The organism is Streptomyces sp. NPDC048417 (assembly GCF_040651615.1).
Classification (GTDB): Bacteria; Actinomycetota; Actinomycetes; order Streptomycetales; family Streptomycetaceae; genus Streptomyces.
Map to the genome: position 1 here is coordinate 243,823 of NZ_JBEZKI010000007.1, position 86,051 is coordinate 329,873.

Sequence of the window (86,051 nt, forward strand, 5' to 3'; positions counted from 1 at the left end):
ACCCGGAGCATGGGCTGCGCCTCGGCCGCGACCTGATCGACCTCTGGGCGCAGCTCACCACCGAGGACGGCCCGGCCGCCGACGACCCCGAGGAACTGGAGTCCGCCCGCGCCCGGATGGGCCGCCTCACCGAGCGCGCCCGCCGCGCGGCCGGGAACGCCTGAGCGTCGGCCGGCCACAGTGGGCCGGCCGGTCACTCGGCCGGTCACTGCACGCAGAACTCGTTTCCCTCCGGGTCGGCCATCACCGTCCACTCCCCGGCCGGCTCGGACACATGCCGCACCACCGTCGCGCCCAGCCCTTCGAGCCGCGCCACCTCGTCCGCCCGCTTGCCCGTCTCGGCGTGCAGGTCCATGTGGAGCCGGTTCTTGCCGGACTTTCCTTCCGGCACCCGCTGGAACAGCAGCCGCCGGCCCAGCCCGGTCCCGCGCTCCTGGTCGACCGGGTCGTCCGGATGCCGTACGGCGATCAGGTCACGGAAGGCGGCACGGCCGTGGTACTCCACGGTCGCCGCGCCGGGCAGCGCGCCCAGCTCCAGCAGGCGTTCGACCAACGCGCTGTTGTCCTCGGCCACGTAGTGCAGTGCGGCGGCCCAGAAGTCGGCCTGTGCGTGCGGGTCGCGGGCGTCGACGACGAGTTTCCAGTGCAGGGGTGCGGGCGTCTGCGTCATGCCGCCCACTTATAGCCGACGGCCGTCGGCGTCACACCTGACTTCGGGGAGTCTCCACGGCCGCCGTCACCGGCCGGGGTACGGCCGCCGCCGCGAGCGCCCGCGCGGACCGGCGGGCGGTGCGCAGCGCGTCCCAGGTGAGCAGGGCGAGGGCGACCCAGACCAGGGCGAAGCCGGCCCAGCGCTCGGCGGGCATCGCCTCGTGGAAGTAGAGGATGCCGAGCAGGAACTGGAAGACCGGCGCCAGGTACTGCAGCAGACCGAGCGTGGAGAGCGGGACGCGGATCGCGGCGGCGCCGAAGCAGACCAGCGGAAGCGCGGTGACGATGCCGGTGGAGGCCAGCAGGGCGGCGTGCCCGGCACCGTCGTTGACGAAGCTGGACTCGCCGTGGCCGGCCAGCCACAGCAGATAGCCGAGCGCGGGCAGGAACTGGATCGCCGTCTCCGCCGCGAGTGACTCCACGCCGCCGAGGTTGACCTTCTTCTTGACGAGTCCGTAGGTCGCGAAGGAGAAGGCTAGGACGAGCGAGATCCACGGCGGCTGCCCGTAACCCACGGTCAGCACGACCACGGCGGCGAAGCCGACGCCCACCGCCGTCCACTGCGCGGGCCGCAGCCGTTCCTTCAGCAGCAGCACGCCCATGGCGATGGTCACCAGGGGGTTGATGAAGTAGCCGAGTGAGGCCTCGACGACGTGACCGGAGTTCACGGCCCAGATGTAGACGCCCCAGTTGACGGTGATCACGGCGGCTGCGACCGTCACCAGTGCCAGTCGGCGCGGCTGCCGCAGCAGCTCGCCGGCCCAGGCCCAGCGTCGTACGAAGGCCAGCGCGACGGCGACGAAGACCAGGGACCACACCATCCGGTGGGCCAGGATCTCCAGGGCCCCGGCGGGCTTCAGCAACGGCCAGAAGAGGGGGACTAGGCCCCACATCCCGTAGGCCGCGAAGCCGTTCACCAGCCCCGTCCGCCGCTCACCCCTCGATATCTCGGCCACCGGCCCTCCTCACGCCCAGCTCCAGCACACCGGGACGAAGGTAGCGCCGAGCACCCCCGCCTGTCATGGCCGTATCGGCATACGGTCATGACAGACCGGGGGTGGGCCTTCCCGAGCCTTCCCGAGCCTCCCGGGCCTCCCCGGATCTCCCGGGCCTCCCAGCGGCTGCCTGGGGCAGGGCCTACTTCAGCGCGTCCGCGACGGCCTCGGAGATCGGGGAGGTCGGGCGGCCGGCCAGGCGGGAGAGGTCCCCGGAGTCGACGACCAGTTCGCCCTTGGCGATCGACGCGTCGACGCCGACCAGGATGGTGGCGAACGCCTCCGGCACGCCGGCGCCGGTGAGGATGGACTGGAGCACCTCGCCGGGCACGGAGTTGTAGGCGATCTCCTTGCCGGTCTGCCGCGCGATCTCGGCCGCGTACTCGGCGAGGCTCCAGGCGACGTCGCCGCCCAGCTCGTACGTCTGGTTCTCGTGGCCCTCGCCGGTCAGTACGGCGACGGCGGCGGCCGCGTAGTCCGCGCGGGAGGCCGAGGAGACCCGACCCTCACCCGCGGCCGCGACGACGGCGTCGTGCTCCAGCACCGGGGCGAGGTTCTCGGTGTAGTTCTCGTGGTACCAGCCGTTGCGCAGCAGGGCGTAGGGCAGGCCGGAGGCGAGCAGCAGCTCCTCGGTGGCGCGGTGGTCGTCCACCAGCGAGGCCGTCAGGCTGCCCGGGGCGCTGGTGTACGCGAGCAGGGCCACGCCGGCCGCCTTGGCCGCGTCGATGACGACCCTGTGCTGCTGCGGGCGGCCCTTGTCGAACTCGTTGCCCGAGATCAGCAGCACCTTGTCGCCGGCGGCGAAGAGACCGTCGAAGGTCTCGGGGGAGTTGTAGTCGGCGACGGCGATGTTGACGCCCCGGGCGGCGTAGTCGGCGGCCTTGGCCTTGTCGCGGACGACGGCGGTGATCTGCTCGGCCGGGACCTTCTCGAGCAGCTGCGTCACGACGTGACGGCCGAGGTGTCCGGTGGCTCCGGTGACAACGATGCTCATGGTCTGCGATCTCCTTGTGGGGTTCCGTTGTCACTAACCCTAGGGTGTGCGCTAACCAGAAGAAAGTACCCACTTTGAAGTAAGGTACTGGCGTGGCCGTAAGTACCCCGGAAGTCGAGAACCGCGCCGACGCACCCGCCGGGAGGACCGACAAGTACGTCGTCGGCGAGGCGATGTGCCCGTACCGCCTGGTTCTGGAGCACGTCACCAGCCGCTGGGGTGTCCTGGTCCTGATCGAGCTCCTTGACCGCCCCCACCGCTTCAGCGAACTGCGCCGCGCCATCGGCCGGGTCAGCGAGAAGATGCTCACCCAGACCCTCCAGACCCTGGAACGGGACGGCATGGTCCACCGGGACGCCAAGCCCGTCATCCCGCCCCGGGTCGACTACTCCCTCACCGACCTCGGCCGCGAGGCGGCCCGGCAGGTACGGGACCTGGCGCTGTGGACCGAACGGCGGATGGCGGACGTGACCCGGGCCCGGGAGGCGTACGACGAGGCGAAGCGCGCCTGAACGCGAAGCGGGGCCGGACACGGTGTCACACGGTGTCCGGCCCCACTCGCACCTACCGTTCGTGCCTGCCGGGCGTCAGCCCACGACCGTCCAGGTGTCCCCGCCGGCCAGCAGTGCCCCCAGGTCGCCCTTGCCGTGCTGCTCCACCGCCGTGTCCAGCTGCTCGGACATCTGGACGTCGTAGACGGGCCGTTCCACCGATCGCAGCACACCGATGGGCGTGTGGTGCAGGGTGTCCTGGTCGGCCAGCCGGGAGAGCGCGAAGGCCGTGGTGGGGGAGGGGGAGTGGGCGTCGTGGACGAGGATCTCGGACTCGTTGTCCGGGGTCACGTCGACCACCGTCAGGTCACCGGTGTGCCGGTCGCGTACGACTCCGCGCGCGCCGTCGGTGCCGAAGCGGATGGGCTGTCCGTGCTCCAGGCGGATCACCGCTTCCTCGGCGGACTGCTTGTCCTTGAGGGTGTCGAAGGCGCCGTCGTTGAAGATGTTGCAGTTCTGGTAGATCTCGATCAGGGCCGTGCCGGGGTGGGCGGCGGCCTGGCGCAGCACGTCGGTGAGGTGCTTGCGGTCGGAGTCGATGGTGCGGGCCACGAAGGAGGCCTCGGCGCCGATCGCGAGGGACACCGGGTTGAAGGGGGCGTCCAGGGACCCCATCGGTGTCGACTTGGTGATTTTCCCGACTTCGGAAGTCGGTGAGTACTGGCCCTTCGTCAACCCGTAGATCCGGTTGTTGAAGAGGAGGATCTTCAGGTTGACGTTGCGGCGCAGGGCGTGGATGAGGTGGTTGCCGCCGATGGAGAGGGCGTCGCCGTCGCCGGTGACGACCCAGACGCTCAGGTCCCGGCGGGAGGTGGCGAGCCCGGTGGCGATGGCGGGGGCGCGGCCGTGGATGGAGTGCATCCCGTAGGTGTTCATGTAGTACGGGAAGCGGGAGGAGCAGCCGATGCCGGAGACGAAGACGATGTTCTCCTTCGCCAGCCCGAGTTCCGGCATGAACCCCTGCACCGCGGCCAGGATCGCGTAGTCACCGCAGCCCGGGCACCAGCGCACCTCCTGGTCGGACTTGAAGTCCTTCATGGACTGCTTGGCCTCGGCCTTGGGGACGAGCTGGAGCAGTCCGTCGGCGATGTCAGTCATGGATGGCCTCCTTGAGCGCCTCGGCGAGCTGCTCGGCCTTGAACGGCATGCCGTTGACCTGGTTGTACGAATGCGCGTCCACGAGGTACTTCGCCCGGATGAGGGTGGCGAGCTGACCGAGGTTCATCTCGGGGATCACCACCTTGTCGTAACGCCCCAGGACCGCACCCAGGTTGCGGGGGAAGGGGTTGAGGTGGCGCAGGTGCGCCTGCGCGATCGCCTCGTCGGCCCGGCGCAGCCGCCGTACCGCGGCCGTGATCGGCCCGTAGGTCGAACCCCAGCCCAGGACCAGGGTGCGCGCGCCGTCCGGGTCGTCGACCTCGATGTCCGGCACGTCGATACCGTCGATCTTGGCCTGCCGGGTACGGACCATGAAGTCGTGGTTGGCGGGGTCGTAGGAGATGTTGCCCGTGCCGTCCTGCTTCTCGATGCCGCCGATACGGTGTTCGAGGCCGGGCGTGCCGGGGATCGCCCAGGGGCGGGCGAGGGTCCCAGGGTCGCGTTTGTACGGCCAGAAGACCTCGGTGCCGTCGTCGAGGGTGTGGTTGGGGCCCTGGGCGAACTGGACGCGCAGGTCGGGTAGTTCCTCCAGCTCCGGGATGCGCCAGGGCTCGCTGCCGTTGGCCAGGTAGCCGTCGGACAGAAGCATCACCGGCGTTCTGTACGTCAGCGCGATCCGGGCCGCCTCCAGGGCCGCGTCGAAGCAGTCGGCCGGGGTGCGGGGGGCGATCACGGGGACCGGGGCCTCGCCGTTGCGGCCGTACATCGCCTGGAGCAGGTCGGCCTGCTCGGTCTTGGTCGGCAACCCGGTGGACGGCCCGCCGCGCTGGATGTCGACGACGAGCAGCGGCAGCTCCAGCGACACCGCGAGCCCCACCGTCTCCGCCTTCAGTGCCACACCCGGGCCGGAGGTGGTCGTGACGGCGAGCGAGCCGCCGAAGGCCGCGCCTAGTGCCGCGCCGATCCCGGCGATCTCGTCCTCGGCCTGGAAGGTCCGTACACCGAAGTTCTTGTGCTTGGACAGTTCGTGGAGGATGTCGGAGGCCGGGGTGATCGGGTACGAGCCGAGGAAGAGCGGCAGGTCGGCCTGGTGGGACGCGGTGACCAGGCCGTAGGCCAGGGCCAGGTTCCCGGAGATGTTGCGGTAGGTGCCCACCGGGAACGCGGTGGTCGCCGGGGCGATCTCGTAGGAGACCGCGAAGTCCTCGGTCGTCTCCCCGAAGTTCCAGCCCGCGCGGAAGGCCGCCAGGTTGGCGTTCATGACCTCGGGTCTGCGGGCGAACTTCTGCTTGAGGAACCGTTCCGTGCCCTCGGTGGGCCGGTGGTACATCCATGACAAGAGGCCGAGCGCGAACATGTTCTTGCTGCGCTCGGCCTCTTTACGGGTGAGGTCGAATTCTTTGAGGGCTTCCACCGTCAGGGTGGTCAGCGGCACCGGATGGAGGCTGTAGCCGTCCAGTGAGCCGTCCTCCAGTGGGGAGGCGTCGTAGCCGACCTTCTGCATCGCCCGTTTGGAGAACTCGTCCGTGTTGACGATGATCTCCGCGCCGCGTGGCAGGTCCCCGATGTTGGCTTTCAGCGCGGCCGGGTTCATCGCGACCAGCACGTTCGGCGCGTCCCCTGGGGTGAGGATGTCGTGGTCGGCGAAGTGCAACTGGAATGAGGAGACCCCGGGCAGGGTGCCTGCCGGGGCACGGATCTCGGCGGGGAAATTGGGGAGGGTCGACAGATCGTTGCCGAAGGACGCGGTCTCCGACGTGAACCGGTCACCGGTGAGCTGCATCCCGTCACCCGAGTCCCCCGCGAACCGGATGATCACCCGATCGAGGCGCCGGACGGCCTTCACACCGCCCGGCCTGCGCTGTTCTCCCACGACGGTTCCGTCGGCCTGTTCCGTTGTCCTGCTGACCTGGCTGGTCACTGAACTGGACCTCCTTCGAGGCGGCTGCCCGGGCGGGGTCGTCCCACGGACCATCCCGCAATCAACCCTACGTCGGTTAGGGTCGCCTTCCCGTGCCCGCTCACATGATGGACGGCGTTTTGAGACGACCTGTCGCCCTGACTTGTCATGATTTTCGCTCCCCCTGGCTGCCTTCCGGCTCCGACACGGTGTCGGCCCGTCAGGAGTTCAGATAGGTCAGAACGGCCAGAACCCGTCGGTGGTCCCCGTCGCTCTGGGAGAGCCCCAGCTTGAGGAAGATGTTGCTGACGTGCTTCTCGACGGCTCCGTCGCTCACGACCAGCTGCCGGGCGATCGCCGAGTTCGTCCGCCCCTCGGCCATCAGCCCCAGCACCTCCCGCTCGCGCGGGGTCAGCCCGGCCAGCACGTGCTGCTTACGGCTGCGCCCGAGCAGCTGCGCGACCACCTCGGGGTCGAGCGCGGTACCGCCCTCGGCGACCCGCACGACCGCGTCCACGAACTCCCGGACCTCGGCGACCCGGTCCTTGAGCAGATAGCCCACGCCCCGGCTGGAACCGGCCAGCAGTTCGGTGGCGTAGCGCTCCTCCACGTACTGCGACAGCACCAGCACCCCGAGCTGCGGATGAGCCTTCCGTAGCCGCACGGCGGCGCGCACACCCTCGTCGGTGTGCGTCGGCGGCATCCGTACGTCCGCCACCACCACGTCCGGCAGCGCACCCTGCGCGTCGAGATCGGCGATGGTCTTGACCAGCGCTTCCGCGTCGCCGACACCCGCGACGACATCATGTCCGCGGTCGGTCAACAGCCGGGTCAGCCCCTCTCTGAGCAGCACGGAATCCTCGGCGATGACCACCCGCACCCTGTCCTCCACGATCTCCCGGCCCCCCACACCCCGTCCGGCGTACATGCCTGCCCTGTCCGAAAGACCAGCATTCCAGCATTCGCATCGGAGCGCGGCGCGGTCATGAGAGGAGACCAGCCAATTCAGCTCGCCCGACATGCGGGCAACCCCCCTGCCAGGCCGCCCCGGCGTTCGAGGACGAGGGCCGGTCCCCCGTCCCCGCTGTCCCGCCTGCCCGGCGCCTGAGGACGAGGTCCGGTGTGCGCCCTCGCCCTCCGGGCATCAGGGGGCTGCCACCCTCACCATCCAGCCTGTCCGCGTTTGAGGACGGGGCCGTTCGGGTCGATGCGGGTCTGGGGCGGCAGCCCCCTGGTGCCGGGGGTCGAAGGGGGCCGAGCCCCCTAGTGAGGGGACGGGGGGAGGGCGGCGGGGGCGAGATCCGTGGCCTCAGCCCCGCCAGGGCAGCTCCGCCGTCACCCGCGTAGGGCCACCCACCGGCGAGTCCACCACCACGATCCCGTCGACCGCGTCCAGCCGCTCGGCCAGCCCCGCCAGCCCCGACCCCTTCGCCGTGTCCGCGCCCCCCACCCCGTCGTCCACGACCTGCAACATCAACCGGTCCTCGCTCCGCCACACATCCACCGCCGCCGCACTCGCCCGCGCATGCTTGCTGATGTTCTGCAGCAGCTCGGACACCGTGAAATACGCGATCCCCTCGATCGCCGCCGCCGGCCGCTCCGCCAGGTCGACCTCCACCCGCACCGGCACCGTGCACCGTGAGGCCACCGCCGACAGCGCCGCGTCCAGCCCCCGGTCGGTGAGCACCGCGGGATGGATCCCCCGGGCCAGGTCCCGCAGCTCCTGCAGCGCGGTCTTCACCTCACCGTGCGCCTCGTCCACCATCCGCGCCGCGACCTGCGGATCCTCCCGCAGTTTCTCCTTCGCCAGCCCCAGATCCATGGCCAGCGCCACCAGCCGGGCCTGCGCCCCGTCATGCAGATCCCGCTCGATGCGCCGCAGGTCCGCCGCGGCCGTGTCGACGACCACCCCCCGGTCGGACTCCAGCTCCACCACCCGCGACGCGAGCTTCGACGGCCCGAGCAGCCCGTGCACCATCAGCCGGTCCACCAATGTCAGCGCCCGTACGATCCACGGCGTGGCCAGCGTGAACAACAGCCCCACCAGCGCGGTCACGGTGATCTCGAACGGGTTGTCGAGGTAGACGCTGTGATGCGCGTCGCCGTAGAGCTGAAGACCGCCCTGCCCGGCGTACATCGGGAAGACCCAGAACCACAGCGGATACGTCAGCAGGGCCCAGCCGTACGCCCAGAAGTTGAGCGCGACGACGAAGGAGAACATCGACCAGGGGAACTGGAGGACCGCGTACAGCAGATGGCGCCAGGACGTGCCGCTCTTCAGCACCGCGCCGATCCACGCCATCACCCCGGGCTTGCGCATCCGCAACGGTTCCGGGTCGGCCACCTCCAGACGCAGCAGCCCGCGCGCCCGCGCCCGCTCCAGCGCCCCGAAGCCCCGGCAGCCGGCGAGGGCCGCGGCCAGCAGGGGGATCCCGATGAAGGTCACCAGCAGACCGACGCCGAGGGACACCATCGTCACGGTCCACACGAACAGCGCCACGCCGATCGGAAGGCCCAGCAGCACATAGCCGAACTCACGCCAGCTGCGCGCCTCGAACGGCGCCCGCAGCACGGCCGGCACCCGATGCCGACGCTCACCGTACGGGTCGTAGCCGTACCCGTGGCCCTGCCCGTACCCGTACCCGTCGTCCTGCCCGTATCCGTGCCCGTGCCCGTACTCCGTGGCCATCGGTGCCGTCCCGTCCGTCCTGTGCTGTCTGTTCCAGCTGTTCCAGCTCGTCCCGTCAGGCCTGTCCCTGTCGTACCTCCACCCTGCTGTGCCGCAGGTCCACGAACCATGGAGGCCGTCGGCATCTTGAACGGGGGGTTTTCCCTACCCCCGGTCGCGCCAGGGCAGCTCGGCGGTGACCGTGGTGGGACCGCCGACCGGTGAGTCGACGACGAACAGGCCGTCCACCGCGCCCAGCCGGTCGGCGAGCCCGCGCATCCCGGTGCCGCCGTCCAGGCTCGCGCCGCCGTGCCCGTCGTCCGTCACCTGGATCAGCAGCCGGTCGTCGGTGCGCCACACGTCGACCGACGCGCCGCGCGCCCCGCTGTGCTTGCTGATGTTCTGCAGCAGCTCGGAGACGGTGAAATAGGCGATGCCCTCGATCGCCGGCGCCGGTCTGGACGGCAGGTCGGCGGTCACCTGGACCGGTACCGTGCAGCGCGAGGCGACCGAGGACAGCGCCGCGTCCAGCCCGCGGTCGGTCAGCACCGCCGGGTGGATGCCCCGGGCGAGGTCCCTGAGCTCCTGCAGGGCCAGCTTCACCTCGCCGTGCGCCTCCTCGACCATCGTGGCGGCCCCGTCGGGGTCCTCCAGCAGCTTCTCCTTCGCCAGACCGAGCCCCATGGCGAGGTTGACGAGGCGCGCCTGGGCGCCGTCGTGCAGATCCCGTTCGATACGCCGCAGGTCGGCGGCGGCCGTGTCCACCACGACCCCCCGGTCCGACTCCAGTTCGGCGATCCGGCGCTCCAGCTCGTCGGAGGGCGACAGCAGACCGCGGACCATCGCCCGGTCCGCGTTCGCCAGCCCGCGCGCGATGAACGGCAGCACCGGCCACAGCACGAACAACGACGTCAACACGGTGCAGAAGGTGAGGATGCCCCAGGGCAGCCGGATGAAGTCGTACAGCAACGTCCGCCAGCCCACCGGATCCTTCAGCGCCATCCACAGCCGCTGAGTGCCCCCACCCCGCTTGGCCAACGGCAGCGGAGTCGGCTCCTCCACCCGCACCCCGAGCAGCGCACGCGCGCGTGCCCGCTCCAGCTTGCCCAGCTGCCGGGCGCCCAGCAGCGTGCCGGCGAGCAGCGGGATGCCGATCACCGTGATCGTCAGCACCCCGCTCACCCACACCGAGGTGAACACATAGATGAAGCCGAGCACCGATACCGGCAGGTTCAGCAGGAGGTGCGCGATCTCCTTCCAGGTGTGACCGTCGTAGGCGAAGCGGACGGGCGGCAGCCGGTCGCGGGCTTCTCCGCCGTCGGCCAGGCTGCGGGAACGGGGTGCGGGAGCGGTCATATGCGCCAGCGTGCCGTGTGCCGTGACGCAATGCCATGGAGTTCACCGCCCGGGCCACCCTGGGGAAAACCCCACCAGTCGCCCCCGGTGTCACGGCCCACCGCGTGACGGGCTGCTTACCGTGTCTTTATCAGGGCCTAGACTCCCGTGCGTACAGATCGTCGAATCAAGAGTTGACTGAGGTTACGACGCGGGGCCGGGACAGGCCCGTTGTCTGTCGAGGGAGTGAGGGGACGGACGATGTGGGAGACGGTGAGCGGTGAGCCGACCGTGGTCGTCGCCGCGGACTACTTCGCGTCCTACTCGGTCGTAGGACTGCTGGCCCTCGTCGGCGTGCTCTTCGTCGCCGCCGCCTTCGGAGCCGGCCGGCTGCTGCGCCCCGTGGTCCCCACGCCCGAGAAACTCCTGACCTACGAGTGCGGTGTCGACCCCGTCGGCGAGGGCTGGGCACACACCCAGGTCCGCTACTACGTCTACGCCTTCCTCTACGTCATCTTCGCGGTCGACTCGATCTTCCTGTTCCCCTGGGCGACGGTCTTCGCCGCCCCCGGCTACGGCGCCACCACGCTCGTGGAGATGTTCGTCTTCCTGGGCTTCCTCGCCATCGGCCTGCTGTACGCATACAAGAAGGGCGTCCTGACATGGACGTGACACCGTCGGAGCCCGTGCTGCTACCGGAACCGAAACGGTTGGGCGCGCTCGCCCGTCTCGCCCCCGAGCCGATGAAGGTCGTCCTCAACTGGGGCCGCCGATACTCGCTCTGGGTCTTCAACTTCGGCCTCGCTTGCTGCGCGATCGAGTTCATCGCCGCGTCGATGGCCCGCCACGACTTCATCCGCCTCGGGGTGATCCCCTTCGCGCCGGGTCCCCGCCAGGCCGACCTGATGGTGGTCTCGGGCACGGTGACCGACAAGATGGCCCCGGCCGTCAAGCGCCTGTACGAGCAGATGCCCGAGCCCAAGTACGTCATCTCCTTCGGCGCGTGCAGCAACTGCGGCGGCCCGTACTGGGACTCCTACTCCGTCACCAAGGGCGTCGACCAGATCATCCCGGTCGACGTCTACGTCCCCGGCTGCCCGCCGCGCCCCGAGGCCCTCCTCCAGGGCATCCTCAAGCTCCAGGAGAAGATCGCGGCGGAGTCCCTGGACGAGCGCTACGCCACCCCCCGCCCGTCCGTCGCCGCCCTCCAGAGCGGCCTGGTGCGGCCCCCGGCCCCCGCCGCCGAAGGGGACGCGCGATGACGGCTCGCACCGGCTGGCTCCCCGCCCCCGTGGACGAACTCTTCGGTCCCGACGCCACGGCCGAGGAGTCCTACGAGGTCCTCACGGTCGACGTCCCTCCCGCCTCCTGGCTCGCCGCCCTGGAGACCGCCCGTACGACCCTGAACTGCACCTTCTTCGACTGGCTGAGCGCGGTCGACGAACCCGGCACCGGCTTCCGGGTCTCCGCCCACGTCGTCGCCCTCGCCCCGGTCCGCCGCCTGCTCCTGCGGACGACCGTGCCGCACACCGCTCCCGAACTCCCGTCCGCCGTCGGCGTCTACGCGGGCGCCCGCTGGCACGAACGCGAGACCCACGAGATGTTCGGTGTCCGGTTCTCCGGCCACCCCGGCCTGGACCATCTCCTCCTTCCGGAAACCTTCGAGGGCCACCCCCTCCGCAAGGACTTCGTCCTGGCCGCCCGCGTCGCCAAGGCCTGGCCCGGAGCCAAGGAACCCGGCGAGTCCGACCACGGCGGCCCCAGGCGCCGCCAGATGCTCCCCCCGGGCGTCCCCGACCCCAACGAATGGGGCCCCCTGAAGGGCCGGCTCCCCGCAGCCCCCGCCCGCCCGGCCCGAGCGGCAGCGGGACGCCCCACCGGCGAACGCCCGGCCGGCCCACCCGGCGAACGCCCGGTACGGCGCTCCCGCACGGCAGCGGAGGGCTCGGCGAGCCAGACGGCCGGGGCGGGGGACCCAGCCGGGCCGACGCCGGCGCAGGCGACGCAAGCTGTGGAGGCGGCGTCCGCCGAGGCGCAGCCGACGTCCACCCCGCGCCGGGCCCGGAGCGCGGGTGAGGGGTCTGCTTCCCAGCGGGACGCGTCTGCGGTGCAGTCGCCGTCGGGTCCGCGCCGCGGGCGGAGCGTGAGTGAGGGTTCCGCTTCCCAGCGGGCGGCATCCGCAGCAGACGAGACCGCCCCGGCGGAGAAGCCGACGGCTGCCGCTCCCCGGGGGCCGCGCCGGGCCCGTACCGCATCGGGTGGCTCCGCGTCGCAGCGCGCGCAGCAGACGGCGCCGTCGACAGAACCGGCCACCCCGGGCCGCCCCGCGACCCCACGCAGCGCCGACGCCCCCTGGCACCACGCCCGCCCGGCCTTCGACCAACCGGGAGGCGAGGAGCGGCGGGTTACGCCGACCGAGCCGACCGGGCCGACCGGGCCGACCGGGCCGACCGGGCCGACCGGGCCGACCGGGCCGACCGGGCCGACCGGGCCGACCGGGCCGACCGAGGCACGCGGGGCTGGGCCTGAGACCGAGAAGCCGGAGGCAGGGGAGCCGACGGGGTCGGAGCCGGTTGCACGTGAGTCGGCGGCGCCGGAGTCAGCCGGGCCTGAATCGGCTGGACCTAAGGCGGCTGGACCGGAGTCGGCCGAGCCGGAGCCTGCCGCCCCCGAGGACGCCGAGGCCTCCCAGGACGCCGGACCTGAGACCTCACCCCCTGACTCCGCCGAAGCCTCAGCCCCCGACGCTCCCGCCCCTGAGGCCCCGGCCCCCGACGCTCCTCCCAGCCCCGAACCTCCGGCCCCGCCGCCGGGCAGCGCCACCCCCGAACAACCCGCCCCCCGCGAGGACCGTCCAGGAGGCCCGCAGTGAACGACGCTCTGGACGTCGTCCTGCGACTCCTCGTCGTGTTCGTCGTCTTCCTCACCTTCCCCTTGATCGTCGGTCAGACCGAGCACAAGGTGATGGCCCATATGCAGGGCCGCCTCGGCCCGATGTACGCCGGTGGTTTCCACGGCTGGGCCCAGCTGGTCGCCGACGGCGTGAAGTTCGCGCAGAAGGAGGACGTGGTCCCGGCGGGCGCGGACCGCCGTATCTTCCAGCTGGCGCCCGCGGTGGCCCTTCTCCCGTATCTGCTCGTGCTGCTCGCCATCCCGATCGGCCCCGGTGAGGGTGCCGTCGGCCAGGTCCTGGACGCGGGTGTGTTCTTCGTGCTGGCCGTGATGGGCGTCGGTGTCCTCGGCTCGCTCATGGCCGGCTGGGCCAGTGCCAACAAGTTCTCCCTCCTCGGCGGCCTGCGTACCGCCGCCCAGCTCCTCGCCTATGAACTCCCGATGCTGCTCGCCGCTGCCTCCGTGGCCATGGCGGCCGGCACGGTCTCCCTGCCGGGCATCGTCGGCGCCTTCCACTGGTGGTGGCTGCCCTGGCAGCTCACCGGCGGCCTGGTCTTCTTCATCGCCGGTCTCGCGGAACTCCAGCGCCCCCCCTTTGACATGCCCGTCGCCGACACGGAGATCATCTTCGGCGCGTACACCGAGTACACCGGCCTGCGCTTCGCCCTGTTCCTGCTCGCCGAGTACGCCGGGATCGTCGTCCTGTGCGGTCTGACCACTGTCCTCTTCCTGGGCGGCTGGCACGGGCCATGGGGAGCCGACGGCCTCGGCTGGCTGTGGACCCTTCTGAAGACGGCGCTCCTCGCCTTCGTCGTGATCTGGCTCCGCGTGACCTACCCCCGGCTGCGCGAGGACCAGCTGCAGAAGTTCTCCTGGACGCTCCTCGTCCCCCTTTCTCTCGCCCAGATCGCCCTCACCGGCATCGTCAAGGTGGTGATCTCCTAACCGTGGCCCCCATTCCCGGCAGTGGCCTCGCCAAGGGCCTGGCCGTCACCCTGCGCACGATGACCCGGAAGTCGGTCACCGAGCAGTATCCGGACGCCCTGCCCGAACTCCCGCCCCGCACCCGCGGTGTGATCGGCCTGTTCGAGGAGAACTGCACGGTCTGCATGCTCTGCGCCCGTGAGTGCCCCGACTGGTGCATCTACATCGACTCCCACAAGGAGACCGTCCCGGCGGCGACCTCGGGCGGCCGCGAACGCAGCCGCAACGTCCTGGACCGCTTCGCCATCGACTTCTCCCTGTGCATGTACTGCGGTATCTGCATCGAGGTCTGTCCTTTCGACGCCCTGTTCTGGTCCCCGGAGTTCGAGTACGCCGAGACCGACATCCACGAACTCACCCACGAGCGCGACAAGCTCCGTGAGTGGATGTGGACGGTCCCGGCCCCGCCCGCCCTCGACCCCGGCGCGGAGGAACCGAAGGAGATCGCCGCCGCCCGGAAGACCGCCGAGAAGCTCGCGGCCGCCCAGACCGAGCCGCAGGAAGGGGAGTCGTGATCCCCCTCGCCCAGGCGCCGCACGGCTTCCTGTCCCCGACCGGCGTGGAGATCGCCTTTCTCCTCGTCGGCCTGGTCACCTTCGGCGCCGCCCTCGTCACGGTCACCACCCGCCAACTGGTACACGCCGCCCTGTGGCTGGTGGTCACCCTCGGCGGTCTCGCCGTCGAATACCTGCTGCTCACCGCTGAGTTCATCGCCTGGGTGCAGGTCCTCATCTATGTGGGCTCCGTAGTCGTCCTCCTTCTCTTCGGGCTGATGCTCACCAAGGCCCCGATCGGCCGCTCCCCGGACGCCGACTCCGGGAACCGCTGGGCCGCGTCGGCCGTCGCCGTGGCCGCCGCGGCCGCCCTGGTCTGGGTGGTCGTGGACGCCTTCCGTGCCACCTGGATCGACCTGGACGGCCCTGCCGCCGGTTCGACGAACGTCACCGGAGAGAGCCTCTTCCGGAACTGGGTCCTGCCCTTCGAGGCCCTCTCCGTACTGCTCCTCGCGGCCCTGGTCGGCGCCATCGTCCTGTCCCGGAAGGCAAAGGCGGACTCGGCCCCGCCCCCTGTGAACGGCCGAGCCGTCACGCAGAGTTCCCCCTCGGTCACGGATTCCGGGATACACCCGATCGAGCAAAGGACCGAGCAGGAACCCAAGCAGAAACCCGAGCAGGAAGGCGCCCGCTGATGCACCTCGCCTATCCCGCCGTCCTCTCCGCACTCCTCTTCTGCACCGGCCTGTACGGCGTCCTCGCCCGCCGCAACGCGATCCTGGTCCTGATGTCGGTCGAGCTGATGCTCAACGCGGTCAACCTCAACCTCGTCGCCTTCGACGTGTGGCTGAGCAAGGCCGCCCGGGACACCCTGCACTCCGGTCAGGCGCTGACCCTGTTCACCATCGCCATCGCCGCCGCAGAGATCGGCATCGGCCTGGCGATCGTCCTCGCCGTCTACCGCAACCGCGGCACCTCCGCCATCGACCGGCTCCGCGACACCGCCGAGGGCCACGAGCACGGCACGCCCACGGACGGGACGGCCGACGAGAAGGCTGAGGCCCCCGCGTGACCACGACCAACCTCGCCGTCCTCGTCCCCCTCCTGCCCTTCCTGGCCGCCGCGGCCGGCCTGCTCGTGGGGCGCACGGCCCCCGGTTTCGTCCGCCCGCTCGCGGTCCTGCCGACCCTCGCCGCGCTCGCGCTGGCTATCACGGTCGCCGTGGACCAGGGCGGCGGCCAGGCCGTCGACGCCCACACCGAGCTCACCCCGACCGGCTCGGTCCCGATCGAACTCGCCCTGCACATCGACGGCTTCGCCGCCCTCGTCGCCGTCCTGGTCGCCTTCGTCGCCACCTGTGTGCAGATCTACTCGACCGGCTACCTGCGCGACGACCCGCGCTACCCCTCGTACGCCGCCCTCGTCTCCCTCTTCACCTCCGCGATGCTGCTGGTCGTCTACTCCGGCGACCTCATCGTGCTGCTGGTCGGCTGGGAAGTCATGGGTATCTGCTCCTACTTCCTGGTCGGTCACTACTGGGAGACCCCCGAGGCCCGCGCCGCCTCCGTAAAGGCCTTCCTGGTCACCAAGCTCGGCGACGTGCCGTTCCTGATCGGCCTGTTCGCGCTCGCCACCGACGCCGGTTCCTTCCGCATCACCACGATCCTCGGCACCGTCGCGAACGGCGGACTGCACCACCCGGCCCTGGTCGGCCTGCTGCTCCTGTGCGGTGTGGCCGGCAAGTCGGCGCAGTTCCCGCTGCACACCTGGCTCCCCGACGCCATGGCAGGCCCGACTCCCGTCTCCGCGCTGATCCACGCCGCCACGATGGTCGCCGCCGGTGTCTACTTCGTCGCCCGTCTCCTTCCGGTCTTCGAGGCCAGTGCGGCCGCGATGGTCGTCCTCGCCGTCATGAGTGCCGTCACGATGGTCGGATCGGCCCTCGCCGCACTAGCCCAGGACGACATCAAGCGCGTCCTCGCCTATTCGACGATCGGCCAGCTCGGCTACATGACCGGCGCCCTCGCCGTCGGCGACCGCGGTGCCGCCGTCTTCCACCTCCTGTCCCACGGCGCCTTCAAGGCACTGCTGTTCCTCGCGGCCGGCGTGATCATCCACGCCGCCGGCACCAACTCGCTGGCCGTCATGTCCCGCACCTCCGGACTGCGCGAACGCGTCCCGGACGCCTACTGGACGATGACCGTGGCGCTCCTCGCGCTGGCCGCGATCCCGCCCTTCAGCGGCTTCTTCTCCAAGGAGTCCGTCCTGGGCGCCGCCGAGCACGCGGCCACCGGCCACACCGCACACGCTCCCGGCAGCGCCGGCTGGATCGTCCTCGTCGCCGGCCTGGTCACCGCCGTCCTCACCGCCGCGTACGCGACCCGGCTGTGGCTGCTCGCCTTCCGAGGCCGGGGCACCGAGGCCCCGGACCACGGTCGGCAGCCGCTGTCCATGACCGTCGTGCTGTGGGTCCTGGCCGTACCGTCCCTGGCCTTCGGCGGGCTCGCCTACCGGTCGCTGCCCGGCTGGTTCGACGGCCGCGACCTCACCCCGACCCTCACCACCTCGGTCCTCGGCACCGGCCTCGCGCTCGTCGGCGGACTCGTCACCTGCGGTGCTTGGCAGCGCACCAGGGCGCTGGCCGCCCGCGCCCCGATCGGCGCCGTCGCCGCGCACCCCGAGGGCGACGCAGGACTGGTCGAAGCCGAGGCCATCGCCGCCCACGAACCCGCGTTCGGCGACATCGCCTACGCACCCGACCCGGCGGACCCCACCCGGCTGCTGCTCGGCCCACTGCGCCGGCACGCCGCCGAAGGCTTCCACCTGGACGCCGTGTACGACGTGCTGTTCGTCCGCCCGGTCCTGGCCGCCGCGAGCCTCGTCCAGTTCCTCGACCGCGAGGTCGTCGACACCTACGTCCGGGGCGCGGCCTCCGCACCCCGCCTGCTCGGCGCCGCCGTACGCCGCGCCCAGACCGGCAACGTCCAGACCTATGTGAGCGCGCTGCTCGCCGGCACCGTCGTCCTGGCGGTCGCCGTCCTCCTCGTCGCCACGGGAGCGTGAGCAGGCGTGATCGATATCAACGAGTCCGTGATGCAGTTCTTTCTGGCACTGATCGTCGTCGGCCCGCTCCTCGGCGCCGTCGCCGCCCTGCTCCCCGCCCCACCCGGGCTGAAGGGGAAGTCACCCGAACAGGCCGTGCTCCGCCACGGCGTGACCGTGACCGGCGCGATCCTCATCGCCGCGATCGTCCTCGCGCTCGGCTTCGACCACGACCATCCGTCGAGGATGCAGGCCACGACCGACATCAGCTGGATCCCCGCACTCGACGTGCGCATCCACCTCGGCATCGACGGCATCTCCCTCCCCCTCGTGGTCCTGACCGCGCTGCTGACCTTCCTCTGCGCGCTCTACTCCTACTTCAACATGCCTGCGGGCCCCTCCCCGAAGGCCTTCGTCGCACTGCTGCTCGTCCTGGAGTCCGGCACCCTCGCGAGCTTCGCCGTCCTCGACCTGCTGCTGTTCTTCCTCGCGTTCGAGACGGTCCTCATCCCGATGTACTTCCTCATCGCCCGCTGGGGCGGCGCGGGGCGGACCCAGGCCGCCTGGAAGTTCATCCTCTTCACCCTGCTCGGATCCGTCGTCATGCTGCTCGGCCTGCTCCTGATCGGAATCAAGGCGGGCACCTTCGACATGGTGGCACTCGCCACTGACAACGGCCGGTCGCTGACCACATCCGTGCAGGTCATCGCCGTTCTGGCGATCGGGATCGGGCTTGCGGTCAAGACCCCGATGTGGCCCCTGCACAGCTGGCTGCCGGACGCCCACACCGCCGCGCCGACCGTCGGCTCGGTCCTGCTGGCCGGCGTCCTGCTGAAAATGGGTACGTACGGGTTCGTCCGGATCCTGTTGCCGGTCGCGCCGGACGGATTCCGCACCTTCGCGCCGTACCTCGCCGCCTTCGCCGTGGTCGGGATCATCTACGGCTCCCTGGCCTGCCTGAACCTGGCCAAACAGGGCGCGAAGGGCGACCTCAAGCGCCTGATCGCCTACTCCTCCGTCGGCCACATGGGCTTCGTCCTGCTTGGTATCGCCACCATGACCCCGACCGGCGTCAACGGCGCCCTGTTCGCCAACATCGCCCACGGCCTCATCACCGGCCTGCTGTTCTTCCTCATCGGCGGCCTCAAGGACCGCACCGGCACGACCGACCTGGACGCACTGGCCGAAGAGACCGGTGCCGCGCTCTACGGCAAGGCACCACGCCTCGGCGGACTGATCGCATTCGCCGCCGTCGCCTCGCTCGGACTGCCCGGACTCGCCGGGTTCTGGGGCGAGATGCTGGCCCTCTTCGGCGCGTTCAAGCCCGCCGCCGGCCTCAGCCGCCCGGCCTTCCTGACCTTCATGGCGATCGCCGCCTTCGGCACCCTGCTGACGGCCGCGTACATGCTGGCCGTGGTCCGCCGCGTCTGCATGGGCGCCGCACCGCACGACATGCCGGAACTCGCCGACGTCCGCACCTACGAGTTCGCGGCCTGGACCCCGCTCGTCGCCCTCACCGTCGTCGCCGGACTGTGGCCGAAGGTCCTGCTCGGTCTCACCGACCCGGCCGTACAGCAGCTCCTCGCAGGAGGCATCCGATGAGCGCCCTGGCCCAGCCACTGGCCGCGAACCTCGTCCAGTCCGTCGACTGGCTCGCCATCGCCCCGCCCACCCTCACCGCGGTCCTCGCCCTCGCCGTCCTCGTCGCCGACCTGTTCGTGCCGGAGGCCAGAAAACCCCTCCTCGGCTGGGTGTCCGTCGCCGGACTCGCCGCGGCCGCCGTCCTGCTGCTGCCGCTCCTGGACCACGACCGCAGCACCTTCTGCCTGACCGGCGCCACGCGCGCGTGCAGCTACACCGCCGACCGGTTCACCCTGGTCGTGCAGTTCCTGGTGCTCGGCGGCGCCCTGCTCACGGCCCTGCTGTCCGTCACCACCCTGAAGGACGGCAACCGCCGCTACCCCCAGGGCGAGTTCTGGTTCCTGCTGCTCTCCTCGGCCGCCGGCGCCGCCCTACTGCCCGCCTCCCGCGACCTCGCCACCCTCATCGTCGCCCTGGAGGTCGCCTCCCTGCCCGCCTTCGCTCTCGTCGGCATCCGGCACGGCGACGCGAAATCCTCCGAAGCCGCCCTGAAGTTCTTCCTGTCCTCGGTGACCGCGACCGCGGTCAGCCTCCTGGGCATCAGCTTCGTGTACGCCACCACCGGCAGCCTCTACCTCACCCAGGTCGCCGACCGCATCCAGCACGTCGACGGCCAACTGCACACCCTCGCCCAAACGGGTGTCGTCCTCACCCTTGTGGGCTTCGCGTTCAAGACAGCCGCCGTCCCCTTCCACTTCTGGGTCCCCGACACCTACGTCGGCGCCCCGCTCCCCATCGCCGCCTACCTGTCCGTCGTCGGCAAGGCCGTCGGCTTCTCCGGCCTGATCCTGGTCACCGTCGTCGCCTTCCCGTCGTACGCCGACATCTGGGGCCCCGCACTCGCCGCCCTGGCCGCCCTCACCATGACCGTCGGCAACGTCGCGGCCCTGCGCCAGCAGGCCACGCGCGCGTACAGCGCGGTACGACTGCTCGCCTGGTCGTCGGTGGGCCAGGCCGGCTACCTGCTCGTGCCGATCGCCGCCGCCGGATACGCCAAGGACCCCCACAAGGCCGTCGGCTCCACCGTCGCCTACGCCCTCATGTACGCGGCCGTGAACCTCGGCGCCTTCACGGTGGCCGCCCTGGTCGGCCGTACGAAGGAACTCAACCGGCTCTCCGACTACCGCGGCCTGTACGGCAAGAACCCGCTGACCGCACTGCTCCTGGCGTTCTTCCTGCTGTGCCTGGCCGGACTCCCGCCCGGCATCATCGGACTGTTCGCCAAGGTCACCGTCTTCTCGGCGGCCGTCGATGCCGGCCTCGGCTGGCTGGCCGTCGTCATGGCCGTCAACGTCGTGATCGCCCTCTACTACTACCTCCAGTGGGCGGCCCTGCTGTTCCGCGCCCCCGAAGGCGACGCCGCCAGGCACCGCCTTCCGGCCCCCCTCACGGCCGCGCTCGCCCTCACCGGCGCCCTCGGCGTCGCGCTTTCCGGCGCACCCCAACTGGTGCTCCGCTTCGCCGGCACCGGCCTGTTCTGACGCCCTTGACACGCGCGTGCGGACCACCGGCGCGGGCGGGGCACGGCTTTCACCCGGACGGCTCACCCGGCGCACAGCGGACACAAGGGAACTAGCGGCCGTCGCCTGGCGTTGACCAGTGCGGAAGGGTCCACTGGACGTGACACCACGACACCGGTGGCATCGCAGATCGGAAGGCAGCACCGCAGGCAAAGGGTTCCCCTGCCGCACGACTTGGAGGGCGTACCGTGCACCGCCGGCACAACGGACTCAGAACGGCAGTTCTCCTCGGAGGGCTGTCGGCACTCATCATCGTCATCGGCGGCTTCTTCGGCCGGACGGGTCTGATCGTCGCGGTCCTCGTCGCCCTCGGTACGAACGCGTACGCGTACTGGAACAGCGACAAACTCGCGCTACGCGCGATGCGCGCGCGCCCCGTGAGCGAATTCGAGGCACCGGCCCTGTACCGGATGGTCCGCGACCTCTCCACCCAGGCCCGCCAGCCCATGCCCCGCCTGTACATCTCCCCGACAGAGGCCCCGAACGCCTTCGCGACGGGCCGCAACCCACGCAACGCCGCCGTGTGCTGCACCGAGGGCATCCTGCGCATCCTGGACGAGCGCGAACTGCGAGGTGTGATCGGCCACGAGCTCAGCCACGTCTACAACCGCGACATCCTCATCTCGTCGGTCGCCGGCGCCCTCGCCTCGGTGATCATGTTCCTCGTCAACTTCGCCTGGCTGATCCCGGTCGGCCGTTCGGACGACGACGACGGCCCCGGCATCCTCGGCATGCTGCTGATCATGATCCTGGGCCCGCTCGCCGCGACCCTCATCCAGCTCGCCATCAGCCGCTCCCGGGAGTACGAGGCGGACTCCTCCGGTGCCCAGCTCACCGGCGACCCGCTCGCCCTCGCCAGCGCCCTGCGCAAGCTGGAGGCCGGCACCAAGCAGCTCCCGCTGCCCCCCGAGCCCCGGATCGAGACCGCGAGCCACATGATGATCGCGAACCCCTTCCGTCCGGGCCAGGGACTGTCCAAGATGTTCTCGACGCATCCGCCCATGGCGGAGCGGATCGCCCGGCTAGAGAAGATGGCAGGTCGCCCGCAGTGAAGACCATCCTGAACGTCATTTGGCTCGTCCTGAGCGGCTTCTGGTTGTTCCTCGGCTACCTGCTGGCGGGCGTGATCCTCTGCATCACGATCATCGGCATCCCGTTCGGCCTAGCGGCCTTCCGTATCGGCGTCTACGCCCTGTGGCCCTTCGGGTACACGACCGTCGAGCGGCGGGACGCCGGCGCTCCCTCCTGTGTCGGCAACGTCCTGTGGCTGGTCCTCGCGGGCTGGTGGCTGGCCCTCGCCCACATCGTCACCGGTGTCGTGATGTGTCTGACGATCATCGGGATCCCGTTCGGCATCGCCAACTTCAAGCTGATCCCGGTCTCCCTGCTTCCGCTGGGACGCGAGATCGTGCCCACGGACCAGCCGTTCGCGACCCGCTGACCACACCTCATCCAGCGCTTTCCGCATACGAGTTGTCCACAGGCCCGCATCCGGGCGCAGGGTTGTCCACAGGCCGCCGCGAATGTCAGTGGCGGCCTGCATCATGAAGCCATGACCGAGATCGAGCAGTTGCTGACACGGGTGGCCGTACAGGCCCGCGACTCCCGTCCGTGGGGCTGGCCTTCGCTCCCCGCGCCCGTCGACGCAGCCACGCTCGCCCGCGCCCGCGAGGCCCTGGGCTTCCCCCTGCCACCCCTCCTCGCCGCGCTCTACGAACAGGTCGGCGACGGAGGCTTCGGCCCGTCCTACGGCCTGCTACCCCTGCTCGACGCCGCCCCCTCCGGCGAACCGGCCGCCGTCGCCCAGTACCTCGTCAACCGCGAGTACGGCCGCAAGAACCCGGAGTGGCCCTGGCCGGAAGGCGTCCTGCCGATATCCCACTGGGGCTGCGGTATGTACGCCTGCGTGGACTGCCGCACCCCGCAGGCCACGGTCCTGCTCTACGAGCCGAATGCCGACGGCGCCGACGGCGCCTGGTTCGTGGACGCGCCCACCCTCACCGACTGGCTGTGCGCCTGGCTGGACGGCACGGGCTGGTACGAGGAGACCGACGAGGGCACGGATCTGGCGCCGTGGGACGACGTCCGGATGCGCACGGTTCCGGCTCCGGAGCGCACGGCTCCGGCTCCGGCTCCGGAGCAGGCTTCCTGAGAGACCGGGCCTCCCGAGCTCGGTCGCCGGCTACCGAGCCGTCACCCGCCGCCGTACGGCGTACGCCACCGCGCCCGCGGCCAGCACGGCCGCCCCGGCGGCCACCGACACCAGCGGCAGCGCGAAGGCCAGCGCCGCACAGCCCAGCAGGCCGGCCACCGGAACCACACGGGCACGCGGGGCCGGATCGAGTGTCCAGGCCGAGGCGTTGGCCACCGCGTAGTACGCCAGCACGCCGAAGGAGGAGAAACCGATGGCACCCCGGACGTCCACCGTCGCCGCCGCCACGGCGACCACCGCGCCGACGGCCAGCTCCGCGCGGTGCGGGACCTGGAAACGTGGATGCACGGCGGCCAGCGCCGAGGGCAGGTGGCCGTCACGGGCCATCGCGAGCGTGGTCCGTGACACGCCCAGGATCAGGGCGAGCAGCGAGCCGAGCGCGGCCACCGCCGCCCCCACCCGCACCATGGGCACCAGCCCCGGCACCCCGGCCGCCCGCACCGCGTCGGCCAGCGGTGCCCCCGCCCGTCCCAGCGCGTCGGCGCCGAGCACGGAGAGCACGGCCACCGCCACGCACGCGTACACCACCAGCGCGATACCCAGGGCCAGTGGAATAGCGCGCGGGATGGTGCGCGCTGGGTCCCGCACCTCTTCGCCGAGGGTCGCGATCCGCGCGTACCCGGCGAACGCGAAGAACAGCAGCCCGGCCGCCTGAAGCACACCGCCCACACCCGATGACAGGCCGATGTCCAGCCGCCCGGCGTCCGCTCGCCCGGACGTCAGGCACACGACCACCACGCAAGCGAGGACCGCCAGCACCACGGCCACGATCCCCCGCGTCAGCCAGGCCGACTTCTGGATGCCGCCGTAGTTCACGGCGGTCAGTGCCACCACGACCGCGACCGCCACCGCGTGCGCCTGCCCCGGCCAGGCGTAGGCGCCCACGGTGAGTGCCATCGCGGCGCAGGACGCCGTCTTGCCGACGACGAACGCCCAGCCCGCGAGATACCCCCAGAAGGCGCCGAGCCGCTCCCGCCCGTACACGTAGGTGCCGCCCGACTGCGGGTAGCGGGCGGCGAGGCGGGCCGAGGACATGGCGTTGCAGTAGGCGACCAGGGCTGCGACGGCCAGCCCCGGCAGGAGCCCCGACCCGGCCGCGCGGGCCGCCGGACCCAGGGCCGAGAACACGCCTGCCCCGATCATCGCGCCGAGGCCGACGACCACGGCGTCGTGCACGCCCAGCGTGCGCCGCAGGCCGGGAGGGGAGGAAGCCATGCGCCGCACCCTACTGATCGCCGCAACCGCGGGGTGTCGCCAGGGCGTCCTCGTCATCGACAGGGCACGAACACACGCGCGGCGGCCATGTGCGGACGACTCGGACGGACTGTCCGGCACAGCCGGCCGAGAACGAAATCACAGGGCCGCAACAGTGCGAACACAGCGCGGAAGGGCAGGTTCAGGGCATGGGCATCATCAGTTGGATCATCCTGGGGCTGTTGGCCGGCGCCGTCGCCAAGATCCTGCTGCCGGGACGCGACCCGGGCGGCTTCATCGGCACGACCTTCATCGGCATCGTGGGCGCGTTCCTCGGCGGCTGGATATCGGCACGCTGGCTGGACCACCCCATCACCAAGAACTTCTACGACGGCGCGACCTGGGTCGCGGCGATCGGCGGCTCGCTGGTCCTGCTGATCGTCTATCGCCTTCTCTTCGGCAATTCGCGCGACTGAGCGTCCTTGCCGCGGGCCGGCAGGCGAGAAGGGTGGGTACCTGGGGTGCCCACCCTTGCTCGTACCTGGGCCGGCGGTGACTACCGGTAGTTCACGAACTGGAGAGCGAAGTCGAAGTCCTGGCCCTTCAGGAGCGCGATCACGACCTGGAGGTCGTCGCGGCTCTTGGAGCTGACGCGTAGTTCGTCGCCCTGGACCTGGGCCTTCACACCCTTGGGGCCCTCATCCCGGATGATCTTCGCGACCTTCTTCGCGTTCTCCTGGGAGATGCCCTCCTCGATCGACGCGAAGATCTTGTACTCCTTGCCGGAGAGCTGCGGCTCACCCGCGTCCAGCGCCTTCAGCGAGATGCCGCGCTTGATCAGCTTCGACTGGAAGACGTCGAGGATCGCCTTGACCCGCTCCTCGGAGTTCGCCTCCATCAGGATCTTCTCGCCGGACCAGGCGATCGAGGCGCCCACGCCCTTGAAGTCATAGCGCTGCGAGACCTCCTTGGCGGCCTGATTGAGGGCGTTGTCGACCTCCTGCCGCTCGACCTTCGAGACGATGTCGAAACTGGAGTCGGCCATGTCCTGTGGCTCCTTGTGTCTGGGGGCGTAACGGGATGCGTTCCGGCGCGCGACGGCGGCCGCGCCTGGTGTGGGGACCGGGCCGCATCCGCACCAGCCTAGCCACCCCACGTCTCGCGAGCGCCGATCAATCGGGTGGCGGAGCACCCCACGGGATCGGGTATTGTTTACGTCGTTGCCAGGGAGCACCGCCGAAAAACGGTTCGACTTGGTGGCAAACCCCGGCGGTGTGCCCGAGCGGCCAAAGGGAGCAGACTGTAAATCTGCCGGCTTCGCCTTCCCAGGTTCGAATCCTGGCGCCGCCACACGGGAATGAAGGGCCTGTGACCTGCGTACTACGCAGGTCACAGGCCCTTCGTCGTGCACCCCGACGGACAGCCGACTGTCTCACTCTGTCTCGCGTTCGAACGCCCTATCTCGGACTGCGTGGACGGGGCGTGGACGGGATTGTGAGCCGGTCACCCCGCCTGCTCCAGGCGAGCGGAAATCTTGGCGTTCGCTGCGCTGTCCCCGTCCTTGAGGAACTTGGCGTACACCCGAAACAGCACGGCCACGCTGTGGCCGGCGCGCTCTGCCACAAGCTGAGGCTCCACGCCCGAGCTGAGCCATGTGGACACTGCCGCGTGACGAAGATCATAAGGGCGCTTCGCCAGCACGGACTCAAATTCCGCCCGGGTGAGCGCCCGCGAGCGAGCCTCAGCCCAGACTTCGCCGTACCCGGTGTCCTGGACCAGTCCGCCGCGCATCGTCTGGAAGACACGGCCGTCGGGGGCGGCGCCGTACGCGGTGAGGTGCCAGCGCAGCAGGGCGACCAGTTCAGGCGGAATCGGCACGCGGCGGACGGCTTTCCTCGGTCGGTGCTTCAGCCCCTTCTTCTCGTGCGTCTCGCCGTTGTCCGTCCAGTCCTTGCCGGAGCGTGGGCGCGTCTCGTGGAGCCTCAGCAGGCCCCAACCCCGGCGTGGCAAGTCGCAGTCTCCGACTTGCAATCCGATGACTTCGGCCGGCCGGGCCGCTGCGTAGTACATGCAGCCGAAGAATGCTGCGAGTCGGCGACCGCGCTTGCTTTGGTCGCGAACCGCGTTCAGTAGCTTCGCCGCTTGCCCGGGGTTGGGTGCGCAGGCTGGATCTACTTCTTCGGCGACCTGCTCCGGGGCCTTCCACTTGATGCGGTCTAGCGGGTTGTCGCTGAGTAGTTCGGCGTCAACCGCATATTCGAGTGAGTTGTAGAAGATTGCGCGCTTTCGCCGGATAGTTCCAGGTGCTGCGGTCTTGCCGTCCAGCTTCTTTGAAAGGGCGCTCAGCGCGGCCCGTACGGTCAATCTGTCTGAGAGCGCAGACATGGGGAGAGACTTCTTCTCGAACCAGTTCAGCACCTTGATCACGTCGGCGGGCGTGTCCTGGTCCCACTGGTTCTTGTTGAACGCCCAGCTATAGAGGGCACGGCGGACGGTTCCCGGGTCCGGCATCCCCTTCGTGTCCTTCACGAACGCCGGAGTCACGGTCGCCATTGCTTCGGCGAGCGTCCGCCGGGTGTTGCCGGGGGAGTCGTTCCACTTCATCTCGATGTAGTTGCGGGCGTGTTCGTACCACGTGATGTCCCGCTTCTTGTCGACCATGGACTTCGGCAATCCACTGTCGACGTCGAACGGCTCGCCCTCCCGGGCCGCCGTAATGAGTTGGGCCCGGCGACTGTCCGCCAGGCCCTGGGTGAGGAACGACTCCGAGTGCGGCCGGATGCCCACCTTCCACCGGAGTTGGTAGGGCTTCCGGTAATCGCGCTTCCGAATGGCCCAGATCTTGACGGTGTAGCTCCACTCGGTCACGCGGCATCCAATTCGTCTTTGAAGGCGTCCAGGACACTTCGGCGCACGCAGATACGGCCCGACGGTGTGCGGCGCGCTTCGGGGCCGTAGCCACGGTCTCGCCACCGGTACCAGGTGGCGCGGCTGATACCGATCTCGTCCAGGGCTTCACTCAAGGGCAGCAGTTCATCCTTCGGCGCGCGGCGCCGACGGGTGGCGGTGCTCATGCGGTTGCTCCTTTGGGGGCAGTCCTCGGGGGACTCTCTGAGGGGGCGCTACTTCCGCTACCGCCGCTACCGCGCAGGTCAGGGGCCCGTTCGGGGTAGCGGGAAGGGGTAGCGGTAGCGGATGGGTAGCGACGCGGTAGCGGCAACCGGGGACCGTTGCCGCTACCGCGTAGTTGCTGGTCAGGCCAGGTTTTCGGTGCCAGGTAGCGGAGGTAGCGGACTTTCCGGGGGTGGGGGGCAGTAGCGGGCCCACGCGTCCCACAGATCGGCGGCGTAATAGCCCTTGAGGACACTCCCGGCGGTCTTGATGTTGCGGGAGGCGATCGGCTCGTTGTCCGCCGTCATGTACTCGGCGAGCATCCGCGACAACCTGCGGTTGTCGAGCGGCTTGCCGTGCAGATCGGCCCACGGCGCGTCGTCGAGGGCGTTCAGGCGGTCCAGGATGGCCACGGTGGGCAGCCGGTCGATACCGACCATGACGTGGTCACGCAGGTCGGCGAGCAGCCGGATCCCGAGACTGCCCTTGTCGTTGGCCTTGGACGCGGTCACCAGCGCCACACACGCGGCGCGGGCCCGCTCCGGCCAGCCACCGCCGACCGCGTCCGCGATGGCGAGCAGCGGCTCCCACACGTCCGCCGGGCGGTCGGTGACCCCGTCGGGCATGTTGGGCCAGGCACCCATCACGAACCCCCGCGCGTGCTCGGCCCATTGGGCGAGCCGGTCCCGGAGCTTGTGCCCTTCCCCCTCGTGGACGCGGGCCCGGAACGACTCAACACGCTCGTTGCGGGCCCGCCGACGCATCCGGATGATGACCGACCGGGTCATGATCGTGTCGGGCAGCGAGCCGAGACCGGCGACCGCGACGGCGCAGTACGAGGGGAAGGCCTGAACGGTCTGGTTGCCGCCGTCGCCGATGCACCGGTAGGTGACCCCGGTCCGGCGGTGCCCGGCGTTCAGGAACCCCCGCAGTTCCTCGTTCTCCCCCGCCTTCGGCCCGAACACCGTGTCGATCTCATCAAAGAGGATCGTCGGCCGGCCGGACGGGTTGGAGACGGAGCGGAACAGGGCGGCGGCGGACGCGTTGACCGCCGTCATGGGGGCGGGCACGAGGGTTTCCACGATCTCCAGTGCGCGGGACTTCCCCGACCCCGGTTCCGGGGAGAGGAAGGCCAGGCGGGGGGTGGAGTCGAAGCAGTCGAGCAGGTGCGCGTGCGCGTCCCACAGCGCGACGGCGACGTAGGCCGCTTCGGTGGGAAACACGTTGAACCTGCGGTGGAAGGCTTCGACGTCATCGAGCAGTGCGGCCCCGTCGGTGGTGGGGGTCATGCGGCGGCCCTTCCTTCCATGGGGGATGCGGGCGTGCCGGTGCAGGCGGCCCGGTGCGCCTCGTACTCCGTGACCAGCGCGGCGACGATGCGCGGGCCGGTGGCGGTGCCGGTCTGTCCGCAGGGGCAGGCGTAGGCGGCGGTCGGGGTGTCGCCGTAGCGCTTGGACCAGCGGGCCCCGTCGCCGTGGTCGCGGTAGAGCGGCGGGGCGTAGATCCGGATCCCGGGCCGCTCCGGCGTCGGGTCGGCCGGGTCGGTCGGCTGCGGGTCGAGGCGAAGGGCAGTGACGACGCCCTTGCGGGCGGCGCCTTTCGGCTCGCCCACGGTCGTCGGGCCCTGCGGTGAGTAGGCGTCCGGCTGGCCGGTCGGGGTGGTGGTGATGCTCTTCAGGAGGGGGTGGGAGGGGGTGCTCATGCCGCCTGCCCGGGTGCGGAGTTGTGGGTGATGGACCAGTCCAGGGCGCTGCGGAGAGTCGAGCGGCACTCGGCGGCGGACAGGCCGGCTCCCTGCCCCGCCTCCTGAAGAGCCTGCTCAACCACGTGCCGGGGGAGGTCGCCCCACGCGACGAAGCGCCCCAGAGCGCGCGCCGCCCGGAACAACGAGCTTTCCCGGGCGCCCTGTTGGGCCGTGGCCACGTTCCGGGTTTCGTTGGCGAGTGCTACATCCGCGTATCGTCGCGATTGCCCCGCTACAGCCCCTGAGGGGGTCTGTGTGGGCTTGGGGGCGGGTTGCAGGATGGCTTGGAGCCAGGACGGCAGAGGGGCCGCCACAGGAGCGCACAGGGCTTCGTAGTCCCCGGCGGGGGTGGTGCTACCGGCGGCGACGACGTACCCGCCCCATGCGCGGGTGTCGACTGAAGGGGCCACGGTCCCGGCGGTGTTGGCGAGCCGGATCCCGGCGGGGGCGGTGAAGTACAGGTGCTCACCGCCGCTCGCGGTCCGCACCCGGTAGGTGCCGGGGACGGCGTGCCCGGCGCGCTCGCAGAGCGCCGCAAAGGTCGCCGCGCCGCCAGGCGCGTCCGCACTGCCCTTGCTGTTGTCCTTGGGCACGTCCAGGTCGACGACCAGCAGACCGGAGGGGCCGGTTGCGATGCCGACGTTGAACGGGGCCCGCGACCACGCGGCGCGGATGCGGTCCGGGTCGGTCGTGGCGCGCTGTTCCCACTTCCGGTGTCCGGCCGCGCACTCCCCGGTGCCGGGGCATGCCTGCTCGCCGTGCAGGGCGGGCGGCTTGTTGCCGGGGCGTAGGGGGAAGACGTGCCATCCGCGTCCGGCCGCGTCCAAGGCGGCTCGCAACAGATGCTCCCTCATGCGGCGGCCCTCCCGTCCCGGCTCGCGGTGAGGCCGGCGCGCAGGAGTAGGCCGTAGGCGTGGTGGGCCTGTTGGGGAACCACGCCGTTGCCCAGGATCTTCAGCTGTTCCTTGCGGGGGATCCCGGGGACGGCGGTGACCCATCCGTCGGGCAGGCCCATCATCCATTCGGCGAACGCTGGCGACAGTCGGCGATTGCCGCGGGTGCCCGGTTCGGTCGGGCAGGGCGCCGGCCGTCCGGTGACGTGCTCCCACCTGCGGATGGCGGGCCCGTAGTCGATGCCGTCCGTGGAGACCCAGTCGAGCCGGTAGGGCAGGCGGTTGACGACGAACTCGTTCAGCGGGCGGGAGTTGCGCTCCAGCAGGTTGGAGGCGCCGGACTTCCAGTCCCTGGCGGCCGGTGTGGGCAGCAGGATCACGTTTCCGGCGGGGGCGCCGGCAGTCGAGTGACGGCGGTGCGCAGGTTCAGTCCGCCCTTGCGGTTCGGGCTGGTGCCGGGGCCGCCAGTGCCGTCCGAGCTGGTCGGGGTCGGCATCAGAGGGATGGGCAACTGCGAACCAGCGGTCGCGTTCGTGCGGGGCCCCGGTTTCGGGGTCACCAGCGCGTACACATGTCCACCGCGCGTCATACCGGATCGCGGCCAGGTCCGCGGCGACGACGTCCAGTCCCCGCGAGCGGAGCGCCGCCACGTTTTCCAGGAAGACGTAGCGCGGTCGAACGTGGCCCACAGCCTGAGCGACGTTTTTCCAGACCCTCGACCATTGGCCATTGATCCCGTCCTTCCGTCCGGCGTTGGAGATGTTGCGGCAGGGGAAGCCGGCGATGATGACCTCCGGCCGGTACACGTCGCGGACCTGGTCCCAGTTCACGGCGGTGATGTCCCCGAGGTTCGGCACGCCGGGATGACGTGCGGCGAACACGGCGGCGGCGTGGGGGTCGTTCTCGGCGAACGCGGCGAGTCGGCCGCCGATGCCGGCGCGGATCGCGGTTTCCAGTCCGCCGTAGCCGGCGCACAGCGCCAGCAGGCAGAGAGGCGAGTCGACCGCTCGCCTGATGTGGGTGAGTTGGGTCATCCTGGATGTCTCCAGTTCCTTGATGGGTGACTGGCGAGCGAGGGCGACCCCGGTTCTTGGCGGAGTGGGGGTCGCCCTTGGCATAGCTAGTGGTCGGGGTCGGGGTGCCGGAGGCAGTCGCCCTCGCCGAAGTCGTCGCAGACGCATGCGGCTTGCCGGGCGTACTGCTGGCGGACGTAGCCGCGCGGGTCGTGGTCGGCCTGGTCCAGGAGGTACGGGGCCATGGGCACTCGGTCGGTTTCGAGCATCAGGAGCATCCGGGCCGACGTGAGCGCGGTCTCCGAGGTGTCGCCGGACCCGTCCGGTTCGTCCAGCAGGGCGATGCGGTCCAGGAGGGCGGCTTTGCGGAGGTAGAAGACCCGGTCCAGTTCGGTGAAACATGCGGCGGTGGCGAGGGTGCGGGCGGTCCACCCGATCTCGCTGACGATGCTCGGGGCGTGGACGTACGCGGTGTCCGGGGTCGGGAAGGGTTCCGGGTCGGGCCGGTGGTCGGCGGTGACGTACAGGCGGGTGCGCTTGCCGTCCCGGGTCGGGTAGGCGCGCACGGCGCCGGCGGTGAACGTGCCGGTGAGTGCGGCGGTGACGCGGTCGGTGTCGTCGGGGTCGCAGATGACGCGGATCTCGAACATGCCGCTCCTGCTCAGGGGTTGGGGATGGACTGGACGACGGCGGTGGTCATGTTGGTGATGGGTCCGGCGGCGCCGGTGGAGGCGAGGAAGAACCCGAACATGACGGCGACGAACGCGGCGCCGGCGCTGAGGCTGTTGCTCCGCAGCAGGAAGAACAGGACCAGGCCGAAGAGGAGAACGAGGGAGACGGTCACGGCCATTCGGAGAACTCCCGATCGGTGAGGCGGCGAGGGTGAGGGCGGCGGGTGCCGTCGCGGTGGACGGCGCGGCCGGTGTTGAGCAGCCGGCGGCCGGCGCGCAGCCGGTAGCGGCGGCCGTGGCAGCGCCGGCAGAGCTTGACCTTGCGGCGGGCCTGCCGGACGCCGGTTGCGGAGCACTTCCGGCACGGCGCGAACGGCTTGACCGCACATAACACTGCGTAACCAGCGAGGGTGAGCAGGAGGGCACAGCTAGCGAGAGCCACCAGGGCTCACATCCCTTCCAGGGGCGGTTGCGGGGTGTTTTCGCAGGTGGGCCGCTAGACGCTAGTCACCTGCTCAACGGCCTCATGGGGCGCTAGTACGGCTGCTAGACCTAGCAATCGCGGCTGCTAGGTCTAGCAGTGGCGCTCGGTCAGGCGGCGGCCCGATCGGCGTTACGGCGCGTAATCGCGGCGGTGATGTCGGCTCGCTTGATGCCGCGCCGGTTGGCGCCCTCGCCGTCGTCGGTGGTGCCCCAGACCTGCCCCGGCTTGATGCCCCAGGGCTTGAGCGCGGCGGTGACGTTCTCGCCCTGCCACCCGCCGTAGGTGTCGGGGTCGGCGGCGGCGAGACGGAGCGCGATCCGCTCGCACCACACGGCCTTCTCGTCATCCGCGATGACGTTCAGGGTGTCGGCGAGGATGTCGGAGCCGGCGCCGGTGTTCTCCGGGCCGTTGCCGATGGCGTGGCCGGTGACGTTGCCGTACTGCTCGCGCACGGTCCGGGCGCGGGCGACGATGCGTTCGGCGGCGACCGCGTCCACGAACGCTGAGGCGACGATGCGGGGGTCGTCGCCCTCGCCGGCCATCCAGCAGATGCCCCGGTCGGAGCGGGAGAACATCGTGGCCCGGTACCCCGACTTGTACATCGACGTGCCCAGCACCATGTCGTTGGCGGGCTGGCCCATGACCTTGAGGCAGAACCGGAGCACGGCGTTCGCGCTGATACCGGTGGGCAGGGACTTGGCGTCGGGGCGCTGGGTGCCGAACATGGCCACGATCCCGAGGGCGGGGCCGCGCTTGGTCAGGTCGGTGCAGATCGACTCGATCTCCTTGCCGTACTCCTCGTGCTCGAACGGCACCTGGCACTCGTCGAACCCGACGACGATCGGGTGCAGCCCCAGGCTCTTGTCACTGGCGAGTTCGGGGGTGACCTTGGACTCGGGGCAGCGCGTACGGGGCAGGGACTTGATGACCTTCGCCCGCCGTCGCAGTTCCTCCTTCAGCTCCCGCAGGGCTTGGACGACGTAGAGGATGTCGTCGTCTTCCTCGCCGGCGCGGTAGCGGTGGCAGACCGGTTCGAGGGCGCCGAAGTCACCGGTGCCCTTGAAGTCGAACGCGTGCAGTTCCGCGCGCGGGTCCAGGGCGGCGATGAGCAGGAGCAGCCGCATCAGGAACGTCTTGCCCATGCGCGGGATGGAGCCGACGACGACGGAGGCGAACATGAGGGTGACGGACACGTCGCGCATGCGCTGGTCGTTGCCGAACACGACCGGCCGGAACAGGTCGACCGTGCCCGACTTCGCCAGCGGCCACGCCGGCTTGGTCGTCTCGTTCATCGGCTTGTCGCCCACCCACAGCACCAACCGGCCCTCATGCTGCTCGGGGTCGGGGGCGGGCCACACGCAGCCGGTCTTGCGACGCAGACCGGAGGCGAGCGGCTTGCGGGCTTCCATGATGTCCTCGGGCGTGACGCCGTAGGGAAGGTCCAGGTCGGCGCGGTAGCCGGGCCCGTCCCGGACGATCTCCGAGACGAACCGCAGCCCGTTCATGTCCCCGCCCTTCTTGATGGCGGTCGTAATCTTCGCGTTGCCGATGGAGTCCAGGCCGCGCAGGACGATGGAGCCGGTGAGCTTCTGCACCTCGGTCTTCAGGACCGCAGGCCCGACCACGGGGGCGTCGGGCTGCTGTCCGCCGATGCCGAGCAGCAGCACCCCGCCGGCCGCGAACGCGTACAGGTAGGCGGGCGCGAGGACGTACAGGTAGAGGGCGAATCCGAGTCCGAAGACGGCGGCGACCAGGGTGACCAGGCCGCGCAGCCGGATCCGGCCGGCCCGTAGCCGGGCCAGGCGCATGTACTCCTCGACGTCCTCCGTGCGCACGGCGAACTCGCGCAGGGGGGCGGCTTCGCGGTCCCACATCCACCGGTTGGTGGACGCGATGAACCGGCACGCCCCGCGCGGGGACATGAGGGCGAGGCGTCCGGCATACACCGGGATGCGAACGCCGTGGTAGAGCGCGGCGTAACCGACGTTCGCGCTCGTGTGGCGGGCGGTGGCGAGGAAGTCGCGCCGGTTGGTGAGCCATCCGGCAAGGACCGGCTTACGCTTCTCGATCCTGACCTTCGGGTCCGGCAGTGCCGGGTTGTCGACCGGCAGGGGTGCGGCCGGCATGTCGTCGTCGGGGGTGGTGGCGGGGACGGGGCGCAGGTGCGGGCCCATGGTGCTGTCCGTCATTCTGGGTACTCCCTGCTGCACACAAAGTGGGTGGTGGGTGGCCCGGGGGCGGCCTGTTTCCTTGGCCGGGACGACCGCCCCCGGGGTGTAGCTACTTGCCGTTCTTGCTGGTGCGGGCCTGTGCGGCGCGCTTGCGGGCCTGGTTCTCGATCCGTTCGACCTTGCGCTGCAGGTCGCTCTGATCGATCCGGCCGCCGAACTGGCGGTCATCGGCGAGTCCGCGCTTGGCCATGCGGGCGACCAGCAGGGTCAGGCGGGCCTTTTCGCCGACGGTGAAGCGGAGCTGCTCGTTGCTGCTCACGGTGTCTCCCGTTCCGGGCCGGGCTGTCCGGCTCCCCACGGCCCCGGGACGCGGTGGCCCGGGACCGCGGGGAGCTGTCAGCGCCGGCGGGAGCGGCGGGCGGTGTCGGCGGCGCGCTTGCCGTCCTCGCCGCCGACCGAGCGGACGACGGTGACGACACCCCACGCGCACACCGCCGCGATGAGCGCGAGCAGCGCGAGATTGGCGGCGATGGCGGTCAGGACGCCGACCAGCAGCGGGCCGAAGTAGACGCCGGCCGCCACCGTCCCGGCACCGATCCCGGAGCCGAGCGCGATCCGCTGAACGGTGCGGTCCGGCGGCGCCTGGTGAACGTGCTGGTGGATGACCTGCGGACCGCTGTAGGGCTGCTGCTGGGGAGGGGCGGGGAGGCGGTCGGTGTAGGTGTAGGTGCCGTCGGGGAGCTGGACGACTCGGGGCACGTCAGGCAGCGATTCCATCGCAGGTCCCTTCGGGGTAGGCGCACAGCACGCACATCCCGAGGGAGCGCGGCATGCAGTAGCTGTAGGTGAGCTGGCACTTCGGGCAGGTGCGGCGGGCGAGCATCGCCAGGGCGAGCGCGCCCCACTTGCGGGAGGTCATCGGCCGGACCGGCAGCGCGCGGTCGACGTGGTAGAGGTAGGCGACCCTGGGGGTTCCGGCGCGGCGGTTCATGCGCATGACCTGGGCTGCTACCGGCTGGCCCCCGGGGCGTAGTCCCTGGGCCCGTAACTGGCGGCGGGTGGCGTACCCGTCGGGGGCGAGCTTCCAGGGGAAGGTGGGTATGCCCCACAGGGCGCCGTCGGGGTCGAAGCACTTCCCGTAGACGCCGGACATCAGGCCACCCGCTTCCATGACGCCCTCAGGCGGACCTCGGATGCGGAGTGGCCGGCCGCGCGGAAGCGGGTGGCCATCTCCCGGTACGACAACGGCGGTTGCTCACTCAGCCGGATCCCGTCCACCAGCACATCGAGTGCGTCATCGGTGAGCGCGGGCGCCTGCTCCAACGCCGCAACCCGCTCGGAGGGCCCCCAGACGGGAAGGTTCCACGAGGGTGTGACGTCGGGTGTGACGCGGGCCGTCACGCTGGTCAGGGCGCGTCCGGTGCTCTCGCCCTTGCGGGCCGCTTCCAGCGTCGACCACGCCCCCGCGAGCCTGTCAGCGGTCTTGGCCTGGACGCGTGCGACGCGCGCCCCCGCCTCCGTCACGGCCGTCAACCGCGTCTCCTCCGTGGACGCTTCCGCGCGCAGTCGGGCACGGGCCACGGCCGCGTCGTCGCGGGCTTCCTGCTGAATGCCCCGGATCGTGTCGAGCGCGGCCGGGGTGAGGGCGGTGCGCTCCCACAAGCCGTGGACCAGCCACAGAGCCTTGGCGGCGATCGGCAGCCACGCCACGGCCAGCCACGCCCCCGTCGACTCGTCGGCGGTCAGCGCGTGGGTGACCAGGACACCCGAGGCGACCGCGCCGAAGGACCAGCCGACGGCGGTCACGGCGTTGCTGTGGTCGCCCTGCGCGGCCAGCCTGCGCTCATAGGCGAGGGTGGCCAGCCATCCGCCGTCGATGCCCAACCCGACGACCAGGGCGACGTACCAGGGCACTGCCGTGCCCAGCCACATCATGACCACGGCCAGGGTGAGGACCATGGACACGGCTGTCATGGCGACCGCCGGCAGCACGGTCAGCAGGGTCTTGTTCAGGCGTGTCATGCCGCTTCCTTCCCCTGGGTGGTGCGGGTGCCGGGGCGTCCGGTGCGCCGCCCGGCAGTCGTGGTGTGGCGGGGCGCGAACGCGGCGTTCTGCCAGCCGCCCCCGCCGCGCTTGGCCGTGTACATGGCCTCATCCGCCAGGCGCAGCAGCGCCGACAGCTCCCGTCCGGTGCCGGCGGCGGCGTCGCTGGAGAGCGCGCCACCGACGGACGCACCGACCCTCAGGTCACGTCCGTCGTGCCGGAACGGGGCGGTGATCTCGCCGTGCAGACCGCGCAGCAGCCACGGCAACGCCACCGGATCCGGCAGGACCACGGCGGCGGCGAACTCATCCCCACCCAGCCGGCCCGCGACCGCCCGCCGGTGTCCGGTGAGCGCGTCGGCCAGGCTTCCGGCCGTGGCACGGATCGCAGCATCACCGGCCGCGTGCCCGTGGGTGTCGTTGAGGGCCTTGAACCCGTCCAGGTCGACCAGGACCGCGGCGACGTGCGGATGCCGGGCCAGCAGCCTGCTGGCGCGCTGCTCGAACGCGTCCCGCGTCCACAGCCCCGACAACGGGTCATGGCGCGCGACCGACAGACGGCGGCGCAGCCACAGCCCGTGGACGCCCCAGCCAGCCGCTAACGGACCGGCCGCCGAAGCCATGCTCACCAGCGCTTTCATGCCGCACCCCCGACCGCGAGCACTACGGCGAGCACGAGCAGGGCGCCGCCGGCGCGGGTAAGGTCGACCGCGCGGCGCAGGCAGGTGAACTTGACGACGGCGATGCGGGAGAGTCCGGCGATGTCGGCGGCGAGGTCCGTCGACAGGCTCGCGGTGATCTGTTCGGGGGTCAGGGTCGCCCACAGCGGGAACCCGTGACCGCCGTTCAGGTTCGGCCGCACCGACGTCAGTAGCACGCTTGCGGCACCGATCAGCAGCACCATTCCCAGCACCCCGACCACCACGGCCGGAGGGTTGAGGGGGAGGGCGCTGCCGATGGTCCAGGCGCCGGCCAGGACCGCGCCGACGAACGCGAGTAGCAGTGCGGTCTTGTTGTCGGTCCGCGTGATCTCCGCTTTCACTTCGGCGTGCGCGGCGGTGAGGCTCTGTCCGGCCGGGGCGCTCACGCGGCACCGCCGGGCAGGGTCGCACCGGCCGTGCGGTTGGCGAGTGCCAGCCGTTCGGCGAGCACCCGGCGGCGGGCCCGGCGGATGCGGCGGGTGTCCAGCTCGTTCGGGGTGCGGTCCAGGGTGGTGATCTGCGCGTCCAACAGGTCGACGTCCGCCAGGATCAGCGGCATCTCCCGCTCGATCGCGTCCAGCTCCGCGTCCGTGGGCTCGATCCACGGCTCGAACGCGGTAACGGCGTCCTGAACAGTAACGATGTGTTCCATTGGGTCTGGTTCCTTCCAGAGAGGAACGGCCCGAACAGCGGCCCCGGTGTTCGAGCACCGGGGCCGCGCGCCGTTGAAGTCGGGTGGTCCGGCTCCCCGCGCTCCCGTCCGTCCGATGCGGCACTTCGGCCGGGGCGTACGGGCGGGAGAGGCAGCCGGCCGCAACGTGACGTGCTGCGAGCCGTGATGGACCGTGCATGCTGTCCAGGCGCCGCCGGCCGGTCCGTGACGGTGACGCTCAGGGTCTTCGTCGGTACATCAAGCGTCCTTTCGGCGAGGTCAACAGGGGTGAAGCACTGCAAGGGGGACCGTGTCCCCACTCTCCGGCCGTTGCTCGCGGTCGCCGGGCCACCTCCCCAGTACGGGCCGAAACCCTGTTGCACCTGGGCCTTAGCGGGCGGTCTTGCAGCGTCCTCCGCCCTTGCGCACCGCGAACGGGATGCGATCCCGTGAACTGGTGCGCACCAGAAGGATGGCAACTGGTGCGCACCAGAGTCAAGGTGGTTCGCCGTTTTGATTGGCGACCGCCCCTCGCGGCGCATCTCCAGAAGACCTCTCGTGGCAGGGGTGTCGGTAGCCAACAGGGCTTAACTCCAGGCCTGTTAACCCCTGTTGACCTGCGGCAACGTGAGGCACCATGGAAGAACCAGTGATCGGAACTAACGACGGGCGGTGGCCTGTGAGTTCAGGACTTCGGAGCGCGCGGACTGCACGCGGCTGGTCGCAAGAGCGGCTGGTGCGCGAGATCGAGCAGTACGCCCGACAGAACCTCACCGACGTCGCCTCGACGGCGAGTTTGCGGGTGTACGTGTCCGAGTGGGAGAACGGCAAGCGCGCCATCTCAGACCGGTACGCAGGGATCCTGCGGAAGCTTCTCGGCGCCACCGATGCGGAGCTGAGGGGGGCGGCGACCGTTCAGGCGATGCCGACGGCTGACGGGTACGACGACCTGCTCAGCAGGATCGATTCAGCCAGTACCGTCAGTGAGTCCATGGTGAGCGCATTCAACACACAGACGGAGTTGCTCCGCACCATGGACCGTCAGATGGGGGCTGCCGGTCTTGTGGACCAGATGACCGGTCACCTCGGCGCCCTCGAAGAAGCGCTGAACTTTGCCGTGCTGCCCTCTGCGCGCCGGCCGGTAGCGCTCGCGCTCGCGGGGGCGTCGACTCTTGCCGCGTGGCAGGCCGTCGACTCTGGGGCGGTTGAGCGGGCATGGCGGCATTACGAACTCGCGAAACGGGCCGCGCGCGATGCTGAGGCTCCGATGTATCTCGCGCACGCCATGGGTGAGCAGGCGTACGTGCTTTGCGAGGCTGGACGGCCGGCGTTGGGAGTCGAATTGGTTCGCGACGCGCAGCGCACCCTTGGCGGGGACGGCTCACCCCGGCTCCGGGCGTGGCTCCATGCAACCGAGGCGGAATTGTGTGCGCACGCCGAAATGGTCGACGATTGCCATCGTGCGTTGGAAAAGGCTGCGGAGTGCATCCCTGGAGGAAGCGAAGACCGAGACCCCGACATGCTGAGCATCTTTCTCAACGGCTCACATCTCGCGCGGTGGCAGGGGAATGTTCTTGCCCTGCTCGGGGACTCTGGCGCCGTGACCAGTCTCTATGACGCCTTGAAGGTGATGGACCCCACCTTTGTACGGGCAAGGGCCGGAACCCACGCGGATTTGGCGCAGGCGCATTTGGCGCGAGCCGAGTACGACGACGCTCAGACCCACCTCAGGCAGGCCCGGCTACTGGCGAGCCGCACGGGTTCCGTGCGGCAGCGCCGTCGTGTCGACCTGCTCAGTGAGCGACTGTAGCCCGCTGCTTGCTCCGGGTGGCAAGGATGTGCAGCAGGGCAACAAGGGTGCCCGACCCCATTAGCTCACCGCGTGCCATGAGCCCAGGAATATCGGCCAACGGCACCCATTCGATGTGGCCCGATTCTTCGAGATCTGTCGGGGGGCCGACTTTTTCGGCGCCATGGGCGACGAAGATTTCATGAGGGGAGTCCACCATGCCAACCATTGGTTGGTAGGTGACCACGTGCTCAACGGAATTCGGACGCCACCCCGTCTCTTCGACGACTTCTCGAAGTGCGGTCTCTGAGGGTTCCTCGCCGTCATCGACAATCCCGCCGGGAAGTTCCCAACCGAATTGCTGAGGAACGAACCGATAGCGCCACAGCATGAGTACGCGGTCTTGGGTGTCGATAACGGCCGTAACCGCCACGTGGTGAAGCTTCACTACGTGGTGCTCGAATCGCTCCACACCGGGTGGCTCCACATCCCAGACCTGGAGTTTGACCCATTCATTGTCGTAGACGTCGCGTTCACCGTGGATCTGCCACGGCTCCAGGCCGTTGGGGGCCTTCACGCTCACTGCGCCCGGCACCCGGTACGAACTCCGACCGTGAACCTCCAACGCGCCCTCTGTAACGAGACGCGCAAGGACCTGCCGAAGTGCCGTCCGGCCGATGCTCAGTTCCTCCGTCAGCGTTCGTTCAGAAGGGAACTTGCCGCCGGGGGCGTACCGGCCTGAGGTGAGCCGATCGCGGAGCGTCTCATAGACCTTGGTCGTCTTCGGTCCCATGCGTAGAGCACTCTCCGTCCTGCCGTGGTGCGTACCAGGCCACTGAGTAAATTTACCCGCCAGTGGACTCGTCGCGTGGGCGCTCAGAGCCAAGCTACCTCCGGTCGATTCGTGGACGGTTTTCCATGATCAGGACGACACGTGGACGGGATCGACTCACCCGAACACTGGCCATGGCTAAGGCGCAGGTCAGACGGGGTACAGAGTGGCGATCTTGAGAGGACTGTAAATCTGCCGGCTTCGCCTTCCCAGGTTCGAATCCTGGCGCCGCCACTTTGGGGAAGACCCCCTCCGGACTGTGGAAACGCAGACCGGAGGGGGTCTCTTCGTTGTGTCATGGGCGCGGTCGAGCGGAGGCGTGACGTGTTCCACAGCGGGGGCGAAGTGGCCGCTTCCGAAAGCGTGCGAGAACACGGAGGCGCGTCGGATCGAGGGCGCCTGAGCACACTTGCGTACCCGTGCCGTCGCCGCCCCGTGGAGCCGGCCCTCGTAACCGGCCGGGCCTCGCGGGCGCGCTGTCGGCGCCCGCACCACCGGCATCGGGGACGCTCGGATCAGCCGCCCCTGGACTCCCACGGCCCCCGGTACACGTGCCCCGCGCCGGGGCACACTGGGCACATGTCCTCCCGACGTAGAACCTGTCCGGTGTGCCGCCGTGAAATCGCCGTCGTCGCCGGGCGCTTCGCGCGGCACGACCCGCCCGGGGCGCGGGAGACCGGCGACCTGGTCTCCTGCTCCGGCTCGCGGCGGCAGGCCCAACTCGGGGCGGACCAACCGTCGTTGGACGGCTACGCCGTGCCGGACTTTCCCGGGCAGCTGTCGCTGTTCTGAGGATTCCGCCCGGCCGTCGTCAGCGTCACGAGTCCCAACGGTCGGGACGGTGGGTTCAGTTCCCGGCCACCGACTTCACGGCCACCGTGACCGGCGTCGAACCGCCGATCAGCTCCAGGGTCAGACCGGCCGTCGCCGACGTGTCCACCAACTCCGCGAGTACGGCGGCCACGTCGTCGCGCGTGACCGGACCCCGGCCCGTGTGTGCCTCCAGACGCACCAGGCCCTTGCCCGGCTCGTCCGTCAGCGAACCGGGGCGCAGGATCGTCCAGTCCAGGGAACTCTGCCGGGTGACGTACGCGTCGGCCTCGCCCTTGGCCCGCAGATACACGTCGAAGACCTCGTCGCCCTGGTGCGCCGGGTCCGCGCCCATCGCCGAGACGACCACGAAACGGCGCACGCCCGCGCGTACGGCCGCCTCCACGAACAACACCGCCGCGCCCCTGTCCACCGTCTCCTTGCGGGCCGTGCCGCTGCCCGGCCCCGCGCCCGCCGCGAACACCGCCGCGTCCGCTCCCTGCAGACGCGCCGCGACATCCTCGACCGACGCCGACTCCAGGTCGAGCAGCACCGGTTCGGCACCGGCCGCCCGTAGATCCTCGCCCTGTTCGGCCTTCCGGATGATTCCCGCGACCTCGTCCCCACGCGCGGAGAGCAGCCGCTCCAACCGCAGCGCGATCTGACCATGACCACCAGCGATGACAATGCGCATGTTTCCGACCGTACGCCCGAAGCCCCGCATCCGCTGCACGACTTCATGCGCCCCACGCGCTCGCGCAGGTCCCGAGAAGCGCCCCGCCGGGTTCGAGCCCCAGGCCCCCTCAGGACACCTCGCCCCGCCCCTGGCGAGGCAGGCCCAGCTCCGCTGTCGCCGCCGAGTTGCAGTACTCGCGGACCGCGCTCGTGCGTGCCACCACGCGCCCCCGGTGCACCACGATCCGGCTGTAGGCGAGGGAGAGGGCGCCGGCCAGGTGGTCGCCGCGTACGGCGAGGAGTTCGGCGGGGAAGCCGGCCTCGACGCGGACCTCGGGAAGGCCCATGGCGGCCCGGGAGGAGGCGCTCACGGTGTCGTAGGCGTCCTCGGGGCGCAGGCCGTGGCGGGAGGCGAGGAGGTAGGCCGCCTCCAGGGGGTCGCCCCGGCCGACGGGGTTCGACAGGTCGCGCAGGGCCCCGCTGCCGGCGGCGACCCGAACCCCGGCCGCGCGCAGCAGCCGTGCCGGAGCCGTGCCGCGGCGGTCGACGGAGCCGCAGCCGCCCTGGGGCAGGCACACCACCGTGACGCCGGCCGCGGCGAGCTGGTCCGCGACCCGGGCGGCCGCCTCGGCGGGCAGGCGTGCGAGCCCGGCGCACGGGCCGAGCGTCACGCCGGGGCGCATGCCACCCGCCATCGCCGCGAGCCTCGCAAGCCGGGCCGGGTCTACGGCGTCCGTGTGCAGATCCACCGGGCAGCCGTGCTCGGAGGCCACCTCCAGAACGGCCTCCGCGTAGCCCGTGGGATCGGGGTCCAGGTCGGGGCAGCCGCCGAGCACGGACGCGCCCATCTTCGCGGCGTCCCGCAGTATCGCCAGCCCCTCGGCGCCGGCCACCCCGGTCAGCACGCGCGGCATCGCGACCGCCGTCAGTTCCGCGAGCCCGCGCAGCGAGCGGCGCGCCTGGAGTACGGCGGCAAGGGCGGCCAGCCCCTGGACGTCGCCCACGCGCACGTGCGCGCGCACCGCCGTCGCGCCGTGGCCGAGTTGCAGCAGGGCCGCCTCGGTGGCGCGCCGCTGGACGTCGTCGGGGTCGTACGAGACGGGGCCGCCGCGATCGGCGGAGAGCGCGGTGTCGCCGTGGGCGTGCGGTTCGGCCGGGGCCGGGAGGAGGAGGTAGCCGCTCAGGTCCACACGCGCGCCGCCCGCACGGGCCGGACCCGGAGCCAGGCTGCCGGCCGTACCGACCGCCTCGATGCGCCCGCCGCCCAGCCGTACGTCCACGGTCCGGCCGTCGGTGAGCCGTGCTCCGCACAGCAGGAGCCCGGTCGGCTCGGACTGTCCCGAGGAGCCCGGGGAGTTGGACGACGACGAGGGCGGCTGCGGCTGGCTGTCGGGCATCGCGCTCCAGGAAGGTCGGTCCGGGCGGGGGACTCAAGATCACGCAGAGTGAGTCGAGCCTAGGGTGGCGAGCCGCGTGCGGCGGGGAGGAGCGCAATAGTCGTACCGGCGTCGTCGGACCGGTCGGAAGCGGCCCGGCACCGGTGCGTGAGGGGCGTCGGAAGGGGGCCGCGAGGCTGCCGTGAGCCGGGCGGAAGGGGCCCGGTGGGGCGGCGGGAAACGGATTTGGGTGAACGGCGGCCGAGCGTGTAATGTCTTCATCGCTCGCCCCAATAGCTCAGTCGGCAGAGCGTCTCCATGGTAAGGAGAAGGTCTACGGTTCGATTCCGTATTGGGGCTCTGGTGTGAGAGGTCCCGTCGCGAGGCGGGGCTGATCTCATCAAAGCGGTGTAGCTCAGTCGGTAGAGCAAGCGGCTCATAATCGCTGTGTCACCGGTTCAAGTCCGGTCACCGCTACTGACAGTAGCCGATTGCGGGGTCGGTCCTTCGATCGGCTACTCTTTTTGCGTTGAACCAGTCCATCCGTTCGTCTTAGGAGCACTCACGTGGCTGCCACCGACGTCCGCCCGAAGATCACGCTGGCCTGCGTGGAGTGCAAGGAGCGGAACTACATCACCAAGAAGAACCGGCGTAACAACCCGGACCGTCTTGAGATGAAGAAGCACTGCCCGCGTTGCAACGCGCACACTGCGCACCGCGAAACGCGATAACAACAGGCTCGTTCGTGAGGCCGTCCCCGACTCGGGGGCGGCCTCACGGCGTTTCGGCAGATGGCTTTCCCGCTAGTTTGTGGGACATCACAGCAGACATCAGGAGGTGCCGGGCCAATGGCGCTCGACCAGTCCTTCGTGGGACGGACCTACCCACCCACCGAGCCCTACGAGGTGGGCCGGGAGAAGATCCGTGAGTTCGCCGAGGCGGTCGGCGACACCAACCCCGTGTACTCGGACCCGGAGGCCGCCAAGGCGCTCGGCTACTCCGATGTGATCGCTCCGCCGACCTTTGTCTTCTCGATCACTTTCCGGGCGGCCGGGCAGGTCGTCGAGGACCCGCAGCTGGGCCTGGACTACAGCCGGGTGGTGCACGGCGACCAGAAGTTCGCGTACCGGCGTCCGGTGCGTGCCGGCGACCGGCTGACCGTCGTCTCGACGATCGAGGCCGTCAAGTCCCTCGCGGGCAACGACGTCATCGACATCCGCGGCGACGTCCACGACGAGGCGGGCGAGCTCGTGGTGAGCGCCCTGACCAAGCTGGTGGCCCGCGCTGCGGACGCCGATGAAGGCGAGGCGTGAGGATCCGATGACGTCGAAGATCGCGTACGAGGACGTCGAGGTCGGCACCGAACTGCCCGCCCAGACCTTCCCCGTGACCCGCGCCACGCTGGTGCGGTACGCGGGCGCCTCCGGGGACTTCAACCCCATCCACTGGAACGAGAAGTTCGCCAAGGAGGTGGGGCTGCCGGACGTCATCGCGCACGGCATGTTCACCATGGCCGAGGCGATCCGCGTGGTCACCGACTGGACCGGCGACCCGGGCGCGGTCGCCGAGTACGGCGTGCGCTTCACCCGGCCCGTCGTCGTCCCGAACGACGACCAGGGCGCCCTGATCGAGGTCAGCGGCAAGGTCGCGGCCAAGCTCGACGACAACACCGTGCGCGTCGACCTGACGGCGATGAGCGCCGGGCAGAAGGTGCTGGGTATGTCGCGGGCGGTCGTACGGCTGGGCTGAGCCGCGAGTTCCACGGCTGGTAAGGGGCGCTCGCCATAGCGAGCGCCCCTTACGCGTGTGCGACCCCTACCCATGTAACGGGCCGTGAGGGGAGGGCGTTCCGGGTGTGCGTTCCCGCTCCTTGACTGGTTAGTGATTGAGTACTAACTTAGCCCGCATGGTCAGAATGAGTGCTGAGGAGCGGCGCGAGAGCGTCGTCTGCGCGGCGATCGCCGAGTTCTCGCAGAGGGGCTACTACGGCACCTCCACCGAGGCGATCGCCAAGCGGGTCGGGGTGTCGCAGCCCTATCTCTTCCGGCTCTTCCCGGGCAAGAAGGCGATCTTCGCCGCCGCCTCGCAGCGCTGCATCGACGAGATGCGCGAGCTCTTCGAAAAGGCTGCCGAGGGGTTGCGGGGCGAAGAGGCCCTGCATGCCATGGGTGACGCGTATGTGCGGCTCATCCAGGAGCGCCCGGAGCGGCTCCAGATGCAGATGCAGACGTACATCACGGTCGCGGCCGCCGAGGCGGAGGGCGAGCACGAGTTCGGCGAACTCGTGCGGGCCGGCTGGGGGCGGCTGTGGGACACCGTCCATCTGCTCTCGGGGGCCGACGTCGACCGCACCACGACCTTCCTGGCCAAGGGAATGCTCATCAACACCTATGCGGCCATGGGGTTTCCGCCCGGACACCGGGTCTGGCAGGGGATGTACCCGGACGCCGGGGCCACCGGGCGGCTGGAGGGGTGCAGCGACGAGTGAGGGGGGTTCGTCCTTCCCGATCCGGGCCCTTTCATGGGCACGAAAGTTAGTGACTCATAACTAATCAACTTTTGGAACACGCTCTGGGGGAGCGATGTCACAGCAGAACGCACAGCAGATCGCACGCAAGGGCAGCGCCGTATGGGCGCTCGTCATCACCAGCGTCGCCGGATTCATGGCGGCCCTGGACAACCTCGTCGTCACCACCGCACTGCCCTCCATCCGCAAGGACCTCGGGGGTGCCCTGGACGACCTCGAATGGACCGTGAGCGCCTACACGCTCACGTTCGCCGTCCTGCTGATGTTCGGCGCGGCCCTCGGCGACCGCTTCGGCCGGCGCCGGCTCTTCCTCGCCGGAATCACCGTCTTCACCGTCGCCTCCGCCGCCGCGGCCATGGCGCCCGGCATCGACTCACTGATCGCCGCCCGCGCGGTGCAGGGAGTCGGCGCGGCCGTGATGATGCCGCTGACGCTCACCCTGCTGACGGCGGCCGTGCCCGAGGCCAGGCGGGGGATGGCGTACGGCATCTGGGGCGCCGTCAACGGCCTCGCGGTCGCCTCCGGGCCGCTCATCGGCGGCAGCCTCACCGAACACGTGTCCTGGCACTGGATCTTCTGGCTGAACGTCCCGCTCGGCCTCGCCCTGCTGCCGCTCGCCCGTCTCCGTCTCGCCGAGTCCCACGGCACCGGTGCCCCGCTCGACTTCCCCGGCACCCTGCTCGCCAGCGGCGGTCTCTTCGGGATCGTCTACGGCCTGGTGCGCGGTCCCGCCGACGGCTGGACCGGCTCCCTCGTGCTCACCGGGCTGTTCGCGGGCGGTGCCCTGCTCGTCGGCTTCGTCATCCACGGCAGCCGCGCCAAGAACCCCATGCTGCCGATGCGGCTCTTCCGCTCCCGTGCCTTCTCCGGGATCAACGCGGCCAGCCTGCTGATGTTCCTCGGGATGTTCGGCTCGATCTTCCTGCTCAGCCAGTACATGCAGGGTGTCCTCGGCTACTCGCCCACCGAGGCGGGCCTCAGGATGCTGCCCTGGACCGGCATGCCGATGCTCGTCGCACCGATCGCCGGGATCCTCTCCGACCGGATGGGCGGCCGCCCGGTCGCCGCCGCCGGACTCTTCCTGCAGGCCGCCGGGCTCGGCTACATGGCCTTGGTGGTCACCGCCCACGCCTCGTACGGCGTCCAGCTGCCCGGTCTGATCATCAGCGGTATCGGCATGGCGCTGTACTTCGCCCCCGCCGCCAACCTCGTGATGTCCGCCGTACGCCCGCAGGAACAGGGCATCGCCTCCGGCGCCAACAACGCGCTGCGCGAGGTCGGCGGCGCGCTCGGCATCGCCGTCATGTCGTCCATCTTCGCCGCCCAGGGCGGCTACGAGAGCGCCCAGAGCTTCGTGGACGGGCTGCGGCCCGCCCTGGTCACCGGCTCGGCCGTGGTCGCCCTCGCCGGGATCGCGGCCCTGTTCATCCCCGGCCGGCGACACGCCGCCCGGACGGTGACCGAGGGGGAGCGGGCCCCGGCTCTGGAGACCGTCGGCAGCTGACGGCACGCGCGCGTGGGGCCCCGTCCACCTGAGACGGGGCCCCACGCGCGCGTGCGGCTCAGTGCCGGAGGGAGTGTCGGTGGCGTCTCGTAGTCTTGGGCGCGTGCAGGAACTCCACGACGCCCCCCTCGCCCCCCTCACCACCTTCCGGCTCGGCGGCCCCGCCACCCGGCTGGTCACCGCGACCACCGACGCCGAGGTGATCGCCGCCGTCCGCGAGGCCGACGACAGCGGCACCCCGCTGCTGGTCATCGGCGGCGGCTCGAACCTGGTCATCGGCGACAAGGGCTTCGACGGCACCGCCCTGCGCATCGCCACCACCGGCTTCGACGCACGCGGTACGACGCTGGAGCTGGCGGCAGGCGAGGTCTGGACCGACGCGGTCGCCCGCACCGTAGAGGCGGGCCTCGCGGGCATCGAGTGCCTCGCCGGAATCCCGGGGTCCGCGGGCGCCACGCCGATCCAGAACGTCGGGGCGTACGGCCAGGAGGTCTCCTCGACCATCACCGAGGTCGTCGCCTACGACCGGCGGGCCGGCGAGACGGTGGCGCTGGCCAACGAGGAGTGCGCGTTCTCGTACCGGCACAGCCGGTTCAAGGCCGACCCCGAGCGCTATGTCGTCCTGCGCGTGCGCTTCGGGCTGGAGGACGCCGGCGGGCTGTCGGCGCCGGTGCGGTACGCCGAGGTCGCGCGGGCGCTCGGAGTGGCGCAGGGGGACCGGGAGTCGCTGGCCCACGTACGCGAGGCCGTGCTCGAACTACGCGCCGGGAAGGGGATGGTGCTCGACCCCGAGGACCACGACACCTGGTCGGCGGGGTCCTTCTTCACCAACCCGATCCTCACGGACCAGCAGCTCGCCGACTTCCACGCGCGCGTGCGTGAGCGGCTCGGGGACGGGGCCGAGCCGCCCGCCTACCCGGCAGGCCAGGGGCACACCAAGACCTCGGCGGCCTGGCTGATCGACAAGGCCGGGTTCGGCAAGGGGTACGGCAGCGGGCCGGCCCGGATCTCCACCAAGCACACGCTGGCGCTGACCAACCGGGGCGGGGCCACGACCGAGGATCTGCTGGAGCTGGCGCGTGAGGTGGTCGCCGGAGTTCACAAGGCGTTCGGTGTGACGCTGGTCAACGAGCCGGTGACCGTGGGCGTGAGCCTGTAGCGGTCCTACCGAGGGGCGCGGGGCCCACACGAGGCACAATCCCCGCCCCTTGGGGGTCGGTTCAGTACGCCACCCCCACCCCCTGTTTCACCGTCCCCGCGTCCTCGATCATCGACAGCATGGCGTGGGCCACGTCCGCCCGGGCGACGAAGCGGCCCTTCGGGGGAAAGCCGCCGATCACCGTGCGGTAGGTGCCGGTCAGGGGCTTGTCCTGGAGGCGGGGCGGGCGGACCGATGTCCAGTCGGTGCCGCTGCCGGACAGCTCCGCCTCCATCTCGCGCAGGTCGTCGTAGACCGGCTTGAGGACCTTGCCGACCAGGCCGCGCGCGGTGCGGTCCAGGAGGCCGTCGGCCGGCTCCGGACCCACCGGGGCCGCGCTGACCACCACGAGGCGCCGTACCCCCTCGGCCTGCATCGCGGCCAGGACCGTGCGGGTCAGGCGGGCGGCGACCCCGGCGTCCCCCCGGCCGCGCGGACCCAGGCCGGAGAGGACCGCGTCCCGGCCGGCGACCGCGGGGCGGACCGCCTCGGGGTCGGTGAGGTCCGCGCGGACCACCTCCAGGCCGGGGCCGGTCACCGTCAGCCTGGCGGGGTCGCGGACGACCGCCGTGACCCGGTGACCGGACGCCAGCGCCTGACGGACGATCTCCTGGCCGATCCCGCCGGTCGCGCCGAAGACGGTGAGGTTCATGTCTGCTCCCGTGTGCTCATGCGTGCTCGTGCGCCAAGAGGTGGGTGAGTATTCACTCACCCCTGCTTGTCCCTAGAGTGGGTAAGCACCCACCTACTCGTCAAGGCTCTTCGGGACATCCGTCGCACCCGCAGGAAAGGGCATGTGATCCTTGGGCGTCATGCAGCAGAAACCGGCCCGCGTCCGCATCCTCGACGCCGCTCACGAGCTGATGCGCACCGCCGGGCTCGCCCGCGCCACCACCAAGGAGATCGCCAGGGCGGCCGGCTGCTCCGAGGCGGCGCTCTACAAGTACTTCCCCAGCAAGGAAGAGCTGTTCGTGCACGTCCTGTCCGAACGGCTGCCCCGGCTGATCCCGCTGCTCGGCGAGCTCTCCCACGAACCCGGCCAGGGCTCCCTGGAGGAGAACCTCACCCACATCGCACGCCAGGCCGCCCTCTTCTACGAGGAGAGCTTCCCGATCGCCGCCTCCCTCTACGCCGAGAAGCAGCTCAAACACCGGCTCGACGAGCAGTTGCGGACGATCGGCGCCGGCCCGCATGTGCCGATCCAGGCCCTCGACGCCTATCTGCGCGCCGAACAGGCCGCCGGCCGGATCCGCCAGGGTGCCGACACCTTCGCCGCCGCCTCCCTGCTGCTCGGCGCCTGCGTCCAGCGCGTCTTCGCCTTCGAGGCCACCCCGACCGGCCAACGCCCGCCGGTGGACACGTTCGCCGCCCGGCTCGTCCGCACCCTGCTCGCAGGAATCTCCGTTGCCGAGGAACCCGGCCGCCCGCGACCCTGATGCCATGAGGCACTCCGTATGCGGCTGAGACTCCGCGAGTTCCGGCCCCGCACCGGTCCGCACGAGCACCGCGTCGTCCAGCCCCGGCAGCCCCTGCGCCACACCTCCCTGCGCAGGCCCGCGCCCGTCGGCACACTCATGGGCGACCACGACGGGCTCAGCCGACTCGCCGGGCTGTTCTCGTTCGCCGCCCACTCACCGCACACGATCGTCCATGTGCCACTGCGGGACGGGGTGCCGCCCGACGAGGGGCAGGGACCACTCGTCGATCTCGTCCTGGCCCACGGCTCGCTGGGCCTGCGCGCCTCGCAGTGGCCCGAACTGCGCCGACGGCTGCGGCAGGGCGGCGGCCCGCTCACCGTCCGCACCGACGATGCGCGCACCGCGCGGGACGCCGCCGCCTGGCGCGCACGGCAGCGGTACCACGACCGCCGGGACGAGCTACGGCACACCACCCACGCGAACACGTTCTTCCTCTTCGGCAGCCGGGACGTGTTCGCCGAGGCCGCCATGTCCCTGGCCTACACAGCCGGCTGGGGGCCCCGGCAGAAGCGGGTGGCCGAGGGGCACTCGGCACTGCTGTCGGGGCTGTGGGGGCTGCGACAGCCGCCCGGCGGCGGGCACCCCGTCGAGGTGCTGGTCTGCTTCAAGGCGTACCCGCCGTACACCCACTTCCGAAGGCCCTGACGGAGACCCCGATCAGGACACCGGCGCGGTGAGCCACTCGTCGACGCCCGCCAGCAGTTTCGACTTCACGTCCTCCGGCGCCGCCGAACCCCGTACCGACTGCCGGGCCAGCTCCGCGAGTTCGGCGTCCGTGAAACCGTGGTGCACGCGCGCGATGTCGTACTGGGCGGCCAGGCGGGAGCCGAACAGGAGCGGGTCGTCGGCGCCGAGCGCCATCGGGACGCCCGCCTCGAAGAGGGTGCGCAACGGAACGTCCTCGGGCTTCTCGTAGACGCCCAGCGCCACGTTGGAGGCCGGGCACACCTCGCAGGTGATGCCCCGGTCCGACAGGCGCTTGAGCAGCCTCGGGTCCTCCGCCGCCCGCACGCCGTGCCCGATCCGGGAGGCGTGCAGATCGTCCAGGCAGTCCCGCACCGACGCCGGGCCGGTCAGCTCGCCGCCGTGCGGAGCCGCCAGCAGGCCGCCCTCGCGGGCGATGTGGAACGCCCGGTCGAAGTCCCGCGCCATGCCCCGCCGCTCGTCGTTCGAGAGCCCGAAGCCGACCACACCCCGGTCCGCGTACCGCACGGCCAGCCGCGCGAGCGTGCGCGCGTCCAGAGGGTGCTTCATACGGTTCGCGGCCACCAGGACACGCATCCCGAGGCCCGTCTCCCTGGACGTCGTCTCCACCGCGTCCAGGATGATCTCCAGCGCCGGGATCAGCCCGCCCAGGAGCGGGGCGTACGACGTCGGGTCCACCTGGATCTCCAGCCAGCCCGAGCCGTCCTTGATGTCCTCCTCGGCGGCCTCCCGGACCAGGCGCCGGATGTCCTCGGGCTCTCTAAGACAGGAGCGCGCCGCGTCGTACAGCCGCTGGAAACGGAACCAGCCGCGCTCGTCGGTGGCCCGTAGTCTCGGTGGTTCGCCGCTGGTCAGGGCGTCGGTGAGCGCCTCGGGGAGGCGTACGCCGTACTTGTCGGCCAGCTCCAGGACGGTTGCCGGCCGCATCGAACCGGTGAAGTGCAGATGCAGATGAGCCTTCGGCAGCTCAGAGACATCACGTACGTGCTCCATTCCAGGATCCTGCCGTACGCAGCCGCCGTACCGGTAGCCGATTCCCCGTTAGTGGCCTTGCTCGCACACGTGAACGGGTGCGCGTAAGCGGGCACACGCGGGCGGGCCGCCTCCCCGGAGGGAGACGGCCCGCACGCGCGCGTGTGCGCGCACCTTCGTGGAAGACGTCAGTCCTGGGCTTCCGCCAGCAGCTTCTGCATCCGGCTCACGCCCTCGGCGAGGTCCTCGTCACCGAGCGCGTACGACAGCCGCAGGTAGCCGGGCGTGCCGAAGGCCTCGCCGGGTACCAACGCGACCTCGGCCTCCTCAAGGATCAGCCCGGCCAGCTCCACCGAGGAGGCCGGGCGCTTGCCGCGGATCTCCTTGCCGAGCAGCGCCTTGACCGACGGGTACACGTAGAACGCGCCCTCGGGCTCCGGGCAGACCACGCCGTCGATCTCGTTGAGCATCCGCACGATGGTCCTGCGGCGCCGGTCGAAGGCCTCGCGCATCTTCGCCACGGCCTCCAGGTCGCCGGAGACGGCGGCCAGGGCGGCGACCTGTGCCACGTTGGAGACGTTCGAGGTGGCGTGCGACTGGAGGTTCGTGGCCGCCTTGACGACGTCCTTGGGGCCGATGACCCAGCCGACCCGCCAGCCCGTCATCGCGTACGTCTTGGCGACACCGTTGACGACGACGCACTTGTCGCGCAGCTCGGGCAGGATCGCCGGCAGCGAGGTGAACGTCGCGTCGCCGTAGACGAGGTGCTCGTAGATCTCGTCGGTCAGCACCCACAAGCCGTGCTCGACGGCCCAGCGGCCGATCGCCTCGGTCTCGGCCTCGCTGTAGACCGCGCCGGTGGGGTTGGACGGGGAGACGAAGAGCACGACCTTCGTCCTCTCCGTACGCGCCGCCTCCAGCTGCTCCACGGAGACGCGGTAGCCGGTCGTCTCGTCCGCGACGACCTCCACCGGGACACCGTCGGCGAGACGGATCGACTCCGGGTACGTCGTCCAGTACGGGGCGGGGACGATGACCTCGTCGCCCGGGTCCAGGATCGCGGCGAAGGCCTCGTAGATCGCCTGCTTGCCGCCGTTGGTGACGAGGACCTGGCTCGCGTCCACTTCGTAGCCGGAGTCGCGCAGCGTCTTCGCGGCGATCGCGGCCTTCAGCTCGGGCAGACCGCCGGCCGGCGTGTACCGGTGGTACTTCGGGTTCTTGCAGGCCTCGATCGCGGCGTCGACGATGTAGTCCGGGGTCGGGAAGTCGGGCTCACCGGCGCCGAAGCCGATCACCGGGCGCCCGGCGGCCTTCAGGGCCTTGGCCTTGGCGTCCACGGCGAGGGTGGCGGACTCGGAGATCGCGCCGACTCGGGCGGAGACCCGGCGCTCGGTGGGAGGGGTTGCAGCGCTCATGGGGCCCATCGTTTCAGACCGGAAACCTGTCCGGCACGCCGGTTTCACAGACTGAACAACCACGGGGCCAGACCGTGAACAAGCGTGCGGATCCGGCGCCCGGCCAGGACGATCTTCCGTACGGTCGCTCCGGACTGCCACTTTCTGTTCGACGCGGCGCCGTCGACCACGTACACTCTCTCCTCGTTGGCCTTCAGCAGGCGCGACCGAGCGGGTGCACTCCGAGCACTCGGCCGGATGCGGTACGTTGGGGGACACAGCAAAGGGTCGTAGCTCAATTGGTAGAGCACCGGTCTCCAAAACCGGCGGTTGGGGGTTCAAGTCCCTCCGGCCCTGCTACACACACCGCCAGGATGTGTGCGCATGTACGTACAAGCATTGCACCGCCGTGCGGCTCAGAAACCGGGCGCGGCACGGCCACGACCCGGGATCAGGTGAGGATGAATGACGGACGCCGTGGGCTCCATCGATACGCCTGATGCCCAGGACGAGGTGTCGGAGTCCAAGAAGAAGGCCCGCAAGGGCGGTAAGCGCGCCAAGAAGGGCCCGCTGAAGCGCCTTGCCACCTTCTATCGCCAGATCATCGCGGAGCTCCGCAAGGTCGTCTGGCCGACTCGTAACCAGCTGACGTCGTACACCACCGTGGTGATCTTCTTCGTCGCCATCATGATCGCTCTGGTGACCGTGATTGACTATGGACTCAACCACGCTGCCAAGTACGTCTTCGGCTGAGCACAGAGCGAAGGGCGCCGTGGTACCGGCGCCCCTTTTCGCATGTTCCACCCCTATGTATCCAGGAAGAAGCAGCCATCGTGTCTGACCCGAACCTGAACGACGACGCCACCGAGCCCCGTGGGCAGGCGGCCGAGACGGTCGACGACGAGCTCGACATCGTCGAGGGCGCGGACGAGCAGGACGAGTTCGAGGCTGCCGAGGCCGAACTGGGGGAGCCGGCCGAGGAGACCGCGGTCCACGTCGAGGACGAGGACGAGGATGTCGACGCGGAAGACGCGGAAGGCGCCGACGAGGCTGCCGAGGAAGACGCCGACGAGGCCGAAGAGCTCGAAGAGGCCGCCGAGGAAGAGCCCGCCGAGCCGGTCGACCCCGTCCAGGCGCTCCGCGAGGAACTGCGGCTGCTGCCGGGCGAGTGGTACGTCATCCACACCTACGCCGGCTACGAGAACCGCGTGAAGACCAACCTGGAGCAGCGCGCCGTCTCGCTGAACGTCGAGGACTACATCTTCCAGGCCGAGGTGCCACAGGAAGAGGTCGTCCAGATCAAGAACGGCGACCGCAAGACCATCAAGCAGAACAAGCTGCCCGGTTACGTGCTCGTCCGCATGGACCTGACGAACGAGTCCTGGGGCGTCGTCCGCAACACCCCGGGTGTCACCGGCTTCGTCGGCAACGCCTACGACCCCTACCCGCTGACCCTGGACGAGATCGTCAAGATGCTCGCGCCGGAGGCCGAGGAGAAGGCGGCGCGCGAGGCGGCGGAGGCCGAGGGCAAGCCGGCGCCGCAGCGCAAGGTCGAGGTCCAGGTGCTGGACTTCGAGGTGGGCGACTCGGTGACGGTGACCGACGGTCCGTTCGCCACGCTGCAGGCGACGATCAACGAGATCAACCCCGACTCGAAGAAGGTCAAGGGTCTCGTCGAGATCTTCGGGCGCGAGACGCCCGTCGAGCTTTCGTTCGACCAGATTCAGAAGAACTGAGTCGGTAGTTCGTTCGCCGCGGGTGCGTGGGGACTGGTCGCAACAGTTCTCCGCGCTCCCGGTGGGACGGGTCAGGGTCGGCTCCGAGGTGAGCCCCCTGACCTCTTCGTTTTTGGCCGCGCATCTATACCCGTTATCGTTGTGCGGTATGCCTGCGTTCGGGCTGGTCCCCTCGCGCAGGCAGGACCCGAAATGAAAGGACCCGGAGAGCTATGCCTCCCAAGAAGAAGAAGGTCACGGGGCTCATCAAGCTCCAGATCAACGCCGGTGCGGCGAACCCGGCCCCGCCGGTCGGCCCCGCGCTCGGTCAGCACGGTGTCAACATCATGGAGTTCTGCAAGGCCTACAACGCCGCGACCGAGTCGCAGCGCGGTTGGGTCATCCCGGTGGAGATCACGGTCTACGAGGACCGTTCCTTCACCTTCGTCACCAAGACCCCGCCGGCCGCGAAGATGATCCTCAAGGCCGCTGGTGTCGAGAAGGGCTCCGGCGAGCCGCACAAGACCAAGGTCGCCAAGATCACCGAGGCGCAGGTCCGCGAGATCGCCCAGACCAAGCTGCCCGACCTCAACGCCAACGACCTGGACGCCGCGTCGAAGATCATCGCCGGCACCGCCCGTTCCATGGGCATCACGGTCGAGGGCTGAACCCCACCTTCGTAGAACCACCGTGGTAGGGCCTGCTCGGCCCGTACACCACGACTCCTTCAGAACCCACAGGAGCAAGTTGTGAGCAAGCGCAGCAAGGCCCTTCGCGCTGCGGACGAGAAGATCGACCGGGAGAAGCTGTACGCCCCGCTCGAGGCCGTCCGTCTCGCCAAGGAGACCTCCACGACCAAGTTCGACGGCACCGTCGAGGTCGCCTTCCGCCTGGGTGTCGACCCGCGCAAGGCCGACCAGATGGTCCGTGGCACCGTGAACCTCCCGCACGGCACCGGTAAGACCGCCCGGGTCCTGGTCTTCGCGACCGGTGACCGTGCCGAGGCCGCGCGTGCCGCGGGCGCCGACATCGTCGGCTCCGACGAGCTGATCGACGAGGTGGCGAAGGGCCGTCTGGACTTCGACGCCGTCGTCGCCACCCCGGACCTCATGGGCAAGGTCGGCCGCCTCGGCCGCGTCCTCGGCCCGCGTGGTCTGATGCCGAACCCGAAGACCGGCACCGTGACCCCGGACACCGCCAAGGCTGTGACCGAGATCAAGGGCGGCAAGATCGAGTTCCGCGTCGACAAGCACTCGAACCTGCACTTCATCATCGGCAAGACGTCCTTCGAGGACGACAAGCTGGTGGAGAACTACGGCGCCGCGCTGGAGGAGATCCTCCGTCTGAAGCCGTCCGCCGCCAAGGGCCGCTACATCAAGAAGGCCGCGGTCAGCACCACCATGGGCCCCGGCGTCCCGGTCGACCCGAACCGCACCCGCAACCTCCTCACCGAGGAGGACCCGGCCGCCGTCTGAGCCCCGCGCTCGGTCCGGCAGCCGCGTCAGGGACGCGTCAGCGACAGGACGGGCCCCGCAATCCGAGAGGGTTGCGGGGCCCGTCCCGTTTTCCGGCGCGGGCCCGCCCCGTCCGCCGTGCTCTCGGACGCGGGGCCCGTCCGGTCTCCGGGCGCGGGGCCCACCCTGCTTTCCGCGTGGGCCGGCACCTTGACCGACTCCGGTCCTGGGCACGGAGCCCACCCGCTTTCCGCGAACGTCGGCCCCGCCCTTGACCGACTTCGGCCACGGCTGTCAGTGGCCTGGGTTAGCGTCGGGGGTGCGGGACTCGTAGGGGGGTGGGCCGAGATGACGAGGTCGGGTGTGCGCCGGGCGGCCCTGGCGTTCGCGGTGACGACCGCGCTTACCGGGGCGGCCGCCTGTACCTCCTCGGCAGCCCCGGACACCGAGGGCGGCACTGCCCACCAGGCCCGCGCCATGACCGCCCTCCGCTCCGCCGAGCGGTCCACGCACCAGGCCCGGTCGGTGCGCGTCCGCTCCACCACGGCGCTGGGCTCCCTGATGTCCACCAAGGCCGAGGGCACCCTCGGCTGGACGGACGGCCTCACCGGCATGCTCACCATCACCTACACCGGCGGCAGCACCGCCGACCTGATGCGCAGCCTCGACTCCACGTCCCTGGAGACCCGCTACCTCCGGGACGCCTACTACGCCAAGGTCGGCCCCGCCTTCGCCCGGCAGCTGGGCGGCAAGCACTGGATCAAGTACCCGTACGACTACCTCGCCACCCTGGGCGGCGGCTCGGGCGCGATGATGACCGACCTGATGCGCAACACCACGCCCAACCAGTCGGTACGGCTGCTGCTCGCCTCCGGGGACGTGCGCAGGACAGGCGAGGAGCGGGTCTCCGGCGTGCACACCACTCACTACTCGGGCACGGTGAGCGTCTCCGACCTGAGCGGCGAGAGCGAGCTGCGCGACCAGCTCACCCAGGCCGGCGTCGGCACCGAGACCGTCGATGTCTGGGTCGACGACCAGGACCTGCTGGTCAAGAAGGTCGAGAAGGCCGCCACGGCGAACGGCGCGATGACCCAGACCGCGTACTACAGCGACTACGGGGTGCGGGTCACCGCCGAGCAGCCCCCGGCCGGCGACACCGAGGACTTCAGGACGCTGCTGAAGAAACAGGGCGGCACCGTCTCCTGAGTGCCGAGGAAGCACCAAGGCGCCGAGGAGCGTCCAGGGCCGCCCAGGGCCGTCCAGGGCCGTCCAGGGCCGCCCAGGAGTGCCGTGCGGACCCGATTTGCTTGACAGTGCACCAGTCCCGTACGCTCCTCACGAAGCCAAAGACCGCTGGTCGTTGCCGTGTGCTCGTAAGAGTGTGCGGTGACCGAAGGATCCGCTGAACCGCGGACGACCCGCGCAGGTGACTGTGGAACTGCTCCCGGGACACATGCTCACGTGTGTGTGTTCGGTCGAGCTGAGCCCCGTGCGCCTGCGCCGGGGCGTTTCGTTTTTCCAGCCCCTTCTGAGCGGTCCTCATCACCCGGAAGGAGGCCGACGCTCTATGGCAAGGCCCGACAAGGCTGCCGCGGTAGCCGAGCTGACGGAGCAGTTCCGCAGCTCGAACGCCGCCGTGCTGACCGAGTACCGGGGTCTCACCGTGGCGCAGCTCAAGACGCTGCGCCGTTCGCTCGGTGAGAACGCCCAGTACGCCGTGGTGAAGAACACGCTGACCAAGATTGCGGCCAACGAGGCCGGGATCTCGACGCTCGACGACCTGTTCAACGGTCCGACGGCGGTCGCCTTCGTCACCGGTGACCCGGTGGAGTCGGCGAAGGGTCTTCGTGACTTCGCCAAGGACAACCCGAACCTCGTCATCAAGGGCGGTGTCCTTGACGGCAAGGCGCTGTCCGCCGACGAGATCAAGAAGCTTGCGGACCTCGAGTCCCGCGAGGTTCTGCTCGCCAAGCTGGCGGGCGCCATGAAGGGCAAGCAGACGCAGGCTGCTCAGCTCTTCCAGGCGCTTCCCTCGAAGCTCGTCCGCACCGTGGACGCGCTCCGTGCCAAGCAGGACGAGCAGGGCGGTGCCGAGTAATTCGGCTCCCGAAATGACCGCCGCCTGAGGCTCCCCGCCCAAGGCAGAGGTCGTTAGCGGGCCGAACGTACGCCCGCCAGACATGTACATCCGGCACCAGCCGAATTAGTGGAAGGAAAGCCATCGTGGCTCTCACCCAGGACGAACTGCTCGCCGAGTTCGAGGGCATGACCCTCATCCAGCTCTCCGAGTTCGTGAAGGCGTTCGAGGAGAAGTTCGACGTCACCGCCGCCGCCGCGGTCGCCGTCGCGGGCCCGGCCGGTCCGGCCGCCGCCGCCCCGGTCGAGGAGGAGAAGGACGAGTTCGACGTCATCCTCACCGGCGCCGGCGAGAAGAAGATCCAGGTCATCAAGGTCGTGCGTGAGCTCACCTCGCTCGGCCTGAAGGAGGCCAAGGACCTCGTGGACGGCGCCCCGAAGCCCGTCCTCGAGAAGGTCGCCAAGGACGCCGCCGAGAAGGCCGCCGAGTCCCTCAAGGGCGCCGGCGCCTCCGTCGAGGTCAAGTAAGGCCTCTGAGGTCGACCAGACCTCTGTGCGCTGAAACACGTCCTCCGGGGCTGTAACGCGCGGACCGCGAAGAGCGATCATCCATCCGGGTGGTCGCTCTTCGGCGTTCCTGGGAGGCCGACCACGGTTACCTTGCACCCGCCCCGGCGGGGGGTATGGTGATCTTCGTCGTGTCCCTGGCGCACCGGGTTTGCGCAGGGGGGCCTTGACGAACCGCACGCAGCGCGCAATTCTCAGGACGCGTCGCCAGAACGGTCCGAATCCGAGGCATGGATCGGCGACGACGAGGGCAGTATCAACGTGCGTTGAAGGCAGGCATGTGACGCAGGCGTTGACGATGGCGAGGGTCTCAGAAAATGGAGACTGGACATCAGTGTGCCAAGTGGCTACACTGACCCTTTGCGCTGCCTGTTAGCTGTCCCCTGCCCGTCACCAGGGGTCTGCCCTCACTCGAATGCCGACGACCGAACCTCCTCTGAACTGGGGTTTCTGTCTCTGTGTCCGGGAAGGGACCGGGGAGCGCGTAGTGAGTCCGAGCCCTCGGAAGGACCCCCTCTTGGCCGCCTCGCGCACTGCCTCGAACGCGAATATGAACAACGGCGCCAGCACCGCCCCGCTGCGCATCTCCTTTGCAAAGATCAAGGAGCCTCTTGAGGTTCCCAACCTGCTCGCGCTGCAGACCGAGAGCTTCGACTGGCTGCTCGGCAACACCGCCTGGCAGAGTCGGGTCGAGGAGGCTCTGGAGTCCGGTCAGGACGTCCCCACCAAGTCCGGTCTGGAGGAGATCTTCGAGGAGATCTCCCCGATCGAGGACTTCTCCGGGTCGATGTCGCTGACCTTCCGCGACCACCGTTTCGAGCCGCCGAAGAACAGCATCGACGAGTGCAAGGAGCGCGACTTCACGTACGCCGCCCCGCTCTTCGTCACGGCCGAGTTCACCAACAACGAGACCGGTGAGATCAAGTCCCAGACGGTCTTCATGGGCGACTTCCCGCTCATGACGAACAAGGGCACCTTCGTCATCAACGGCACCGAGCGTGTCGTGGTGTCGCAGCTGGTCCGTTCGCCGGGTGTCTACTTCGACTCCTCGATCGACAAGACGTCCGACAAGGACATCTTCTCGGCCAAGATCATCCCGTCCCGGGGTGCCTGGCTGGAGATGGAGATCGACAAGCGCGACATGGTCGGTGTCCGTATCGACCGCAAGCGCAAGCAGTCCGTGACCGTCCTCCTGAAGGCGCTCGGCTGGACGACCGAGCAGATCCTCGAGGAGTTCGGCGAGTACGAGTCCATGCGCGCCACCCTGGAGAAGGACCACACCCAGGGCCAGGACGACGCGCTGCTCGACATCTACCGCAAGCTGCGTCCGGGCGAGCCCCCCACGCGTGAGGCCGCGCAGACGCTCCTGGAGAACCTGTACTTCAACCCGAAGCGTTACGACCTCGCCAAGGTCGGCCGCTACAAGGTCAACAAGAAGCTGGGCGCGGACGCCCCGCTGGACGCCGGCATCCTGACCGTCGAGGACATCATCTCGACGATCAAGTACCTGGTGAAGCTGCACGCGGGCGAGACCGAGACGGTCGGCGACAGCGGTGGCTCGATCGTCGTCGAGACCGACGACATCGACCACTTCGGCAACCGCCGTCTGCGCAGCGTCGGCGAGCTCATCCAGAACCAGGTCCGTACGGGTCTGGCGCGTATGGAGCGCGTCGTGCGTGAGCGCATGACCACCCAGGACGTCGAGGCGATCACGCCGCAGACCCTGATCAACATTCGGCCGGTCGTCGCCTCCATCAAGGAGTTCTTCGGCACCAGCCAGCTGTCCCAGTTCATGGACCAGAACAACCCGCTGTCGGGTCTCACCCACAAGCGCCGTCTGTCGGCTCTTGGCCCGGGTGGTCTCTCCCGTGAGCGGGCCGGCTTCGAGGTCCGTGACGTGCACCCGTCGCACTACGGCCGTATGTGCCCGATCGAGACGCCCGAAGGCCCGAACATCGGTCTGATCGGCTCGCTCGCCTCCTACGGTCGCGTCAACGCGTTCGGTTTCGTCGAGACCCCGTACCGCAAGGTCGTCGACGGCCAGGTCACCGACGAGGTGGACTACCTGACCGCCGACGAAGAGGACCGGTTCGTCATCGCGCAGGCCAACGCCGGCCTCAACGACGACATGCGCTTCTCCGAGAACCGCGTCCTGGTCCGCCGCCGTGGCGGCGAGGTCGACTACGTCGCCGGTGAAGACGTGGACTACATGGACGTCTCGCCGCGCCAGATGGTGTCGGTCGCGACCGCCATGATCCCGTTCCTGGAGCACGACGACGCCAACCGTGCGCTCATGGGCGCGAACATGATGCGTCAGGCCGTGCCCCTCATCAAGAGCGAGTCCCCGCTCGTCGGCACCGGCATGGAGTACCGCTCCGCCGTCGACGCCGGCGACGTGGTCAAGGCCGAGAAGGACGGTGTGGTCCAGGAGGTCTCCGCGGACTACATCACCACCGCCAACGACGACGGCACGTACATCACGTACCGCCTGGCCAAGTTCTCCCGGTCCAACCAGGGCACCTCGGTCAACCAGAAGGTCATCGTCAACGAGGGCGACCGGATCATCACGGGCCAGGTGCTCGCCGACGGTCCGGCCACCGAGAACGGCGAGATGGCCCTCGGCAAGAACCTGCTCGTGGCGTTCATGCCGTGGGAGGGTCACAACTACGAGGACGCGATCATCCTGTCGCAGCGCCTCGTGCAGGACGACGTCCTCTCCTCGATCCACATCGAGGAGCACGAGGTCGACGCCCGTGACACCAAGCTCGGCCCGGAGGAGATCACCCGGGACATCCCGAACGTCTCCGAGGAGGTCCTCGCCGACCTCGACGAGCGCGGCATCATCCGTATCGGTGCCGAGGTCGTCGCCGGTGACATCCTCGTCGGCAAGGTCACGCCCAAGGGTGAGACCGAGCTGACCCCCGAGGAGCGCCTGCTCCGTGCGATCTTCGGTGAGAAGGCGCGCGAGGTGCGCGACACCTCGCTGAAGGTCCCGCACGGCGAGATCGGCAAGGTCATCGGCGTCCGCGTCTTCGACCGCGAGGAGGGCGACGAGCTGCCGCCCGGCGTCAACCAGCTGGTCCGGGTGTACGTCGCCCAGAAGCGCAAGATCACCGACGGTGACAAGCTGGCCGGCCGGCACGGCAACAAGGGTGTCATCTCCAAGATCCTGCCGATCGAGGACATGCCGTTCCTGGAGGACGGCACCCCGGTCGACATCATCCTCAACCCGCTGGGTGTGCCGTCCCGAATGAACCCGGGACAGGTCCTGGAGATCCACCTCGGCTGGCTCGCCAGCCGCGGCTGGGACGTCTCCGGCCTCGCCGACGACTGGGCCCAGCGCCTCCAGGTCATCGGCGCGGACCAGGTCGCCCCGCGCACCAACGTCGCCACCCCGGTGTTCGACGGTGCCCGTGAGGACGAGCTGGCGGGTCTGCTCCAGCACACCATCCCGAACCGCGACGGCGACCGCCTGGTGCAGCCGTCCGGCAAGGCGCGGCTGTTCGACGGCCGCAGCGGTGAGCCGTTCCCGGACCCGATCTCCATCGGCTACATGTACATCCTGAAGCTGCACCACCTGGTCGACGACAAGCTGCACGCCCGGTCGACCGGCCCCTACTCGATGATCACCCAGCAGCCGCTGGGTGGTAAGGCCCAGTTCGGTGGCCAGCGGTTCGGCGAGATGGAGGTGTGGGCGCTGGAGGCTTACGGCGCCGCCTACGCCCTCCAGGAGCTGCTGACCATCAAGTCCGACGACGTCACCGGCCGCGTGAAGGTCTACGAGGCCATCGTCAAGGGCGAGAACATCCCCGAGCCCGGCATCCCCGAGTCCTTCAAGGTCCTCATCAAGGAGATGCAGTCGCTCTGCCTGAACGTGGAGGTGCTGTCCAGCGACGGTATGTCCATCGAGATGCGTGACACCGACGAGGACGTCTTCCGCGCGGCGGAGGAGCTCGGCATCGACCTGTCCCGGCGCGAGCCGAGCAGCGTCGAAGAGGTCTGACGGGAGTCCGGTAGGGGCCTCGCCATCGCGCGTGGCCCCCGCCGACCCCCAGGCCCCCGTATCAGACCAAAGACTCACAACCCTGAGAGGGATTGACGCATAGTGCTCGACGTCAACTTCTTCGACGAGCTCCGGATCGGCCTGGCCACCGCTGACGACATCCGTCAGTGGAGCCACGGCGAGGTCAAGAAGCCCGAGACGATCAACTACCGCACCCTCAAGCCGGAAAAGGACGGGCTCTTCTGCGAGAAGATCTTCGGCCCCACCCGGGACTGGGAGTGCTACTGCGGCAAGTACAAGCGTGTCCGCTTCAAGGGCATCATCTGTGAGCGCTGCGGCGTCGAGGTGACCCGCGCCAAGGTGCGCCGTGAGCGGATGGGCCACATCGAGCTCGCCGCCCCCGTCACGCACATCTGGTACTTCAAGGGTGTCCCGTCGCGCCTGGGCTACCTGCTCGACCTCGCCCCGAAGGACCTCGAGAAGGTCATCTACTTCGCGGCGTACATGATCACGTTCGTCGACGAGGAGCGCCGCACCCGCGACCTGCCCTCCCTGGAGGCGCACGTCTCCGTGGAGCGCCAGCAGGTCGAGAACCGCCGGGACTCCGACCTCGAAGCCCGCGCCAAGAAGCTCGAGGCCGACCTGGCCGAGCTGGAGGCCGAGGGCGCCAAGGCCGACGTGCGCCGCAAGGTGCGCGAGGGCGCCGAGCGTGAGATGAAGCAGCTGCGCGACCGTTCGCAGCGCGAGATCGACCGCCTCGACGAGGTGTGGACCCGCTTCAAGAACCTCAAGGTCCAGGACCTGGAGGGCGACGAGCTCCTCTACCGCGAGCTGCGTGACCGCTTCGGCACGTACTTCGACGGTTCGATGGGTGCCGCGGCGCTGCAGAAGCGCCTGGAGTCCTTCGACCTCGACGAGGAGGCCGAGAAGCTCCGCGAGATCATCCGCACCGGCAAGGGCCAGAAGAAGACCCGTGCGCTCAAGCGCCTGAAGGTCGTCTCCGCGTTCCTGCAGACCAGCAACAGCCCCAAGGGCATGGTGCTGGACTGCGTGCCGGTCATCCCGCCGGACCTCCGCCCGATGGTGCAGCTGGACGGTGGCCGCTTCGCGACCTCCGACCTGAACGACCTGTACCGCCGTGTGATCAACCGCAACAACCGCCTGAAGCGCCTTCTCGACCTCGGTGCGCCCGAGATCATCGTGAACAACGAGAAGCGCATGCTCCAGGAGGCCGTGGACGCCCTCTTCGACAACGGTCGTCGTGGTCGCCCGGTCACCGGTCCCGGCAACCGCCCGCTGAAGTCCCTGAGCGACATGCTCAAGGGCAAGCAGGGTCGTTTCCGTCAGAACCTGCTCGGCAAGCGAGTCGACTACTCGGCGCGTTCCGTCATCGTCGTCGGCCCGCAGCTGAAGCTGCACCAGTGCGGTCTGCCCAAGGCCATGGCACTGGAGCTCTTCAAGCCGTTCGTGATGAAGCGCCTGGTCGACCTGAACCACGCGCAGAACATCAAGTCCGCCAAGCGCATGGTGGAGCGCGGCCGCACCGTCGTGTACGACGTCCTCGAAGAGGTCATCGCCGAGCACCCGGTGCTGCTGAACCGTGCGCCCACCCTGCACCGCCTCGGCATCCAGGCCTTCGAGCCGCAGCTGGTCGAGGGCAAGGCCATCCAGATCCACCCGCTCGTCTGCACCGCGTTCAACGCGGACTTCGACGGTGACCAGATGGCCGTCCACCTGCCGCTCTCCGCGGAGGCGCAGGCCGAGGCGCGCATCCTGATGCTGTCCTCGAACAACATCCTCAAGCCCGCCGACGGCCGTCCGGTGACGATGCCGACCCAGGACATGGTCCTCGGTCTGTTCTTCCTCACCACCGACAGCGAGATGCGGGACGTCAAGGGCGAGGGCCGGTCCTTCGGCTCCGCGGCCGAGGCGATCATGGCGTTCGACGCGGGCGACCTGTCGCTCCAGTCGAAGGTCGACATCCGCTTCCCGGTGGGCACCATCCCGCCGCGCGGCTGGACCCCGCCGGCCGTCGAGGAGGGTGAGCCGGAGTACCAGACGGGCGACAGCTTCCGGCTGCGTACGACCCTGGGCCGCGCGCTCTTCAACGAGCTGCTGCCCGAGGACTACCCGTTCGTCGACTACGAGGTCGGCAAGAAGCAGCTCTCCGAGATCGTCAACGACCTCGCCGAGCGCTACCCCAAGGTCATCGTGGCGGCGACGCTCGACAACCTGAAGGCGGCCGGCTTCTTCTGGGCGACCCGTTCCGGTGTCACCGTGGCCATCTCCGACGTGGTCGTTCCCGAGGCGAAGAAGGCGATCGTCGCCGGGTACGAGGCCAAGGACGAGAAGGTCCAGAAGCAGTACGAGCGCGGTCTGATCACCAAGGAAGAGCGCACGCAGGAGCTCATCCAGATCTGGACCCAGGCGACCAACGAGGTCGCCGAGGCGATGAACGAGAACTTCCCGAAGACCAACCCGATCTTCATGATGGTGAACTCGGGCGCACGAGGCAACATGATGCAGATGCGTCAGATCGCCGGTATGCGTGGTCTGGTGTCGAACGCCAAGAACGAGACGATCCCGCGTCCGATCAAGGCCTCCTTCCGTGAGGGCCTGTCGGTGCTGGAGTACTTCATCTCGACTCACGGTGCTCGAAAGGGTCTGGCGGACACCGCTCTGCGTACCGCCGACTCGGGTTACCTCACCCGTCGTCTGGTCGACGTCTCCCAGGACGTCATCATCCGCGAGGAGGACTGCGGCACCGACCGCGGCCTCAAGCTCCACATCGCGGAGATCGGCGCCGACGGCGTGCTGCGCAAGGCGGAGAACGTCGAGACGTCCGTGTACGCGCGCTGCCTCGCCGAGGACATCGTGGTCGACGGTCAGGTGCTGGCCCCGGCCGGCACCGACCTCGGTGACGTGCTCATCGACGAGCTGGTGGCCCGTGGCGTCTCGGAGGTCAAGACCCGCTCGGTCCTGACCTGCGAGTCCGCCGTCGGCACCTGCGCCATGTGCTACGGCCGTTCGCTGGCCACCGGCAAGCTGGTCGACATCGGTGAGGCGGTCGGCATCATCGCCGCCCAGTCCATCGGTGAGCCCGGTACCCAGCTGACGATGCGTACCTTCCACACCGGTGGTGTGGCCGGTGACGACATCACCCAGGGTCTGCCGCGTGTCGTCGAGCTCTTCGAGGCCCGTACCCCGAAGGGTGTCGCCCCGATCTCCGAGGCCCAGGGCCGCGTGCGGATCGAGGAGACCGAGAAGACCAAGAAGCTCGTCATCACCCCGGACGACGGCAGCGACGAGACGGCGTTCCCGATCTCGAAGCGCGCCCGGCTCCTGGTCAGCGAGGGCGAGCACGTCGAGGTGGGCCAGAAGCTCACCGTGGGTGCCACCAACCCGCACGACGTGCTGCGCATCCTGGGTCAGCGTGCCGTCCAGGTCCACCTGGTCGGCGAGGTCCAGAAGGTCTACAACTCGCAGGGTGTGTCGATCCACGACAAGCACATCGAGATCATCATCCGGCAGATGCTCCGCCGCGTGACGATCATCGAGTCCGGCGACGCCGAGCTGCTGCCCGGCGAGCTGGTCGAGCGCTCGAAGTTCGAGCACGAGAACCGTCGTGTGGTCCAGGAGGGCGGTCACCCGGCCTCCGGTCGTCCGCAGCTCATGGGTATCACCAAGGCCTCGCTGGCCACGGAGTCCTGGCTGTCGGCGGCGTCCTTCCAGGAGACGACGCGAGTCCTCACGGACGCGGCGATCAACGCCAAGTCCGACTCGCTCATCGGCCTCAAGGAGAACGTCATCATCGGTAAGCTCATCCCGGCCGGTACGGGTCTGTCCCGCTACCGCAACATCCGGGTCGAGCCGACCGAGGAGGCGAAGGCCGCGATGTACTCGGCCGTCGGCTACGACGACATCGACTACTCGCCGTTCGGCACGGGCTCCGGCCAGGCCGTTCCGCTGGAGGACTACGACTACGGTCCGTACAACCAGTAAGTAGTGGGTTCTGAAGGGCGGTCACCCCGTTGCCGGGGTGGCCGCCCTTCGGCGTCTCACCGTGCCGTCAGCTCCAGCGCGGCGACGACCACGGTCGCCACCGCGGCCAGTACGCCGACACTGGCCAGCGGCCACCTGGACCGCTCCAGCGCGTCGAGGCGCTGCTCGTGGTCGGCGAGCTGCTTGTCGGTCTGGTCGCTGCGCTGGACCAGCAGCGCGAGCGACCCGTCGACCCGGGCGAACCCGGCCTCCAGGGTGCCGCGCAGCCGCTCCAGTTCCAGGGCGACGGCGATCGGGTCGTTCGGATCAGCGTCTGTCATCAGCGCCTCCCGTCCGCAGCCACGAGGGCAGTAGCGCCTGTACGGCGGGTACGGCCATGACCCGGGCGACCCCGGCGGCGACGGCCAGCGCCCCGGCGACCCAGGGGAGAGTGGCCGGGAGGCCGGCGGCGTCGACGACCGTCGGCAGCAGGACGCACAGGCCGACAGCGGTTTGTACGACGGTCCGGAGGGTCCGCTTGGCGGCCTCTGACATGGGAAACCTCGTCTCTCGGAGCCTGCTTCAGGAGCTGTAGGGGACCTTGAGCGCCGCCCAGGAGGCCGCCCCCGGCCAGCCGTCGGCCGCCGTGCCGGTGTAGCCGAGCCTGCGCTGCCACTTGGCGTACGACGCACGGTCCGCCTCGGTCCACTGCGGGCCGGGGCCGTCGGCGTACGCGGAGCAGCCCACGGCGACCAGCCGCTTGCCCAGCGCGGTGACCACCGCCGACCTCGGCTTCTTCCTGAACCAGTCGGCACCGGGGAAGGGCTGGTAGGCGGGCGTGCCGGGCGAGGTCTTCGTCTCCAGCCGGGCCGCGACCCGGCTGCGGAAGTCGGCCATCGCGAAGCCCTTGGGGTCGATCTTGGTGTTGGTCCACTCCTTGTGGCCGATCACCGACCGGGCGCTCCAGCCGTGCGCCCGGCACAGCGCGGCCGACGCCCGGACCATGGCGTCCAGCTGGACGGCGGGCCAGGGGTCCCTGCCGTCGCCGAGGTTGACGCATTCGAAGCCGTAGAAGTGGACGTTGCCGTCGGTGTCGTTCTGGTGGGGCGCGGGGAGCGAGGCGCTCTCGGCGACGACGGCCCGCAGGACGTCGCCGTCGCCGCTGCCTGCGTGGTTGGCGCGGCCGTTGCCGACGAGATGGACGGTGCCGTCCTTGGCGATGACGCCATGGCAGAGCGGGCCCGGCAGGTCGGAGCGGCCGTTGAAGCACATGCTGACGGAGGTGCTGGTGCCGGAGGTGACGGTGTGGTGGATGATCACGCCGTTCACCGGTCCCCAACTGCCCTTGCTGTTGCGGTTGTGGGTACGCCAGCCGTCGTGCTCGACGACGGTGACGCCCTCGGCCCGCAGGGCGGTGACGAGGGCGTCGGCGGAGAGGGGTGTGGCCATGGGCGGGTCCTTCCGGGAGATCCGGGCATGAAAAAACCCCGGCCGGCGTCGGGCGGCTCGGGGTGCGGCGACAGGGGTGCGGCAGGGTCAGGCGCCGGTTTCCGTACCGGAGTCGGCGGTCGTGCCGGTCGTGTCCGTACCGCCGATGTCCGACCCCTCGCCGGAGTCGTCACCCGAACCGTCTTCGCTGGGCGGCCAGTTCGCGCACAGGGCCGTGTAGGCCGCTGTGTTCTGGACGAAGTTGGCGAGGGCCGTGGCCACCGCGCGCTGGACCGCGGTCTGGTCGGGGAGCACCGGGTCCGTGCCGACGGGCAGGACGGTGACCCGGCCGTAGCCGCGCAGCACCGAGTTGTTCGCGCCGGTCTCGGTGAACTGGGCGGTGATGTTGACGGGCGAGTACGTACCGGTGATGGAGTCCGGGCCGATGATGTCGCTGAGGCTGGTGTCGGAGACGTTGACATGGATGGTGTGGCCGGCCTCGGTGAGGGTGGCCCGGCCGGCGAAGTCGATCGCGAGGCCCCAGGGCTGGCTGGTGTCGATGTCCATGGAGGGTGTCCCTTTCCGTGAGGTCAGGTCTGGCGGCCGTGCATCAGCACGGGGTTGACGTAGACGGTGCCGCCGGTCGCACTGACGGCGGCCTGGACCTCGACCTTGAGCAGGGCGCCGAAGACCGCGCCGAAGTCGGAGCTGATCAGGCCCGTGTAGTCGAAGTCCGTGTTGGCGCTGACGCCGGTGCCCCACGGGACGCCGTTGACGAGCACCTGGACGGTGCCGGTATAGCCGGAGGTGACGCGGGTGTTCATGAGGAGCCGCATCTTCGGCTGCCAGGCGACGTTGTAGGACGTCGCGATCGTCGTCATGGCCGTGGACGTGGTCCGTGGCCAGCGGGTGTAGTCCGAGTCCTGCGGCGGCAGCATGGCCAGCCAGGGCCGGGCGAGGCCGCCGTGGCCGATGTCGTCCGAGAGGAGTTCGCGCTCGTCGGCGTCGTAGAACCGCAGTGGCTGCTCGGAGGTGGCGGTGCCGTCGCCGTTGTACATGCTCAGGGCCCGGTTGCCGGTCTGGCGCCGCAGCTCCATCTGGTACTCGCTGCCGTTCCAGTTGCCGACCCGGAAGATGGTGGCCCCGCCGGACGGCCCGACCGACAGGGAGCCGGAGACCGTGTTGAGGGCCGGCCGGGTGTTGACGGCGGTGGACAGCTGCTGGATCCGGCGTTCCATCTGGGTGAGCCGGTCGATGATGTCTTCGGGGAGCTGGGGCATCAGGCGGCCTCCTCCAGGTAGAGCTCGGCGGTGTCGGGGCGGCCGCGCTGGGCCGGGCTGACCTTGACGCCGATGATCCGGTAGCTGGCGTCCAGGCCCTCGGTGAACCACTCGTCGGTGATCCTGATGCGCGCGGTCCGGCCGAGCAGTGCGGTCGGCACCAGGTCGTCGAGCCGGATGCTGATCTCCGGTATCACCACCGCGCCGGTGGCCGCGGTCAGTTCGGCGCGGGCGAGGGCGTTCAGGGTGGTCTGGTCGGTGACGTCGTTGTGGTCGGAGGTGAGGTCGATGCGCGGGTAGCCGGCATGGCCCTTCCCAGTTCCGATCAACTGGTCGACGGACGCGACCGTGGAGGCCAGCGGCCGGGACTCGGTGGACTGGTCGTCGTTGGTGGAGGCGCCCCGGGCCCGGGCGGTGGTGCCGCCGCGGGTGGCGTCGCGCGGGAAGGAGTACGACAGGATCGTGCCGGGCCGGTCCAGGACCAGGGGCGTGGAGCCGGTCTCGATCCTCGGGTGGCCCAGCACCAGTCGGCGCACTCGGGTCCCGGCGACCGGGTCGGTGTAGACGGTGATGTGGTATTCGAAGCCGTCCTCCAGGGCGGCCAGCGCGTCCAGTGCGTCCTGGTAGGAGGTCTCGTCGCCGTCCCGGTAGGTGATCGTGCGCAGCACCTGCGAGGTCTCGGTGCCGGGGGTGACGAGGATGTTCCCGCCGTCGAGCTGGGTCTGCATGTGGTCCCACAGGCGGCGGGCGATGTCCAGCTGGTCGGCGTCGGCGAAGGGCAGCTTGAACAAGGGGTCGTACTCGGGGTGGTCCGCCCGGATCACCCGCCGCCCCGCGTACGACTCGAAGGTCGCCGCCTGGATGCCGAGGGTGAGGATGCCCTGGTCGTCGCTCTGCAGGGTGCTGGTCCAGATGATCCCGCCCCACCACAGGTCGGTGCCGCGCTGGAGGTAGACCGCGGTACGGCCCTCCTCGATCCGGCGGACCCGGGCGGCCACCTCCGCGTTCGGGACCGGGATCGTGCCGGACAGGGAACCGGCCTTGCCGATGTAGTCGTCGACGGTGACATCGCGCAGCGGCAGGATGTCGATGGTGCTGTCGGTGAGCAGATCGCAGAAGATCGCCCGGTAGGGCGTGTTGACGGTGGTGCTCATGCGGCGGCCTCGTAGGTGGCGGTGCCGCGGATGGCGTAGCCGCTGACCCAGGTCCAGGGCGACAGCGCGTCCACGGACCCGTAGTACGGATTGACGATCGCCGTGGCGTCGACCCGGCCCGTGGAGACGCCCAGCTCGAAGGTGCCGGTGGTGGCGAGGTAGATCCGGCTCACGTTCCGGGCGCTGTTGGTGGCGCCCAGTTCGGCGAACCCGACGATGGGCTGGACGGTGGCCGCGGTCACCGGCAGCGCGAACCTCCAGTTGTCCGAGGTGGTGGCGCCGGAGCCGAAGTTGGTGGTGCTGCCGAACTGGATCGAGAAGTTGAGGTGCACGGTCGTACCGGACTTGAGGTACCGGCAGCTGAGGGCGGCGTTGCCGTACGACGGTGTGGCGGTGCCGGAGGCGGTCGTCCAGGCCGGTGTCCAGTCCTGCCAGGTCGGCAGCACCGGGTAGTTGGTCCAGGCGGTGCCGGTCCACCGCTGCAACTGGCCGTCGAGGTCCCGGTACTGGCCCGGGTACGAGCCGATGCTGGAGTCGGTGCTGACCGGGAGGATGCCGCCGACCCCGACGGTGGCGGTACGCCGGCCGGTCAGGGCGGTGCCCCAGACGATGGCGTTGGCGCCCGTGCTCGCGTTGGCCTGGACGAGGACCTCGTACAGCGGCAGGGCCAGGTCCGGGGTGGTGGGCGCGGCCGGGGTGGCGGCCGGGGTGCCCTTGATGACCTCGATGACCGCCTCGGTCCGGCCGGAGCCGTCGTAGGCGTCGTCGTAGACGCGGACCACGACCAGGTCGATCCGGCCGTACTGGGCGTCACCGTTGTCGAAGGTGACGGTCACGTACTCGGTCAGGGCGATCGGGTAGGCGCCCCGGGCGCTCACCGCGGACGGGGAGTCGGGCGCCTGGATGACGGCCCGGCCGGGGCTGACCGTGGCCCGCATGGTGTTGGCGATGCCGGTCAGGGTGAAACCGGCCATGCGGAACTGGCCGGTGTACGAGCCCGGAAGCACACCGGAGCGGGTGCCCACGGGCGAGGTCGGGGTGAGGGCGCCGAGCGGGACGAGCCGGGTGTCCTCGCGGGTCTGGCCGTCCGGGGACAGCCAGCCGGAGCGTACGGGCATGGTGAACTCCTTGGTAGGGAAGGTCAGTTGGCTGGGTCGGCGCGGATGAAGAGGTTGTCGAACCAGCAGGTGACGGCCGCGTCGCTGGTGCGTTGCATGGCGGTCACGGTGACGGTCGCACCGGGCGTCAGCCCGTACACCCGGAACATGGTGGAGACCGAGCTGTAGACGGTGCCGCCGTGCGAGGCGGCGTTCTCGTCGTTGGCGGCCAGCACGACCGTGCTGCCCTGGGTGATCTGCACGCCCATGCAGGCGGTCGCGGTGGTGCTGCTCTGTGTCAGCATGCGCGCGCCGAAGTGCAGCAGGACGGCGCCGGTGGGCGGGGCGACGAAGGTCACCGTGAGCGCGGTGACGGCCCAGCCGGTGAGCGCGGCCGCGTAGGTCGTCGACGTGGTGTGGCCGGCGTCCAGCGAGGACGTGAACGAGATCGTCAAGGGTGTCCCGGCCGCCGGCGGCCGGAGACGTCGTCGTCGACGCGCAGGACGACCAGGTCGATCCGGCCGTACTGGGCGTCGCCGCCCGCGAAGGTGAGCGCGACCGGCTGGGTGACGGCCACCGGGTAGGCGCCCCGGTCGATGCTCGACTGGATGACGGCCCGGCCGACGCCCACCGTGGCGTTCAGCGTGCCGTCGGTGCCGGCCAGCCACAGCCCGGTCACCCGGTACACGCCGCCCTCGGAGCCCGGCAGGACTCCGGAGCGGCCCTTGGTGTCGGTGACCGGGGTGAGCGAGCCGACCTGGTTGGTCCGGGTGTCCTCCCGGCTCTGGCCGTCCGGGGACAGCCATGCGGAACGTACGGTCATGAGAACACCCCCGACGTCAGGAAGCGGATTCGTAGGTGCCGTAGATCGACAGCACGTCCCCGGTCGCCCAGACGAACGGGTACGCCGCGTCCCAGATGTCGATGCCGATCCTCAGGGAGTCCCGCAGTGAACGGGCCACGCCGCCGCCGGCCGTCGCGAGCAGGGCGCTGCCCTGGTAGAAGAGGCTCTCGGAGCTGTCGAAGCCGAGCAGGGTCAGCACCCGGCCGTCCAGCTTCCAGTCCGGGGTGGAGACCGGCGGGACCGGCAGTGAGAAGTACCAGTTGCCGCCCGCGGACCCGGAGGAGAGGGCGGAGAGGTTCGTCGTGGAGCCCATCTTGAGATAGATCCGTACCTGCACGACGGTGCCCGTCTTCACGTACGAACCCGCCAGCGTGCCGTTGCCGACCACGGGTGCGGTACCGGACTCCGTGCCCCACACCGGCTTGTAGTCGGTCCAGGACGGCACCGGCTGGTACGCCACCCACGACGTGCCGTTCCAGCGCTGCAGGATCCCGGCGGAACTGTCCCGGTACTGCCCGGTGTAGCTCGCGGCGGTGACGGTCCCGGCCGGGGCGATACCGCCCAGCGCGCTCGGGTACGACACCCACGCCGACCCGTCCCAGCGCTGGAGCGCGCCGCCGGAGTCGCGGTACTGGCCCGGGTAGGCGCCGTTGCCGGTCTCGCCGACCACCGGCAGGATGCCGCCGACCGCGACGGTGGGCGTCCGCAGGTCGGTGACGTCGGTGCTCCAGTTGATACCGCCCTTGCCGGCGCTGATCCCGGCGCGGACGGTGACCTGGTAGAGCGGCAGCGCGATGGCCGGGGCGGCGGGCACGGCCGGGGTGGTGGCCGGGGTGCCCTTGATGATCTCCAGGGCGGGCCTGGTCTGCCCGGAGTTGTCGTAGAGCGAGTCGTAGATCCGCAGGACGACGAGGTCGATCCGGGGGTTCGCGGCGTCGCCGTCGGCGAAGGTGAGGGGGGTCGTTTCGGGCAGGGTGACCGGATAGGCGCCCTGGGTGGCGCCGGCCGCGATGACGGCCCGGCCCTCGTGCACGGTCGCCGTCATGGCGCCCGCGGTGCCCTGCATCCAGAAGCCGGACAGCCGGGAGAGACCGTCGTACGACCCCGGAAGGATGCCGGAGCGGACTTCGAGCGGGTTGGCCGGGGTGGTCGCGCCCAGCTGGGTCAGACGGGTGTCCTCGCGGGTCTGACCGGACTCGGCCACCCATGAGCTGCGCAGGTTCATGCGGAGGTCTCCTGTGTTCTGTCGACGGGGGGACGGGCGGTGCTGCCGACTCGGGTACGGGCGCCGGTCACCACTCCGCCGAGCGCCAGCGGACGGTGAGTTGGGCGCCGGTGCCGTAGCTGTCGGGGCGGAACGCCAGCTGGGCGCGGCCGGGTTCGAAGGCGAACAGTTCCTCGGGGCTGCTGTCCGCGGCGGCGGTGTGGCGGCGGCTGGCGGTGGCGTTGAGGGTGACCGTCCCCTCCGCCGTGTCCACGACCAGCTCGTCACCCGCCGCGAGCGTGATCACGTAGCGCAGCCTGCGGCCCGAAGTCCGGTCCGTGACGGTCGGGTTGGTGCACGGACCGATGAAGGTGAGGGTCGGATGGGTCGGCGCCGAGCCGGTGTTGTCGGCGTTGACGTCACCCGTGGAGGCCGCCTGGCCCCAGTACAACGGCCAGGTCAGCGGCCAGGTGAGCCCGCTCTCCGGCTGCGGGGCACCGGTCACGGCCGCCTGCTCGTCCACGGCGTAACGGCGCGGGTCGGTCGCGTACCACTGCACGGACGCCTTGGAGACACCCTGTGTGGTGTACGTCCGGTCGGCGGCCAGCACCCGCTGGCCGACCCGGGCCCGGACGGCGAGCGTCTCGCCGTGCAGCCGCACCGCGAGCCAGCGCTCCGAGTCGCCGAGGAGCAGGGCCTGGCGCAGGGCGCGCGTCGCGGCGAGGGAGGAGGCGGTGTCGTCGGCCGGCGGTACGGTCCACACCGTGCCGCCGACCTTGCGGGGCTTGGCGTAGCGCGCGCCCGGCCAGGCGCCATGCGCGGTGGGGTGGTCGGCGTCGGTGGTGTCGTAGTCCGGCAGGTCCTCCCAGCCGGTCAGCCCGTCGCTGCCGATCTCGTACGGCGTACCGGGGCCGAGCAGCAGTCCGGCCCACTGCATCTGCCCGTCGCGGGTGATGAGTGAGCCGGGGGGAACGTCGTCGGTGTATGCGGTTGTGGTCAGGTCGGCCATGGGCCTTCACCTCACTGGTATGCGGTTGTCCTTGCTGCTGAGGGGGCTAGCAGGCGTGGGCGGCGGCCAGGAAGAGCAGGTCGGTCGCGGTGGTGTGGGCGCCGGCGCCGTGGCTCTCGTGGAACTCCTTGATGCGGTGGGCCCGCCGGGCCCGCGCGCTGCTGTTCCGGCGGGCGAGGGCGCGTTGGCGTTCCAGGGCGCCGAGGGGCAGGACGCGGCCGGTGCGAGGCGCGGCGCCGGGCACGGCGACTCCGCCCTCCGCCAGCATCGGGATCTTGCTCAGATGCACGCCGAACTTCTTGCCGAAGAAGCTGAAGCTGAGCTTGTTCAGCCCGTCGATCACCCAGTTCGCGAAGGCGACGAGCCCCTGGATCGGGCCCTTGATCACCCCGGCGACGGTCTGCGCGCCGGTGGTGACGAACCGACCCATGGCGGTGAGGGTGTGGGTGGTGGCGTCCTTGATCCGGATGAACCCCTGGGGGATGTCCTTGGTGATCCAGGCGAGGACGGGCTTCACGGCGGTCCCCAGCCCGTTCCAGACTGCCGACACCCTGCCGCTCAGCGCGTGGGTGTCCCCGGTGGTGAGCGCCTTGAGGACGGCGAAGCCGGTGCCGATGAGGGTGCCGATCGCGGTCAGGACACCGGTGATCAGGGTGAGGTAGCCGGTGACGTACGTGTTCACCGCGCCGGCGATGGCCTTGAGGACGGGAGTGAGGATGGTCAGGTAACCGGTGACGTACTGGAGGATCAGCTTGGCGAGCTGGTCCATCAGGCGTTGCCCGGTCTCGGAGTTGAGCGCGATGTCCAGCAGCCGGCCGGCCACCGGGAGGAGCAGGCCGGTGACGAAGCCGATGGGGTTGGCGCGGGTCAGGGCGTTGACGACGATCATCACGCCGGAGCCGATGGTCATGGCGGTGCCGAAGGTGTCGAGGAAGTTTCCGAGCGGACCGGCGAGATCGACGAGGCTGAGGACCAGGGACATGACGCCGCCGAGGCCGGTCAGCAGCAGGCCCAGCTTCGATCCGGCGCCCTTTGGTCCGGTCTTGAGGGACTTCACCTCTCCCGCCGCGGCGCCGGCGGTCCGTCCCGTCTGGGTGACGGAACGGGCGGTCGCCTCGGCGGTCTCCTTCGTCTTCTGTACGACGCCGACGGCTTGGCCGGCGGTCGAGGCGAGGCGGTCGATACCGATGACGGCGTCCTTGAAGCGGCTGGTGGCCGTGCGTAGAGCGGTGACGCTCTGTTCGGCCCGGCTGCGCAGGGCGCCCACCATGGGCATGAAGGCTCCGAGCGGAGTGGCCGGAGCGGTGCCGAGTGCGGCACTCATCCGCGCGCCTTCGCCAGGAACATCAGCGCGTCGGCGGTGCGCTGCGGGCTGCTGGTCTCGGCCGCGTAGTAGTGCTCGATGTGCAGCGCGCCGCTGTCGGCGGCGGTGCCGCTCGTGGCGCCTCGGGCGGCCGCCCGCTTCAGCAGCCGATCGAGCTTGCTGAGCGGCAGTACGGCCTCCGCCTCACCGGCCTCGGCGAGGAGCGCCGGGACACCGCCGGAGCGGGGCAGCACGACACCGCCGGTGGCCAGCGCGGGGATCCTCGGAAGGCTGACGCCGAAGGTCTTGCCGCCGACCATCGGGACCCAGCCGGGGATGGAGACGTGGATGCCGTTGAGGGCGCCGATCGCGGAGTTGATGATGGCGATGACCCCGTTGATCGGGCCGCGGACCGCGCCCTTGATCCCGTCGAAGGCACGGCTCGCGATGCCCTTGAGGCCGCCCCAGATGCTGGACAGCCGGTTTTTGACGGCCTGGAAGGCGCTCGGGATCGCGGACTTGATCCAGCTGACGACCGGCGAGATGACGGCCTTGATGCCCTTCCACACCCCGGAGACGACCGAGCGGATCGCGTTGAGGGCGCCACTGATGATCGTCTTCCACATGGTGACGTAGGTCCGGATGACGGTGGCGACGGCCTTGACGATGTTCGTGACGGCCGTCTTGATGCCGCTCCAGACCGACTTGATCAGCTTGCCGGCGTTCTTCATGATCGGCCCGATGGCCTTCATGACGTTGCTGATCACGCTCTTGATGACCTCGAAGGCCTGCTTGAGGACCTTCTGCATGGTCTTCGAGTTGGTCACCATGTCGATGACCTTGTCGATGAGCGGCTGCAGCAACTGCATGAGCAGGCCGAAGAAGTTGCCCTTCATCGACTTGTTCATCTTGTCCTGGCCCTTGGCGGCCTTGCTCGCCCCGGACTCGTACTTCCCGAGGTTCTTACCGGCACTGGAACCGGTCTTGCCGGCCTTCCCGATGGACTTCTCCGCCTTGTCGGAGGCGGACTTGAGGTCCTTCAGCTCCTTCTCGGAGTCCTGGGCGGCTGACTTCAGGGTCTTGAGCTGCCCGGCTCCCTTCTGACCGGCAGTGCCGACGTTCTTCGCGGCAGTGCCGGCTCCGGAGGCCTTCTCCTTGAAGTCCTGGAGGGAACCGGACGCTTTCTTCAGTGAACTGACGAGGCTCATGTTCTGTCTCCTCGACCTTGGTCAGCCGGCGGCTTGGGCCAGCGTGCGCAATTCCGTGTTGAGGCCACGGATCGAGCTGGCGAGTGTGTCGACGGACTGATGCTTCTTCGCCGCGCTCTCCAGTTGCTTGGCCGCCGAGGCCATCTGACGCATGGCGCGGGGGGTGGCGAGACCGCGCACCTTGTCGCGGTACGTACCGACCTCGGTATTGAGGCGACCCATGGCTTCTTTGACGAGGTTGATCTCGGCGACTGAGGGGAGATTCGGCTGCTGTGCGTCCGTCTGCTCCTCCGGCTGCATCCCCCAACCTCGCCACCCCCCGCTCTCGCCCCGACCGAAGTGCCTTCGCTGGCGCTGATCCTGCGGAATGGCATCGCCGAAGAGGCCGTATTGCCGCGTGCGCCCCGTGTAAGCGAGGGTCAGCTCCTTGACCTTCGACACGAGGGCGGTGACGACGCCGGCGGCAGCGACGAGGGCGGTGACTGTGAGGACAATCTGGCTGAAGAGATCCGCACCCTTCAGGACCGCGAGGAACTCCTTGATGGGGGACATGTCCTTGACGATGTCCTGCCATTTCTGCGGTTCTTCTTCCTTTTTGTTTCCGCCGTTCTGGATCGCCGTCTTGAGATCGCTGATCTTCTGGTCGAAATGGGCGGTTGTTACGGCGGTTTTGGAGTGATCGTCGAGCTTCTGCTCGACGTCGGTCAGTCTGTCGTACACCTCATCCGTGGTGTGCTGTCCCATGCGTTGACTTCCTCTCCGTGGTTGAGCATTCCCGAAGTGTGGCCAATACCCCCAAAGCGGATCGGATCCGAGTCCGCCACCAGTCGAACCCGCCCTTGTCCGGGGTCTGTCGCTCCGGTATTGTTCGATTGGTTTATTTTCACGAGTGGGGGAAAAGTGAAAGTCTGGTACTTCTTTATTTCCGTGGGACTTCTGGCGATTTCGGCTATTTCCTTCTTCGTCTCCTTCTCGACATGGGAAAGCGCGCGAAGAGTCCCGGAGATACCGTCGAGACCCAAACGCGTTGCGCTGTCGGCCGGAATCGGTGTGGTGTTCTTCGGGCTCTGTGTATTCGTCCTCACGCTTTGACCGCGCGTCGCCCCGGTATCGCGAATGCGGCGTGCCTCTTCCGTTGTCGGTGGCGGCGGTGGCTTTTGGCCGGTGGGATGGTGATGGTGGCCCACTAGCCTCTTCTGTTCGTCGCTCTCATGGTGCTGCTCTCCTGGCGAAAGGCCGTACAGGGAGTGTCCTTCGCGAAATTCCTGCCGCGGGCCAGTGCTGGGGTCGCCGCAGAGGGGCTCATGGTGGTTTTCTTCCGGTTCAAGCCCTGAGCCCAGGTGCACCGGACGGAGCAGACAGGTAAAAGAACGGCTGCAGAGGTCAGGTAACAGTAACTGGGGGAATACGTGGCGGTTCTGGTGTAGTTCATGCTTGGAACAGGTCTTCTTGCGTTGGGGATCGTTTCTTCCTTTGTTGCCTTCCTCATGTGGATGCACAGACGCTCGGGCCAGAGCGACAACAACGGCTGACGCAATGAGGTGGATCGACGCTGATCGCCGTGTCCGGGCCGGGAGTTGAGCGTTCGGTGCGGGATCCTGTCGTGTTGCACACCGGCATCCCATGGGAGTACCTGCCGCGGGAGTTGGTCTTCGGCTCGGGTATGACGTGCTGAACGCGGCCGGGCCGGGCAGGCTCCAAACACCGCAACGACGTCACCCAGCTCATGCCCTTGCTCGATGTGATCCCGCCGGTTCGCGGCCGCGTGGGCCATCCGCGCCGCAGGCCCGACTCGCTCGGTGCCGACCGCGGCTACGATCACGACGTATACCGCGACCAGGTCCACGACCGTGGCATCGTGCCGGCGATCAACCGCCGAGGCACTCCGCACGGCCCCGGGCTGGGCACCTACCGCTGGGTGATCGAGCGGAGTTTCGCATGGCTGCACGGCTTTCGGCGTCTCCGGATCCGCTGGGACCGGCGGGCCGACATCCACGAAGCATTCCTCAAACTCGCCTGCGAACGGCAGGCCGTACCCTAAAAGGACGGCCCCCGGCAGCGCATCAGCATCTTGCTCTCCCGGCGGACACCATCAGACTGGTCCGCGCCATTTTGTTAGCCGTTGTTATTACGAAGCTTCTCCGGGCGTCGGCTGCGGGCCGAACGGGAGGAGGACGAGGACCGTTGCGCGGACTATGGCGCCGGCCAGCAGGGCCGTGAGGAAGCCGGTCACGTGGAGGCCGAGATCCAGCTTCGTGGTGAGCCACGAGACGAGCAGCCAGATCAGGGTGTCCTGGACGACGCCGACAGCGGACAGGATCAGCAGCGCGACCGGGGGAGCGTTGCGGATGTCGCTCGGGTAGGTGTGGATCAGCTGGTTCAGCACGAGGAAGACGCAACCGGCCAGCACGACCCCCATCCATGCGTCCTCGGCCACCACGCCGACGCCGGGGAGGAGGGCGGCGAGCGCCACGCCCAGGAAGGTGCCCAATAGCCGTCTTCGTTTGTACATGGCGGGAATCATGGGGGTCCGGCGCGGGCCGGCACAAGGGTCGTGTTGAGCGTTTACGGCTCTGCTCGGAGGCTGCCGTCCGCCAGGGCCGCGGTGAACTCCGACCAGGCCGTTCGTCCCACGGTTGTCGGAGGGAGGGCCGGGGCTTTGGAGTCGCGGATTGCGATCGAGGGGCCGGTCTCGGCTATCTCTACGCACGCGTTGCCGGCTGCCTCGGAGTACGAGGACTTGCGCCACTGCGGCTGGGACACGGCGGTGTACCTCTCACAGGTCGTGGGCGATCTCCAGGATCAGGTCTCTCGACTTGCTCGGATTCAATGCCACCTGTTCGACCAAGTCCAGCCGTCGGCGGAAGTTGGCCAGTTGGGTCGGTGAGTCGAAGAAGACCGCGCCGATCGGGGAGTCGACCTCGACCGTGTCCAGGTGAGGGCTGGCGGCACAGACGTACATCATCGTGTCGCCGGCCATGGGGAAGCCCTCGGCGGTGAAGGGGATGACCAGCAAGCCGACGTCGGGGCGTTCGCTCTCCTCCAGCAGGCGGTGCAGTTGGGCCTTGGCCACGCGGCTGCCGCCTGTGCGCATGCGCAGCGCTGCCTCGTGGACCAGGCCGACATACGGCACCGCGGGCTCGTTCGTGATCACCGCGTGCCGTGCCGAGCGGTGCGCGATCCTCAACTCGACCTCCAGGCGCGGCAGCGCGGGGACGAAGAGGTCGAAGAGGGCTCGGGCGTGCTCCTCGGTCTGGAAGAGGCCGGGGATGTGGGCGGTCTGCAGGGTGCGCAGAGCCGTGGCGTGGTGTTCGAGTTCCGCCACGTCCAGGAAGTCCGGCGGGATCTTGCCCCGGTACTCGTCCCACCAGCCCGAGGCGCGCCCGCCCGTCATCGCGGCGAGCGCGTCGATCAGCGTGGGGTCGTCGCACTCGTAGATGGCGGCCAGGCGCCGGAGACGCTGCTCGCTGATGCCGAAGCGGCCCGCCTCCGTGTTGGAGATGGTGGTGCGGTCGGTGCCGAGGAGTTCGGCCGCTCTCGGTGCCGACATCCCGGCCGCTTCCCGCAGCCGTCGTAGCTCGGCGCCGAAACGGCGTGCCGGACCGTCGGGGCCAGCCTGGGTGCCAACCGTCTTCCTCTCCTCGCTCGCGCACAGTTTGCCCACCTGCGGCGGGACCGTCCATCGAACACCGATACTCAACCCGTTGGGGTGAACTCGGTCTCACGGGTTGGAACTTGACGCTGCGGTGTGACGCAAGCCACTCATCTGACCCACGTGAGGTGACCGATGGACCACTGCTTCGACGCCACCCCCACCCGCGTCGGCTGGGGCGTCTCCGCTCTCGACCCCCTCCGGCCCGTCGCCGAGGCCCGGCATCGGACCCGGGTGTGGGTCCAGGAGCGCCGGCAGCTCGCGGAGTCGGCGGACTCCGTCGAGCTGGCCGTCGGGGAGCTGTGCGCCAACGCCGTACGGCACGGGGGCGGGCTCGCCGGGCTGGAGCTGGTGCTGGGGGCGGGGCAGCGGTTCGCACCGCCGTCGCTACGGGTGGTCGTACTCGATCGGGAGCCGGCCCGGGTGCCTCGACTTCCGGTCAGCAGCGACCCGTTGGCGGAGGGCGGGAGGGGACTGCGGCTGGTCGAGGCGGTGTCGCGGCGGTGGGGGTGGCATCGGGCGGGGTGTGGCGAGAAGTCGGTGTGGTGCACGTTCCCCGTGTGAGTCAGCGGCGGACGCGGCGGGCTTCGGTGAGTGCGTCCGTCCAGCCGGCTGCGTAGGCCCGGGACTCGCGGGTGAGCAGTTCCTCGTACAGCCGGTCTAGCAGTGCCTCGCGGTCGGGCGCGGGGGAGTGCAGGAGGTGGGCGAGGCGGGTGTAGGTGTCGATCGGCTGGTGCGGGAAGTTGCTCGTGCCAGTCGCCATGTCGGCCTGCTTTCCGGTCTGTCCGCTGGGCTGGTGGTACAGGTGCGCTCCCGACGCGTTCGAAGCGTCCGTTCGAACTAGTGTACGAGTAATCTTGTGGTGTCGCTCCGTGTTTGCCCAAGCCGGTTTTTTTCACTCTCCGTTGCCGCCCGGTCCGGACCTGCGGTGATGCGGGGGTGCAGTGGATGTTGTGTCAGATACGTGGAGTAGGATCCGGCCGTTCTCCCGTCGGTGAGGCGAAAGTGAACGGTGTGGCCTGACAACGGACCTGAGGGCCTGTCATACGACGGTGGACGGCCACAGGGCGGCCGTCCTCGCGCGGGGGGCGCGGTGGGGCAGGGACGAGAGCAAGGCCTATGGGGTGGACGGGGACGCGGGTAACGCGCGGCAACGGCAAGTGATCGACTGGCTCGAACAGGCCTCCGATCTGCCACATCTCATCGCTCGACTCTCCGAGCTGGTCCTGAGCCTCGGCTACCAGCCCCAGGACCTGGTCATCCTGCCGCGCGGTGAGCTTGACCGGCGGGAGACGGCCGCGTACAGCGCGGGCTGGGCCGATGTGGTCGACGAGCAACTTCCGGTGGTACGGCGGGCGTACGAGCAGCGGATCACGGCTGCCTATCTCCAGGGCCAGGAGGACGCGCGGACCGGGCGTCGGCCCCGGCGTGCCCGACGGCCGGAAGGGGAGGGCGAGCGGGAGCGAAGCCGGGAGCACGGCGGCGAGGTCATTCCGCTGCCGTATGTCCAACTCCTGCGGCCGCCGTCCGAATTGACGCGGGTAGAGCAGCGCGGGGAGCGGGAGCGGTCCGTCGCGGACGGCGGGCCGCGGGTCGACTCCGACGTCTCCGGCGCATCCGGAGTCCCTGAGGACGTGGACGACGATATCGACGCCGGTCCCGGAGCCGACACCCTGCTCTCCGCCCGCGAGGTGCGGGAGAAGCGGGTGGTGCCGGCCGCGGCCGAACGGCGTTCGGTCGTACGGCGGAACGGGCGGCCCAGTGTGCCTCCGCTGCACCGTGACGGTGCAGCCGGCGGCCGGGACAAGGGGCGCCGGTCGGATGCCGGGGAGCAGCAGGAGCGGGGAGATCCGCTGTCCGGCACCCGGCTCTCGGACAAGGCCCGGGCCCTCGCGGACGAGATGGAGGGCCGGGCCCCCGGTCGGCGCCAAGACGAGTGACCCTGCCGGTTGTACGGCAGGGTCAGCCGAAGAAGCGGGCCAGCTGCACGGCCGACGGTGTCGCGTCGGAGGCGGTCGAGGCCGTAGCCGGGTCCGGCTCCCTTTCGGCTGCCGGTGGTTCCGCGTCGTCGTACGACGGTCTCGGCACCGGCGTCGGCGGATCCGGCTGGTCGCCCTCCTCCGAGTTGACGGACGCGAACATCCAGTTCGCGGCCGCCAGATGGTCCACGGCGGCGGCCAGGAGGTGGTCGGACACCGACCACTCCGCGGCCTCGCCGTGCAGCTCCCTGTTCAGCGCGCTCTCGCGCGGCAGGTGCTTGACGAGCAGCGCGAGACGCCGAGCGGACAGCGTCTCGCGATGCCAGTCGAGCAGGTCGATGCCGTAGTAGCGGAGCAGGTCCGCTTCGAGGGCCTCGGCGTGTTCGTCCACGAACCCGACGAGGCTCAGCCTTCCCCCAGGCCGAGCCCGGTCTCCTTGCCGTAGGCCTCCAGGATGGCGGCGATGTCCTGCATGGTGATCTCGTGCTGTTCGAAGCCGGCGAACTGCTTCTCGCCGAGCAGCAGCCGCAGCAACCCGTCGACGTCGTTGTCGTCGAGCTTGCGCAGGGCCTTCGCGGTCGCGCGGGTCAGCTCCGTGGGCAGGGTGTAGCTCTCGTTGTCGAGTTCGAACGACCAGGTACGGCCGAGGGCTTCCAGGCGCTGGGCGCGCGCGGCGTTGACGTCGAAACGGGCCATGGTGCTCCTTGAGTAAGAGGTGGGGAGTGGTACGGGTCCGGGGTGGGACGGACCGAGGCGTCCGCCCCACCCCGGCGGATCAGGAAGCGGCGTACGCCGAGTCCTTCATCACGAAGCTGGCCAGAGCCGAACCGTCGGCCGAGGCCATCGCCGTGAAGGTGATGCCGAGCTGGGCCGCCGACTTGCGGGCCAGCTTGATGTCGTCCGCCGCGGTGACCTGGCCGCGCGGGATGCCGAAGCGGTAGGTGACGGTGGTGCCGTCGCTCGCCTTGACGTCCGTGAACTCCAGGCCCAGCGCCCGCACATCGGCGAATGGGCGGTCGGCGATGTCGTACTTGTAGACACCGGTCGAGCCGGTCACCGCGTCCACCGTGCCGCCGCCCATGAAGAACGGCAGCGTGTCCTCGTTGAACTGCATCAGCGAGAACTTCAGGGTCAGGTCGCGGTCCGAGTACACGAAGTGCACCGGGCTGACGGCCTGCCACACGTCGACCGGCTCCAGCTTGTCCTTCTTGGAGAAGGTGACGCCGTCACCGGAGGTGAAGCCGAGGTTTTTCCAGCTCGCCCAGTCGGTGGAGGTGTCGGTGGAGAAGGTCGTCGGCACGTCGGTGTCGGCGGTGGCGACGTAGAGGCGGCCTACGCCGGCGATGCGGATCTCGGAGGAGTTGGTTCCTGCCATGGTTGTTTCTCCTTTTTTCAGATGGTTGTTCGGATGGGTTGTCCGGGCGGGGTGCCGTACCCGGTCTGGTCCGGGTACGACGAAGGCCCCGCCGGGGGTGGCGGGGCCTTCGGTCTGTGGGGTGGGCGTGGGGGGTGGGTGAGGGCTGCGGGTGCGTCAGTAGACGTCGACGTACACCTTCATCACGGTGACGTAGCGGTTGGCCGCCGAGTAGAGGTAGTCGGGCAGCCAGCGCGGGCCGTCCTGCTCCTCGACCTCCGTGACGAGGTTGGTGCCGTAGCGGTGGTCGGCCATCGACAGCAGGATCTGGCGGGCGTCGTTCGCCAGCACGTGCGCGGCCTGCTTCGTCGGGCCGTACACCTCCAGCTCGATCAGCGGCTGGTCGACGTGGCGTTCGCCGACCCAGGCGCCGCCGCGGCGGTTCACGAAGACGGCGGCGGTCGTACCGTCGAAGCCGGTGGGTGCCTGTACGGCGACGGTGGCGCCGGAGAGTCTGGAGTCGTCGTCCAGGACGTCGACGATCATCGCCTCGATGTCGGGGAACGAGGCGGGTGGGGTGGGTGTGGTCATGCCGGATCACCTCGGGGCAGCGTTGGGATGAGTGCGGCCGGCCTGCGGACACAGCTCCGCCGCTGCACCAACTGTGACAGAGGAGCGTGCGCGCACGCAACTAAATCCGGGAGGAGATCGAAAGAGGGGGACGGGCTGAGGGTGGGGGCCCGGCGGGTGAGTGGGGGCTCGCCGCGCCCATGTGGCGGAGCCGCACCTCGAATACAGCCCCGCGTCCCCGAGAAAGAGGGGCGCTTCTGCACGGGGGCGTCGAGAAGTGCCGGAGTGCGCCGCCCCCGTAGGTGCACCCGTCGACCCACGGGTGCCCTCGCTGGCGCGTCCGGTTGTGCGGCGGCCGGGCTCAGTCGGTGGCGGAGGACGTTCCGCTGGTCGCGTCCGCCAGCAGGCGGCCGTCCTCCCGGCCGTGCTCGACGGTCGCCGGCACGTCGTTCGGCAGGAACTGCTCGACCACCCGCACGAACATCTCCCGTCGGTCCGCCGGCACCCCCAGCAGGTCGGCCACCTCCTCCAACGTGGGTCGGCGGCTGAACTCCGCACTGGGCCCGGGGGAGGCCAAGTAGTCGTGCGGGTCGGCCAGTTCCTCCGCCGTGAGGCGGCCGGAGCGGATCAGCATCTCGCGGACCGGGACGCCCAGCACGCGGGCGAGCCTGCGGGTGGTCTCCAGGTCCGGCATGCTCTGGCGCTGCAGCAGGCGGGTGACGGCGGCCCGGTGGACCCCCGCCTCGTCCGCTATGCGTGACTTGCCGCCGCCGCGTGGGCTGTCGATGTCGTAGCCGCGTTCGCGCATCAGGTCTTCGACCCACGCGGCGAACGCCTCCAGGTCCTGACTGGTCATCTGAGGGCTCGCTTCCTTCGGAGTGCGGCAAGTTTAGCTTGCTTGCGCGCACGGAATTACGTGCTCTCGTGCAGGCACCGAGGAAAGTCCGCGCGATACGGGGAGATTCCGTGGTGACGGGCGCCCGAGTGATCCCGATCTTTCCATGATCTACCGAAAGGGCCACTGGCATATTTGTTGCGAGCGCGCGCGCAATCTGTAAGGGTGGATGGCGCTCGCCTCACACCAGCCCCACCGGAGCCACCTTGGGAGTCTCAATGACGAAGTCAAGCCGCCTGCGTGACCGGTGGGGCGGAGGTGAAGACCCGTCCGTCACGCAGCAGCGCCCACAGCACGCTGGCCC

The 86,051-nt window shown here is 69.7% G+C and carries 93 protein-coding genes, 4 tRNA genes and 1 pseudogene (1 of these 98 running past the window's edge); 42 read left to right on the plus strand and 56 right to left on the minus strand.

What is annotated here, in order from left to right:
- Window positions 1-164 carry the 3' portion of a tetratricopeptide repeat protein gene (locus AB0D59_RS13785; protein WP_362564506.1) on the plus strand. Its footprint begins 1,132 nt before the window's first position, so only the last 164 of its 1,296 coding nucleotides appear in the window; the start codon falls outside the window, past its left edge; the stop codon is at window positions 162-164.
- A gap of 41 nt (window positions 165-205) precedes the next feature.
- Here the strand turns inward: AB0D59_RS13785 and AB0D59_RS13790 are convergent, their stop codons facing one another.
- The 3 genes from AB0D59_RS13790 to AB0D59_RS13800 form a co-directional block, all read right to left on the minus strand.
- Window positions 206-670, minus strand: a complete 465-nt coding sequence (locus AB0D59_RS13790) for a VOC family protein (protein WP_362564507.1) — start codon at window positions 668-670, stop codon at window positions 206-208.
- A gap of 31 nt (window positions 671-701) precedes the next feature.
- The gene (rarD, locus tag AB0D59_RS13795) at window positions 702-1,667 is read right to left on the minus strand and encodes an EamA family transporter RarD (protein ID WP_362564508.1); all 966 of its coding nucleotides are present in this window, start codon (window positions 1,665-1,667) and stop codon (window positions 702-704) included.
- 181 nt (window positions 1,668-1,848) lie between these two features.
- Entirely contained in the window at window positions 1,849-2,700 is an 852-nt protein-coding gene (locus tag AB0D59_RS13800) for an SDR family oxidoreductase (protein ID WP_362564510.1), read from the minus strand.
- Between the two features lie 173 nt (window positions 2,701-2,873).
- Between AB0D59_RS13800 and AB0D59_RS13805 the strand changes: the two genes are divergently transcribed.
- Window positions 2,874-3,212 carry a helix-turn-helix domain-containing protein gene (locus tag AB0D59_RS13805; protein ID WP_362564669.1) on the plus strand — a complete coding sequence of 113 codons (339 nt, stop codon included), beginning with the start codon at window positions 2,874-2,876 and terminating at the stop codon, window positions 3,210-3,212.
- A 75-nt stretch (window positions 3,213-3,287) separates the two neighbouring features.
- Here AB0D59_RS13805 and AB0D59_RS13810 read toward each other — a convergent pair whose 3' ends face one another.
- The 5 genes from AB0D59_RS13810 to AB0D59_RS13830 all read right to left on the minus strand — a co-directional run bounded on the left by AB0D59_RS13810 (window position 3,288) and on the right by AB0D59_RS13830 (window position 10,273).
- Complete coding sequence (locus AB0D59_RS13810) at window positions 3,288-4,349, minus strand: 2-oxoacid:ferredoxin oxidoreductase subunit beta (RefSeq protein ID WP_362564511.1); 1,062 nt, start codon at window positions 4,347-4,349, stop codon at window positions 3,288-3,290.
- Entirely contained in the window at window positions 4,342-6,270 is a 1,929-nt protein-coding gene (locus AB0D59_RS13815) for a 2-oxoacid:acceptor oxidoreductase subunit alpha (RefSeq protein WP_362564513.1), read from the minus strand. The genes AB0D59_RS13810 and AB0D59_RS13815 overlap by 8 nt, the downstream gene beginning before the upstream one ends.
- A gap of 199 nt (window positions 6,271-6,469) precedes the next feature.
- Window positions 6,470-7,177, minus strand: a complete 708-nt coding sequence (locus AB0D59_RS13820; protein WP_351693894.1) for a response regulator transcription factor — start codon at window positions 7,175-7,177, stop codon at window positions 6,470-6,472.
- 381 nt (window positions 7,178-7,558) lie between these two features.
- Complete coding sequence (locus tag AB0D59_RS13825) at window positions 7,559-8,938, minus strand: sensor domain-containing protein (protein WP_362564514.1); 1,380 nt, start codon at window positions 8,936-8,938, stop codon at window positions 7,559-7,561.
- Between the two features lie 144 nt (window positions 8,939-9,082).
- Window positions 9,083-10,273: a sensor domain-containing protein gene (locus tag AB0D59_RS13830; protein WP_362564516.1), complete on the minus strand. Its 1,191-nt coding sequence runs from the start codon at window positions 10,271-10,273 to the stop codon at window positions 9,083-9,085.
- Window positions 10,274-10,513: 240 nt separating this feature from the next.
- On the opposite strand from AB0D59_RS13830, the gene AB0D59_RS13835 reads away from it, so the two are divergent.
- The 13 genes from AB0D59_RS13835 (at window position 10,514) to AB0D59_RS13895 (ending at window position 22,977) form a co-directional block, all read left to right on the plus strand.
- Window positions 10,514-10,924 (plus strand): NADH-quinone oxidoreductase subunit A, encoded by a 411-nt coding sequence (locus tag AB0D59_RS13835; RefSeq protein WP_351693885.1) that lies wholly within the window; start codon window positions 10,514-10,516, stop codon window positions 10,922-10,924.
- Entirely contained in the window at window positions 10,915-11,514 is a 600-nt protein-coding gene (locus AB0D59_RS13840; protein WP_362564517.1) for an NADH-quinone oxidoreductase subunit B family protein, read from the plus strand. The genes AB0D59_RS13835 and AB0D59_RS13840 overlap by 10 nt, the downstream gene beginning before the upstream one ends.
- A complete protein-coding gene (locus tag AB0D59_RS13845; RefSeq protein ID WP_362564519.1) occupies window positions 11,511-13,124 on the plus strand; it encodes an NADH-quinone oxidoreductase subunit C in 1,614 nt (537 codons plus the stop codon). Before AB0D59_RS13840 ends, AB0D59_RS13845 begins: the two co-directional genes overlap by 4 nt.
- The gene (locus AB0D59_RS13850) at window positions 13,121-14,089 is read left to right on the plus strand and encodes a complex I subunit 1 family protein (RefSeq protein ID WP_362564520.1); all 969 of its coding nucleotides are present in this window, start codon (window positions 13,121-13,123) and stop codon (window positions 14,087-14,089) included. Before AB0D59_RS13845 ends, AB0D59_RS13850 begins: the two co-directional genes overlap by 4 nt.
- 2 nt (window positions 14,090-14,091) lie before the next feature.
- Window positions 14,092-14,643 carry an NADH-quinone oxidoreductase subunit I gene (locus AB0D59_RS13855; protein WP_362564521.1) on the plus strand — a complete coding sequence of 184 codons (552 nt, stop codon included), beginning with the start codon at window positions 14,092-14,094 and terminating at the stop codon, window positions 14,641-14,643.
- Window positions 14,643-15,317, plus strand: a complete 675-nt coding sequence (locus tag AB0D59_RS13860) for an NADH-quinone oxidoreductase subunit J (RefSeq protein WP_362564671.1) — start codon at window positions 14,643-14,645, stop codon at window positions 15,315-15,317. Before AB0D59_RS13855 ends, AB0D59_RS13860 begins: the two co-directional genes overlap by 1 nt.
- Window positions 15,317-15,694 (plus strand): NADH-quinone oxidoreductase subunit NuoK, encoded by a 378-nt coding sequence (gene nuoK, locus AB0D59_RS13865; protein WP_362564523.1) that lies wholly within the window; start codon window positions 15,317-15,319, stop codon window positions 15,692-15,694. Before AB0D59_RS13860 ends, nuoK begins: the two co-directional genes overlap by 1 nt.
- Window positions 15,691-17,685 carry an NADH-quinone oxidoreductase subunit L gene (locus tag AB0D59_RS13870; protein WP_362564524.1) on the plus strand — a complete coding sequence of 665 codons (1,995 nt, stop codon included), beginning with the start codon at window positions 15,691-15,693 and terminating at the stop codon, window positions 17,683-17,685. The genes nuoK and AB0D59_RS13870 overlap by 4 nt, the downstream gene beginning before the upstream one ends.
- Window positions 17,686-17,691: 6 nt before the next feature.
- Window positions 17,692-19,266 carry an NADH-quinone oxidoreductase subunit M gene (locus tag AB0D59_RS13875; RefSeq protein WP_362564526.1) on the plus strand — a complete coding sequence of 525 codons (1,575 nt, stop codon included), beginning with the start codon at window positions 17,692-17,694 and terminating at the stop codon, window positions 19,264-19,266.
- Entirely contained in the window at window positions 19,263-20,786 is a 1,524-nt protein-coding gene (locus AB0D59_RS13880) for an NADH-quinone oxidoreductase subunit N (RefSeq protein ID WP_362564528.1), read from the plus strand. Before AB0D59_RS13875 ends, AB0D59_RS13880 begins: the two co-directional genes overlap by 4 nt.
- 227 nt (window positions 20,787-21,013) lie before the next feature.
- Window positions 21,014-21,877 carry a zinc metalloprotease HtpX gene (gene htpX / locus AB0D59_RS13885; protein ID WP_362564530.1) on the plus strand — a complete coding sequence of 288 codons (864 nt, stop codon included), beginning with the start codon at window positions 21,014-21,016 and terminating at the stop codon, window positions 21,875-21,877.
- Window positions 21,874-22,266 carry a YccF domain-containing protein gene (locus AB0D59_RS13890; protein ID WP_362564532.1) on the plus strand — a complete coding sequence of 131 codons (393 nt, stop codon included), beginning with the start codon at window positions 21,874-21,876 and terminating at the stop codon, window positions 22,264-22,266. Before htpX ends, AB0D59_RS13890 begins: the two co-directional genes overlap by 4 nt.
- A gap of 111 nt (window positions 22,267-22,377) precedes the next feature.
- Window positions 22,378-22,977: an SMI1/KNR4 family protein gene (locus tag AB0D59_RS13895; protein WP_362564534.1), complete on the plus strand. Its 600-nt coding sequence runs from the start codon at window positions 22,378-22,380 to the stop codon at window positions 22,975-22,977.
- A 30-nt stretch (window positions 22,978-23,007) separates the two neighbouring features.
- On the opposite strand, the gene AB0D59_RS13900 is transcribed toward AB0D59_RS13895, so the two are convergent.
- Entirely contained in the window at window positions 23,008-24,252 is a 1,245-nt protein-coding gene (locus AB0D59_RS13900; RefSeq protein WP_362564536.1) for an amino acid permease, read from the minus strand.
- Between the two features lie 188 nt (window positions 24,253-24,440).
- Between AB0D59_RS13900 and AB0D59_RS13905 the strand changes: the two genes are divergently transcribed.
- Window positions 24,441-24,707, plus strand: a complete 267-nt coding sequence (locus AB0D59_RS13905; protein ID WP_362564538.1) for a GlsB/YeaQ/YmgE family stress response membrane protein — start codon at window positions 24,441-24,443, stop codon at window positions 24,705-24,707.
- Between the two features lie 80 nt (window positions 24,708-24,787).
- On the opposite strand, the gene AB0D59_RS13910 is transcribed toward AB0D59_RS13905, so the two are convergent.
- The gene (locus tag AB0D59_RS13910; protein ID WP_362564540.1) at window positions 24,788-25,276 is read right to left on the minus strand and encodes a YajQ family cyclic di-GMP-binding protein; all 489 of its coding nucleotides are present in this window, start codon (window positions 25,274-25,276) and stop codon (window positions 24,788-24,790) included.
- Between the two features lie 223 nt (window positions 25,277-25,499).
- On the opposite strand from AB0D59_RS13910, the gene AB0D59_RS13915 reads away from it, so the two are divergent.
- Window positions 25,500-25,581 (plus strand) — tRNA-Tyr (locus AB0D59_RS13915).
- A gap of 153 nt (window positions 25,582-25,734) precedes the next feature.
- On the opposite strand, the gene AB0D59_RS13920 is transcribed toward AB0D59_RS13915, so the two are convergent.
- From AB0D59_RS13920 to AB0D59_RS14000, 17 genes are all read right to left on the minus strand, one after another.
- On the minus strand, window positions 25,735-27,099 hold the full coding sequence (locus AB0D59_RS13920; protein ID WP_362564542.1) for a site-specific integrase: 1,365 nt from the start codon (window positions 27,097-27,099) through the stop codon (window positions 25,735-25,737).
- Window positions 27,096-27,305 carry a helix-turn-helix domain-containing protein gene (locus AB0D59_RS13925; RefSeq protein WP_362564544.1) on the minus strand — a complete coding sequence of 70 codons (210 nt, stop codon included), beginning with the start codon at window positions 27,303-27,305 and terminating at the stop codon, window positions 27,096-27,098. The genes AB0D59_RS13920 and AB0D59_RS13925 overlap by 4 nt, the downstream gene beginning before the upstream one ends.
- A 180-nt stretch (window positions 27,306-27,485) precedes the next feature.
- A complete protein-coding gene (locus AB0D59_RS13930) occupies window positions 27,486-28,631 on the minus strand; it encodes a DUF3631 domain-containing protein (RefSeq protein WP_362564546.1) in 1,146 nt (381 codons plus the stop codon).
- Window positions 28,628-29,044: a hypothetical protein gene (locus AB0D59_RS13935; protein ID WP_362564548.1), complete on the minus strand. Its 417-nt coding sequence runs from the start codon at window positions 29,042-29,044 to the stop codon at window positions 28,628-28,630. Before AB0D59_RS13935 ends, AB0D59_RS13930 begins: the two co-directional genes overlap by 4 nt.
- The gene (locus AB0D59_RS13940; protein ID WP_362564550.1) at window positions 29,041-29,940 is read right to left on the minus strand and encodes a bifunctional DNA primase/polymerase; all 900 of its coding nucleotides are present in this window, start codon (window positions 29,938-29,940) and stop codon (window positions 29,041-29,043) included. The genes AB0D59_RS13935 and AB0D59_RS13940 overlap by 4 nt, the downstream gene beginning before the upstream one ends.
- Window positions 29,937-31,013, minus strand: a complete 1,077-nt coding sequence (locus AB0D59_RS13945) for a DNA cytosine methyltransferase (protein WP_362564552.1) — start codon at window positions 31,011-31,013, stop codon at window positions 29,937-29,939. The genes AB0D59_RS13940 and AB0D59_RS13945 overlap by 4 nt, the downstream gene beginning before the upstream one ends.
- 86 nt (window positions 31,014-31,099) lie before the next feature.
- Entirely contained in the window at window positions 31,100-31,642 is a 543-nt protein-coding gene (locus AB0D59_RS13950; protein WP_362564553.1) for a hypothetical protein, read from the minus strand.
- An 11-nt stretch (window positions 31,643-31,653) separates the two neighbouring features.
- Window positions 31,654-31,842 (minus strand): hypothetical protein, encoded by a 189-nt coding sequence (locus AB0D59_RS13955; protein ID WP_362564555.1) that lies wholly within the window; start codon window positions 31,840-31,842, stop codon window positions 31,654-31,656.
- Window positions 31,833-32,105, minus strand: coding sequence for a hypothetical protein (locus AB0D59_RS13960; protein ID WP_362564557.1), 273 nt, complete (start codon window positions 32,103-32,105; stop codon window positions 31,833-31,835). Before AB0D59_RS13960 ends, AB0D59_RS13955 begins: the two co-directional genes overlap by 10 nt.
- A gap of 149 nt (window positions 32,106-32,254) precedes the next feature.
- The gene (locus tag AB0D59_RS13965; RefSeq protein WP_362564558.1) at window positions 32,255-34,336 is read right to left on the minus strand and encodes a cell division protein FtsK; all 2,082 of its coding nucleotides are present in this window, start codon (window positions 34,334-34,336) and stop codon (window positions 32,255-32,257) included.
- Between the two features lie 91 nt (window positions 34,337-34,427).
- Window positions 34,428-34,637, minus strand: coding sequence for a DUF6257 family protein (locus AB0D59_RS13970; protein ID WP_362564560.1), 210 nt, complete (start codon window positions 34,635-34,637; stop codon window positions 34,428-34,430).
- A 77-nt stretch (window positions 34,638-34,714) separates the two neighbouring features.
- Complete coding sequence (locus AB0D59_RS13975) at window positions 34,715-35,095, minus strand: DUF6251 family protein (RefSeq protein WP_362564562.1); 381 nt, start codon at window positions 35,093-35,095, stop codon at window positions 34,715-34,717.
- Entirely contained in the window at window positions 35,079-35,471 is a 393-nt protein-coding gene (locus AB0D59_RS13980) for an RRQRL motif-containing zinc-binding protein (protein ID WP_362564564.1), read from the minus strand. The genes AB0D59_RS13975 and AB0D59_RS13980 overlap by 17 nt, the downstream gene beginning before the upstream one ends.
- Complete coding sequence (locus tag AB0D59_RS13985; protein WP_362564565.1) at window positions 35,471-36,340, minus strand: protein spdB; 870 nt, start codon at window positions 36,338-36,340, stop codon at window positions 35,471-35,473. The genes AB0D59_RS13980 and AB0D59_RS13985 overlap by 1 nt, the downstream gene beginning before the upstream one ends.
- Complete coding sequence (locus AB0D59_RS13990) at window positions 36,337-36,984, minus strand: GGDEF domain-containing protein (protein WP_362564673.1); 648 nt, start codon at window positions 36,982-36,984, stop codon at window positions 36,337-36,339. The genes AB0D59_RS13985 and AB0D59_RS13990 overlap by 4 nt, the downstream gene beginning before the upstream one ends.
- 14 nt (window positions 36,985-36,998) lie before the next feature.
- Window positions 36,999-37,448, minus strand: coding sequence for a Pycsar system effector family protein (locus AB0D59_RS13995; RefSeq protein WP_362564567.1), 450 nt, complete (start codon window positions 37,446-37,448; stop codon window positions 36,999-37,001).
- Entirely contained in the window at window positions 37,445-37,714 is a 270-nt protein-coding gene (locus AB0D59_RS14000) for a DUF6284 family protein (protein ID WP_362564569.1), read from the minus strand. Before AB0D59_RS14000 ends, AB0D59_RS13995 begins: the two co-directional genes overlap by 4 nt.
- Before the next feature lie 802 nt (window positions 37,715-38,516).
- Here AB0D59_RS14000 and AB0D59_RS14005 point away from each other — a divergent pair.
- Window positions 38,517-39,524 carry an XRE family transcriptional regulator gene (locus AB0D59_RS14005; protein ID WP_362564675.1) on the plus strand — a complete coding sequence of 336 codons (1,008 nt, stop codon included), beginning with the start codon at window positions 38,517-38,519 and terminating at the stop codon, window positions 39,522-39,524.
- Here AB0D59_RS14005 and AB0D59_RS14010 read toward each other — a convergent pair.
- The gene (locus tag AB0D59_RS14010) at window positions 39,508-40,296 is read right to left on the minus strand and encodes an NUDIX domain-containing protein (RefSeq protein ID WP_362564571.1); all 789 of its coding nucleotides are present in this window, start codon (window positions 40,294-40,296) and stop codon (window positions 39,508-39,510) included. The two genes, AB0D59_RS14005 and AB0D59_RS14010, sit on opposite strands and share 17 nt — an antisense overlap.
- A 618-nt stretch (window positions 40,297-40,914) precedes the next feature.
- Here AB0D59_RS14010 and AB0D59_RS14015 point away from each other — a divergent pair.
- Entirely contained in the window at window positions 40,915-41,127 is a 213-nt protein-coding gene (locus AB0D59_RS14015) for a hypothetical protein (RefSeq protein ID WP_362564573.1), read from the plus strand.
- 55 nt (window positions 41,128-41,182) lie between these two features.
- Here AB0D59_RS14015 and AB0D59_RS14020 read toward each other — a convergent pair whose 3' ends face one another.
- Window positions 41,183-41,839, minus strand: coding sequence for an SDR family oxidoreductase (locus AB0D59_RS14020; protein WP_362564575.1), 657 nt, complete (start codon window positions 41,837-41,839; stop codon window positions 41,183-41,185).
- A 109-nt stretch (window positions 41,840-41,948) separates the two neighbouring features.
- A complete protein-coding gene (locus AB0D59_RS14025) occupies window positions 41,949-43,217 on the minus strand; it encodes a hydrolase (RefSeq protein WP_362564577.1) in 1,269 nt (422 codons plus the stop codon).
- A 266-nt stretch (window positions 43,218-43,483) separates the two neighbouring features.
- Here AB0D59_RS14025 and AB0D59_RS14030 point away from each other — a divergent pair.
- From AB0D59_RS14030 to AB0D59_RS14065, 8 genes are all read left to right on the plus strand, one after another.
- A tRNA-Thr gene (locus AB0D59_RS14030) sits at window positions 43,484-43,556 on the plus strand.
- 44 nt (window positions 43,557-43,600) lie between these two features.
- Window positions 43,601-43,673, plus strand: a tRNA-Met gene (locus tag AB0D59_RS14035).
- 89 nt (window positions 43,674-43,762) lie between these two features.
- Window positions 43,763-43,927, plus strand: a complete 165-nt coding sequence (gene rpmG, locus AB0D59_RS14040) for a 50S ribosomal protein L33 (protein ID WP_003948671.1) — start codon at window positions 43,763-43,765, stop codon at window positions 43,925-43,927.
- Window positions 43,928-44,044: 117 nt separating this feature from the next.
- Window positions 44,045-44,509: a MaoC family dehydratase N-terminal domain-containing protein gene (locus tag AB0D59_RS14045; RefSeq protein WP_362564579.1), complete on the plus strand. Its 465-nt coding sequence runs from the start codon at window positions 44,045-44,047 to the stop codon at window positions 44,507-44,509.
- 7 nt (window positions 44,510-44,516) lie between these two features.
- Window positions 44,517-44,945, plus strand: coding sequence for a MaoC family dehydratase (locus tag AB0D59_RS14050; RefSeq protein WP_362564580.1), 429 nt, complete (start codon window positions 44,517-44,519; stop codon window positions 44,943-44,945).
- A 157-nt stretch (window positions 44,946-45,102) separates the two neighbouring features.
- Entirely contained in the window at window positions 45,103-45,684 is a 582-nt protein-coding gene (locus AB0D59_RS14055) for a TetR/AcrR family transcriptional regulator (protein WP_362564582.1), read from the plus strand.
- A 94-nt stretch (window positions 45,685-45,778) separates the two neighbouring features.
- Window positions 45,779-47,227, plus strand: coding sequence for an MFS transporter (locus AB0D59_RS14060; RefSeq protein WP_362564583.1), 1,449 nt, complete (start codon window positions 45,779-45,781; stop codon window positions 47,225-47,227).
- 103 nt (window positions 47,228-47,330) lie between these two features.
- Complete coding sequence (locus AB0D59_RS14065) at window positions 47,331-48,386, plus strand: UDP-N-acetylmuramate dehydrogenase (protein ID WP_362564585.1); 1,056 nt, start codon at window positions 47,331-47,333, stop codon at window positions 48,384-48,386.
- 61 nt (window positions 48,387-48,447) lie between these two features.
- On the opposite strand, the gene AB0D59_RS14070 is transcribed toward AB0D59_RS14065, so the two are convergent.
- Complete coding sequence (locus AB0D59_RS14070) at window positions 48,448-49,077, minus strand: SDR family oxidoreductase (protein WP_362564587.1); 630 nt, start codon at window positions 49,075-49,077, stop codon at window positions 48,448-48,450.
- A gap of 160 nt (window positions 49,078-49,237) precedes the next feature.
- Between AB0D59_RS14070 and AB0D59_RS14075 the strand changes: the two genes are divergently transcribed.
- Together AB0D59_RS14075 and AB0D59_RS14080 are read left to right on the plus strand one after the other, a co-directional pair.
- Window positions 49,238-49,861, plus strand: a complete 624-nt coding sequence (locus AB0D59_RS14075; RefSeq protein WP_362564589.1) for a TetR/AcrR family transcriptional regulator — start codon at window positions 49,238-49,240, stop codon at window positions 49,859-49,861.
- Between the two features lie 18 nt (window positions 49,862-49,879).
- Window positions 49,880-50,548 carry a hypothetical protein gene (locus AB0D59_RS14080; protein ID WP_362564591.1) on the plus strand — a complete coding sequence of 223 codons (669 nt, stop codon included), beginning with the start codon at window positions 49,880-49,882 and terminating at the stop codon, window positions 50,546-50,548.
- A 12-nt stretch (window positions 50,549-50,560) separates the two neighbouring features.
- On the opposite strand, the gene AB0D59_RS14085 is transcribed toward AB0D59_RS14080, so the two are convergent.
- On the minus strand, window positions 50,561-51,601 hold the full coding sequence (locus AB0D59_RS14085) for an adenosine deaminase (protein WP_362564593.1): 1,041 nt from the start codon (window positions 51,599-51,601) through the stop codon (window positions 50,561-50,563).
- A 167-nt stretch (window positions 51,602-51,768) separates the two neighbouring features.
- Entirely contained in the window at window positions 51,769-52,995 is a 1,227-nt protein-coding gene (locus AB0D59_RS14090) for a pyridoxal phosphate-dependent aminotransferase (protein ID WP_362564594.1), read from the minus strand.
- A 263-nt stretch (window positions 52,996-53,258) separates the two neighbouring features.
- Here AB0D59_RS14090 and AB0D59_RS14095 point away from each other — a divergent pair.
- The 10 genes from AB0D59_RS14095 (at window position 53,259) to AB0D59_RS14140 (ending at window position 66,791) form a co-directional block, all read left to right on the plus strand.
- Window positions 53,259-53,331: transfer RNA gene (locus tag AB0D59_RS14095), tRNA-Trp, on the plus strand.
- Between the two features lie 108 nt (window positions 53,332-53,439).
- Window positions 53,440-53,727 (plus strand): preprotein translocase subunit SecE, encoded by a 288-nt coding sequence (gene secE, locus AB0D59_RS14100; protein ID WP_071385039.1) that lies wholly within the window; start codon window positions 53,440-53,442, stop codon window positions 53,725-53,727.
- Between the two features lie 80 nt (window positions 53,728-53,807).
- Window positions 53,808-54,710 (plus strand): transcription termination/antitermination protein NusG, encoded by a 903-nt coding sequence (gene nusG / locus AB0D59_RS14105; RefSeq protein ID WP_362564597.1) that lies wholly within the window; start codon window positions 53,808-53,810, stop codon window positions 54,708-54,710.
- A 212-nt stretch (window positions 54,711-54,922) separates the two neighbouring features.
- Window positions 54,923-55,357, plus strand: coding sequence for a 50S ribosomal protein L11 (gene rplK, locus AB0D59_RS14110; RefSeq protein ID WP_037858373.1), 435 nt, complete (start codon window positions 54,923-54,925; stop codon window positions 55,355-55,357).
- 81 nt (window positions 55,358-55,438) lie between these two features.
- Window positions 55,439-56,164 (plus strand): 50S ribosomal protein L1, encoded by a 726-nt coding sequence (rplA, locus tag AB0D59_RS14115; RefSeq protein WP_362564599.1) that lies wholly within the window; start codon window positions 55,439-55,441, stop codon window positions 56,162-56,164.
- A 327-nt stretch (window positions 56,165-56,491) separates the two neighbouring features.
- Window positions 56,492-57,349: a hypothetical protein gene (locus AB0D59_RS14120; protein WP_362564601.1), complete on the plus strand. Its 858-nt coding sequence runs from the start codon at window positions 56,492-56,494 to the stop codon at window positions 57,347-57,349.
- A gap of 361 nt (window positions 57,350-57,710) precedes the next feature.
- Window positions 57,711-58,241 carry a 50S ribosomal protein L10 gene (gene rplJ / locus AB0D59_RS14125; RefSeq protein WP_351693785.1) on the plus strand — a complete coding sequence of 177 codons (531 nt, stop codon included), beginning with the start codon at window positions 57,711-57,713 and terminating at the stop codon, window positions 58,239-58,241.
- Between the two features lie 122 nt (window positions 58,242-58,363).
- The gene (gene rplL, locus AB0D59_RS14130; protein WP_351694530.1) at window positions 58,364-58,747 is read left to right on the plus strand and encodes a 50S ribosomal protein L7/L12; all 384 of its coding nucleotides are present in this window, start codon (window positions 58,364-58,366) and stop codon (window positions 58,745-58,747) included.
- Window positions 58,748-59,303: 556 nt separating this feature from the next.
- The gene (gene rpoB, locus AB0D59_RS14135; RefSeq protein ID WP_362564602.1) at window positions 59,304-62,789 is read left to right on the plus strand and encodes a DNA-directed RNA polymerase subunit beta; all 3,486 of its coding nucleotides are present in this window, start codon (window positions 59,304-59,306) and stop codon (window positions 62,787-62,789) included.
- Between the two features lie 102 nt (window positions 62,790-62,891).
- The gene (locus AB0D59_RS14140; RefSeq protein ID WP_362564604.1) at window positions 62,892-66,791 is read left to right on the plus strand and encodes a DNA-directed RNA polymerase subunit beta'; all 3,900 of its coding nucleotides are present in this window, start codon (window positions 62,892-62,894) and stop codon (window positions 66,789-66,791) included.
- 56 nt (window positions 66,792-66,847) lie between these two features.
- Here the strand turns inward: AB0D59_RS14140 and AB0D59_RS14145 are convergent, their stop codons facing one another.
- The 14 genes from AB0D59_RS14145 to AB0D59_RS14210 all read right to left on the minus strand — a co-directional run bounded on the left by AB0D59_RS14145 (window position 66,848) and on the right by AB0D59_RS14210 (window position 78,041).
- Entirely contained in the window at window positions 66,848-67,111 is a 264-nt protein-coding gene (locus AB0D59_RS14145; protein WP_362564606.1) for a hypothetical protein, read from the minus strand.
- Complete coding sequence (locus tag AB0D59_RS14150) at window positions 67,098-67,325, minus strand: hypothetical protein (protein ID WP_362564608.1); 228 nt, start codon at window positions 67,323-67,325, stop codon at window positions 67,098-67,100. The genes AB0D59_RS14145 and AB0D59_RS14150 overlap by 14 nt, the downstream gene beginning before the upstream one ends.
- A 27-nt stretch (window positions 67,326-67,352) precedes the next feature.
- On the minus strand, window positions 67,353-68,219 hold the full coding sequence (locus AB0D59_RS14155) for a peptidoglycan-binding protein (protein WP_362564610.1): 867 nt from the start codon (window positions 68,217-68,219) through the stop codon (window positions 67,353-67,355).
- An 87-nt stretch (window positions 68,220-68,306) separates the two neighbouring features.
- Window positions 68,307-68,765 (minus strand): ATP-binding protein, encoded by a 459-nt coding sequence (locus AB0D59_RS14160; RefSeq protein WP_362564612.1) that lies wholly within the window; start codon window positions 68,763-68,765, stop codon window positions 68,307-68,309.
- A gap of 23 nt (window positions 68,766-68,788) precedes the next feature.
- Complete coding sequence (locus AB0D59_RS14165) at window positions 68,789-69,478, minus strand: hypothetical protein (RefSeq protein WP_362564613.1); 690 nt, start codon at window positions 69,476-69,478, stop codon at window positions 68,789-68,791.
- Window positions 69,478-70,632: a hypothetical protein gene (locus AB0D59_RS14170; RefSeq protein ID WP_362564615.1), complete on the minus strand. Its 1,155-nt coding sequence runs from the start codon at window positions 70,630-70,632 to the stop codon at window positions 69,478-69,480. Before AB0D59_RS14170 ends, AB0D59_RS14165 begins: the two co-directional genes overlap by 1 nt.
- On the minus strand, window positions 70,629-71,750 hold the full coding sequence (locus AB0D59_RS14175) for a hypothetical protein (RefSeq protein WP_362564617.1): 1,122 nt from the start codon (window positions 71,748-71,750) through the stop codon (window positions 70,629-70,631). Before AB0D59_RS14175 ends, AB0D59_RS14170 begins: the two co-directional genes overlap by 4 nt.
- A gap of 23 nt (window positions 71,751-71,773) precedes the next feature.
- Window positions 71,774-72,184 carry a hypothetical protein gene (locus AB0D59_RS14180; protein ID WP_362564619.1) on the minus strand — a complete coding sequence of 137 codons (411 nt, stop codon included), beginning with the start codon at window positions 72,182-72,184 and terminating at the stop codon, window positions 71,774-71,776.
- On the minus strand, window positions 72,181-72,552 hold the full coding sequence (locus AB0D59_RS14185) for a hypothetical protein (protein ID WP_362564621.1): 372 nt from the start codon (window positions 72,550-72,552) through the stop codon (window positions 72,181-72,183). The genes AB0D59_RS14180 and AB0D59_RS14185 overlap by 4 nt, the downstream gene beginning before the upstream one ends.
- Before the next feature lie 16 nt (window positions 72,553-72,568).
- On the minus strand, window positions 72,569-73,798 hold the full coding sequence (locus AB0D59_RS14190) for a hypothetical protein (RefSeq protein ID WP_362564623.1): 1,230 nt from the start codon (window positions 73,796-73,798) through the stop codon (window positions 72,569-72,571).
- Between the two features lie 67 nt (window positions 73,799-73,865).
- Window positions 73,866-74,786, minus strand: coding sequence for a phage tail protein (locus AB0D59_RS14195; RefSeq protein ID WP_362564625.1), 921 nt, complete (start codon window positions 74,784-74,786; stop codon window positions 73,866-73,868).
- A 46-nt stretch (window positions 74,787-74,832) separates the two neighbouring features.
- Window positions 74,833-76,110 (minus strand): tape-measure protein, encoded by a 1,278-nt coding sequence (locus AB0D59_RS14200; RefSeq protein ID WP_362564627.1) that lies wholly within the window; start codon window positions 76,108-76,110, stop codon window positions 74,833-74,835.
- Window positions 76,107-77,297, minus strand: a complete 1,191-nt coding sequence (locus tag AB0D59_RS14205; RefSeq protein WP_362564629.1) for a phage tail protein — start codon at window positions 77,295-77,297, stop codon at window positions 76,107-76,109. Before AB0D59_RS14205 ends, AB0D59_RS14200 begins: the two co-directional genes overlap by 4 nt.
- A 21-nt stretch (window positions 77,298-77,318) precedes the next feature.
- The gene (locus AB0D59_RS14210; RefSeq protein ID WP_362564631.1) at window positions 77,319-78,041 is read right to left on the minus strand and encodes a hypothetical protein; all 723 of its coding nucleotides are present in this window, start codon (window positions 78,039-78,041) and stop codon (window positions 77,319-77,321) included.
- An 859-nt stretch (window positions 78,042-78,900) separates the two neighbouring features.
- On the opposite strand from AB0D59_RS14210, the pseudogene AB0D59_RS14215 reads away from it, so the two are divergent.
- A pseudogene (locus tag AB0D59_RS14215) lies at window positions 78,901-79,338 on the plus strand (transposase); the annotation flags it as partial.
- A gap of 87 nt (window positions 79,339-79,425) precedes the next feature.
- On the opposite strand, the gene AB0D59_RS14220 reads toward AB0D59_RS14215, so the two are convergent.
- Genes AB0D59_RS14220 through AB0D59_RS14230 form a run of 3 tightly spaced genes read right to left on the minus strand, consistent with a single transcriptional unit; the run spans window position 79,426 to window position 80,847 of the window.
- Window positions 79,426-79,809: a hypothetical protein gene (locus AB0D59_RS14220; RefSeq protein WP_362564632.1), complete on the minus strand. Its 384-nt coding sequence runs from the start codon at window positions 79,807-79,809 to the stop codon at window positions 79,426-79,428.
- 53 nt (window positions 79,810-79,862) lie between these two features.
- Window positions 79,863-80,060 carry a DUF397 domain-containing protein gene (locus tag AB0D59_RS14225; protein ID WP_362564634.1) on the minus strand — a complete coding sequence of 66 codons (198 nt, stop codon included), beginning with the start codon at window positions 80,058-80,060 and terminating at the stop codon, window positions 79,863-79,865.
- Window positions 80,061-80,073: 13 nt separating this feature from the next.
- Window positions 80,074-80,847 (minus strand): helix-turn-helix transcriptional regulator, encoded by a 774-nt coding sequence (locus tag AB0D59_RS14230; protein WP_362564636.1) that lies wholly within the window; start codon window positions 80,845-80,847, stop codon window positions 80,074-80,076.
- Window positions 80,848-81,084: 237 nt separating this feature from the next.
- Between AB0D59_RS14230 and AB0D59_RS14235 the strand changes: the two genes are divergently transcribed.
- Complete coding sequence (locus AB0D59_RS14235) at window positions 81,085-81,513, plus strand: ATP-binding protein (RefSeq protein WP_362564638.1); 429 nt, start codon at window positions 81,085-81,087, stop codon at window positions 81,511-81,513.
- A 1-nt stretch (window position 81,514) separates the two neighbouring features.
- Here the strand turns inward: AB0D59_RS14235 and AB0D59_RS14240 are convergent, their stop codons facing one another.
- Complete coding sequence (locus AB0D59_RS14240) at window positions 81,515-81,712, minus strand: hypothetical protein (RefSeq protein WP_362564640.1); 198 nt, start codon at window positions 81,710-81,712, stop codon at window positions 81,515-81,517.
- A gap of 289 nt (window positions 81,713-82,001) precedes the next feature.
- Between AB0D59_RS14240 and AB0D59_RS14245 the strand changes: the two genes are divergently transcribed.
- Window positions 82,002-82,889: a hypothetical protein gene (locus AB0D59_RS14245; RefSeq protein WP_362564642.1), complete on the plus strand. Its 888-nt coding sequence runs from the start codon at window positions 82,002-82,004 to the stop codon at window positions 82,887-82,889.
- 22 nt (window positions 82,890-82,911) lie between these two features.
- On the opposite strand, the gene AB0D59_RS14250 is transcribed toward AB0D59_RS14245, so the two are convergent.
- From AB0D59_RS14250 to AB0D59_RS14270, 5 genes are all read right to left on the minus strand, one after another.
- Window positions 82,912-83,268, minus strand: a complete 357-nt coding sequence (locus AB0D59_RS14250; protein WP_362564676.1) for a hypothetical protein — start codon at window positions 83,266-83,268, stop codon at window positions 82,912-82,914.
- 65 nt (window positions 83,269-83,333) lie between these two features.
- Window positions 83,334-83,624 carry a hypothetical protein gene (locus AB0D59_RS14255; protein ID WP_362564644.1) on the minus strand — a complete coding sequence of 97 codons (291 nt, stop codon included), beginning with the start codon at window positions 83,622-83,624 and terminating at the stop codon, window positions 83,334-83,336.
- Between the two features lie 79 nt (window positions 83,625-83,703).
- A complete protein-coding gene (locus AB0D59_RS14260; RefSeq protein ID WP_362564646.1) occupies window positions 83,704-84,303 on the minus strand; it encodes a phage tail protein in 600 nt (199 codons plus the stop codon).
- Between the two features lie 156 nt (window positions 84,304-84,459).
- Window positions 84,460-84,873, minus strand: coding sequence for a hypothetical protein (locus tag AB0D59_RS14265; protein ID WP_362564648.1), 414 nt, complete (start codon window positions 84,871-84,873; stop codon window positions 84,460-84,462).
- Between the two features lie 340 nt (window positions 84,874-85,213).
- A complete protein-coding gene (locus AB0D59_RS14270; RefSeq protein WP_362564650.1) occupies window positions 85,214-85,708 on the minus strand; it encodes a helix-turn-helix transcriptional regulator in 495 nt (164 codons plus the stop codon).
- Between the last annotated feature and the right edge of the window lie 343 nt (window positions 85,709-86,051).

What these genes read in the sequence shown, in the direction of transcription:
- AB0D59_RS13835 (WP_351693885.1), top strand. Translation starts at nt 10,514, where the DNA reads ATGTGGGAGACGGTGAGCGGTGAGCCGACCGTGGTCGTCGCCGCGGAC.
- AB0D59_RS14055 (WP_362564582.1), top strand. Translation starts at nt 45,103, where the DNA reads ATGGTCAGAATGAGTGCTGAGGAGCGGCGCGAGAGCGTCGTCTGCGCG.
- AB0D59_RS14025 (WP_362564577.1), bottom strand. Translation starts at nt 43,217, where the DNA reads ATGCCCGACAGCCAGCCGCAGCCGCCCTCGTCGTCGTCCAACTCCCCG.
- AB0D59_RS13980 (WP_362564564.1), bottom strand. Translation starts at nt 35,471, where the DNA reads ATGTCCGGCGTCTACGGGAAGTGCTTCGACCCCGACGGCGCCCTGTGG.
- AB0D59_RS14210 (WP_362564631.1), bottom strand. Translation starts at nt 78,041, where the DNA reads ATGGGACAGCACACCACGGATGAGGTGTACGACAGACTGACCGACGTC.
- AB0D59_RS14120 (WP_362564601.1), top strand. Translation starts at nt 56,492, where the DNA reads ATGACGAGGTCGGGTGTGCGCCGGGCGGCCCTGGCGTTCGCGGTGACG.
- AB0D59_RS13950 (WP_362564553.1), bottom strand. Translation starts at nt 31,642, where the DNA reads ATGTTCGAGATCCGCGTCATCTGCGACCCCGACGACACCGACCGCGTC.
- AB0D59_RS13940 (WP_362564550.1), bottom strand. Translation starts at nt 29,940, where the DNA reads ATGAGGGAGCATCTGTTGCGAGCCGCCTTGGACGCGGCCGGACGCGGA.
- AB0D59_RS14190 (WP_362564623.1), bottom strand. Translation starts at nt 73,798, where the DNA reads ATGAACCTGCGCAGCTCATGGGTGGCCGAGTCCGGTCAGACCCGCGAG.
- AB0D59_RS13925 (WP_362564544.1), bottom strand. Translation starts at nt 27,305, where the DNA reads ATGAGCACCGCCACCCGTCGGCGCCGCGCGCCGAAGGATGAACTGCTG.
- AB0D59_RS13845 (WP_362564519.1), top strand. Translation starts at nt 11,511, where the DNA reads ATGACGGCTCGCACCGGCTGGCTCCCCGCCCCCGTGGACGAACTCTTC.
- rplK (WP_037858373.1), top strand. Translation starts at nt 54,923, where the DNA reads ATGCCTCCCAAGAAGAAGAAGGTCACGGGGCTCATCAAGCTCCAGATC.
- AB0D59_RS13880 (WP_362564528.1), top strand. Translation starts at nt 19,263, where the DNA reads ATGAGCGCCCTGGCCCAGCCACTGGCCGCGAACCTCGTCCAGTCCGTC.
- AB0D59_RS14160 (WP_362564612.1), bottom strand. Translation starts at nt 68,765, where the DNA reads ATGGACATCGACACCAGCCAGCCCTGGGGCCTCGCGATCGACTTCGCC.
- AB0D59_RS13830 (WP_362564516.1), bottom strand. Translation starts at nt 10,273, where the DNA reads ATGACCGCTCCCGCACCCCGTTCCCGCAGCCTGGCCGACGGCGGAGAA.
- AB0D59_RS14090 (WP_362564594.1), bottom strand. Translation starts at nt 52,995, where the DNA reads ATGAGCGCTGCAACCCCTCCCACCGAGCGCCGGGTCTCCGCCCGAGTC.
- AB0D59_RS13945 (WP_362564552.1), bottom strand. Translation starts at nt 31,013, where the DNA reads ATGACCCAACTCACCCACATCAGGCGAGCGGTCGACTCGCCTCTCTGC.
- AB0D59_RS14165 (WP_362564613.1), bottom strand. Translation starts at nt 69,478, where the DNA reads ATGCCCCAGCTCCCCGAAGACATCATCGACCGGCTCACCCAGATGGAA.
- AB0D59_RS14085 (WP_362564593.1), bottom strand. Translation starts at nt 51,601, where the DNA reads ATGGAGCACGTACGTGATGTCTCTGAGCTGCCGAAGGCTCATCTGCAT.
- AB0D59_RS14015 (WP_362564573.1), top strand. Translation starts at nt 40,915, where the DNA reads ATGTCCTCCCGACGTAGAACCTGTCCGGTGTGCCGCCGTGAAATCGCC.
- AB0D59_RS14075 (WP_362564589.1), top strand. Translation starts at nt 49,238, where the DNA reads ATGCAGCAGAAACCGGCCCGCGTCCGCATCCTCGACGCCGCTCACGAG.
- AB0D59_RS14200 (WP_362564627.1), bottom strand. Translation starts at nt 76,110, where the DNA reads ATGAGTGCCGCACTCGGCACCGCTCCGGCCACTCCGCTCGGAGCCTTC.
- AB0D59_RS14020 (WP_362564575.1), bottom strand. Translation starts at nt 41,839, where the DNA reads ATGCGCATTGTCATCGCTGGTGGTCATGGTCAGATCGCGCTGCGGTTG.
- AB0D59_RS13820 (WP_351693894.1), bottom strand. Translation starts at nt 7,177, where the DNA reads ATGTACGCCGGACGGGGTGTGGGGGGCCGGGAGATCGTGGAGGACAGG.
- AB0D59_RS13955 (WP_362564555.1), bottom strand. Translation starts at nt 31,842, where the DNA reads ATGGCCGTGACCGTCTCCCTCGTTCTCCTCTTCGGCCTGGTCCTGTTC.
- nuoK (WP_362564523.1), top strand. Translation starts at nt 15,317, where the DNA reads ATGCACCTCGCCTATCCCGCCGTCCTCTCCGCACTCCTCTTCTGCACC.
- AB0D59_RS14205 (WP_362564629.1), bottom strand. Translation starts at nt 77,297, where the DNA reads ATGAGCCTCGTCAGTTCACTGAAGAAAGCGTCCGGTTCCCTCCAGGAC.
- AB0D59_RS14195 (WP_362564625.1), bottom strand. Translation starts at nt 74,786, where the DNA reads ATGGCCGACCTGACCACAACCGCATACACCGACGACGTTCCCCCCGGC.
- AB0D59_RS13985 (WP_362564565.1), bottom strand. Translation starts at nt 36,340, where the DNA reads ATGACACGCCTGAACAAGACCCTGCTGACCGTGCTGCCGGCGGTCGCC.
- AB0D59_RS14150 (WP_362564608.1), bottom strand. Translation starts at nt 67,325, where the DNA reads ATGTCAGAGGCCGCCAAGCGGACCCTCCGGACCGTCGTACAAACCGCT.
- AB0D59_RS13840 (WP_362564517.1), top strand. Translation starts at nt 10,915, where the DNA reads ATGGACGTGACACCGTCGGAGCCCGTGCTGCTACCGGAACCGAAACGG.
- AB0D59_RS14255 (WP_362564644.1), bottom strand. Translation starts at nt 83,624, where the DNA reads ATGGCCCGTTTCGACGTCAACGCCGCGCGCGCCCAGCGCCTGGAAGCC.
- AB0D59_RS13905 (WP_362564538.1), top strand. Translation starts at nt 24,441, where the DNA reads ATGGGCATCATCAGTTGGATCATCCTGGGGCTGTTGGCCGGCGCCGTC.
- AB0D59_RS13910 (WP_362564540.1), bottom strand. Translation starts at nt 25,276, where the DNA reads ATGGCCGACTCCAGTTTCGACATCGTCTCGAAGGTCGAGCGGCAGGAG.
- AB0D59_RS13790 (WP_362564507.1), bottom strand. Translation starts at nt 670, where the DNA reads ATGACGCAGACGCCCGCACCCCTGCACTGGAAACTCGTCGTCGACGCC.
- AB0D59_RS13965 (WP_362564558.1), bottom strand. Translation starts at nt 34,336, where the DNA reads ATGACGGACAGCACCATGGGCCCGCACCTGCGCCCCGTCCCCGCCACC.
- AB0D59_RS13805 (WP_362564669.1), top strand. Translation starts at nt 2,874, where the DNA reads ATGTGCCCGTACCGCCTGGTTCTGGAGCACGTCACCAGCCGCTGGGGT.
- AB0D59_RS13810 (WP_362564511.1), bottom strand. Translation starts at nt 4,349, where the DNA reads ATGACTGACATCGCCGACGGACTGCTCCAGCTCGTCCCCAAGGCCGAG.
- AB0D59_RS13930 (WP_362564546.1), bottom strand. Translation starts at nt 28,631, where the DNA reads ATGACCCCCACCACCGACGGGGCCGCACTGCTCGATGACGTCGAAGCC.
- AB0D59_RS14185 (WP_362564621.1), bottom strand. Translation starts at nt 72,552, where the DNA reads ATGACCGTACGTTCCGCATGGCTGTCCCCGGACGGCCAGAGCCGGGAG.
- AB0D59_RS14240 (WP_362564640.1), bottom strand. Translation starts at nt 81,712, where the DNA reads ATGGCGACTGGCACGAGCAACTTCCCGCACCAGCCGATCGACACCTAC.
- AB0D59_RS14220 (WP_362564632.1), bottom strand. Translation starts at nt 79,809, where the DNA reads ATGTACAAACGAAGACGGCTATTGGGCACCTTCCTGGGCGTGGCGCTC.
- AB0D59_RS14145 (WP_362564606.1), bottom strand. Translation starts at nt 67,111, where the DNA reads ATGACAGACGCTGATCCGAACGACCCGATCGCCGTCGCCCTGGAACTG.
- AB0D59_RS13800 (WP_362564510.1), bottom strand. Translation starts at nt 2,700, where the DNA reads ATGAGCATCGTTGTCACCGGAGCCACCGGACACCTCGGCCGTCACGTC.
- AB0D59_RS14170 (WP_362564615.1), bottom strand. Translation starts at nt 70,632, where the DNA reads ATGAGCACCACCGTCAACACGCCCTACCGGGCGATCTTCTGCGATCTG.
- AB0D59_RS14265 (WP_362564648.1), bottom strand. Translation starts at nt 84,873, where the DNA reads ATGACCACACCCACCCCACCCGCCTCGTTCCCCGACATCGAGGCGATG.
- AB0D59_RS13895 (WP_362564534.1), top strand. Translation starts at nt 22,378, where the DNA reads ATGACCGAGATCGAGCAGTTGCTGACACGGGTGGCCGTACAGGCCCGC.
- rplJ (WP_351693785.1), top strand. Translation starts at nt 57,711, where the DNA reads ATGGCAAGGCCCGACAAGGCTGCCGCGGTAGCCGAGCTGACGGAGCAG.
- AB0D59_RS14000 (WP_362564569.1), bottom strand. Translation starts at nt 37,714, where the DNA reads ATGGAACACATCGTTACTGTTCAGGACGCCGTTACCGCGTTCGAGCCG.
- AB0D59_RS13900 (WP_362564536.1), bottom strand. Translation starts at nt 24,252, where the DNA reads ATGGCTTCCTCCCCTCCCGGCCTGCGGCGCACGCTGGGCGTGCACGAC.
- AB0D59_RS14235 (WP_362564638.1), top strand. Translation starts at nt 81,085, where the DNA reads ATGGACCACTGCTTCGACGCCACCCCCACCCGCGTCGGCTGGGGCGTC.
- AB0D59_RS14270 (WP_362564650.1), bottom strand. Translation starts at nt 85,708, where the DNA reads ATGACCAGTCAGGACCTGGAGGCGTTCGCCGCGTGGGTCGAAGACCTG.
- secE (WP_071385039.1), top strand. Translation starts at nt 53,440, where the DNA reads ATGACGGACGCCGTGGGCTCCATCGATACGCCTGATGCCCAGGACGAG.
- AB0D59_RS14050 (WP_362564580.1), top strand. Translation starts at nt 44,517, where the DNA reads ATGACGTCGAAGATCGCGTACGAGGACGTCGAGGTCGGCACCGAACTG.
- AB0D59_RS13825 (WP_362564514.1), bottom strand. Translation starts at nt 8,938, where the DNA reads ATGGCCACGGAGTACGGGCACGGGCACGGATACGGGCAGGACGACGGG.
- AB0D59_RS14175 (WP_362564617.1), bottom strand. Translation starts at nt 71,750, where the DNA reads ATGCCCGTACGCTCCGGCTGGCTGTCCCCGGACGGCCAGACCCGCGAG.
- AB0D59_RS14230 (WP_362564636.1), bottom strand. Translation starts at nt 80,847, where the DNA reads ATGTCGGCACCGAGAGCGGCCGAACTCCTCGGCACCGACCGCACCACC.
- AB0D59_RS13935 (WP_362564548.1), bottom strand. Translation starts at nt 29,044, where the DNA reads ATGAGCACCCCCTCCCACCCCCTCCTGAAGAGCATCACCACCACCCCG.
- AB0D59_RS14060 (WP_362564583.1), top strand. Translation starts at nt 45,779, where the DNA reads ATGTCACAGCAGAACGCACAGCAGATCGCACGCAAGGGCAGCGCCGTA.
- AB0D59_RS14010 (WP_362564571.1), bottom strand. Translation starts at nt 40,296, where the DNA reads ATGGGACCGAAGACGACCAAGGTCTATGAGACGCTCCGCGATCGGCTC.
- AB0D59_RS14045 (WP_362564579.1), top strand. Translation starts at nt 44,045, where the DNA reads ATGGCGCTCGACCAGTCCTTCGTGGGACGGACCTACCCACCCACCGAG.
- AB0D59_RS13975 (WP_362564562.1), bottom strand. Translation starts at nt 35,095, where the DNA reads ATGGAATCGCTGCCTGACGTGCCCCGAGTCGTCCAGCTCCCCGACGGC.
- AB0D59_RS14155 (WP_362564610.1), bottom strand. Translation starts at nt 68,219, where the DNA reads ATGGCCACACCCCTCTCCGCCGACGCCCTCGTCACCGCCCTGCGGGCC.
- AB0D59_RS13990 (WP_362564673.1), bottom strand. Translation starts at nt 36,984, where the DNA reads ATGGCTTCGGCGGCCGGTCCGTTAGCGGCTGGCTGGGGCGTCCACGGG.
- AB0D59_RS14070 (WP_362564587.1), bottom strand. Translation starts at nt 49,077, where the DNA reads ATGAACCTCACCGTCTTCGGCGCGACCGGCGGGATCGGCCAGGAGATC.
- AB0D59_RS14080 (WP_362564591.1), top strand. Translation starts at nt 49,880, where the DNA reads ATGCGGCTGAGACTCCGCGAGTTCCGGCCCCGCACCGGTCCGCACGAG.
- AB0D59_RS14260 (WP_362564646.1), bottom strand. Translation starts at nt 84,303, where the DNA reads ATGGCAGGAACCAACTCCTCCGAGATCCGCATCGCCGGCGTAGGCCGC.